The 112,163-nt window shown below is 69.5% G+C and carries 111 protein-coding genes, 3 tRNA genes and 2 rRNA genes (1 of these 116 running past the window's edge); 77 read left to right on the top strand and 39 right to left on the bottom strand.

The window, feature by feature from the left end:
- From ACTWPT_RS23030 to ACTWPT_RS23135, 22 genes are all read left to right on the top strand, one after another.
- Positions 1–121 (top strand): 23S ribosomal RNA (locus ACTWPT_RS23030); the annotation flags it as partial.
- A gap of 72 nt (positions 122–193) precedes the next feature.
- Positions 194–310, top strand: a 5S ribosomal RNA gene (rrf, locus tag ACTWPT_RS23035).
- A gap of 142 nt (positions 311–452) precedes the next feature.
- A complete protein-coding gene (locus ACTWPT_RS23040) occupies positions 453–1,742 on the top strand; it encodes a bifunctional folylpolyglutamate synthase/dihydrofolate synthase (protein WP_443179721.1) in 1,290 nt (429 codons plus the stop codon).
- A gap of 31 nt (positions 1,743–1,773) precedes the next feature.
- Positions 1,774–2,118, top strand: a complete 345-nt coding sequence (locus tag ACTWPT_RS23045) for a DUF4233 domain-containing protein (protein WP_443179501.1) — start codon at positions 1,774–1,776, stop codon at positions 2,116–2,118.
- Positions 2,119–2,129: 11 nt separating this feature from the next.
- Positions 2,130–4,208, top strand: a complete 2,079-nt coding sequence (locus ACTWPT_RS23050; protein ID WP_443179502.1) for a hypothetical protein — start codon at positions 2,130–2,132, stop codon at positions 4,206–4,208.
- A 158-nt stretch (positions 4,209–4,366) separates the two neighbouring features.
- A complete protein-coding gene (ndk, locus tag ACTWPT_RS23055; protein WP_443179503.1) occupies positions 4,367–4,777 on the top strand; it encodes a nucleoside-diphosphate kinase in 411 nt (136 codons plus the stop codon).
- A 329-nt stretch (positions 4,778–5,106) separates the two neighbouring features.
- A complete protein-coding gene (locus tag ACTWPT_RS23060) occupies positions 5,107–6,138 on the top strand; it encodes a rod shape-determining protein (protein WP_443179504.1) in 1,032 nt (343 codons plus the stop codon).
- On the top strand, positions 6,138–7,016 hold the full coding sequence (mreC, locus tag ACTWPT_RS23065; RefSeq protein WP_443179505.1) for a rod shape-determining protein MreC: 879 nt from the start codon (positions 6,138–6,140) through the stop codon (positions 7,014–7,016). Before ACTWPT_RS23060 ends, mreC begins: the two co-directional genes overlap by 1 nt.
- 205 nt (positions 7,017–7,221) lie before the next feature.
- A complete protein-coding gene (gene mreD, locus ACTWPT_RS23070) occupies positions 7,222–7,686 on the top strand; it encodes a rod shape-determining protein MreD (protein ID WP_443179506.1) in 465 nt (154 codons plus the stop codon).
- Positions 7,683–9,728, top strand: a complete 2,046-nt coding sequence (mrdA, locus tag ACTWPT_RS23075; protein WP_443179507.1) for a penicillin-binding protein 2 — start codon at positions 7,683–7,685, stop codon at positions 9,726–9,728. Before mreD ends, mrdA begins: the two co-directional genes overlap by 4 nt.
- The gene (rodA, locus tag ACTWPT_RS23080) at positions 9,725–10,891 is read left to right on the top strand and encodes a rod shape-determining protein RodA (protein WP_443179508.1); all 1,167 of its coding nucleotides are present in this window, start codon (positions 9,725–9,727) and stop codon (positions 10,889–10,891) included. The genes mrdA and rodA overlap by 4 nt, the downstream gene beginning before the upstream one ends.
- A gap of 4 nt (positions 10,892–10,895) precedes the next feature.
- Positions 10,896–11,114 (top strand): hypothetical protein, encoded by a 219-nt coding sequence (locus ACTWPT_RS23085; RefSeq protein WP_443179509.1) that lies wholly within the window; start codon positions 10,896–10,898, stop codon positions 11,112–11,114.
- 93 nt (positions 11,115–11,207) lie between these two features.
- Positions 11,208–13,118 carry a TIGR03960 family B12-binding radical SAM protein gene (locus ACTWPT_RS23090; protein WP_443179510.1) on the top strand — a complete coding sequence of 637 codons (1,911 nt, stop codon included), beginning with the start codon at positions 11,208–11,210 and terminating at the stop codon, positions 13,116–13,118.
- A gap of 151 nt (positions 13,119–13,269) precedes the next feature.
- Entirely contained in the window at positions 13,270–14,037 is a 768-nt protein-coding gene (locus ACTWPT_RS23095; RefSeq protein WP_443179511.1) for a TIGR03936 family radical SAM-associated protein, read from the top strand.
- A gap of 144 nt (positions 14,038–14,181) precedes the next feature.
- A complete protein-coding gene (locus ACTWPT_RS23100) occupies positions 14,182–17,229 on the top strand; it encodes an Rne/Rng family ribonuclease (protein WP_443179512.1) in 3,048 nt (1,015 codons plus the stop codon).
- Positions 17,230–17,440: 211 nt separating this feature from the next.
- Positions 17,441–17,743 (top strand): 50S ribosomal protein L21, encoded by a 303-nt coding sequence (gene rplU / locus ACTWPT_RS23105; RefSeq protein WP_049575732.1) that lies wholly within the window; start codon positions 17,441–17,443, stop codon positions 17,741–17,743.
- A 15-nt stretch (positions 17,744–17,758) separates the two neighbouring features.
- Entirely contained in the window at positions 17,759–18,016 is a 258-nt protein-coding gene (gene rpmA / locus ACTWPT_RS23110) for a 50S ribosomal protein L27 (protein ID WP_012893687.1), read from the top strand.
- A gap of 116 nt (positions 18,017–18,132) precedes the next feature.
- Positions 18,133–19,485 (top strand): GTPase ObgE, encoded by a 1,353-nt coding sequence (gene obgE / locus ACTWPT_RS23115; protein ID WP_443179513.1) that lies wholly within the window; start codon positions 18,133–18,135, stop codon positions 19,483–19,485.
- Positions 19,486–19,597: 112 nt separating this feature from the next.
- Positions 19,598–20,764, top strand: a complete 1,167-nt coding sequence (gene proB / locus ACTWPT_RS23120; RefSeq protein ID WP_443179514.1) for a glutamate 5-kinase — start codon at positions 19,598–19,600, stop codon at positions 20,762–20,764.
- Positions 20,765–20,799: 35 nt separating this feature from the next.
- On the top strand, positions 20,800–22,074 hold the full coding sequence (locus ACTWPT_RS23125) for a glutamate-5-semialdehyde dehydrogenase (protein WP_443179515.1): 1,275 nt from the start codon (positions 20,800–20,802) through the stop codon (positions 22,072–22,074).
- A gap of 50 nt (positions 22,075–22,124) precedes the next feature.
- On the top strand, positions 22,125–22,301 hold the full coding sequence (locus ACTWPT_RS23130) for a hypothetical protein (RefSeq protein ID WP_443179516.1): 177 nt from the start codon (positions 22,125–22,127) through the stop codon (positions 22,299–22,301).
- Positions 22,302–22,383: 82 nt separating this feature from the next.
- A complete protein-coding gene (locus ACTWPT_RS23135; RefSeq protein WP_443179517.1) occupies positions 22,384–24,222 on the top strand; it encodes a serine/threonine protein kinase in 1,839 nt (612 codons plus the stop codon).
- A gap of 121 nt (positions 24,223–24,343) precedes the next feature.
- Here the strand turns inward: ACTWPT_RS23135 and ACTWPT_RS23140 are convergent, their stop codons facing one another.
- Positions 24,344–25,375: a M48 family metallopeptidase gene (locus tag ACTWPT_RS23140; RefSeq protein WP_443179518.1), complete on the bottom strand. Its 1,032-nt coding sequence runs from the start codon at positions 25,373–25,375 to the stop codon at positions 24,344–24,346.
- 87 nt (positions 25,376–25,462) lie between these two features.
- Between ACTWPT_RS23140 and nadD the strand changes: the two genes are divergently transcribed.
- The 3 genes from nadD to ACTWPT_RS23155 all read left to right on the top strand — a co-directional run bounded on the left by nadD (position 25,463) and on the right by ACTWPT_RS23155 (position 27,272).
- Positions 25,463–26,080, top strand: a complete 618-nt coding sequence (gene nadD, locus ACTWPT_RS23145; protein ID WP_443179519.1) for a nicotinate-nucleotide adenylyltransferase — start codon at positions 25,463–25,465, stop codon at positions 26,078–26,080.
- 90 nt (positions 26,081–26,170) lie between these two features.
- A complete protein-coding gene (gene rsfS / locus ACTWPT_RS23150; RefSeq protein WP_443179520.1) occupies positions 26,171–26,566 on the top strand; it encodes a ribosome silencing factor in 396 nt (131 codons plus the stop codon).
- Positions 26,567–26,642: 76 nt separating this feature from the next.
- A complete protein-coding gene (locus ACTWPT_RS23155) occupies positions 26,643–27,272 on the top strand; it encodes a histidine phosphatase family protein (protein WP_443179521.1) in 630 nt (209 codons plus the stop codon).
- Between the two features lie 158 nt (positions 27,273–27,430).
- Here ACTWPT_RS23155 and ACTWPT_RS23160 read toward each other — a convergent pair whose 3' ends face one another.
- On the bottom strand, positions 27,431–28,660 hold the full coding sequence (locus ACTWPT_RS23160; RefSeq protein ID WP_443179522.1) for an FAD-dependent monooxygenase: 1,230 nt from the start codon (positions 28,658–28,660) through the stop codon (positions 27,431–27,433).
- 148 nt (positions 28,661–28,808) lie between these two features.
- Here ACTWPT_RS23160 and ACTWPT_RS23165 point away from each other — a divergent pair, with 148 nt between their 5' ends.
- Both ACTWPT_RS23165 and ACTWPT_RS23170 read left to right on the top strand, forming a co-directional pair.
- A complete protein-coding gene (locus ACTWPT_RS23165) occupies positions 28,809–29,969 on the top strand; it encodes a TetR/AcrR family transcriptional regulator C-terminal domain-containing protein (RefSeq protein WP_443179523.1) in 1,161 nt (386 codons plus the stop codon).
- A 66-nt stretch (positions 29,970–30,035) separates the two neighbouring features.
- A tRNA-Ala gene (locus ACTWPT_RS23170) sits at positions 30,036–30,111 on the top strand.
- A gap of 300 nt (positions 30,112–30,411) precedes the next feature.
- On the opposite strand, the gene dctA is transcribed toward ACTWPT_RS23170, so the two are convergent.
- From dctA to ACTWPT_RS23195, 5 genes are all read right to left on the bottom strand, one after another.
- The gene (dctA, locus tag ACTWPT_RS23175) at positions 30,412–31,719 is read right to left on the bottom strand and encodes a C4-dicarboxylate transporter DctA (RefSeq protein WP_443179524.1); all 1,308 of its coding nucleotides are present in this window, start codon (positions 31,717–31,719) and stop codon (positions 30,412–30,414) included.
- 231 nt (positions 31,720–31,950) lie between these two features.
- Complete coding sequence (locus ACTWPT_RS23180; protein WP_443179525.1) at positions 31,951–33,000, bottom strand: glycosyltransferase family 2 protein; 1,050 nt, start codon at positions 32,998–33,000, stop codon at positions 31,951–31,953.
- A gap of 432 nt (positions 33,001–33,432) precedes the next feature.
- On the bottom strand, positions 33,433–34,707 hold the full coding sequence (locus ACTWPT_RS23185; protein WP_443179526.1) for an extracellular catalytic domain type 1 short-chain-length polyhydroxyalkanoate depolymerase: 1,275 nt from the start codon (positions 34,705–34,707) through the stop codon (positions 33,433–33,435).
- 155 nt (positions 34,708–34,862) lie between these two features.
- The gene (locus ACTWPT_RS23190) at positions 34,863–35,705 is read right to left on the bottom strand and encodes a hypothetical protein (protein WP_443179527.1); all 843 of its coding nucleotides are present in this window, start codon (positions 35,703–35,705) and stop codon (positions 34,863–34,865) included.
- Positions 35,706–35,763: 58 nt separating this feature from the next.
- Positions 35,764–36,741, bottom strand: coding sequence for a helix-turn-helix transcriptional regulator (locus ACTWPT_RS23195; protein WP_443179528.1), 978 nt, complete (start codon positions 36,739–36,741; stop codon positions 35,764–35,766).
- A 46-nt stretch (positions 36,742–36,787) separates the two neighbouring features.
- Between ACTWPT_RS23195 and ACTWPT_RS23200 the strand changes: the two genes are divergently transcribed.
- Positions 36,788–37,225, top strand: a complete 438-nt coding sequence (locus ACTWPT_RS23200) for a hypothetical protein (protein WP_443179529.1) — start codon at positions 36,788–36,790, stop codon at positions 37,223–37,225.
- Here ACTWPT_RS23200 and ACTWPT_RS23205 read toward each other — a convergent pair.
- Positions 37,212–37,547 carry a hypothetical protein gene (locus ACTWPT_RS23205; RefSeq protein WP_443179530.1) on the bottom strand — a complete coding sequence of 112 codons (336 nt, stop codon included), beginning with the start codon at positions 37,545–37,547 and terminating at the stop codon, positions 37,212–37,214. The two genes, ACTWPT_RS23200 and ACTWPT_RS23205, sit on opposite strands and share 14 nt — an antisense overlap.
- Before the next feature lie 107 nt (positions 37,548–37,654).
- Here ACTWPT_RS23205 and ACTWPT_RS23210 point away from each other — a divergent pair, with 107 nt between their 5' ends.
- The gene (locus ACTWPT_RS23210; protein WP_443179531.1) at positions 37,655–37,819 is read left to right on the top strand and encodes a hypothetical protein; all 165 of its coding nucleotides are present in this window, start codon (positions 37,655–37,657) and stop codon (positions 37,817–37,819) included.
- On the opposite strand, the gene ACTWPT_RS23215 is transcribed toward ACTWPT_RS23210, so the two are convergent.
- The 3 genes from ACTWPT_RS23215 to ACTWPT_RS23225 are packed head-to-tail and all read right to left on the bottom strand — an operon-like array spanning position 37,809 to position 40,823.
- Positions 37,809–38,273 (bottom strand): hypothetical protein, encoded by a 465-nt coding sequence (locus tag ACTWPT_RS23215; RefSeq protein WP_443179532.1) that lies wholly within the window; start codon positions 38,271–38,273, stop codon positions 37,809–37,811. The genes ACTWPT_RS23210 and ACTWPT_RS23215 overlap by 11 nt on opposite strands.
- Before the next feature lie 36 nt (positions 38,274–38,309).
- A complete protein-coding gene (nhaA, locus tag ACTWPT_RS23220) occupies positions 38,310–40,106 on the bottom strand; it encodes a Na+/H+ antiporter NhaA (RefSeq protein WP_443179533.1) in 1,797 nt (598 codons plus the stop codon).
- 27 nt (positions 40,107–40,133) lie between these two features.
- Positions 40,134–40,823: a GAP family protein gene (locus tag ACTWPT_RS23225; protein ID WP_443179534.1), complete on the bottom strand. Its 690-nt coding sequence runs from the start codon at positions 40,821–40,823 to the stop codon at positions 40,134–40,136.
- 395 nt (positions 40,824–41,218) lie between these two features.
- On the opposite strand from ACTWPT_RS23225, the gene ACTWPT_RS23230 reads away from it, so the two are divergent.
- Positions 41,219–41,656, top strand: a complete 438-nt coding sequence (locus tag ACTWPT_RS23230) for a hypothetical protein (RefSeq protein WP_443179535.1) — start codon at positions 41,219–41,221, stop codon at positions 41,654–41,656.
- Here the strand turns inward: ACTWPT_RS23230 and ACTWPT_RS23235 are convergent.
- On the bottom strand, positions 41,601–42,095 hold the full coding sequence (locus ACTWPT_RS23235; RefSeq protein ID WP_443179536.1) for a DUF523 domain-containing protein: 495 nt from the start codon (positions 42,093–42,095) through the stop codon (positions 41,601–41,603). The two genes, ACTWPT_RS23230 and ACTWPT_RS23235, sit on opposite strands and share 56 nt — an antisense overlap.
- Complete coding sequence (locus ACTWPT_RS23240) at positions 42,065–43,423, bottom strand: DHA2 family efflux MFS transporter permease subunit (protein WP_443179537.1); 1,359 nt, start codon at positions 43,421–43,423, stop codon at positions 42,065–42,067. Before ACTWPT_RS23240 ends, ACTWPT_RS23235 begins: the two co-directional genes overlap by 31 nt.
- Positions 43,424–43,541: 118 nt before the next feature.
- Here ACTWPT_RS23240 and ACTWPT_RS23245 point away from each other — a divergent pair, with 118 nt between their 5' ends.
- The 8 genes from ACTWPT_RS23245 to ACTWPT_RS23280 all read left to right on the top strand — a co-directional run bounded on the left by ACTWPT_RS23245 (position 43,542) and on the right by ACTWPT_RS23280 (position 48,693).
- Positions 43,542–44,168, top strand: coding sequence for a TetR/AcrR family transcriptional regulator (locus ACTWPT_RS23245; protein ID WP_443179538.1), 627 nt, complete (start codon positions 43,542–43,544; stop codon positions 44,166–44,168).
- 51 nt (positions 44,169–44,219) lie between these two features.
- Entirely contained in the window at positions 44,220–44,582 is a 363-nt protein-coding gene (locus ACTWPT_RS23250) for a hypothetical protein (RefSeq protein WP_443179539.1), read from the top strand.
- Positions 44,579–44,965, top strand: coding sequence for a hypothetical protein (locus tag ACTWPT_RS23255; protein ID WP_443179540.1), 387 nt, complete (start codon positions 44,579–44,581; stop codon positions 44,963–44,965). The genes ACTWPT_RS23250 and ACTWPT_RS23255 overlap by 4 nt, the downstream gene beginning before the upstream one ends.
- Before the next feature lie 31 nt (positions 44,966–44,996).
- Positions 44,997–45,647, top strand: a complete 651-nt coding sequence (locus ACTWPT_RS23260; RefSeq protein WP_443179541.1) for an SRPBCC family protein — start codon at positions 44,997–44,999, stop codon at positions 45,645–45,647.
- A gap of 101 nt (positions 45,648–45,748) precedes the next feature.
- Positions 45,749–46,990, top strand: a complete 1,242-nt coding sequence (locus ACTWPT_RS23265) for a CynX/NimT family MFS transporter (protein ID WP_443179542.1) — start codon at positions 45,749–45,751, stop codon at positions 46,988–46,990.
- On the top strand, positions 46,987–47,826 hold the full coding sequence (locus ACTWPT_RS23270) for a metal-dependent hydrolase (protein WP_443179543.1): 840 nt from the start codon (positions 46,987–46,989) through the stop codon (positions 47,824–47,826). Before ACTWPT_RS23265 ends, ACTWPT_RS23270 begins: the two co-directional genes overlap by 4 nt.
- Before the next feature lie 116 nt (positions 47,827–47,942).
- Entirely contained in the window at positions 47,943–48,158 is a 216-nt protein-coding gene (locus ACTWPT_RS23275) for a helix-turn-helix domain-containing protein (RefSeq protein ID WP_327590147.1), read from the top strand.
- 4 nt (positions 48,159–48,162) lie between these two features.
- A complete protein-coding gene (locus ACTWPT_RS23280) occupies positions 48,163–48,693 on the top strand; it encodes a Clp protease N-terminal domain-containing protein (RefSeq protein ID WP_443179544.1) in 531 nt (176 codons plus the stop codon).
- Between the two features lie 3 nt (positions 48,694–48,696).
- On the opposite strand, the gene ACTWPT_RS23285 is transcribed toward ACTWPT_RS23280, so the two are convergent.
- Positions 48,697–49,590, bottom strand: coding sequence for an RNA polymerase sigma-70 factor (locus ACTWPT_RS23285; RefSeq protein ID WP_443179545.1), 894 nt, complete (start codon positions 49,588–49,590; stop codon positions 48,697–48,699).
- Positions 49,591–49,665: 75 nt separating this feature from the next.
- Here ACTWPT_RS23285 and ACTWPT_RS23290 point away from each other — a divergent pair.
- A tRNA-Ala gene (locus ACTWPT_RS23290) sits at positions 49,666–49,738 on the top strand.
- Positions 49,739–49,855: 117 nt separating this feature from the next.
- Here ACTWPT_RS23290 and ACTWPT_RS23295 read toward each other — a convergent pair.
- Positions 49,856–50,305, bottom strand: coding sequence for an AAA family ATPase (locus ACTWPT_RS23295; RefSeq protein WP_443179546.1), 450 nt, complete (start codon positions 50,303–50,305; stop codon positions 49,856–49,858).
- 59 nt (positions 50,306–50,364) lie between these two features.
- On the opposite strand from ACTWPT_RS23295, the gene ACTWPT_RS23300 reads away from it, so the two are divergent.
- Positions 50,365–50,808 carry a GNAT family N-acetyltransferase gene (locus ACTWPT_RS23300; protein WP_443179547.1) on the top strand — a complete coding sequence of 148 codons (444 nt, stop codon included), beginning with the start codon at positions 50,365–50,367 and terminating at the stop codon, positions 50,806–50,808.
- Here ACTWPT_RS23300 and ACTWPT_RS23305 read toward each other — a convergent pair.
- From ACTWPT_RS23305 to ACTWPT_RS23315, 3 genes are all read right to left on the bottom strand, one after another.
- Positions 50,805–51,326 carry a nucleoside-triphosphatase gene (locus ACTWPT_RS23305; protein ID WP_443179548.1) on the bottom strand — a complete coding sequence of 174 codons (522 nt, stop codon included), beginning with the start codon at positions 51,324–51,326 and terminating at the stop codon, positions 50,805–50,807. The two genes, ACTWPT_RS23300 and ACTWPT_RS23305, sit on opposite strands and share 4 nt — an antisense overlap.
- A 12-nt stretch (positions 51,327–51,338) precedes the next feature.
- A complete protein-coding gene (locus ACTWPT_RS23310) occupies positions 51,339–51,749 on the bottom strand; it encodes a VOC family protein (RefSeq protein ID WP_443179549.1) in 411 nt (136 codons plus the stop codon).
- A 314-nt stretch (positions 51,750–52,063) separates the two neighbouring features.
- Positions 52,064–52,471: a DUF4236 domain-containing protein gene (locus ACTWPT_RS23315; protein ID WP_443179550.1), complete on the bottom strand. Its 408-nt coding sequence runs from the start codon at positions 52,469–52,471 to the stop codon at positions 52,064–52,066.
- On the opposite strand from ACTWPT_RS23315, the gene ACTWPT_RS23320 reads away from it, so the two are divergent.
- Positions 52,454–53,212 (top strand): metallophosphoesterase, encoded by a 759-nt coding sequence (locus ACTWPT_RS23320; protein ID WP_443179551.1) that lies wholly within the window; start codon positions 52,454–52,456, stop codon positions 53,210–53,212. The two genes, ACTWPT_RS23315 and ACTWPT_RS23320, sit on opposite strands and share 18 nt — an antisense overlap.
- A gap of 203 nt (positions 53,213–53,415) precedes the next feature.
- Here ACTWPT_RS23320 and ACTWPT_RS23325 read toward each other — a convergent pair whose 3' ends face one another.
- The gene (locus ACTWPT_RS23325; RefSeq protein WP_443179552.1) at positions 53,416–56,808 is read right to left on the bottom strand and encodes an alpha-L-arabinofuranosidase C-terminal domain-containing protein; all 3,393 of its coding nucleotides are present in this window, start codon (positions 56,806–56,808) and stop codon (positions 53,416–53,418) included.
- Positions 56,809–57,039: 231 nt separating this feature from the next.
- Here ACTWPT_RS23325 and ACTWPT_RS23330 point away from each other — a divergent pair, with 231 nt between their 5' ends.
- From ACTWPT_RS23330 to araA, 12 genes are all read left to right on the top strand, one after another.
- A complete protein-coding gene (locus ACTWPT_RS23330; protein ID WP_443179722.1) occupies positions 57,040–58,020 on the top strand; it encodes a LacI family DNA-binding transcriptional regulator in 981 nt (326 codons plus the stop codon).
- Positions 58,021–58,092: 72 nt separating this feature from the next.
- On the top strand, positions 58,093–59,079 hold the full coding sequence (locus tag ACTWPT_RS23335; RefSeq protein WP_443179553.1) for an ABC transporter substrate-binding protein: 987 nt from the start codon (positions 58,093–58,095) through the stop codon (positions 59,077–59,079).
- Positions 59,080–59,325: 246 nt separating this feature from the next.
- Positions 59,326–60,861 carry a sugar ABC transporter ATP-binding protein gene (locus tag ACTWPT_RS23340; RefSeq protein WP_443179554.1) on the top strand — a complete coding sequence of 512 codons (1,536 nt, stop codon included), beginning with the start codon at positions 59,326–59,328 and terminating at the stop codon, positions 60,859–60,861.
- Complete coding sequence (locus ACTWPT_RS23345) at positions 60,858–61,871, top strand: ABC transporter permease (RefSeq protein ID WP_443179555.1); 1,014 nt, start codon at positions 60,858–60,860, stop codon at positions 61,869–61,871. Before ACTWPT_RS23340 ends, ACTWPT_RS23345 begins: the two co-directional genes overlap by 4 nt.
- Complete coding sequence (gene yjfF / locus ACTWPT_RS23350; RefSeq protein WP_443179556.1) at positions 61,868–62,851, top strand: galactofuranose ABC transporter, permease protein YjfF; 984 nt, start codon at positions 61,868–61,870, stop codon at positions 62,849–62,851. Before ACTWPT_RS23345 ends, yjfF begins: the two co-directional genes overlap by 4 nt.
- 198 nt (positions 62,852–63,049) lie before the next feature.
- Positions 63,050–64,159, top strand: coding sequence for a multiple monosaccharide ABC transporter substrate-binding protein (chvE, locus tag ACTWPT_RS23355; RefSeq protein ID WP_443179557.1), 1,110 nt, complete (start codon positions 63,050–63,052; stop codon positions 64,157–64,159).
- A gap of 58 nt (positions 64,160–64,217) precedes the next feature.
- Entirely contained in the window at positions 64,218–65,750 is a 1,533-nt protein-coding gene (gene mmsA, locus ACTWPT_RS23360; protein ID WP_443179558.1) for a multiple monosaccharide ABC transporter ATP-binding protein, read from the top strand.
- Entirely contained in the window at positions 65,747–67,006 is a 1,260-nt protein-coding gene (mmsB, locus tag ACTWPT_RS23365; protein WP_443179559.1) for a multiple monosaccharide ABC transporter permease, read from the top strand. The genes mmsA and mmsB overlap by 4 nt, the downstream gene beginning before the upstream one ends.
- Before the next feature lie 34 nt (positions 67,007–67,040).
- Positions 67,041–68,060, top strand: a complete 1,020-nt coding sequence (locus ACTWPT_RS23370; protein WP_443179560.1) for a LacI family DNA-binding transcriptional regulator — start codon at positions 67,041–67,043, stop codon at positions 68,058–68,060.
- Positions 68,061–68,084: 24 nt separating this feature from the next.
- Positions 68,085–69,734: a ribulokinase gene (araB, locus tag ACTWPT_RS23375; protein WP_443179561.1), complete on the top strand. Its 1,650-nt coding sequence runs from the start codon at positions 68,085–68,087 to the stop codon at positions 69,732–69,734.
- Entirely contained in the window at positions 69,731–70,378 is a 648-nt protein-coding gene (locus ACTWPT_RS23380; RefSeq protein WP_305922610.1) for an L-ribulose-5-phosphate 4-epimerase, read from the top strand. Before araB ends, ACTWPT_RS23380 begins: the two co-directional genes overlap by 4 nt.
- Positions 70,375–71,829, top strand: coding sequence for an L-arabinose isomerase (araA, locus tag ACTWPT_RS23385; protein ID WP_443179562.1), 1,455 nt, complete (start codon positions 70,375–70,377; stop codon positions 71,827–71,829). Before ACTWPT_RS23380 ends, araA begins: the two co-directional genes overlap by 4 nt.
- Here araA and ACTWPT_RS23390 read toward each other — a convergent pair.
- Positions 71,826–72,173 (bottom strand): PLD nuclease N-terminal domain-containing protein, encoded by a 348-nt coding sequence (locus ACTWPT_RS23390; protein WP_443179563.1) that lies wholly within the window; start codon positions 72,171–72,173, stop codon positions 71,826–71,828. The genes araA and ACTWPT_RS23390 overlap by 4 nt on opposite strands.
- 80 nt (positions 72,174–72,253) lie before the next feature.
- Here ACTWPT_RS23390 and ACTWPT_RS23395 point away from each other — a divergent pair, with 80 nt between their 5' ends.
- The 3 genes from ACTWPT_RS23395 (at position 72,254) to ACTWPT_RS23405 (ending at position 74,766) form a co-directional block, all read left to right on the top strand.
- A complete protein-coding gene (locus ACTWPT_RS23395; protein ID WP_443179564.1) occupies positions 72,254–73,462 on the top strand; it encodes an FAD-binding protein in 1,209 nt (402 codons plus the stop codon).
- A gap of 89 nt (positions 73,463–73,551) precedes the next feature.
- Positions 73,552–74,322 (top strand): LLM class flavin-dependent oxidoreductase, encoded by a 771-nt coding sequence (locus ACTWPT_RS23400; protein ID WP_443179565.1) that lies wholly within the window; start codon positions 73,552–73,554, stop codon positions 74,320–74,322.
- 36 nt (positions 74,323–74,358) lie between these two features.
- Positions 74,359–74,766 (top strand): DUF3224 domain-containing protein, encoded by a 408-nt coding sequence (locus ACTWPT_RS23405; RefSeq protein ID WP_443179566.1) that lies wholly within the window; start codon positions 74,359–74,361, stop codon positions 74,764–74,766.
- 175 nt (positions 74,767–74,941) lie between these two features.
- Here ACTWPT_RS23405 and ACTWPT_RS23410 read toward each other — a convergent pair whose 3' ends face one another.
- Together ACTWPT_RS23410 and ACTWPT_RS23415 are read right to left on the bottom strand one after the other, a co-directional pair.
- Positions 74,942–75,262, bottom strand: coding sequence for a helix-turn-helix domain-containing protein (locus ACTWPT_RS23410; RefSeq protein WP_443179567.1), 321 nt, complete (start codon positions 75,260–75,262; stop codon positions 74,942–74,944).
- On the bottom strand, positions 75,259–75,618 hold the full coding sequence (locus ACTWPT_RS23415) for a type II toxin-antitoxin system RelE/ParE family toxin (protein WP_443179723.1): 360 nt from the start codon (positions 75,616–75,618) through the stop codon (positions 75,259–75,261). The genes ACTWPT_RS23410 and ACTWPT_RS23415 overlap by 4 nt, the downstream gene beginning before the upstream one ends.
- A gap of 481 nt (positions 75,619–76,099) precedes the next feature.
- Between ACTWPT_RS23415 and ACTWPT_RS23420 the strand changes: the two genes are divergently transcribed.
- The 3 genes from ACTWPT_RS23420 to ACTWPT_RS23430 are packed head-to-tail and all read left to right on the top strand — an operon-like array spanning position 76,100 to position 78,736.
- Positions 76,100–76,714 carry a hypothetical protein gene (locus ACTWPT_RS23420; RefSeq protein ID WP_443179568.1) on the top strand — a complete coding sequence of 205 codons (615 nt, stop codon included), beginning with the start codon at positions 76,100–76,102 and terminating at the stop codon, positions 76,712–76,714.
- Positions 76,698–77,945, top strand: coding sequence for a hypothetical protein (locus ACTWPT_RS23425; RefSeq protein WP_443179569.1), 1,248 nt, complete (start codon positions 76,698–76,700; stop codon positions 77,943–77,945). The genes ACTWPT_RS23420 and ACTWPT_RS23425 overlap by 17 nt, the downstream gene beginning before the upstream one ends.
- The gene (locus tag ACTWPT_RS23430; RefSeq protein ID WP_443179570.1) at positions 77,942–78,736 is read left to right on the top strand and encodes a hypothetical protein; all 795 of its coding nucleotides are present in this window, start codon (positions 77,942–77,944) and stop codon (positions 78,734–78,736) included. Before ACTWPT_RS23425 ends, ACTWPT_RS23430 begins: the two co-directional genes overlap by 4 nt.
- A gap of 111 nt (positions 78,737–78,847) precedes the next feature.
- On the opposite strand, the gene ACTWPT_RS23435 is transcribed toward ACTWPT_RS23430, so the two are convergent.
- The 3 genes from ACTWPT_RS23435 to ACTWPT_RS23445 all read right to left on the bottom strand — a co-directional run bounded on the left by ACTWPT_RS23435 (position 78,848) and on the right by ACTWPT_RS23445 (position 81,711).
- Positions 78,848–78,920: transfer RNA gene (locus ACTWPT_RS23435), tRNA-Ala, on the bottom strand.
- A 114-nt stretch (positions 78,921–79,034) separates the two neighbouring features.
- The gene (locus ACTWPT_RS23440) at positions 79,035–80,522 is read right to left on the bottom strand and encodes a YfbK domain-containing protein (protein WP_443179571.1); all 1,488 of its coding nucleotides are present in this window, start codon (positions 80,520–80,522) and stop codon (positions 79,035–79,037) included.
- Positions 80,523–80,691: 169 nt separating this feature from the next.
- Positions 80,692–81,711, bottom strand: coding sequence for a type III polyketide synthase (locus tag ACTWPT_RS23445; RefSeq protein ID WP_443179572.1), 1,020 nt, complete (start codon positions 81,709–81,711; stop codon positions 80,692–80,694).
- Positions 81,712–81,753: 42 nt separating this feature from the next.
- Between ACTWPT_RS23445 and ACTWPT_RS23450 the strand changes: the two genes are divergently transcribed.
- Positions 81,754–82,731: a helix-turn-helix domain-containing protein gene (locus tag ACTWPT_RS23450; RefSeq protein WP_443179573.1), complete on the top strand. Its 978-nt coding sequence runs from the start codon at positions 81,754–81,756 to the stop codon at positions 82,729–82,731.
- Here the strand turns inward: ACTWPT_RS23450 and ACTWPT_RS23455 are convergent.
- Complete coding sequence (locus tag ACTWPT_RS23455) at positions 82,712–83,806, bottom strand: methyltransferase (RefSeq protein ID WP_443179574.1); 1,095 nt, start codon at positions 83,804–83,806, stop codon at positions 82,712–82,714. The two genes, ACTWPT_RS23450 and ACTWPT_RS23455, sit on opposite strands and share 20 nt — an antisense overlap.
- A gap of 91 nt (positions 83,807–83,897) precedes the next feature.
- Here ACTWPT_RS23455 and ACTWPT_RS23460 point away from each other — a divergent pair, with 91 nt between their 5' ends.
- Complete coding sequence (locus tag ACTWPT_RS23460; protein ID WP_443179575.1) at positions 83,898–84,260, top strand: hypothetical protein; 363 nt, start codon at positions 83,898–83,900, stop codon at positions 84,258–84,260.
- On the opposite strand, the gene ACTWPT_RS23465 is transcribed toward ACTWPT_RS23460, so the two are convergent.
- Positions 84,261–85,439: a winged helix DNA-binding domain-containing protein gene (locus ACTWPT_RS23465; RefSeq protein WP_443179576.1), complete on the bottom strand. Its 1,179-nt coding sequence runs from the start codon at positions 85,437–85,439 to the stop codon at positions 84,261–84,263.
- A 46-nt stretch (positions 85,440–85,485) separates the two neighbouring features.
- Here ACTWPT_RS23465 and ACTWPT_RS23470 point away from each other — a divergent pair, with 46 nt between their 5' ends.
- Together ACTWPT_RS23470 and ACTWPT_RS23475 are read left to right on the top strand one after the other, a co-directional pair.
- Positions 85,486–85,746, top strand: coding sequence for a hypothetical protein (locus ACTWPT_RS23470; RefSeq protein WP_443179577.1), 261 nt, complete (start codon positions 85,486–85,488; stop codon positions 85,744–85,746).
- Positions 85,747–85,785: 39 nt separating this feature from the next.
- Entirely contained in the window at positions 85,786–86,688 is a 903-nt protein-coding gene (locus ACTWPT_RS23475) for a bifunctional helix-turn-helix transcriptional regulator/GNAT family N-acetyltransferase (RefSeq protein ID WP_443179578.1), read from the top strand.
- On the opposite strand, the gene ACTWPT_RS23480 is transcribed toward ACTWPT_RS23475, so the two are convergent.
- The 4 genes from ACTWPT_RS23480 to ACTWPT_RS23495 all read right to left on the bottom strand — a co-directional run bounded on the left by ACTWPT_RS23480 (position 86,627) and on the right by ACTWPT_RS23495 (position 89,821).
- Complete coding sequence (locus ACTWPT_RS23480; RefSeq protein ID WP_443179579.1) at positions 86,627–87,544, bottom strand: pyridoxamine 5'-phosphate oxidase family protein; 918 nt, start codon at positions 87,542–87,544, stop codon at positions 86,627–86,629. The two genes, ACTWPT_RS23475 and ACTWPT_RS23480, sit on opposite strands and share 62 nt — an antisense overlap.
- Positions 87,544–87,987: a VOC family protein gene (locus tag ACTWPT_RS23485; protein WP_443179580.1), complete on the bottom strand. Its 444-nt coding sequence runs from the start codon at positions 87,985–87,987 to the stop codon at positions 87,544–87,546. Before ACTWPT_RS23485 ends, ACTWPT_RS23480 begins: the two co-directional genes overlap by 1 nt.
- Before the next feature lie 92 nt (positions 87,988–88,079).
- Positions 88,080–88,649 carry a CGNR zinc finger domain-containing protein gene (locus tag ACTWPT_RS23490; protein WP_443179581.1) on the bottom strand — a complete coding sequence of 190 codons (570 nt, stop codon included), beginning with the start codon at positions 88,647–88,649 and terminating at the stop codon, positions 88,080–88,082.
- Positions 88,650–88,870: 221 nt separating this feature from the next.
- Positions 88,871–89,821: a GlxA family transcriptional regulator gene (locus tag ACTWPT_RS23495; RefSeq protein ID WP_443179582.1), complete on the bottom strand. Its 951-nt coding sequence runs from the start codon at positions 89,819–89,821 to the stop codon at positions 88,871–88,873.
- A 71-nt stretch (positions 89,822–89,892) separates the two neighbouring features.
- On the opposite strand from ACTWPT_RS23495, the gene ACTWPT_RS23500 reads away from it, so the two are divergent.
- The gene (locus tag ACTWPT_RS23500; RefSeq protein ID WP_443179583.1) at positions 89,893–91,164 is read left to right on the top strand and encodes an MFS transporter; all 1,272 of its coding nucleotides are present in this window, start codon (positions 89,893–89,895) and stop codon (positions 91,162–91,164) included.
- Entirely contained in the window at positions 91,161–91,826 is a 666-nt protein-coding gene (locus tag ACTWPT_RS23505; RefSeq protein ID WP_443179584.1) for a peptidyl-tRNA hydrolase, read from the top strand. Before ACTWPT_RS23500 ends, ACTWPT_RS23505 begins: the two co-directional genes overlap by 4 nt.
- Before the next feature lie 26 nt (positions 91,827–91,852).
- On the opposite strand, the gene ACTWPT_RS23510 is transcribed toward ACTWPT_RS23505, so the two are convergent.
- Entirely contained in the window at positions 91,853–92,812 is a 960-nt protein-coding gene (locus ACTWPT_RS23510) for a DUF3616 domain-containing protein (RefSeq protein ID WP_443179585.1), read from the bottom strand.
- Between the two features lie 170 nt (positions 92,813–92,982).
- On the opposite strand from ACTWPT_RS23510, the gene ACTWPT_RS23515 reads away from it, so the two are divergent.
- The 6 genes from ACTWPT_RS23515 to ACTWPT_RS23540 all read left to right on the top strand — a co-directional run bounded on the left by ACTWPT_RS23515 (position 92,983) and on the right by ACTWPT_RS23540 (position 99,044).
- Entirely contained in the window at positions 92,983–93,744 is a 762-nt protein-coding gene (locus ACTWPT_RS23515) for a hypothetical protein (RefSeq protein WP_443179586.1), read from the top strand.
- Positions 93,745–93,780: 36 nt separating this feature from the next.
- Positions 93,781–95,721, top strand: a complete 1,941-nt coding sequence (gene ftsH, locus ACTWPT_RS23520) for an ATP-dependent zinc metalloprotease FtsH (RefSeq protein WP_443179587.1) — start codon at positions 93,781–93,783, stop codon at positions 95,719–95,721.
- Between the two features lie 84 nt (positions 95,722–95,805).
- The gene (locus ACTWPT_RS23525) at positions 95,806–96,459 is read left to right on the top strand and encodes a DUF937 domain-containing protein (RefSeq protein WP_443179588.1); all 654 of its coding nucleotides are present in this window, start codon (positions 95,806–95,808) and stop codon (positions 96,457–96,459) included.
- A gap of 19 nt (positions 96,460–96,478) precedes the next feature.
- Positions 96,479–97,060 carry a nucleoside triphosphate pyrophosphatase gene (locus ACTWPT_RS23530; protein ID WP_443179589.1) on the top strand — a complete coding sequence of 194 codons (582 nt, stop codon included), beginning with the start codon at positions 96,479–96,481 and terminating at the stop codon, positions 97,058–97,060.
- A gap of 10 nt (positions 97,061–97,070) precedes the next feature.
- Complete coding sequence (locus tag ACTWPT_RS23535) at positions 97,071–97,835, top strand: EI24 domain-containing protein (RefSeq protein ID WP_443179590.1); 765 nt, start codon at positions 97,071–97,073, stop codon at positions 97,833–97,835.
- Between the two features lie 123 nt (positions 97,836–97,958).
- The gene (locus ACTWPT_RS23540) at positions 97,959–99,044 is read left to right on the top strand and encodes a DUF4192 domain-containing protein (RefSeq protein WP_443179591.1); all 1,086 of its coding nucleotides are present in this window, start codon (positions 97,959–97,961) and stop codon (positions 99,042–99,044) included.
- A gap of 323 nt (positions 99,045–99,367) precedes the next feature.
- Here ACTWPT_RS23540 and ACTWPT_RS23545 read toward each other — a convergent pair whose 3' ends face one another.
- Positions 99,368–99,712, bottom strand: a complete 345-nt coding sequence (locus tag ACTWPT_RS23545) for a hypothetical protein (RefSeq protein WP_443179592.1) — start codon at positions 99,710–99,712, stop codon at positions 99,368–99,370.
- A gap of 133 nt (positions 99,713–99,845) precedes the next feature.
- Between ACTWPT_RS23545 and ACTWPT_RS23550 the strand changes: the two genes are divergently transcribed.
- The gene (locus ACTWPT_RS23550) at positions 99,846–100,448 is read left to right on the top strand and encodes a DUF1707 and DUF4870 domain-containing protein (RefSeq protein WP_443179593.1); all 603 of its coding nucleotides are present in this window, start codon (positions 99,846–99,848) and stop codon (positions 100,446–100,448) included.
- 106 nt (positions 100,449–100,554) lie between these two features.
- On the opposite strand, the gene ACTWPT_RS23555 is transcribed toward ACTWPT_RS23550, so the two are convergent.
- From ACTWPT_RS23555 to ACTWPT_RS23565, 3 genes are all read right to left on the bottom strand, one after another.
- Positions 100,555–101,214 (bottom strand): septal ring lytic transglycosylase RlpA family protein, encoded by a 660-nt coding sequence (locus tag ACTWPT_RS23555; RefSeq protein ID WP_443179594.1) that lies wholly within the window; start codon positions 101,212–101,214, stop codon positions 100,555–100,557.
- A gap of 493 nt (positions 101,215–101,707) precedes the next feature.
- Positions 101,708–103,231 (bottom strand): ATP-dependent DNA ligase, encoded by a 1,524-nt coding sequence (locus ACTWPT_RS23560; protein WP_443179595.1) that lies wholly within the window; start codon positions 103,229–103,231, stop codon positions 101,708–101,710.
- A 371-nt stretch (positions 103,232–103,602) separates the two neighbouring features.
- The gene (locus ACTWPT_RS23565) at positions 103,603–103,977 is read right to left on the bottom strand and encodes an FKBP-type peptidyl-prolyl cis-trans isomerase (RefSeq protein ID WP_443179596.1); all 375 of its coding nucleotides are present in this window, start codon (positions 103,975–103,977) and stop codon (positions 103,603–103,605) included.
- Positions 103,978–104,055: 78 nt separating this feature from the next.
- On the opposite strand from ACTWPT_RS23565, the gene ACTWPT_RS23570 reads away from it, so the two are divergent.
- The gene (locus ACTWPT_RS23570; RefSeq protein WP_443179597.1) at positions 104,056–104,817 is read left to right on the top strand and encodes an SDR family NAD(P)-dependent oxidoreductase; all 762 of its coding nucleotides are present in this window, start codon (positions 104,056–104,058) and stop codon (positions 104,815–104,817) included.
- A gap of 173 nt (positions 104,818–104,990) precedes the next feature.
- Here ACTWPT_RS23570 and ACTWPT_RS23575 read toward each other — a convergent pair whose 3' ends face one another.
- Positions 104,991–106,430, bottom strand: a complete 1,440-nt coding sequence (locus ACTWPT_RS23575) for a GuaB1 family IMP dehydrogenase-related protein (RefSeq protein WP_443179598.1) — start codon at positions 106,428–106,430, stop codon at positions 104,991–104,993.
- Positions 106,431–106,526: 96 nt separating this feature from the next.
- Between ACTWPT_RS23575 and ACTWPT_RS23580 the strand changes: the two genes are divergently transcribed.
- Positions 106,527–106,979 carry a GyrI-like domain-containing protein gene (locus ACTWPT_RS23580; protein ID WP_443179599.1) on the top strand — a complete coding sequence of 151 codons (453 nt, stop codon included), beginning with the start codon at positions 106,527–106,529 and terminating at the stop codon, positions 106,977–106,979.
- Positions 106,980–107,037: 58 nt separating this feature from the next.
- On the opposite strand, the gene ACTWPT_RS23585 is transcribed toward ACTWPT_RS23580, so the two are convergent.
- Positions 107,038–107,562 carry a TetR/AcrR family transcriptional regulator gene (locus ACTWPT_RS23585; RefSeq protein ID WP_443179600.1) on the bottom strand — a complete coding sequence of 175 codons (525 nt, stop codon included), beginning with the start codon at positions 107,560–107,562 and terminating at the stop codon, positions 107,038–107,040.
- Between the two features lie 75 nt (positions 107,563–107,637).
- Between ACTWPT_RS23585 and ACTWPT_RS23590 the strand changes: the two genes are divergently transcribed.
- On the top strand, positions 107,638–108,912 hold the full coding sequence (locus ACTWPT_RS23590; protein ID WP_443179601.1) for an FAD-dependent monooxygenase: 1,275 nt from the start codon (positions 107,638–107,640) through the stop codon (positions 108,910–108,912).
- Here the strand turns inward: ACTWPT_RS23590 and ACTWPT_RS23595 are convergent.
- Entirely contained in the window at positions 108,839–109,960 is a 1,122-nt protein-coding gene (locus ACTWPT_RS23595; protein WP_443179602.1) for a CaiB/BaiF CoA transferase family protein, read from the bottom strand. The genes ACTWPT_RS23590 and ACTWPT_RS23595 overlap by 74 nt on opposite strands.
- A gap of 109 nt (positions 109,961–110,069) precedes the next feature.
- On the opposite strand from ACTWPT_RS23595, the gene ACTWPT_RS23600 reads away from it, so the two are divergent.
- Complete coding sequence (locus ACTWPT_RS23600) at positions 110,070–111,590, top strand: serine/threonine-protein kinase (RefSeq protein ID WP_443179603.1); 1,521 nt, start codon at positions 110,070–110,072, stop codon at positions 111,588–111,590.
- Positions 111,587–112,163 carry the 5' portion of an NAD(P)-dependent oxidoreductase gene (locus tag ACTWPT_RS23605; RefSeq protein WP_443179604.1) on the top strand. 407 nt of this gene lie beyond the right edge of the window, so the window shows 577 of its 984 coding nt (coding positions 1–577); its start codon is at positions 111,587–111,589; its stop codon lies off the right edge, out of view. Before ACTWPT_RS23600 ends, ACTWPT_RS23605 begins: the two co-directional genes overlap by 4 nt.

Genomic DNA, 112,163 nt, shown 5'->3' on the forward strand with positions numbered 1-112,163 from the left:
TGAGGTCTCCCACCATGAGAGTGGGTAAGGCTCCCTATAGACGATGGGGTTGATAGGCCGGAGGTGGAAGCACGGTAACGTGTGGAGCTGACCGGTACTAATAGGCCGAGGACTTGACCACAAAGCAGACTTTCTAGTCGTTGCTCGCGTCCACTACGCAATTCTGAGACAGCAAGCGGCTGTTTCTCAGGGTTACGGCGGTTATGGCGGGAAGGAAACACCCGGTTACATTCCGAACCCGGAAGTTAAGCTTCCCCGCGCCGATGGTACTGCACTCGGGAGGGTGTGGGAGAGTAGGTCACCGCCGGACAATCTTTGATTGGGGAAAGCCCCGACGCTTCAACGCGTCGGGGCTTTTCTGCGTTGTGCCCTCGGCGCGAGGGCGGGTACGGACCGCCGCTGGCAGTGAGTAGGGTTGAGTTGTGGATTATCGTGCGGTTGAACGCGCGATCATGGAGCGCGGCGTCGAGTGGGATTTCGAGCCGACGCTCGACAGGATCGCGGCCCTCGTGGATGTGCTCGGCTCTCCGCAGCGGGCGTACCCGGTCATACACATAGCCGGCACCAACGGAAAGACGAGCACAGCGCGGCTCACTGAGGCGCTGCTGCGGGAGCGCAACTTGCGGGTGGGGCGGTTCACTAGTCCTCACCTCGTGTCCGTGCGCGAGCGGATCACGGTGGACGGGGAGCCGCTGAGCGAGGAGCGGTTCGCCGAGGTATACGAGGAGATCGCCCCATATGTAGAGCTCACCGATGCGCAGGGGCGGCGCATCCAGTTCTTCGAGCTGCTGACCGCCATGGCGTTCGCGGCGTTCGCCGACACCCCTGTCGATGTCGCGGTCGTGGAGGCCGGGATGGGTGGGTCGTGGGACGCCACCAATGTGGCGGACGGCGTCGTGTCGGTCATCACGCCTATCTCCCTCGATCACACCGATCGGCTCGGGCCGGACATTCCGAGCATCGCCTCCGAAAAGGCGGGCATCATCAAGCCCGGCACGACGACCGTGCTAGCTCAGCAGGAGCTGGCCGCGGCGGAGGTATTGATGCGGCGGGCGGCCGAGGTGGGTGCGGTCGTGGCACGGGAAGGGCTGGAGTTCGGGGTGATGAGCCGCGAGGTCGCCATCGGCGGCCAGATGCTCACGCTCCGCGGGCTCAAGGGTGTATACGATGAGGTCTACCTTCCGCTCTACGGAGCTCACCAGGCCAGCAACGCGGCCTGCGCGCTGGCCGCCGTCGAGGCGCTGACCGGTGGTGACGATCCACTCGACGTCGATCTCGTACGGCAGGCGTTCGCTCAGGCGTCCTCTCCCGGGCGCATGGAGGTCGTGCGCCACACGCCGACGGTGGTGATCGACGCAGCGCACAACCCCGGCGGCATGCAGGCCACCCTCGAGGGGCTGCACGAGGCGTTCGACTTCGCCAAGGTCATCGGGGTCGTCGCGGTCATGCGCGACAAGGACGTCCACACCTTGCTCGAGCTGCTGGAGCCGCTCATCGATGAGATCGTCGTCACGCGTAACTCCTCACCTCGGTCGATGTCGCCCGACGAGCTCGCGTCGCTGGCCGAGCCGCTCTTCGGGGAGGACCGGGTGCACATCGAGGACCGGCTCGACGACGCCATCGACAGGGGGATCGGCATCGCCGACGCGGAAGGCGAGTTCAGTGGCACGGGGGTGCTCATCACCGGGTCCGTTGTCACGGCCGGCGACGCGCGGCGGCTGCTGAAGGCGGACGGGTCCTGATGGCCGGCATGTCACAAGTGGGTGGTTCGCAATGAAGGACTTCCAGGTCACGCCCGGGATGCGCCGGCTCGGCGCCAGCGTGCTCGGCATGGAGGCCATCGTGGCGGGGCTGATCACGCCCGTGGCGATCACCGTGGGCGGGGTCGCGCCCGCGCTTGCCGTGACCGTCGGCATCGGGCTGGCCGTGCTGTGCGTGATCGCCGCAGGCCTGCTCAAGAGGCCGTTCGGTTACGTACTCGGCAGCGCTGTGCAGGTGCTGGCGATCTGCACGGGCTTTCTTGTGACGGCGATGTTCTTCCTTGGAGCGATCTTCGCGGCACTATGGATCACGGCGATTATCGTTGCTCGCCGTGTCGAGGGCGTCACTAACCGCTAAAGTCGGCCTACATGGCCGTCCCCCCGATCCAGCGGTCGCCTCGTCCGGCCGACCTGAGGCACCCGTGGGTGCTCAACACGGTGCTCGGGCTGCTCGTCGTGGCCGCGCTGCCACTGGCGATCGTCACGATACCCAACACGCTCTCCGTCGTCGCCAAGCTGCTGCCTGGCGACATCGACCAGGTCGGCTTGATGCGTACGCACGGGCTCGCCCTGCCCACGCTCATGCTGGCCGTCCCGCTCGCGGCCGTCGCGTTGCGGCGGGTCAAGGCGGTCCATCTCATGCTCGGCGGCCTGGCGCTGGTGGCCCTTTCCGACGCCGCAGGCGGGTACGCCGCCTCCGAGCTCGTCGTCGGAGCCGTACGCGTGCTGCGCGGCATCGGCGCCGGCGTCATCATGCCCGCCACCCTTGCGGCCGTCTGGAACCGAGCGCCCGTGCTGCGCGCCCTGTGGGCGGGAGTGTTCAGCTTGAGCCTGCTCGCGGCCCAGGCATTCGCGCTCTGGCCGCTCGACGAGGTGAGCAGTTGGAAGGTGACGTTGCAGCCATACCCGCTGGTGACGGGGGTGGCGCTGGCCCTGGCGGCCGTCTATCTCCTCGCTTGGACGCTGCTCGGCCGTCCCGCCGAGCCTCGGCTCCACGTACGGGATCGCAGCCGGCTGCTCCTGGCCGCCGTGCCCGCGGCGGGTATCGCGGTCGTGGGCATCAGCACCGCGACCGAAGGGTGGCGAGCCATCCCGGTGATCATGCTGGCGGCCACGGCGATCGTCGGCCTGCTGGCGCTGGCCTCGATCGGCACGGGCGAGAGCCGCACGCTGGCGTATTCGATGGTGGCGGTCGGTGTCGTGCTGGTGCCGAGCGCGGCGCAGGTCACGCTGGTGGAGATGGGCGGCCTCGGCGGACCCGGGCTGCGAGGGCTCTGGATCCCGTACGCGATCGCCGGGCTGCTGGCGGTCGGCGCGTCGGTCCTGGTGCGGCTGTCCGCGCGCGCCGCTGGGCGGTGGCTGGCGCCATTGGGGTTGTTGTCGATGGTGGGAGGGTTGTGTTCGGTGCGGCTGGTGGTGCCGTCGGCCGACGGTCTCGTCTTGGCGGTGCCGTTCACGCTGCTCGCCATGGGAGCGGCGGTGGCGTTGACGGCCACGCTGCAGGAGGTGGGGTTCGGGACGGCGGCGTTCGGGTTGTCGCTGTGCTTCGCCGGGGTGCTGGCCGGTTTCCTGCTGGGCACAGGTGTGCAGATGGCCATGCTGGACGGGGTGCGGTCGGCTCAGGAGCTGGTGGACAACTTTGTCGGGGCGCTGCACTGGTGGGCGTTGGCAGGCGGCTTCCTCATCGTGGCGATCATCGTGCTCGCGGCGGTGATGGCGCGGCGGCCTGGTGACGAGACGGCGATCAGGCCGGATGGTGATCCGCCGCCCTCGGGCACGGGACCAGAGCCTGGAGATGCGCTCCTTGTACCAGGGTCGGGCGGTGACGGTGCGGGCTCGTCGCAGGATGCCGAGAGCGGTGCCCGGTCGGCCGGCGGGGTCGCGGAGGCCTCCAGCGGAGGGAGCGCGGGCGGCGGGCGTACGTGGGGGGACGTCGTGCGGACCGATGACGACAGCGGCGAGCAGGCTCCCGGCAGGAGCGTGGACGACGTAGGGGATCCTGCGGGGTGCGAGGCGGGCGGCGGAGATGATCGCGCGGACGTTGGGACCGCTGGCGGCGGCGCCGGTGCGGGTGCAGGTAACGCTGGCGGCGGTGCCGGCGGGGACGCTGGGAGCGCTGGCGGCGGTGCTGATGCGGCAGTTGGAGCGGCTGCCGGCGGCGCGGAGTCGGGAGCTGCCGCCGCAAGCGGTGGTGTGCGGTCCGGAAGTTCGGCCGGCAGTGGCAGGGAGCCGGGGACACGGACTTCCGGCGGTGAGGATGCCGTCGGCGCGGGGGACGAGGATGCGCCAACGGGAATCGTGCCGCGGGTCGTGGTCCCCGCGTCGTCTCAGGGGGCCTTCGACAAGGTGAAACCGCGGCGCGACGGCGACGAGCCGGCCGGCCCCGAGGGGGCGGTGCCCTCTGTGCCGCCGCCAGGGCAATCGCCTGAAGACACCGCATCCCCGTAGACGGCCGAGATCCCCACGGGAAACGAGGGTACGGGCGCGGGGCGGTAAGCTGAGGGCCCAGCTACGGCGACGCGCGGGCGCATGCCCCGTGACGCGTCCTCGCGGTGCGGCCGGGCGCCGATACCCGCGACCCCAATCTGTTCGAAGGAGAACTCCAAGTGTCCGAGCGCACTCTTGTCCTGATCAAGCCCGACGGGGTTAAGCGTGGCCTCATCGGTGATGTGATCGCCCGTGTGGAGCGCAAGGGCCTCAAGGTCGTGGCGATGGACCTGCGCACCCTCGACGCCGACACCGCCAGGGTCCACTACGCCGAGCACGCCGAGCGGCCGTTCTTCGGTGAGCTCGTCGAGTTCATCACGTCGGGGCCGCTCGTCGCCATGGTGCTCGAGGGCCCGCGCGCCGTCGAGGCCTTCCGCGCGCTGGCCGGCGCCACCGACCCGGTGAAGTCGGCGCCCGGCACGATCCGCGGCGACCACGCGCTCGAGATCGGTGAGAACGTCGTGCACGGCTCCGACTCCCCCGAGTCCGCCGCCAGGGAGATCAAGATCTTCTTCCCGGACCGGTTCTAGCCACTTCACGCTCCGCCCGCGCCCGTGTCAGCTGTCCAGCTGCGCGGGCGCGCGGCTTTCCGGGATGTGTCGGCGTCGGGGTTTCTGTCGGTGGGCTCACGTACGGTGTGGGCCAAGTGGTCGGTGCTGCGTTCCCGAGGCATTTTGGAACGTTCCAGAACCTGGCCGGATGTTGTGGTGCAATCCGGGCAAAATTGCGGTTGAGGTTGAGGCTGGAGATTTTTGAGAGGCGCGGGGGCTGATCGCACCCCTCGGTGGGTACGTCACGTTACGATTCGAATTCGATCCGTAGTCACTCGCGAACGACGTTACGGAGGGCTCCGTTCCCCATGGGCAGCAAGCTCGCGTTCCTCGGCCGTGACATGGCGGTCGACCTGGGCACCGCCAACACGTTGGTCTACGTGCGCGGCCGGGGCATCGTGCTCAACGAGCCGTCAGTCGTGGCGATCAACACCACTACGGGCAAGATCGTTGCGGTTGGCATCGAGGCCAAGCGGATGATCGGTCGTACGCCCGGCAACATCATCGCCATCCGCCCGCTCAAGGACGGCGTGATAGCCGACTTCGACGTGACCGAGCGCATGTTGCGATATTTCATCCAAAGGGTGCACAGGCGTCGGCATTTCGCCAAGCCGCGCATCATCATCGCCGTGCCCAGCGGCATCACCAGCGTCGAGCAACGCGCGGTGAAGGAGGCCGGATACCAAGCGGGGGCGCGGAAGGTCTACATCGTCGAGGAGCCCATGGCCGCCGCCATCGGGGCGGGGCTGCCGGTGCACGAGCCCACCGGCAACATGGTCGTCGACATCGGCGGCGGCACCACCGAGGTGGCGATCATCTCGATGGGTGGCGTGGTGGCCAGCCAGTCGATCAGGATCGGTGGCGACGAGCTCGACCAGGCGGTGATCGCGTTCGCCAAGAAGGAGTTCTCGCTGATGCTCGGCGAGCGCACCGCCGAGGAGATCAAGATGGCCATCGGCTCGGCCTGCTCCAACGGTGAGGAGGCACACGCGGAGATCCGCGGCCGCGACCTGGTCAGCGGGCTACCCAAGACGATCATCGTGTCCGGCGAGGAGATCAGGAAGGCCATCGAGGAGCCGGTCAACGCGATCGTGGACGCGGTGAAGAGCACGCTCGACAAGTGCCCGCCAGAGCTGTCCGGCGACATCATGGACCGCGGCATCGCGCTCACCGGCGGAGGCGCCCTGCTCAAGGGGCTTGAGGAGCGCGTCAAGGCCGAGACGGGCATGCCGGTGCACCTCGTCGACAACGCACTCGACTCGGTGGCCATCGGCTCGGGCAGGTGCGCCGAGGACTTCGAATCGCTCCAAGACGTCCTGGTGCCGGAGTCGCGACACTGATGAGAGACTCGCGCCGGGCCCGGCTGATCCTCGGAATGCTGCTGACGGCGGCTCTGGTCATCCTGACCATCGACCACCGCACCGGCGAGAGCTCGCCGCTGCGCCCGCTGCGCGCGGCAGGAGCGTGGGTCTTCGGCACGGCCGAGCAGTTCGGCGGCGGGCTGGTGCGGCCGGTCGGCGGGTTCGTGCACGCCATCCTGACCGCGCCGAGTGCCCAGGAACGCATCCGGGTGCTCAAGGAGGAGAACGCGAAGCTGCGCACGGAGCTGCTGACGGCCAAGCACGACGGGGCCCGCTCCAACGAGCTCAAGGAGCTGCTCGGGCTGGCGGGGACCGGTGGATACAAGGTCGTCACGGCCAACGTCGTCGCCAGGCGCGGGCAGCCGGGGTTCGAGGACACCGTCCAGATCGACGCCGGCACCAGTGACGGTGTGCAGCCCGAGATGACCGTGCTCAATGGCGACGGGCTGGTCGGGCGGGTGATCCACGCCGCCGCCCGCACGTCGACGGTGGTGCTGCTCAGCGATCCGGCCTCGGCCGCCGGGGCGCGGCTGGAAGGGGGCAGGGAGATCGGGGTCGTGCACGGGGTGGGCGAGCACGGCAGGCTCGTCCAGTTCCGGCTCCTCGATTCCACGGCGCCGCTGACCAGGGGCGGGCGCATCGTCAGCTTCGGCTCCCAGAACGGGCGGCCTTACGTTCCCGGGGTGCCCATCGGGGTGATCGAGCGGGTGGAGTCGACCCCCGGGGAGCTGACCCGCATCGCGTACGCCCGGCCGTATGCGGATCTGACGGCACTCGACGTGGTGGGTGTGGTGGTGGAGGCCCCCAAACGGGATCCGCGTGATGCGGTGCTGCCTGCCAAGGAGGGGGCCCGATGATCGGCCGACGGCGTGCGCCGGGAGCGTTCATCGGGTGGCGCGAGCTTGGAGCGGTTGCCCTGCCCGGGAGGCGCGGACCCCGTGCGGTCGAGGCCACACGGCGGTGCAGACGCGGGGCCATTGCGATGGCCGGGCGCAGAGCGGTCGAGCGGCGCCGCCCGGGAGGGGGCGTGGTGAGTGGAAGGGCCGGTCGGAAGGGGGCGCAGTGATCGGCGGGGTCTCCGTGCTGCTGGCGTTGCTGGCGCAGGTCATGCTGGTCAATCGGGTGCCGCTGCCGGCCGGGGGCGCGCCTGACCTGGTGTTGCTTGCCGTCGTCGGCGCGGCGCTGGGGCGGGGGGCCGCGTCCGGGGCGACGCTCGGCTTCTTCGCCGGGCTGCTGGTCGACATCATGCCGCCGACCGCGCACCTGGTGGGCCAGTACGCGTTCGTGCTGGCGCTCGTCGGCTACATCGCCGGACGCGGTGCGGGCGGGCCGGTGACGACCGTGGTGCTGTGCGTGCTGCTGGCGCCGTTGCTGGCCGCGGCCGTGGGCATGCTCATCTCCGATCCCCGGGTGACCATGTCCACACTGATCGAGCAGGTGCCCGTCACCGTCGTGTACACGCTGCTCGTGTCGCCGATCGTGATCTGGCTGACCACACGGGGCAGACGGCCGAGGTACTCGACATGATCAGGATGCGGGGGCGGCTGCTGGTGCTGCACGTGCTGGTGCTGGCGCTGCTCGTCGTGCTGGCAGTGCGCCTGTGGCAGGTGCAGGTCGTACGCGGGAACGAGTTCGTGACGCGGGCGACGGAGACCAGGACGCGGACCGTGATCGTGCCGGCCGTACGCGGGCAGATCCTCGACTCGTCGGGACGGCCGCTGGTGCGCAACAAGACCGCGCTCGTCGTGTCCGTGGACCGGGCCAGGTTGTCGCGGACGCCCGACGGGGGCGTGGAGGTCCTGAGCAAGTTGTCCGCGGTGCTCGGCACGCCGGTCGCGGATCTGCAGCGGCGGATCACACCGTGCGGGCCGGGGGTGGGCAAGCCGTGCTGGACGGGATCGCCGTACCAACCCGTTCCTCTGGACGAGAAGGTCGACCCACGCAAGGCGCTGCAGATCCTGGAGCGGCAAGAGGAGTTTCCCGGGGTGACGGCGGAGATCCACTCCGTGCGGCAGTATCCCGGCGGCAGGGCCGGCGCGCAGATGCTGGGCTACCTGCAGCCGGTGACCGAGCAGGAACTGGAGAAACGCGAAGGGCTCAAGGCCAGCTTCTCGGGTGTGGACCTGGCGGGGCGCGACGGGCTCGAATACGTCTACGACGACGCGTTGCGCGGCAAGTCGGGACTGCGCAGGGTGCAAGTGGACCGGATGGGCAAAGCGCTCGGGCTGGAGGCGCAGGTGACGCCCATTCCCGGCGACCACCTGGTGACCAGCATCGATTCGCGGATTCAGACGATCACCGAGAGGGCGTTGAACAAGGCGATGAAGTCCGCGCCCGCCGCAGACGGCGGGGCAGGGGTGGTGCTGGACGCGCGCTCGGGGCGGGTGGTGGCGCTGGCCAGCGCGCCCGGCTACGACCCGGCGATCTGGGGTGGCGGGATCTCGGCCCGCGGCTACCAGTGGCTGTTGTCGGACAAGTCGGGCAAGCCGCTGGTGTCGCGAGCGATCAACGGCCAGTTCGCGCCGGGCTCCACGTTCAAGATCTCCTCCGTCTCGGCGATGTTGCGGGCGGGCTATCCGCTCAACGGCAAGTACGGCTGCCCGGGCTCGTACACGGTGGGCGGCCGGGCCTTCAACAACTTCCGCGGCATCGGGCTGGGCACCCTCGACCTGCACACGGCGCTGGTCAAGTCGTGCGACACGATCTTCTACCGGGCGGCCTACGAGCAGTACCTCAGGGACGGCGGGCGGCAGCCCAAGAAGAAGCCGAAAGAGGTGTTCGCCAACATGGCCAGGTCGTTCGGGTTCGGCAGCCCGACCGGCGTGGACCTGCCCGGCGAGTCCGCCGGCCGCATTCCCGACCGGGCCTGGAAGAAGGACCTGTGGAACAGGACCAGCGCGGTCAACTGCGAGCGGTCGCGCAAGGGATATCCGGAGGTGAAGGACCGGGCGCGGGCCGAATTCCTCAAGCGGCTGGCGCTGGAGAACTGCACCGAGGGATTCCTGCTGCGGCCCGGTGACTCGGCCAACTTCTCCATCGGGCAGGGCGACGTGCTGGTCACGCCGATGCAGCTGGCCAGGGCCTACATGGCGCTGGTAAGTGATGGGAAGCTGCGCAGCCCACGCATCGCATGGGCGCAGGTGCGGCCCGACGGCAAGGTGGTCAGGACCTTCCCCGTGCCGGTGGTGGGCAAGCTGCCGCTCAGCGAGAAGGAGCGGCTCTACATCAAGAACGCGCTGAGCCAGGTCGCCCAGGACGGCACCGCGGCAGGGGCGTTCGCGGGGTTCCCGATGAACAAGGTGCGCATCGGGGGCAAGACCGGCACGGCGGAGGTGTGGGGCAAGAAGGACACCTCGTGGTTCGCCTCCTTCGCGCCCACGAAGAACCCGCGGTACGTGGTGGTCGTCATGGTCTCCCAGGGCGGGATGGGCTCGCAGACCGCGGCGCCGGCCGTGCGGGAGATCTATGAGGGCATCTACGGCATCAAGCGGCCGGCGGCCGTGCCCGGCGGGAAGCTGACCACCAAGCTGCCGACGTTCAGGCCGGACGGGACGGTGGTCCCGGGATGACCGCCCGTACCGCCGTCGTCCGGCGGCCCTCGCTCCTGCGGCGGATGGCGCGCGAAAATTCGACGGTACGCCGGCTCGATGGGCTGATGCTGGTCGCGGTGGCCGGGTTGTGCGTGATCGGCACGCTGCTGGTGTGGTCGTCCACCAGGACCTGGGCGCCCGGAGCCACCGGGCTGGTGAAGAAGCACCTGCTCAATGAGGTCATCGGGGTGGTTCTGTGCGCGGTGGTGGCCACCATCGACCACCGCGCGATGCGGGCGTACGCGCCGCTGGTGTTCCTGGTGTCGCTGGTGGGGCTGGGGCTGGTGCTCACGCCGCTGGGGGCGACGATCAACGGGTCGCATTCGTGGATCCTGCTGGGCGGTGGATTCGCGGTGCAGCCGTCGGAGTTCGCCAAAGTGGGGCTGGTGTTGATCATCGCGATGCTGCTGGCGCAGCCGGCCGAAGGCACCGACCGGCCACGCGGGCTCGACGTCGTGCTGGCGCTCGTGGCCGCGACGATCACGATGGGAATGGTGATGCTCCAGCCCGACCTCGGCACGGCCATGGTCCTGGCCGTGATCACGGCGGCCGGGCTGATCATCGGGGGCGTCCGCAAGCGAGTGATCATCGCGATGACGATGGTGGCCGCCGCCGCGATTTTCGCGGTGTTCAAATTCGAGATGCTGGAGCCCTACCAGGTGGCGCGGTTCACCGCGTTCGTGGATCCGAGCGTCGATCCGCGCGGAGTGGGCTACAACAGCACACAATCACTGATCGCCATCGGGTCCGGGCAGTTGCTGGGCAAGGGGTTGCTCGGTGGCGGGCAGACGACCGGCAGGTTCGTGCCCGAGCAGCACACCGACTTCATCTTCACGGTGGCCGGCGAGGAGTTCGGGTTCCTCGGGTCGGTGACGGTCGTGTTGCTGCTCGGCGTGGTGCTGGTGCGCGGGCTGAAGATCGCCAGGAAGTGCGAGGACCGGTTCGGGACGCTGGTCGCGGGGACGATCGTGTGCTGGTTCGCGTTCCAGACGTTCATCAATGTCGGGATGACGATCGGGATCATGCCGATCACCGGGCTGCCGCTGCCGTTCGTGTCATATGGCGGGACCGCGACATTCGCGAATCTCATCGCGATCGGACTTCTGCAAGCCATCAAGATACGCGGCCAGTCGTTTAATTAGATGTATGTTCCTGGCCTATTGCGATGAGTGCGAGGGGCGCTTTCTGCTGCCCGCGAACCACGTCGTCGCCGTGCACAACCTGGAAAGCGGCGTGATCGCCGTGGAGCTGACCTGCTACGAAGGGCACCACGTCCTGGTGCTCAGCGGAAACGACGTTGGGACGTCGGCCAAAAACCTGCTCGTCGGCCTGCCGCCCTACGGTCGTGACCGGCAAATGCCGTAGGTGCGGCTGTGCTACCTGCAGCGGCAGTCCATTCGGCAGGTTGCTCATCGGCGCAGGACCTGCCACCGTCTGACCGCCGCTACCCTGGACGGTATGCCTGTCGAGTCGATTTTCCACCGTCTGGAAGCGCTGCTGCCCAAGGTGCAGAAGCCGATCCAGTATGTCGGGGGTGAGCTCAACTCGACCGTCAAGGACTGGGACTCCGCCGACGTGCGGTGGGCGTTGATGTACCCGGACGCCTATGAGGTCGGGCTGCCCAACCAGGGTGTGGCGATCCTCTACGAGATTCTCAACGAGCTGCCGGGGACTCTGGCCGAGCGCACCTACGCGGTGTGGCCGGACCTCGAGGCACTCATGAGGGCCGAGGGTGTCCCGCAGTTCACCGTCGACGCGCACCGGCCGGTGCGTGCCTTCGACGTGCTCGGGGTGTCGTTCTCCACCGAGCTCGGCTACACCAACCTGCTGACCGCCCTCGACCTGGCCGGCATCCCGCTGCACGCGGCGGACCGGGGGGAGGACGACCCGATCGTGATCGCGGGCGGCCACGCGGCCTTCAACCCCGAGCCGATCGCCGACTTCCTCGACGCGGCCGTGCTCGGCGACGGGGAGCAGATCTCCATCGCCGTCAGCGAGGTCGTCCGCGAGTGGAAGGCCGAGGGCCGGCCCGGCGGGCGGGACGAGCTGCTGATGCGGCTCGCCGAGTCCGGCGGCGTCTACGTGCCCAAGTTCTACGACGTCGACTACCACCCGGACGGGCGCATCAAGCGCGTCGCGCCCAACAGGCCCGGCGTGCCGTGGCGGGTGCACAAGCACACCGTGATGGACCTGGACGAGTGGCCCTATCCGAAGAAGCCGCTGGTCCCGCTGGCGGAGACGGTGCATGAGCGGTTCAGCGTGGAGATCTTCCGCGGCTGCACCCGCGGGTGCCGGTTCTGCCAGGCAGGCATGATCACGCGCCCGGTGCGCGAGCGGTCGATCACCACGATCGGTGCGATGGTCGACAACGGCATCAAGGAGTCCGGCTTCAACGAGGTCGGCCTGCTGTCGCTGTCGTCGGCCGACCACTCCGAGATCGGAGACGTCGCCAAGGGCCTGGCGGACCGCTACGAGGGCACCAACACCTCGCTGTCGCTGCCCTCGACCAGGGTCGACGCGTTCAACATCGACCTGGCCAACGAGTTCTCCAGGAACGGCAGGCGCTCGGGCCTGACGTTCGCGCCGGAGGGTGGCTCGGAGCGGATGCGCAAGGTGATCAACAAGATGGTCACCGAGGAGGACCTCATCCGCACCGTCACCACGGCCTATTCGCAGGGGTGGCGGCAGGTCAAGCTCTACTTCATGTGCGGCCTGCCCACTGAGCAGGACGAAGACGTGCTGGGCATCGCCGACCTGGCCAAGAAGGTCATCAAGGCGGGCCGTGAGGCCACCGGCAGCCGCGACATCCGCTGCACGGTCTCCATCGGCGGCTTCGTGCCCAAGCCGCACACGCCGTTCCAGTGGGCGGGGCAGGCCGACCACGAGACCGTCGACCGGCGGCTCAAGGCGCTGCGCGACGCGCTCAGGAGCGACAAGGCGTACGGCCGGGCCATCGGCTTCCGCTACCACGACGGCAAACCCTCGATCGTGGAGGGCCTGCTGTCGCGTGGCGACCGCCGGGTCGGTGCCGTGATCCGCGCCGTCTGGGAGGACGGCGGCCGGTTCGACGGCTGGAGCGAGCACTTCTCCTACGAGCGCTGGAGGGCGGCCGCCGAGAAGGCCGGCATCGACGTGGACTGGTACACCACGCGTGAGCGGGAGGAGAACGAGGTCCTGCCGTGGGACCACCTCGACGCCGGGCTCGACCGCGAATGGTTGTGGCAGGACTGGCAGGAGGCTGTCTCCGGCAGTGAGGTCGAGGACTGCCGCTGGACTCCGTGCTACGACTGCGGCGTCTGCCCGACCATGGGCACAGAAATTCAAATCGGTCCCACGGGGCGAAAACTCCTTCCTCTTACGGTGGTTTAGCGCGCTCAGTGGGCGAGCCGTGCCTCGGCGTACACGTACATACGCTTGGGCGGCTTATCCTGAGACGAAGGAACCTGAAAGAAGGACTCTGACAAGGGAAGGACGACAAGCTCTGAAACCTGTTCCCGAAGGGCCTCCGCCCGCGCCCACGGTGCAGCGCCTGCGTGTGCGTTACGCCAAGCGCGGCCGCCTGCGCTTCACCAGCCACCGCGACATTTCGCGGGCCGTCGAGAGGGCGGTTCGTCGTGCCGGTATTCCGGTGGCTTACAGCGCGGGATTCTCGCCCCACCCGAAGATCTCCTACGCGGGCGCGGCGCCGACCGGTGTCGCCAGCGAAGCCGAATACCTCGAGATCGGTGTCACCACGCCGTGCGACCCTGAGCAGATCAGGTCCGCTTTGGACGCGTCGTTGCCGCCGGGGCTCGATGTGCTCGACGTCGTGGAGGCGGGTCAGGGCGGACTGGCCGACCGCTTGGAGGTCTCCGATTGGGAGGTGCGGCTGCCTGGTGCCGATCGCGAGCTCGCCGAGGTGGCGGCGGAGAAGTTCCTCGCGGCGGGCACCGTGGAGGTCGAGCGCCTCACCAAGAAGGGCCCCCGTCGCTTCGACGCGCGCGAGGCCGTCCTGGTGCTGACGGTGTCCGAGGGAACAGACAGAATCGCAGCTCAGGTGCTTGGAGGACCGTGTGTCATACTGCGCATGGTTATTCGGCACATGACGCCTGCCGTTCGACCCGACGATGTGCTCACAGGGCTGCGCCTTGTGGCCGACTTCGCGCCGCCGGTTCCCCCCGAGGTGACCAGGCTGGCGCAGGGGCCGCTTGACGCTAGCACCGGTGCGCTTGCCGACCCGCTCGACCTGGACCGCGACAAAACGCGCGGCGGCGAGGCGGGACCGGCGGGTGAGCACGTCGCCGGTTAGGACGCGCCCAGCGTGAGCCGGGCACGACCGCTGACAGGACTTGGCGCCGGTGCCTCCGACATGGAGGCGCTGGCGGACAACTGAGACACGAGGGCTCCTGCGCGGCGCGGCGACGCGCCCGGGAGCTGACGGGAGAGCGCCCGCATGCTCGACAACGAGCCCAACGCCGGGGCCACTGGCCCTGACGGGGAGACAACTGAACAGACCAAGGTGACCGAACGTCGCCGCTCCGCCAGCCGCCCGGCCGGTCCGCCGCCCGAGCTGCCCGAGGAGCCGGCCTCCGTTCCGGTCACCATTCCTGCCGCGCAGGCCGCGCCGTCGGTCGCGGAGGGCGAGCCGGTGCGGCGCGCCGTCGCACAGCGCGCTGCCGGCGAGCCTGATCCTGACGTCCTCGCGGCCGCTGAGGCTGCGAACGGCGTCGCTGGCGCCGGCACGGCCGGTGGCGATGTCGCCGCGGTCGGCGAGGCCCGCGTCGAGAGCCCGGTCGAGGGCGTCTTGGCCGAGGCCGTTGCCGAGGCCGAGGAGAAGCCCAAGAGGGCTACGAGAACGCGGTCCACCGCGACGACCCCGCGTCGGCGTACCACGAAGAAGGCCGCCGAGGCCGAGCCGGAAGAGGCGGCAGCGATTCCGGAGGGTGCTGAGCCTGCCGAGGCCGAGGCGGCCCCCGTGAAGCGGCGCAGGACCACGCGCAAGAAGGCCGAGCCGGAAGAGACCGTGGCGCCAGAGGCTCCCGCCGCCGTCGAAGAGGCGGTTGCCGGTGACGTGGAGGCCGCGGAGGCCGCTGCGCCACGGGCGGGCCGCACGAGGACGCGCGCCGGACGTGGCGCTGCGGCGCGGGCGGCCGCCGGCGGTGACGCCGGGGTCGGTGCCGAGGCCGCGGAGGCCGAAGGCGCGGCGGTTTCCGGCGTGAAGGCCGCCGAGGCGGACGTTTCCGGTGCCCGGGCTGTCGTGTCCGGCGGGGACGTCGAGGACGAAGAGGACATCATCGAGATCCTGCCTGAGGACGAGCCGCTCGACGATGAGCCCGCGGGCGAGGACCTCGACGAGGAGTCCGTGCGGCCGAGTCTGCTCGCCGACCCGTTCGGGTTTGCGGCACGCACGCAGGACGAGGCGGGCGGCACCGCGTTCCAGCGGCCGGCGGCCATTTTCGCGCCGCTGTTCCAGGCACCGGATCCCACCCAGGCCAAGCCTGCCGTGGTCCGGCGGCCCGAGCCGCAGCCCGCTGCCGCCGAAGCTCCGCCCACTGAGGCGGAGGACGTGGCCGAGGAGGCCGTGAGCGAGGAAGAGGCCGAGGCCGACACCTCCGATGAGCAGGAGGAGGAAGGCGGCGGCCGGCGTCGGCGCCGCCGCCGTGGCGGCCGGGGCCGTGGCAAGGCCCGCGAGCGCGACGAGGCCGAGGACAGCGAGGAATCCGAAGAGGAATCCGACGAGGAGGAGGCCGAGGAGGCCCAGGAAGAGGAGGGCTCCACCTCGCGCCGCCGGCGCCGTCGGCGTCGCCGGGGCACCGAAGAGATCGCCGAGCCGGCCACCGACGACCCGCCGAACACGGTCGTACGCATCCGCGCACCGCGTTCCGGCCGTGCGGCCCCGCTCGACACCGCCACCGACGGCGTGCAGAGCGTGCGCGGCTCCACCAGGCTGGAGGCCAAGAAGCAGCGGCGCCGCGAGGGCCGCGAGCTCGGCCGCCGGCGCCCGCCGATCATCACGGAGTCGGAGTTCCTGGCCCGCCGCGAGTCCGTCGACCGGATGATGGTGGTGCGCAGGCAGGGCGACCGTACGCAGATCGCGGTGCTGGAGGACGGCGTGCTCGTCGAGCACTACGTCAACCGCGAAGCCAGCCAGTCCTACGTGGGCAACGTCTACCTCGGCAAGGTGCAGAACGTGCTGCCGTCGATGGAGGCGGCGTTCGTGGACATCGGCAAGGGCAGGAACGCTGTCCTGTACGCCGGCGAGGTCAACTTCGACACCGCCGGAATGGAAGGCCAGCCCAAGCGGATCGAGTCGGCGCTGAAGTCGGGTCAGTCCGTGCTCGTGCAGGTCACCAAGGACCCGATCGGGCACAAGGGCGCGCGGCTCACGTCGCAGATCAGCCTGCCCGGACGCTACCTGGTCTACGTGCCCGACGGCTCGATGACCGGCATCAGCCGCAAGCTGCCCGACAAGGAGCGCACGCGGCTCAAGAGCATCCTGAAGAAGGTCATGCCGGAGAACGCCGGCGTGATCGTACGCACCGCGGCCGAGGGCGCCTCCGAGGACGAGCTGGCCCGCGACGTGGCCCGGCTGTCCGCCCAGTGGGAGAGCATCCAGAAGAAGGCCAAGTCGGCCAGCCCGCCCGAGCTGCTGTCCGCCGAGCCCGACCTGACCATCAGGGTCGTGCGTGACGTCTTCAACGAGGACTTCACCTCGCTGGTCGTGCAGGGCGAGGAGGCCTGGGACACGGTCGACGACTACGTCAAGTACGTCGCGCCGCACCTGGCCGAGCGGCTGTCGAGGTGGGACGGCGAGCAGGGCGACGGCGACGTCTTCGAGTCGTACCGGATCGACGAGCAGCTCGGCAAGGCGCTGGACCGCAAGGTGTGGCTGCCGAGCGGCGGCTCGCTGGTGATCGACCGGACCGAGGCGATGACCGTCGTCGACGTCAACACCGGTAAGTTCACCGGCCAGGGCGGCAACCTCGAGGAGACCGTCACCAGGAACAACCTGGAGGCGGCCGAGGAGATCGTGCGCCAGCTCCGGCTGCGCGACATCGGCGGCATCATCGTGATCGACTTCATCGACATGGTGCTGGAGTCGAACCGGGACCTGGTGCTGCGGCGGCTCCTGGAGTGCCTGGCGCGCGACAGGACGAAGCACCAGGTGGCCGAGGTGACCTCGCTGGGTCTGGTCCAGATGACGCGTAAGCGGGTCGGTCAGGGGCTCCTGGAGGCCTTCTCGACGCTCTGTGAGTGCTGCAACGGGCGTGGCCTGCTGGTCTCCACGGAGCCGGTGGAGACCAAGCCTGAGGCGCGTGGCACGCAGGGGAAGATGGCCGTGGAGAAGGCGGTCTCCGACAAGGTTTCCGCGGCCAAGGACTCTGCTGGTCGTGATACGGTGACCGGTGCGCTTGAAGACGTCCCGTCAGAGGACGACCAAGCCGGTCAGACTTCTGGCAGGGGGCGGCGACGCTCCCGCCGAGCCAAGTCCGCCGAGTAGCCTCGGCGGGCGTCCGACGATCCGTCCGGTTCGCCTAGGGCACCGCTAATCCGGTACCCTGGTGAATCGGTGCGTCAGGTGACGTGCCCTGTTGGCGCGCCTACTCGGATCGTCGGTTCGAGACAGGATCGAATGACAAGGCGCAGCATTCGGCGGCCATCCTCGTTGTGGGGTGGTCGTGACAACAGCGAGTCAGTAGAAGGGTTCCGCGGTGTACGCGATCGTTCGTTGCGGCGGCAGGCAGCAGAAGGTCTCCGTCGGTGACGTCCTCGAGGTGGACAAGGTCGCCGGCGAGGTCGGCTCTTCGGTTTCGCTGCCGACGGTGCTCGTCGTCAACGATGGCGACGTGACGACCGAGGCGGGCAAGTTCACGGTCAGCGCCGAGATTCTCGGCGAGACCAAGGGCCCGAAGATCCGCATTCTCAAGTACAAGAACAAGACCGGTTACAAGAAGCGCCAGGGTCACCGCCAGCGGTACACCCAGGTGAAGATCACCGGTATCGACCAGGCCTGATCGGGAGTTTGAGAGATGGCACACAAGAAGGGCGCGTCGTCCACCCGGAACGGCCGTGACTCCAACGCACAGCGCCTGGGCGTCAAGCGTTTCGGTGGCCAGCTGGTCAACGCGGGCGAGATCATCGTCCGCCAGCGTGGCACCCACTTCCACCCCGGCGACAACGTCGGCCGTGGTGGCGATGACACCCTGTTCGCGCTGGCCGCCGGTCACGTGCAGTTCGGCGTCAAGCGCGGCCGCAGGGCCGTGAGCATCGTTCCCGTCGCGGAGTAGCTTTTCGCATCCCGACCTGGGAATTGTCTGGGGTGGATCGAGCGGTTTCGATCCACCCCTTTTGCGTTGTGTGGGAACAATGAGAGGCCCCTGGTGGGGCGATGGAGGAGTGCGGCATGCCGGACTTTGTGGACCAGGTGGTCCTGCATATCAAGGCCGGTGACGGGGGGAACGGCTGTGCCTCCATCCACCGGGAGAAGTTCAAGCCGCTCGGCGGCCCCGACGGGGGGAACGGCGGGCGCGGCGGCGACGTGATCCTCGAGGTCGATCCCAATACCGCAACCCTGCTCGACTACCACCGGCGGCCCCACCGCAAGGCCGACAACGGCAAACAGGGGCAGGGCTCCAACCGGGACGGCGCCAACGGGGAGGACGTGGTCCTGCCCGTGCCCAACGGCACCGTCGTCAAAGACGCCGCCACGGGTGAGGTGCTGATCGACCTCGTGGGGGCCGGTACCCGATACGTGATCGCCCAGGGCGGGCACGGCGGGCTGGGCAACGCCGCCCTGGCCAGCACGAAGCGGAAGGCGCCCGGGTTCGCGCTGCTCGGGGAGCCCGGCGACGGGCTCGACGTCATGCTGGAGCTGAAGAGCGTCGCGGACGTGGCGCTGGTCGGGTTCCCGAGCGCCGGCAAGTCGTCGCTGATCGCCGCGTTGAGCGCGGCCAAGCCGAAGATCGCCGACTATCCGTTCACCACGTTGATCCCCAATCTCGGGGTGGTGACGGCAGGGGACAACGTGTTCACCGTGGCGGATGTGCCGGGGCTCATTCCCGGGGCGTCGCAGGGGAAGGGGCTCGGGCACGAGTTCCTGCGGCACGTCGAGCGGTGTGACATGCTCGTCCACGTCATCGACTGCGCCACCATGGAGCCAGGGCGCGATCCGGTCACGGATTACGAGGTGATCGAGGCCGAGCTGCGGGCGTACGGGAAGCTCGAGGACCGGCCGCGGATCGTCGTGCTCAACAAGGCCGACGTGCCGGACGCTCGGGAGCTGGCTGAAATGGTCACGCCTGAGTTCGAGGCGCGGGGGCTGCAGGTGTTCACGATCTCGGCGGCCACCCATGACGGGTTGCGGGAGCTCACGTACGCGATGGGCGAGTGGGTCGCGGCCGCCCGGGCCAACAAGCCGATCGAGGAGCCGACGCGGCTCGTGATCCGGCCCAAGCAACTCGGCGACGCCGGGTTCCGGGTGCGGCGGGTCAACGAGAACCTGTTCCAGATCACCGGCGAGAAGCCGGAACGGTGGATCAGGCAGACGGACTTCACCAACGACGAGGCGGTCGGATACCTCGCGGACCGGCTGGAGCGGCTCGGGGTCGAGGAGCAGCTCGCCAAGGCCGGCGCGACTGCGGGGGCCGAGGTGGTCATCGGGCCGATGGAGGGCGGGTACGTCTTCGACTGGCAGCCCACGATGAGCGCCGAGTCGGTCCGTCAAGGACCGCGCGGCTCCGACAACCGGCTCGGGTAGGGCCGGGCGCGGGGCTGTTGCCTCGTGGCCTGGCCTGACGGCCGCCCCGCGGGGCCACGCAAGCGCCCAGCGGGCGCGTGTGCCGGGCGGTGGATGCCTCTCGCGGGGGGCCATGTACGCGCGCGGCGGGCAGGGTCATGGCTTCGATAGGCTCACAGGTGTGCGGGAACAGATCAGCTCAGCGTCGAAGGTCGTTGTCAAGGTCGGCTCCTCCTCGCTCACCACCCCCCAGGGAATGATCGACGTCGATCGTGTGGACGCCTTGGTGGACGTGCTGGCGGCGCGGCGCCGTACCGGGACGCAACTCGTCCTGGTCTCCTCCGGGGCGATCGCAGCGGGCCTCGGCCCGCTCGGGCTGAGCACGCGACCGCGCGACCTCGCCACCCAGCAGGCGGCCGCATCCGTCGGCCAGGGCGTGCTGGTGGCCCGCTACACCTCCTCCTTCGCCCGGTACGGCCTGCGTGTCGGCCAGGTCCTGCTGACCGCCGACGACATGATGCGGCGCGCGCACCACCTCAACGCCCAGCGCACCTTGACCCGGCTCCTGGAGCTGGGCATCGTGCCCATCGTCAACGAAAACGACACCGTGGCCACCGACGAGATCCGCTTCGGCGACAACGACCGGCTGGCGGCGCTGGTGTCGCACCTGATCAGGGCGGACGCGCTGGTGCTGCTGTCGGACGTGGACGCGCTCTACGACGGCCCGCCCAGCCGGGCCGGCGCCCGCCGACTGGCCGAGATCCGGGGCCCGGAGGACCTGGCCGGCGTCGAGCTCGGCAGGAACGGCGCGAGCGTCGGCACCGGCGGCATGGTGACCAAGGTGCAGGCCGCCAGGATCGCGACGGGGGCCGGTGTCCCTGTGGTGCTCACCGCGGCCGCTCACGCGGCCCAGGCGCTGAGCGGCGCCGACGTCGGCACCTACTTCCACCCCGGTGGCCGCCACCCCGGCACGCGCCTGCTGTGGCTCGCGCATGCCGCCACCGGGCGCGGCCTGCTCCACCTCGACCAGGGCGCGGTCGAGGCCATCGTGACGCGCCGCAAGTCACTGCTGCCGGCCGGGGTGACGTCCGTGGAAGGCGACTTCGCCGCGGGCGATCCGGTGGACCTGTGCGGGCCTCAGGGGCTCGTGGTGGCCCGCGGGCTGGTCAACTTCGACGCCGCTGAGATTCCCGGCCTGCTGGGGCGCTCCACGAGAGAGCTCGCGAGCGCCCTCGGTCCGGAATATGAACGCGAGCTCATCCACCGCGACGACATCGTCATACTGGAAGCCCACAACTGACAACCCATAGAGGTCTTGAACAGCGGAGCGTAGCCATGAGCACAGAGTTCCTGAGGGTCGCCCAGGCGGCACGAGAGGCCGCCGCCGAGCTGGCCCCGTTGCCGCGGGCGCCGAAGGACCGGGCACTGCGCACCGTGGCCGACGCCCTGGTCGCGCACGCGGCCGAGATCGTCGAGGCCAACGCCAAGGACGTCGAGCAGGCCAGGACGCAGGGCACGTCCGAGACGATGATCGACCGGTTGCGGCTCGACGAGGCCCGGATCGCCAAGATCGCCGACGCCGTACGCGAGGTGGCCGACCTGCCCGACCCGGTCGGCGAGGTCGTCCGCGGCGCCACGCTGCCCAACGGGCTGGAGCTGCGCCAGCTCAGAGTGCCGCTGGGCGTCATCGGCATCATCTACGAGGGCCGTCCCAACGTCACGGTCGATGCCGCCGCGCTCTGCCTCAAGAGCGGCAACGCGGTCCTGCTCAGGGGCTCCTCCAGCGCCTACTCCTCCAACACCGCACTGGTCAGGATCATGCAGGACGCGCTGGCGGGCACCGAGGTGCCCGCCGGGGCCGTCCAGCTGGTGCCCGGCCAGACGAGGGACTCGGTCAAGGAGCTGATGCGCGCTCGCGGCCTGGTCGACGTGCTGATCCCGCGCGGCGGCGCGTCACTGATCAACTCGGTGGTCGAGGAGTCGACGGTGCCGGTGATCGAGACCGGTGTGGGCAACTGCCACGTCTACGTCGACGCCGAGGCCGACGTGGACCTGGCCGTGCAGATCCTGGTCAACGCCAAGGCGCAGCGGCCGTCGGTGTGCAACGCGGCCGAGACGTTCCTGGTGCACGAGGGTGTCGCGGACACGTTCGTGCCCAAGGCACTGCAGGCGCTCGCCGAGGCAGGCGTGACCGTGCACGGCGACGAGCGGATCGCCGGCTACGGCGCGGGCGTCGTGCCCGCCACCGAGGACGACTTCTACGCCGAATACCTCTCGCTCGACATCGCCGCCGCCGTCGTCGGCTCGCTGGAGGAGGCCGTGGCGCACATCAGGCGGTACGGCTCCGCGCACACCGACGCCATCGTCACCCGGTCGCAGCAGGCCGCCCGCAGGTTCGTGGCGCTGGTGGACTCGGCGGCCGTGGCGGTCAACGCCTCGACCAGGTTCACCGACGGGGGCGAGTTCGGATTCGGGGCCGAGATCGGCATCTCCACGCAGAAACTGCACGCACGCGGGCCGATGGGGCTGCCCGAGCTGACGTCCACCAAGTGGGTCTACACCGGTGAGGGGCATTTGCGCACGTCAGAAGGCACGGTCATGCCTTGCTGACCGGCGTGTCGGCCTGACTGGTGCCGCTCACCGCGGCTTGACTGGGAGACATGGACCTTGTCGTCGCCCTCGTCTTCTCGGCCGCGGTGTTGTTCGGCGCCGACCGGCTGCTGCTCTGGCTGGAGAGCCGCGGCCACGTCAACTGGCGCAGGAAGGGCCGCAGACGGCTGTCGGAGGAGCCCACGGCCCGGCTCGACAGCATGCTCTCCGACCACACACGCCGGTAAACCTTCGGCGTGCCTCAAGCGGCAACTCGTGTCTCGGCGCTAGGGTTGTGTCCCTTATGGGCGCGCCCGGCGGGGAGGGACGGTGAGCAAGCTCGGCAAGGTCGGGCCGTACACCCTGGTCGAGCGGCTCGGCCGGGGCGGGATGGGCGAGGTCTACCTCGCGACTACCCGCCGGGGCGAGGGCGTCGCGCTCAAGGTCCTGCACGATCTGGCAGAGGACGAGACCTCGCGCGTCAGGCTCGAGCGCGAGGTGCGCGCGCTGCGCAGGGTCGAGAGCCCGTACGTGGCCAAAGTGCTGGACGCCGATCTCAACTGCGCGCGGCCGTACCTGGTCATGGAGCACATCGAGGGCGCCACGCTGCTGGAGCAGGTACGCCAGAGCGGCCCCCTCGACGTCTCCGACCTCGTTGACATGGCGCAGGGCATCGCCGCGGCGCTCGCGATCATCCACGCGGCCGGAGTCGTGCACCGCGACCTCAAGCCGGGGAACATCATCATGGGCTCCGAGGGGCCCGTGCTGATCGACTTCGGGATCGCGCAGGTGCTCGACGCGACCCGGCTGACCATGACGGGCACGTTCCTCGGCACGCCCGGTTACACGGCGCCGGAGATCTTCGCCGACGAGCAGGTCGACTCGCCGGCCGACGTGCACGCGTGGGCGGCGACGGTAGCGTTCGCCGCCACCGGGCGGCCGACGTTCGGGCGGGGCACGGCTGAGGCGCAAATGTACGCGGTGCTGAACGGGCAGGCAGACCTCAAGGGCGTGCCGGTCGAGTTGTTGCCGCTGGTGCGGGCCGCACTCAACAGGGAGCCGGGCAAGCGGCCCACGGCGGCGTTGCTGGCCGACCGGCTCTCCCGGCTGGCCAAGGCCACCAGCGCCACGGAGCCCGAGCCGCCCGCGGCCGCCGACACGGCCGACGAATCAGGCAGGCCGACGCCCGCGCGGAGCCGCACCACCGAGGAGGCGGCCGCCAAGTCCGCCCGTGGCAGGCCCAACAACACGGGCGCGGACGGGAAGGTGCCCGCGCCGCGCCGTCGCCCGGCCGCCGACGCCGGCCGTGCTGGCACGGACGGCAAGGGCGCGGCGGCGCGCGGCCGCACGGGCCAGGACGGGACAGCGGCACGCGGCCGCACGGGGGGCGAGGAGGCCGCGGCCCGCCAGCGCTCTCCCAGGACGGGCGCGGCGGCGGACGGCGTCGTGGCGCGAAGCCGGATGGACGGGGCCGCGGCACGCACCCGGACGAGCGCGGACGGGAAGGTGCCCGCGCCCCGGACCCGGGGGAGCGGCGACGGGAAGAACACGGGGCCGCGCGCCAAGATGACCACGCCGCGCCAGAGAGCCGCGGCGGCCGTCCGGAGCAGGGCCAAGCCGCAGAGCAAGCGCACGGCGGAGTCTCACACCACGCTGCCGGCGGGCAACGGCGCTCTGCTGCTGCTCGCGGTGCTGGCCGTGCCGTGCGTGGTGACCTCGGTGATCTGGCCGATCGCCTCCATCGCGATCACGACCGTGTTCGTGGTGCTGACCAGGACATTGTGGATGAGCCACTGGCTGGTCAGGAACCGCAGCTCGCAGCGTACGCGGGTCACGCTGCGTGTGCTGCTGTTCCCGCTGGCGCTGGCCGGGGCGGCGGCGACCGCCGTGGTGTGGCCGGGCGTGCCCGTCGCGGTGGCGTCCGGCGGGGCGCTCTGGGTGACCGGGGGCGGTGAGATCGACACCGACTGGTGGCAGCAACCCGCGCCCGTGACGGTGGCGGGCGTGGTGTTCGGGATGCTGTGTGGCGGCATCACGGGGCGCGAGATCGAGCGGATCGGCGGCCGGTTGCCTGATCTACGCAGGGAGGGATTGCGTGCGCTGGCCGTGCTCGGCGGGTTCGTCGCCCTGTGCGCGGCCGCCGTACGCGCGCTCGCGCTGCTGCTCTGACCTGCGCCGACGCTGGCCGCCCGTGCTTCAACGGTAGGCGGGTTCGGCCCGCCGCCCAGTGGTGGGGGCGGCGGGTCGGACGCGGCCGATCAAGCTGGATCGGCCGCGTACGGCGATCGGGCTAGCCCTGGCCGCCGTCGCGGCGCGAGAAGCGGTTGAAGATGCGCTCGCCCGCGTTGACGGCGCCCTCGGCCACGTCACGCAGCACGCCGATGAACGGGTCCTGCGACTGTGACCAGGACGCGCGGTAGGACTCGGCCGCCGCCTTGATCTCGTCGGTGACTCGTGCGTTGGGGTCGTCCTCCCGGCGCGGGTAGTCCCCGCCGATGATCCGGTCGTACTCGCCGCTGCGCTGCCACTTGTCCAGCTCGGCCACGCGCACCACGGCGAACGGGTGGGTGGTGCCGAGCAGGTTGAGAACCTTGAGGAAGCCGTCGCGAAGGTCGCCCGCGGTGTCGTATTCCTGGTACTGCTCCAGGAACGCCTCGATGTTCATCTCGTGGGTGTAGTCGCCGCCGGCGAGCTTCATCAGCGCCCTCTTGCCCGCTTCGGGGTCCTGGCCGACGAGCAGGCCGCCGCGGTCGGAGGACAGCTCCGACTTGCGGTACCACTCCTCCAGGCCCGCGACGATCGCCCGCAGGCCGATGTAGCCGAGCGGGATCCAGGCGACGCGGGCAGCGAGCATGGTGAGGATGTCGAGCATCGTGCGGTAGACCGCGTGCCCCGACAGGATGTGCGCGGTCTCGTGGCCGATGACGAAGCGCTGCTCCTCCTCGTTCATGAGGTTGAGCAGACCGGTGGTCACGACGATGAACGGGTCGTCGAAGCCGATGGCCTTGGCCTGGACCTGCGGATCCTGCTGGACGTAGACCTCGGGGATCCGGTGCAGATCCAGGATGTACGCGGCGTCGCGGCCCATGTCGTAGACGGAACGGAACTGTGTTTCGCTCACGCGCACGGCCGAGGCCAGGTACATCAGGCGAAGGCGACGCTCGCTCACGAGGCCGGACATCTGCTTGAGAACCGTGTCGAACCCACTCAACTTACGCAGAGCGACCAGGGCGGACCGGTCTGCGGGGTGTTCGTAGGCTCGGGACGAGATGCCGGGCAGTTGGACGCGGTTGCGGTCCGGGGTGGTCGTCATGCCCGGCATGCTACGTCCGCAACGGAAGTGATGCGCGGCCATCGTCAAGGGGGGTGCCATCATGTTGTCGTAGGGTGTCCACGTAAGGTCCGTTTCATGATGAATGCGCCTGGTGTGCAGGGGATTAGGCGAGTAGGAGTGATGGGCGGGACGTTCGATCCCATCCATCACGGGCACCTTGTCGCGGCCAGCGAGGTCGCTCACCACTTCGAGCTTGACGAGGTCGTCTTCGTGCCGACCGGACGGCCGTACCAGAAGTCTGAGCGCGAGGTATCCGCCGCCGAGGACCGTTATCTGATGACGGTGATCGCGACCGCGTCGAATCCCCGGTTCTCCGTGAGCAGGGTGGATGTGGACCGGCCGGGACCGACGTACACCATTGACACTTTGCGCGATGTTGCCGAAATCTATGGCCCTCAGGTAGAGCTCTACTTCATCACCGGCGCCGACGCGCTCGAGGCCATTCTCGGCTGGCAGAACGCCGACGAGCTGTTCGAGCTGGCCCATTTCGTCGGCTGCACGCGTCCGGGCCACACCCTGCACGATCCCGGGCTGCCCGAGGGAAAGGTCACGTTGCTGGAAATTCCGGCCCTCGCCATCTCCTCGTCGGAGTGCCGGCAGCGGGTGGCCAAGGGGGAGCCGATCTGGTACCTGGTGCCGGACGGAATCGTCCAGTACATCAACAAACGGGGGCTGTATCACGGCCACGGGTGAAGGATCTGTGCCGTACGTGAGGGGTTTCGGGCCGGAAGGGTACCCTCAACATAAGGGCATGCTGCCGACACAGGAGGACAGACCCGCATCGTGACCGCATCTGACAGATCCGTCCAGCTCGTGCGTATCGCCGCGGAGGCCGCGGCCGACAAGCTGGCCGATGACATCCTTGCCTACGACGTGAGCGAACAGCTCGTCATCACCGACGCCTTCCTGCTCTGCTCCGCCACCAACGACCGCCAGGTCCGCGCCATCGTCGACGAGATCGAGGAGCGGCTGCGCACCGAGGCCGACGCCAAGCCCGTGCGCCGCGAGGGCGAGCGCGAAGGGCGCTGGGTGCTGCTCGACTACATCGACTTCGTCGTGCACGTCCAGCACGAAGAGGACCGTACGTTCTACGCGCTCGAGCGCCTCTGGAAGGACTGCCCGGCCATCTCGCTGCCGGAGAGCGTCATGCAGGCCAACCTCCAGCGGGCGCGCGCGTGAGTGAGCGGCGCCAAGGAACCATCAGACGCAGCAGCAAAGCTCATGCTGATTTCGAGCCTTGTGGCGGGGACTCCGCATGAGCAAGCGGATCGTATGTCTGCGGCATGGGCAGACGTTGTGGAACGTTGAGCAGCGCTTCCAAGGGCACTCCGACATCCCGCTCGACGAGACCGGCGTCGCGCAGGCCGCCAGGGCCGCGTCGCTGCTGGCCTCGCTGCGGCCCACCCTCATCGTCTCCTCCGACCTGCAACGGGCCAACGACACCGCGCTGGCGCTCGGGCGTGTCGTCGGTCTCGACGTGGCCGTCGACAAGGACTTCCGCGAGCGCGGCGGCGGGCAGTGGGAAGGTCTGACGCGGGAGGAGATCGCCGCACGCTGGCCCGACGAGTACGTCGCCTGGGAAGCCCCGGACGGCGAGCTGGTCACGGACGTCGCCGCACGTGTGGCGGCGGCCATGCGCCGGTGGGCGGGTCGGCTGGACGGCGATGGGCTGCTGGTCGTGGCCTCGCACGGCGCCGCGCTGCGGCTGGGCATCTGCGAGTTGCTCGGGCTGCCCGAGGCGTTGTGGCCGGCGATCGGCGGGCTGGGCAACTGCTCCTGGTCCGTGCTGCAGGAAGGGCGCAAGGGATGGCGGCTGCTCGAGCACAACGCCGGGACCCTGCCGGAGCCGGTCAACAGCGACGACCGGCCGGACGCCGAAGCATAACCATCCCGTACGGCTCGGGGGCCGTACGGCGGCGGTATTCGTGATGGCGATCCCCCTGGCCTGGCGGCACCGTGTCTTCACCGTGCTGGAGCTGCCACCGGCCGGCCTGCTCGGGTTCGACGTGCACACGCCGCTCGGGCCCGGCGACACGGTGACGATCAGCGTGGAGCACCCGGGCGTGCAGCGGTGCCGGGTCGTGGATGGGCCGGAGCCGGCCCCCGATGATCCGGGGGCGCGGCGTAGTTCTTGAGCGCCATGGCGCTCGGCGTCGTCAACCTCCTGATGAGGCGCTTCCCCGGCAGGTGGGACAGGACACGCATGGCCTGGTTGCGCCGCCAGATCTGGGACCTCTTCTGAGGGACCAGATAATCGGCGGCTCCCCGCGCCTGCTTCTGGCACGTCTGGACGTAGGGGCGTAGCTCGCGTTCGTAGCGGTCGAAGGCGGTGCGGTGGTCGGGCGCCGCCGCGAGCTCGCCGGCCAGCACGTATGCGCCGATCATGGCCAGGCCGGTGCCCATCCCGCCCGGGCCGGGGGCGTGGGCCGCATCGCCCAGCAGGACCACCCGGCCGGACGACCAGCGCGGCAACACGACCTGGGCGGCGGGGGCGAAATAGAAGTCCTCCGCCGTCCACATCTCCCCGAGAAGGGACGGGATCTCCCAGTCCAGGCCGTTGAAGGCGGTCGCGATCAGCTCGCGCTGGCGTCTCCGGTCGCGGTGGTCGTAGGCCAGCGGGGGTGAGGCGAAGTCGAGAGCGGCCCTCGTCTCGCTGCCGGTGCGCATAATGGTCGCGCAGCGGCCGGGGATGCTGTACATCAGGCCCTCGTGGTCCAGGCCGTACGTGCCCGGCACCGAGAAGATCGCACCGTACATTCCCAGGTGGCGTAGTTCGGCGGGTTCGTGGAAGGCCAGGTCCGCGACGGTAGAGCGGATGCCGTCCGCGCCCACGACCAGGTCGAACGTGCGGGGCGGCGACTTCTCGAAGGTCACGTGGACGCCGTCGGCGCTCTCGGTCAGCGCCGTAACGGAGTCGTCGAAGATCCACTCGGCGTTCGACGTGTCGTGGAGGATGCGGCTCAACGTGCCGCGCAGAATCTCGACGTCGCCGCTGAACACGACCGACGGGAGGCTCGACAGGCGCTTGCCGCGAGCGTTCACGATCCTGATGTCGCCCATGCGGGTCTGGGCGTCCTCGACGGCTTGGCGGATGCCCGTGCGCGTCAGAATCTCCAGTTGCGTGGCTCCGCGGAAGTCGACCGCCTGGCCGCCAGGGCGGAGGGTCGGGGCTCGTTCGACGATCGTGGGGCGGTTGCCGTGGCGGGCGAGCCAGTGAGCGAGTGCCGGTCCGGCGATGCCGCCGCCCGAGATGAGGATGTCGAGGTCGCGCATGGCAGGCTCCTTAGTGTGCATTTACGCTGTACGCGGACCATAGATTGATGGAGTTCTCTTAGGCAATACATTGATATAGCGCACTAGTGCACCTGATGCCGTCCATGTGGTTGGATGTGGGCTAGTGCACTAGGGCGGAGGGGGCAGCGTGGATCGGCAGGACGTTCCCTACCTCCGGATCGTCGACGAGATCCGGCGCCGGATCGCGAGTGGGGAGCTGGCGCCCGGCGACAGGGTGCCCTCGACCCGGCAGATCGTCCGGGAGTGGCGCGTCGCGATGGCGACCGCCAGCAAGGTCCTCAGCCGGCTTCAGGAGGAGGGGCTGGCACGGCCCGTACCCGGCGTCGGCACCGTGGTGGCGGGGCCGGAGCGGCGGCCGCCTCCGGAGGACCTCACCAGGCAGCGGATCGTGAAGGCCGCCGTCGAGATCGCCGACGCGGAGGGCCTGGCCGCGGTCTCCATGCGGCGCATCGCCGCGGAGCTCCGTGCCTCCGCCATGTCCCTGTACCGGCACGTGGACGGCAAGGATGAGCTCGTCCACCTGATGGCCGACGCCGTCTACGGCGAGGAGCTGATAGCCGAGCGGCCGGTGAGCGCTTCGCCGCACGGCCACGCCGTCGCGGCACACACGGCGCCCGCCCAGCCACCCGGCGGTCGGACACAGGCGGAAAGCGGCGCTGCGGTGTCCGGCCGGCCACGTGGTGAGCGGGTGCAGTCGCAGGCCGGACGTCCGGTGTCTGGTGAGCCGATGCGGCCGGAGGTCGTGCAGGCAGCGCCTGGGCTTCCGCGCGGCCGGTCAGTGCAACCGGAGGTCGTCCATGGAGCCCCTGGTCGGCCGCGTGGCTGGCGGGCCCAGCTGGAGCTGGCGCTGCGCGGGCTGTGGCGCATTCACCGCCGCCACCCCTGGCTGGCCCGGGCCGTCTCCCTGACCAGGCCCCAGTTCATTCCGAACGGCATGGCCCACACCGACCGGCTGCTGCGCGCGGTGGACGGGCTCGGCCTCGACGCCAATACCATGCTGCACGTCGCCGTTTCCCTCACGAACTTCGTCCGCGGCACCGCTGTGAGCTTGGAGGCCGAGGAGCAGGCGAGGACGGAGACGGGGATCACCGACGACGAGTGGATGCGGGCACGGGAGGCCGAGCTGGGCGAGATGCTCTCCTCCGGCGCCTATCCCACGCTGGCCAAGGTCGTGGCGCAGCCGGGGCTTGACATGGACTTGGACTCGCTCTTCGAGTTCGGCCTGCGCCGTCAGCTCGACGGGGTGGCCGCACTGGTGGCCAGGGCGCGGGACGGGCGGCGCGATTAGGCGAATCGGCGCGGATGGCTATATGCTCTCGGAGCGCCGCAACGAGTGGACTCGTAGCGGTGACCAGGGGCTATAGCGCAGTTGGTAGCGCGCCTCCATGGCATGGAGGAGGTCTGGGGTTCGAATCCCCATAGCTCCACCAACGTTCTGTATTCGAACGTCGAAGGGCGGTCGGTCGGCGACATCGCTGACCCGGCCGCCCTTGATTTCATGTGGGGGAAGATCCCCTCGTTGAGCCGCTGGGTGCTCAGACCGCTGGCTGGAGTCGGACGAGGGTCATCCAATTGTCCTCGTCTTTCTTGTGGGTGGCCGTGCGCAGGCCGGGCATGGGCGTCGCGCACCTGGCAGGACAAGTGCGCGACGCGGACGGCGCGGTGACCTCACGCCCATACGGACACGGGCTCCTCGTCCGAGCGGTCGGGAGACGTGTCCGGACGGGGTCTTACGCCGGCACGGTCGCCGGCTCCTCCGCTGAACTGGTCGGGGGGATCTCCTTGCCGTCCAGGACCTTCGCGGCGCGTTCCTTGTCGATGTCGCCCTCCCAGGCGGCGATGACCACGGTGGCCACCGAGTTGCCGAGCAGGTTGCCGGCCGCCCGGGCCATGCCCATGAACCAGTCCACCGACAGCACCAGGACCAGACCCGCGACCGGGATCGCCGGAATCGAGGCGAGGGTGGCGGCGAGCACCACGATGGCCGAGCCGGGGATGCCGTGTGCGCCCTTGGAGGTGACCAGGGCCACGAGCAGCACCACCAGCAGGTCGCCGAGGGACAGTGGCACGCCGGTGGCCTGTCCGATGAACGCGGCGGCGAGGGTCAGGTAGATCGAGAAGGCGTCCAGGTTGAAGGAGTATCCGGTCGGGATGACCAGGCCCACCGTGGACTTCTTGATCCCCAGGTGCTCCAGCTTCCGCATGACCTGCGGGAGCACGCTGTCGGACGAGGCCGTGCCCAGGACGACCAAGACCTCCTCGCGGAGGTATCCGATCAACTTGAAGATGTTGAACCCGGCCAGTTTGGTCACGAAACCGAGGATCGCCACGACGAAGATCACAACCGCGGCGTAGAACAGCACGACGAGCCAGCCCAGCCGGACCAGGGCGTCTCCCCCCGAGTTGCCCGCGGTGACCGCCACCGCGCCGAGCACGCCCAGCGGGGCGAGCCGCACGATCAGCGAGACCACCTTGAACAGCACTTCGGTGGTCGCCTCGATGAACTGCCCGACCGGGCGCGCCTTCTCCCCGACCAGCAGCAGCCCGCAGCCGAACAGCACGGCGAACAGCAGCACCTGCAGCACGTTGCCCTCGGCGAAGGCGCCGACCACCGATGTGGGGATGAGTCCGAGGACGAAGCCGACCGTGCCGCCTTCGGCGAGCTTGGTGGCGTTTTCCTGCTGGGTCGCGAGCTTGGACGCGTCGAGGGAGGCCGGGTCGACGTTCATGCCCGCGCCCGGCTGGAAGACCAGGGCGAGCACCAGGCCGAGCACCAGCGCGACCGTGGTGATGACCTCGAAGTAGACGATCGTCTTGAGGCCGACCCGGCCTACGCGCTTGAGCTCGCCCGCTCCCGCGATGCCCGCGACGACCACGCAGAACACCAGCGGCGCGATGACCATCTTGATGAGGGTGATGAAACCGTCGCTGAGCGGTTTGAGCTCGGCAGCGAAGGCCGGGAAGAGCAGGCCGACCACCGCGCCGATGACGGCTGCGATGAGGACCTGACCGAACAGAGAGGTGACGAACCTTCGCACGGGGCTCCCTATGTCAGGCGCCCGAGGGCTCGCCGCGCGCACGCTCGGAGTGGCCGCTCGAGCGCCATTGCTGATCGGGGGGTTACGACGAAGGCACGGTACGTGACTTTCCCGTCGTGGATAGCACCCTATGGACGGGCAAACGCATCGTCTAGGGGACGAAACCCACTTGAAACCCAGATAACAGCAAATTTACGTAACTCAACTCAGCGGTGTCGGGGGCAGGCATGGTCAGCGGCCTTTCTCGTAGACGAGGAGGCCGGGAGAAAGGCGCAGGGGGACCATGACGAGCTCAACCACCATGGCCTTCCAGGCGTAGTAGAGGTTGACGGCCTTGTTCAGGTAGACGAAGGGGAGGTTGAGCAGGACCTGGTGGAGGGGGAGGCGGCGGCGTCCGGCCGCGTAGAGGAGGGTGGGGGTGGTGATGAGCAGCTCGCTGCCCGCCCACCAGGCCATCGTGCGTGCCAGTGGCTCGTGCAGGGCAAGCGTGAGGATCAACGGAGTGGCCCACCACAGCGGGGCCAGGAGGATCTCCAGGAGTGCGACCACGATCCAGGTCGCCAACATGGGCTTGCGGGTGAGGAGGCGGGGGAGATGCAGGCGGACGTTCTGCATGAAGCCCGCCATCCAGCGCCACACCTGCTTGCGGAGGTAGGTGAGGGTTTCCGGGTCGGCGGCCCAGGCCATGGCGTCGGAGACGTAGACGGCCTTGCGGCCCTCCAGCTGCTGGCTCCAGGTGAAGTCCATGTCCTCCACGATGGTGCGCTCAGGGAAGCCGCCGAATGCGGCGAGGGTGGCGCGCCTGAACACCGAGCAGCAGCCCGAGCAGACCATGGGGCTGTTGGCCAGCTGCTGGATCGGGCGATGCCAGTGGAAGCCGAAGAGGTATTCGATGGATCTGCCGCGCTCCCAAGGGGTGCGGGTGAAGCGGGTTTGTACGTTTCCCGCCGCCACGCCCACCTCCGGGTCGTCGAAGGCAGGCTTGATGCGCTCGATGTAGTCGGGGGCGAGCACGGTGTCGGCGTCCACGGCCAGGACCAGGTCGGTGTCGCAGTGCGGGAGCGCGTGGTTTTGGGCCTTGGCCTTGCTGCCCAGGTTGCGGGGTGGGCGCAGGACCGTCACGCCGTGGGCGGCGGCCACCTCGCTCGTGCGGTCGGTTGAGCCGTCGTCGACGACGATGACCTTCTCGGGCGGGACGGTCTGGGCGGCTATGGATCGCAGGGTCGCGGGGAGGCCGTGCTCCTCGTTGTGGGCCGGGACGATGACCGTGAGGGTCTTCACCTGCGCCTCCTGCGCAGCTTGACTGCGATCAGGGTGACCAGGCCGACCATGGCGTAGATGATCAGGCTGAACCCGAGCGTGGGCGGGCCTCCGGGCATCTCGTGCTTCCTCTCGACGGGAGGGTGTGGTGAGTCGGTGGTTCACGAGGATGCTGGGTCGGGCGGGCTCGCGGTCGCGGCGAATCGCATTCTGTGGATGGTGGGTGAGGGTCGGAATCGTCCTGTGGACAAGGTGCCCGCTGCCGGGCTACCGCAGCGCGTACGCCCGTTCGATCGTCTGGGTCACCGACCCGCCCCGCCGAGTCGGCCGCCGTGAAGTGACCCGGCCCACGGCAGGCGCCGGCCGCGTGGCCGAATGCGGGCCGGCCCGCAGGATCCCAACGAGATTCGCCCGGCGCCGTGTGAGGCGACGCCGGGCGGACGGAAGCCATCGTCAGGTGCAGGCGGCCCCGTTGAGCGTGAAGGCGGGCGGCTTGGCGGTGTTCCCATTGTGGGTGGCCTGGAAGCCGAACTGGGTGGAGGCGCCCGGTGCGAGGGTGCCGTTGTAGCCGACGTTCCTGGCCGTGACCTGGCCGGAGTTGGGGGAGATCGTCGCGTTCCACACGGAGGTGACCGTCTGGCCCGCGGGCAGCGTGAAGGCCAGCGACCAGGACGAGAGCTGTGCGGTGCTCGTGTTGGTGATCGTGACGGCGGCCGTGAAGCCGGAGTTCCACGTGTTCATCGTGTACGTGACCTGGCACGCCCCCGGCGGCTGCGGACTCGGGCTCTGCGATGGGCCGCCGCCCCCGGTGTTAAGGCCGAGGAACGCGATCGCGGCCGCGGCCATCCCGCTCTGGGGCAGGTTGTGCCCGACGCCCTGCAGGCTGATGCCCTCGACCGGGACGGTCGTGCCGGTGCCGCCGTACCTGGTCCGCGTCCAGCCGGACTGGGGCTGGTCGGTGAAGCTCGGGGTCTGGCTCAGGCCGTGGACGTTGGTCCACTGCTTGATCTGCTCCTGGAAGTTCGGGTAACGCAGCGTGGAGTCCTCGGTGCCGTGCCACACCTGCATGCGCGGGCGGGGGCCGCTGTAGCCGGGGTACGCGGCGCGTACCAGGTCGCCCCACTGCTGCGGGGTCATGATGCGCTGGCCGTTGGCGCACTGGCTGTTCCAGCTCGACCCGTCCGTGGTGGCGAAGCAGCCGAAGGGCACGCCCGCGAAGGACACGCCGGCCTTGAACACGTCGGGGTAGGCGCCCAGCAGGACGTTCGTCATCATGGCGCCGGAGGACGCGCCCGTGGCGTAGGTGCGCTCGGGGTCGGTGTTGTAGCGCTGCTGGACGTACCTGACCATGGAGACGATGCCCACCGGGTCACTGCCGCCGTCGTGCCGCAGCGCCTGCGGCGAGGAGACGTCGTAGCAGGAGCCGCTCCGGGTCGCCGACGGGTAGATCACGATGAACTTGTGCTGGTCGGCCAGCGAGGCGAACTCCGTGCCCGAGTAGAAGGCCGGGCCCGAGCCCGTGCAGTAGTGGACGGCCACGAGCAGCGCCGGGCGGGCTGGAATGCCGTCGGGGACGTAGAGGTGCATTCGTAAGTTCGTGGGGTTCGTGCCGAAGCCGGTCACCTCCGTCAGTTGCGCCGAGGCGGCCGGCGGCGCTGTGATCAGGCTCGCGACGATGAGCGTCAGCGCGGCGATCACGGCGCCTGCGATTCGGGCTGTCACCTTCATGGGACTCCTTTCTGTCCTGAAACGTTGCGGGTGGACAATGAAAGTTTCATCATGGCAATATGCCTGATGGAATCCCTGTGAGTGTCCCTTGCGAGCCGTGTGAGGACAGGAGATCAAGCGGCGAGCGGTACGAAACTTTCGGCGAACGGTCGTCCTCAGGCCGTCAACTCCTGCCACCACCGCTCCCGGTGCGTGCTGCGCAGCAGCCGGTTGTGCAGGCGGTGCAGGACCTTGGCGTTGTGGGTGTTGACCTCGATCTCATCCGCTGACGCCAGGCGGCGCAGGGGGCGGCCATGGCAGGTGGAGCAGCCGCACGTGCCGTCACCGAGCCGCTCGACCGGGACGAACTCCAACCGCTCCGGCACGAACGCGCTACGCGCACCACCGCGCCGCCAGCCGCCACGAATTTCGTGCGGTTCCGGGTAAAGATGGCGCAGCACCTCGCGCACGCCGATCGCGGCCCACTCGGCGCCGTGCGCCAGCGCGGCCAGCGCCGGCACGCCCGCCGAGAGCAGGGGGAGCGGCAGCGGCCGGTACGGTGGCCCGTCCTCGACGACCAGCGCCACCTGCATCCCGTAGTCCGCCACGGTACGGAGGAGAACCGGCCGGTCCTCAGCGACCCACCGCGTGTGCACGGGAAGTACGGCGATCACACCGTCCCACTGGATGGCCTGTTCGAGGACGGCGTGCAGGGATTCATGGTCCCCTTTGCCGATATAACCGGAATCGGTGAGCGGGGCCGTCGCCCCCGCCTCCACCTGGTCGGCGATCCAGTCCGCCGACAGCCGGGCCGTGCCTCGTAACCGCGCCGACCCCGCGTAGCGCCGCCGATCGGCGAGCAGCGGCCCGTCATAACCGCTCCTGCGCGCCATGCGGACCGCGTCGTGCCCGGCCTGTCCGGTGAAGACCAAGCCGGAGCCGGGATGCCCGGCCAGCGTCACCGCGTCGTAGACGTCCCTGACGCTGACCTGGACCAGCAGGCGGTCGCGCAGGTCCATGGCGCCCTCTCCGGGGCGGGGGAGTCTTTACAGCGAAATATCCCCATAAATAAGGGGTTCAGGCGCTTCCGTATCGTTCCGCGAGCACCTTCGCCGCTTCCGCCAGCCGATCACGCAGCTCGCCAGGAGCCAGCACCTCGGCGTCCACGCCGAGCCTGAGGAACTCCCCCAGCGCATGCTCGATCGACTCGATCGGCACCGTGACCCGCGTCCAGCCCTCCTCGTCCGGTGGCTGCGCGGTCTGCCGCGCCGCGGCCACCACACCCGGCGTCATCAGATCGGCCAGGCGCTCGAGACCGTGCGGCGACAGCCGGACCGCCGCCTCGCCCCACCGCAACCTGGCCTCGAACGCGGCCAGGTACTCCTGCCAGTACGCCGCCAGATCGAAGCCCTCCGGCCGGGTGAACCCCTCCTCCAGCGGGTGCAGGTCGAGGATCTGCGAGACCCGGTACGTGCGCAGGTCCTCGCCCGCCCGCGCCACCAGATACCACCGCCCCGCCTTGATGACCAGCCCGTACGGGTCGAGCCGCCGCTCCACCTCCTGCGGCGCCTTCCACCGCCGGTACCGGACCTGGATCCGCCTCTCGTTCCAGACGGCGTCGGCCACGGCCGGCAGGTACGTGACCGGCTCCCGGTCCCGATACCAGGTGGGTGCGTCCAGGTGGAAGCGCTCCTGGATGCGCCCGGCCCGATCACGCAGCTCGACCGGAAGCGCGGCCATCAGCTTGAGCTGCGCGGCCGTCACCACCGCGCCCAGCCCCAGCTCGGCCGCGGGGCCTGGCAGCCCGGCCAGGAACAACGACTCGGCCTCGTCCGCGGTCAGGCCGGTGAGCCTGGTGCGGTAGCCGTCGAGCAGCTGGTAGCCGCCCTTCGGGCCGGCGTCGCCGTACAGCGGGATGCCGGCCGCGTGGAGCGACTCGACGTCGCGGTAGATCGTGCGTACCGAGACCTCGAGCCGGTCGGCCAGCTCCTGCGCGGTCATCCGGCCACGCGTCTGCAGGAGCAGCAGGATCGAAACCAGGCGAGAAGCACGCATATACGCTGACACTACCTGTCAGTGACCCCGGCCTACGGTCGGGCGCATGAACGACTTCGACTTTTTCGCCGGGCATTGGAATGTGGCGAACCGCCGCCTCGTGGACGGCGCTTGGGACGAGTTCCCCGGACATTCCGTGGCCACCCGGCACTTCGACGGGGCGGCCAGCTTCGACGAGATCAGCTTCCCGACCAAGGGCTCCAGCGGGCTGACCGTGCGCGTGTACAACCCCGGCACGCGGCAGTGGTCGATCTACTGGGCCAGCAGCGCGTGCGGCACGCTCGACACCCGGCCTATGGTGGGCGCCTTCGAGGGGAACCGGGGCGAGTTCTTCGGCGAGGAGACCTACGAGGGCAGGCGGGTGCGGTGCCGGTTCATCTGGACCGTCATCGACCGGGACACGGCCCGGTGGGAGCAGGCCTTCTCGGAGGAGGGCGAGGAGGCCTGGGAGACGAACTGGGTCATGGAATTCACGCGCGCGTGACGCTGTGGAGCGCGCGCGGCGTGCCGGTGGGCGCCGCGTCGGCGGTGCTGCGTACCCATAGGAGCGCGGCCACGGCCACGGCCGCGATCAGCAGCACCAGCCCGCCGACCACGACCACCCACCACCAGGCGGACTTCGGTGGCTTCGCCTCGTAGAGGGGGACGTCGGGCAACATGTCCGGCGTGTACGGCAGGCGCTGCGTCGAGGGAGAATCCTGGGGATGCGGCGGTTGCGCGGGATGGGGGTAACGGTGCCTGATCGTCTGATTGGGATCCGGTTCCTGCCGGTCAGGCTGATCTGGGTTCATAATCCCCTCGAGCACGCTGCGGAGTGTCGGGTTTTCCGCCCACATTGTCACACTCTCCCATCCAGGTGGCATGACGTCTGTACTCGTGACGGGCGACCCTGCGCGCGACGCAGGTGCTCACCATGGCCGAGGTCGCCGAGCGCTGGCTGCGGGCCCGCAAGCTGCGCAGGAAGGTGCTGCGGCTACGGGTCCCCGGCACGCTGGGCCGCGCCTTCCGAGCCGGTCATCTGACCACGAAGGCCCAGCCCGCCGGCGAGATCAGCTGGGATGCGTACCTCAGGGGTTGAAGGGCGGGTTCGGCGGGTTCTGCCACCCGGGCTGCTGCTGGAACGGCGGCTGCGGGTGCTGTCCCCAGCCGGCCTGCTGCTGCGGCTGCTGCGGTTGCTGCCAGTCCGGCCCCTGGGGCGGTGTGGACTGCTGCGGATTGCGCCGGGCCACCACGGCCCAGATCAGCAGGGCTGTGCCGGTGAGGCTGAAGATCAGGGAGATGGCGGTCGAGATGGTGAAGGCCAGCCCGAGGCCCAGGAGGTCGGCCAGCGCCTCGTCGAGGATGCCCCGCGCGATGCTGAACACCGCTCCGCCCAGCAGCACGACGCAGCCCATGATCCCGATGACCGACGCCCGCCCGTAGTCACGCCTGCGCATCGCCATCAAGATGATGCCGCCGATCAGGAGCACGCTCAGCAGGATGAGGCCGGCGATGCTGACGATGGCGATGCTGGACCTGTCGATCGCGGTCATCAAGAAGCTCCCAGGGGTAAGACGACGCGGACGACGTTACGGGGATTCGCGTAGTTCTTCCACCGCGCGGCTGATCGAATCCAGGTCGAGCGGACCCTGGTAACGCACCCCGTTCAGGAAGAGGGTGGGCGTGCCGCGCACCCCGCTGTCGCGTCCCGACGCCTCGTCGAGCCCGATCCTGGAGACGTGGCTCGGCACGTCCGACCAGGGCTCGACGTCCAGCTGGGCGGCGTAGTGCGCCAGGTCGGCGTCCGTGAGGAAACGCTGGTTGTCGAAGAGGATGTCGTGCATCTCCCAGAACCTGTCCTGATCGGCCGCGGCCTCGGCGACGATCGCGGCAGGCGCCGCCCGGGGGTGCAGGGTCCTGATCGGGAAGTGCCGGAACACCAGGCGTACGTCGGGGTTCTTGTCGCGGAGCTCCTCCAGGACGGGATGGAGTCGGCCGCAGTACGGGCACTCGAAGTCCCCGTACTCCACGATCGTGATCCTCGCGTCCTCCGGACCCCGCATGTGATCGCCGGGCCCCACGGGCACGGACAGCAGCTCGGGCAGTTCCTCGTCCGGCTCGGCTTCAGGCGGCGCGCAGACCCCGCCCCGGTCCCACGCCATCCGGAAGATCATCCATCCCAGCAGGGCGGCGAGCAGCGACCCGGCCAGAATCCCGATCTTCGCCTGGGCCTGGATCACCGGATCGTCGAAGGCCAGGTCCACGATGAACAACGCCACGGTGAACCCGATCCCGGACACCGCGGCTCCGCCCAGCAGCTGACCCCACACCAGGTTCCCGGGCAGGATCCCCCATCCGAACCTGAGCGGCAGCCACGTGCCGAGCGAGATGCCGATGAACTTCCCGAGCAGCAGCCCCAACGCCACGCCGATGGCCACCGGCGACGTGAGCGCCGCCCGCAAGGTCTCGGCGTCGAGCCGCACCCCGGCGTTCGCCAGTGCGAACACCGGCACGATCACATAGCTGCTCCACGGGTGCAAGCGCAGCTGCAGCCGCTCGTTCACGGAAACGGCCCTCTGGACCCGCCGCGCGGCCTCCCTGGCCGCTCGCGCGCTCGGCTCGCTGGTGAACTCGTGCACGGCCTCGCCGGCCAGCAGCAGCTTCTGGTCGGTCGGGGCGTACACGAAGACCAGGACGCCCAGCGCGATCCCGATGAGCGTGGGATGGATCCCGCTCTCCAACGTGGCCACCCAGAGCCCGAACCCCAGCACGATGTATGCCGGCGCCCGCCAGATCTTCAACCGCCGCAACGTCATGATGGCGGCCAGCAGCACGGCGGCGACCACGAGGGCGGGCAGGGCCAGGCTCTCGGTGTAGAAAAGGGCGATGATGATGATCGCCAGCACGTCGTCCACGATGGCCAGCGTCAGCAGGAAAGCCCGCAGCGGATCGGGGCACCGGGCGCCGACGATGGCCAGCACGCCCAGAACAAAAGCGGTGTCGGTGGCGATCGGCACGCCCCACCCGCCGGCCCCGGGCCCGCCGAAGTTGAGCAGCAGGTAGACCCCGGCCGGCACCAGCATCCCGCCGAGCGCCGCCACCGCCGGCACCCCGATCAGCCGCCGATCCCGCAACTGCCCGAGCCGCATCTCGTAGGAGACCTCGAGCCCGACGACGAAGAAGAACACCGTCATGAGGCCGTCGTTGACCCAGTGCCGCAGATCCAGCGAGAAGACGGCGTCCCCGAAGGACAAGCCCATCGGCGTGTGCCAGAAGGCCTCGTAGGTGTCCCCCCATGGGGAATTCGCCCAGAGCAGAGCCAAAGCGGTGGCGACGAGCAACGCGCTCGTGCTGCCGGCCTCGGTCCTGAAAAAGGCTCGCAACATCCCAGATCTCCCCCCGGAGATCTGATCCTAGGGTCCCCGGGAGAACAGATGGGACGCCGCATCCCCGGCAAGCAGGAAACCGACGATGGCCATGGCCCAGCTGACCATCGAGGCCGAGTGCTTGGTGAGCCACACCCGCAGCCGCTCCAGCTTCGGCTCCAGCCAGGATCCGGCGACCGCGCGCAGACCCATGAGTGCCAGCGGCGGGAGGATCATGATGAGCACGTAGCCGGCGAGCAGCGGCAGCCACTCCCCGGCGGCCAGGCCGGAGGTCGTCATGATGCCGACCGCCGCCAGGTACGGCACCATCGTCGCCACCTCGACCACCCCGGCCGTCAGCCCGAGCACCACCATGACGCGCGGGCCGCCGGTCCGCGGCTCGAACCGGCGCTCCGGCTTGCCCAGCTTCGCCCGCCTCTTGGGGTCGAACTTGTAGCTGAGCGCGAACAGCCCCACCCCGAGCACGAGTTGCACCCAGTACGCCGGGCGGCTGTGCAGCGCGTCGCCGAAGCTCTCCATGGCCGCCGACAGCCCGAGCATCAGCGCCACCCCGACCAGGAAGTAGAAGAGCGCAATGGTGCCGAGGTAGATCAGCAGCCGTGACACGCGGGATCGTTCCGAGGCCAGGAGGAGGTAGATGGGGATGACCAGGGTGCCGAAGCTGGTGCTGTCGATCACCGCCAAGGCGGCAAGGGCGAGCATCAGTCCGATCGTCATGTGACGATCCTGGTGGTCACCGGGGAGCGCGCGCCTCCTCCACCGGGCCGAAACCGGCGTACATCCTTCGATGCATGCTCACTCGCCCTTTGCCAGGCTCGTGCACTTCGCCTGTACATGGCCCCGGCGACGCCCGCCTGATCAACGTCCTCCTCAGCCTGCCTATGGGGCTACGCGAACGAATGGGTCGTGGCCGGTCGCCGGGCTCTCGAAGTCCGGGTTGTTCGCCCAGGTCTGCTGCGTGAACTCGAACTGGTTGATCAGGATGCCGTTGAAGGCCGCGAGCAGCGCACCGACACCTGGGAGTACTGACGCGCCCTACTGCGAAGGTCGTACCGCGGTGGCCTCCCTGGGGACGATGGCCCAGGACCGGGTCCGGTGCGACCCTGGTCGGCATGGACGCACTGCGCAAAGCCTTGGGCGGGCTCTCGCTGATCTACGCGCTGGTCTTCTTCACGGCCGTGCTGCTGCACGCCGGGGTCACGCTCGGCCCGCTGAGCCAGCCCGTGATCGTCCCCGCCTCGATCGTGGAGACGCTGTGCGGCTTCGCCATGCTCGCCGGGGCGTACGGCGCGCTGACCGGACGGGCGTGGGCCTGGGACGGGCTCATCTACACGCACGCGGCCGCGCTGGGCGGCGTGCTGATGGGCATGCTTGCGGTCGCGATGAAACCGGGGGCCGAGGCCACCACGCTGCTGCTCTGGTATCACGGCACGATAGCGGCCGTGCTGGCCGCCGGCCTCGGCGCGGCGTTCTACGTCTCCAGGGTGCGCCCGATCACGACTCCAGGCTCCGCAGGTATACGGCGGCCTCGGCGACGTGCTCCTCGGTGAACACGCGGATGCCGTTGGACTCCAGCAGCGCGGTCGTGACGCCCTGGCCGGGCGTGCGATGGCCACGGAACGTGCCGTCGTAGATCGACAGCGCGCCGCACGAAGGGCTGCCTTCTTTCAAGACCGCCAGCCGGATCCCGAAGGACTTGGCGACGGCGAGCGCGGACTGCGCGCCCGCCAGGAACTCGGCCGTCACGTCCGACCCGTCCGTCGCCAGCACGCGCGCGGTGCCGGAGAGCACGGCAGCGCCGCCCGCACCGCCCTCGATCTCGGCGGCCGGGCGCGGGATCGGCAGCCCGCCCTCCACCTCCGGGCAGAACGGCACCAGCCGCCCCTCCTCGCGCCACCCGGCGAGCCAGGCGTCCGAGCTGGTCTTGGCGCCGCCGTCGTAACGCACCCGGCGGCCCATCAGGCAGGCGCTGACGAGGATCCTCTCCACGCCTTCGATCCTATGAGCGCGATCGGCACCAGCGAGACGGCGGCCAGCACGATGGCGCAGCCGAAGGCGTACGTGAACGGCTGCGCCACGCCGGCCCCGGCGAACAGCTGCAAGAGCACGGCGAGTAGTGCGACGCCGAACGGCGAGGCGAGGCGTACCGCGATAGTGCTCAACGTGGTCGCGGCCGGGATGGCGACCGGCTCCAGCGTCTTGAACGCGGCCGCCATCACCGAGGTCGACACGAGCCCGTGCCCCAGCCCGAGCACGAAGATCGGCACCGGGCCTCCGAACGCCACGAACGCCACCAGCCCCGCCACCGCCACGACCACTCCGGCCGCGGCCACGCCACGCGGACCCTTGGCGTCGGTGAGCCTGCCCGCCACCGGCATCGTGACTGCCGCGCCCACTCCCATCGGGGCCAGCAACAGGCCCGCGTCCAGCGCGTTCCCACCCTCGGCGAGCTGGCTGTAGAGCGGCACGAGCACCGTGAAGCCGAACATGGCCGCCGAGTAACACACCAGCGCCACCACCGCGGCGGCGAACGTGCGGTCACCGAACAACCGCAGATCCACCAGCGCCGTTTCCGGAGTCCTCATCGCCCGCACCGCGAACGCCACGACCAGGACGAGCCCGATCCACAAAGCCGGATGTAGCACCGACGCCCCGTTACCCACCTCGGACAGGCCGTAGACCAGCGCGGCCAGCCCAGGGGACAGCACCGCCAGTCCGGCCACGTCGAGACCTTGTGACCCTTGCGGCTGCTCGCGGGGCAGCAGCAGGAGCGCCGCCGCCAGCGCCACCCCACAGATCGGCACGTTGACCAGGAACAACCACCGCCAGCCGAGGCTCTCCACGATCACCCCGCCGAGCGGCGGACCCAGCACGGGAACCAGCATCGCGGGCACCGAGATCATGGCCATCGCCCGGCCCATCCGTTCCTTGCCCGCCGCCCGGGCCAGCGTCATCTGGCCCACAGGCAGGAGCAGGCCGCCGCCCAGCCCCTGAACCGCGCGGAAGGCGACCAGGCTTCCGACCGACCAGGCGGCCGCGCTGAGCGCCGACCCCGCGACGAACAGCACCAGCGAGACCAGCCAGACATTCCTGCTGCCGAACCTGCCGACCGCCCAGCCGGTGACGGGGACCGTCATCGACAGGGCAAGCAGGTAGCCGGTGATCGACCATTGCATGGTCGCGAGCGTCGTATCGAAACCGCGGGCCAGCGTGTTGACGGCCACGTTGACGATCGTCGTGTCGAGCATCGTCATGACGACGCCCAGCAGTACGGCCAGGCCGGTCGTCCAGAAAGGGAGTCGTACGCCGTATCGCATGTCGTACAGCGTATCACTTCCGTACGGTGTAGCGGCTGGCCTAGAATCGGGGACTGTGAGCTCTGTCTGGTCGCGGCCTACGCCGCCCCGTCGCCCGGCCCTGACCAGGGAGGCGATCGTGGGTGCTGCCGTCGCGATCGCCGACGTCGAGGGGCTGGCCGCGGTGTCGATCCGGCGTGTGGCCGCCGAGCTGGGCGCTCGGACAATGACGCTCTACTCGTACATCTCGAGCAAAGAGGACCTGCTGGCGCTGATGCTCGACGAGATCGCCACCGAGGCGCTCGTGGACGAGCCGCTGCCCGGCGACTGGCGTGACGCGCTGCTGCTGATCGCCTGGCGCGAGCGGGAGCTGGTGCGCCGTCACCCGTGGCGAGTCGATCTGATCTCGCAGCGGGTCGCGGTGGGGCCGAACGGGCTGCGGCATGTGGAGCAGAAGTTGGCCGCGATCGACGGGCTCGGGCTCGACCGGCAGACGGCCTGGCGGTTCCTGGCGGCGTACAACGACTATATGACCGGGTTCGTGGTCAGGGAGGCGCTGGAGCGGGCCGCGCCCCGGCAGATGGGGATCAATGACGCCGAGCGGGCGGCGGTGGCGGAGCCGTACATCAAGGAGCTGGTCGAGAGCGGCGAGTTCCCGCGGTTGGCGCCGATGATCGAGCAGGGGGTGCCGGGGGCGGACGACAACTTCGAGCGTGGCCTGCGCTGGCTCCTGGATGGGATGGAACGCGACCTCCGCGCGCGCTAGCCGCTTCTCCGGAATGGGGGGCGACCCACCCTGGCGATACCCTTGCCCCTGATGAACACCACCGTCTCCACGATCGTCATCGCCGGCTCCCTGCTCCTCATGCTGGCGAGCCTGATCGTCGCGATCCGCAACCGCCCAATGGGCATGGTCCTGCTGATCGGCTTCGCCGTGCTCGAGGTAGCGGTGCTGGTGCAGCTGGGATTCGTGATCGCGGCGGTGGCCAGGGGCGAGGGCCCCGAGGACAAGGTCACGCTGTGGGGTTACCTCCTCGGCCAGGTCGTGATCCCGCCGGCCGGGGTGTTCCTGGCGCTGGCGGAGCGGAGCAGGTGGGGATCGGCGATCCTGGCCGTGGCCGGGTTCGCGGTCGCGGTGATGACCGGCCGGCTGCTGCAGATCTGGCAGGGCGTGGTATGACCGCGTCGTCCTCCATCGGCACCGGTCCCGGACGCGCCCTGATCGCCGTCTACGGGTTGTTCTCGCTCGCTGCCGGGGCGCGGGCGGCCGTGCAGATCGCCGGCAGGTTCCAGGAGGCGCCGCTGGCGTACTCGCTGTCGGCGTTCGCCGCGCTGGTCTACATCGTGCTCACCGTCGCGCTCTGGCGCGGGGCTCGGCGCTTGGCGCTGGTCGCGCTCGGCATCGAGCTGGCGGGCGTGCTCGTCATCGGCACCGCCAGCCTCCTGGACCCGGCCGCCTTCCCCGACGAGACCGTCTGGTCCGTGTACGGCAGGGGTTATCTGTTCATCCCGCTCGTGCTGCCCGTCGTCGGCCTCTACTGGCTGCTGCGGCGAAGGCGTTAACGGGCGATGTGCCCGGGCAGAGGCACATCCCATGAGCACGATCGAGCACTCAGTAGACGTCGAGGTCCCCATCAGGGTGGCCTACAACCAGTGGACGCAGTTCGAGAGCTTCCCCGAGTTCATGGAAGGCGTGGAGTCGGTCAAGCAGATCAGCGACACGCGCACGGCCTGGATCGCGGAGATCGCCGGAGTACGCCGCGAGTTCGAGGCCGAAATCACCGAGCAGCACCCGGACGAGCGGATCGCCTGGCGTACCACCGACAAGCCGCACCAGGCCGGCGTGGTCACCTTCCACCGGCTCGACGACAACACGACCAGGGTCACGCTGCAGATGGAGTACGACCCTGAGGGTTTCGTCGAGACCGCCGGCGACTGGCTGCAGCTGGTCCGCCTGCGCGTGGTGGGTGACATGAAGCGCTTCAAGGCCTTCATCGAGGCGCGAGGCGGCGAAACGGGCGGCTGGCGCGGCGACGTGCCTGGGCCGCATCAGCGCGGCTCGATGTACGGCGACAGCGACGAGCGGGTGCCGCCCGGCACGGTCGGCGGCGACAACCTCCCGCCCTCCGACACCCTTCCGCCTCCAGGCCCGACGCCTCCAGGCCCGACGCCTCCAGGCCCGACGCCTCCAGGCCCGCCGCCTCCAGGCACCGAACCCCCAGAGGGTCCACGCCCGGTCCTGTGAGTCTCCCCGCGGGAGCCGGTTAGTTCCCGAGCCCGGGTGGGCCAGGAATAAACGCATGTTTTGGTCCTGTTACACTGTCCATTCATCCCATGATTAGATGAGTGGAGGACCGTCCCCGCATGAGCGTGCTCGCCCAAGAGCCCAGGGCCAGAACCACACCCCTCGCCTGGCTCCTCGTGCTGGGAATCGTCCTTGCCGCACTCAACCTCCGCACCGCCGTCACCAGCGTCGGCCCCCTCCTCGACCAGTTGTCCGGTGCGCTCGGCATGTCGAGCGTGAGCACCGGACTGCTCACCGCGCTCCCGGTCCTGGCCTTCGCCGGCGTAGGCGTCGTCACCCCTGCGCTCGCCAGGCGGGTCGGCGAGCACCGGCTCCTCCTCCTGGCCCTCGTCACGCTGGGCGCGGGCCTGCTCCTCAGGGCGCTGGTCGCTTCGGCGCCGGTGTTCCTGCTGAGCAGCGCGGTCGCGCTGTCCGGCGGGGCCGTCGGCAACGTGCTCATCCCGACGCTGATCAAGCGTCACTTCCCGGGCCGTACCGGGATCATGACCACCGTCTACACCACGGCCCTGGCGACGGGCACCATGCTGGCCGCCGCCGCGACCGTGCCGATCGAGCGTGCCTCGGGGGACTGGCACATCGCGCTCGGCGTGTGGGCGGCCCTGGCCGCCGTCGCCGCCATTCCGTGGCTTGCGCTGCAGCGCAGTGAGCCGGAGCGGGACGCGGGGAGCAGGGACTCGGGCATCCGCCGGATGCTCGGCAGCAAGATGGCCTGGATGATCGCGACGTACTTCGGCACCCAGTCGATGATCGCGTACATCATGCTCGGCTGGTTCGCCACGATTCTCGTCGACGGCGGCTACAGCACCTCGCAGGCTGGGCTGATCCTCGGCGTGTTCACCGCGCTGAACATCCCCGTCTCAGCCGTCGTGCCCATGGTCGCCGCCCGGTTCCGTGACCAGCGTCCCGTGGTGGTCGGGCTCGTGGCGTTCTACGCGGCCGGGTTCTTCGGGCTCTGGGCCGGGCCGATGTCGTGGGCGCTGGTGTGGGCGGTGCTGATCACCGTCGGCATGGGGTCGTTCCCGCTGGCGCTGATGATGCTGGGCCTGCGCACCCGTACGCCGGAGGCCACGGCCGCGTTGTCGGCGTTCGGCCAGAGCACCGGCTACCTGATGGCGGGCGCCGGCCCGCTGCTGGTCGGCGTGCTGTACCAGATGACGGGGGGCTGGGCGCTGACGTACACGATGATCTTCGCCGTGCTCGTCGTGCAGCTCCTCACCGGCCTGTACGCCGGCCGCGACCGCTACCTCGAGGACGAGCGGCCGGTTGGGACAATGACGAGGTGATATCAACTGCCGTCACCTTTCCCAGCGGCCAGGTCTCGGGCCGCTCTCAGATCGTCGGGACCGTGCCGGCGGGGGACCGGCACGGTCTCGTCGTCGCCGAGACGCCGTTCCACCCCCTCGACCACACCTGGCCCGACCAGCCCGCCGACCGCGGGACGATCGGCGGCGTGCCGGTGCTCGACTGCGTGACAGGGGCACAGTCGAGCAGCTCGCCGAGCTCCGGCGAGATCTTCCTGGGCGATGCCATCCCGGCGCGGCGCGGCGCCGAGGGCTGGGAATGGCTGGTCGTCCACGTGACCGAGACGCCGCTGCCCGTGGGGGCCGAGGTGGATCTGGAGGTGGACGCCGCGTTCCGTGCGGCGCTCTCGGCCGGGCACACCGCCTGCCACCTGGCCGCGCTCGCGCTCAACGCGGCCCTCGCCGGTCGGTGGCGCAAGGAGGTGGCGGTGGACGGACTCGGGCATCCCGACTTCGACCAGGCCGCGATCTCCTCCTCGCGGATCGCTGAATACGGCAGCGTGGACGTCTACCGCCTGGGCAAGTCGTTGCGCAAGAAGGGGTTCTCCGCGGAGGGCCTGGACCTTGAGCTGGTCGCTCAGCAGGTGAACGACCGGCTCAAGGCCTGGGTGGCCGCCGACGCGGCGGTCCGGCTCGACGTGCCGGGGCCAGGTCTGACGGCCCGCCGTACCTGGCACTGCTCGTTGCCCGAGGGTGAGGCGTCGATCCCGTGCGGTGGCACGCACGTCACCCGCACGGCGGAGCTGGGCCGGGTCGAGGTCACGCTCTCCCTGGAGGACGCGACCCTGACCATGCGCACCACCGCCCGCGCCATTTAGCGGCCGGAAAGGAAGCCGAGCACCCGCTTCCAGCCGTCCTCGCAGGTCGGGGAGAGGCTGTGAAATTTCTGTCAGCATATGCTGACAACGAGCGCGTGTCAGCATATGCTGACACTATGGAAGTCACCGAACTCGCCGTGGCGGCCGCAGATCACGATCCCGGGGTGGGCCTGGCGGCGGTGGCCGCGCTCAGGACCCTGCTGGAGGAGCTGGAGGCGATGCACGTGTCGAACGCCCGCGCTCAAGGGTGGTCGTGGGAGCAGATCGCCGACGCGCTCGGGGTTCGGCGGCAGACCGCCCATCGCAAGCACGCTCACCGGACAAGGGGGTAGCACGGTGTTCGCCAGGTTCACAGAAGACGCCCGCCGGGCCGTGGTCAGGGCCGGGATCCTCGCACTCGACGCCGGACGGCCGGCGCTGGACGCCGATCTGATCCTGCTGGGGCTGGCCGAGGTGCGACCGTTCGCGCTCTCGTCGTTCACCGTGTCCGCGCGCGACGTGCGGGAGCGGGTGGACGTCGGCGACGCGCGGCAGTTGCTCGCCATGCTGGGGATCGACCTCGACCTGGTGCACCGCCGCACCAGGGCCGGCGCCGACGCGCCCGCGGCGTGGCGGCTGCGGCGCTCGCGGCTGCGGCCGCTCCGGGTGACGTTGTACGGGCCGCTCGGCCAGATCCCCCTGGCCATGCACGCCAGAAAGGTGATCGAGGTGGCCCAGTGGCGGCCCGGGCCGATCACCGGGGAGCACCTGATCTGGGGACTGCTGGCCGACGGTCGCAACGGCGCCGCCCGGATCCTTCGCGACGCCGGAGTCGACCTCCCACAGCTCGTACGCGAGATCGGCATGCCAGTCCGCCGCGCCGCCTGACGTTCAGCCCGCCGGACTGAGGTGAGCGATCTTCTCCGGGTTGGCGAGAAGGTAGATGGTCTCGATCTTTCCGTCCGCGATCAGCAGCGAAATGACCGTGATCACCTTGCCGTCCGCCGAGATCACGATCGCCGGCCCGTTGTTCACCTGGGCCATCCCGAACGACAGGCCGGCGATCTCCGCCATGCCGATCGAGGCCATGAAGCGGGCGATGCTCGCCGGTGTGTTGATCGACAACAGCCAGCGGCCGACGTTCTCCGCGCCGGTGATGACCCGCAGCGCCGCCCTGGCCTTGCCGCCGCCGTCGCTGACCATCGTGACCTCGCTGGACAGCAGCTCGATCAGCGCGTCGAGGTCGCCGTTCGCGGAGGCGTTGATGAACCGCTCGGTGATCCGTCTCCGCTCGTGCCCGTCCACGTCGAACCGCGGCCGCTTCTCCCGTACGTGGTCCCGCGCCCGCCGCGCCAGTTGCCTGGTGGCAGCCTCGCTTCGCCCGATGATCTCGCCGATCTCCGCGAACGGCAGGTCGAACGCCTCCCGTAACACGAACACGGCCCGCTCCAGCGGCGACAACGTCTCCAGCACCACCAGCAGCGCCAGCTCCACCGAGTCGGCCAGCTCGGCGTGCTCGGCGGCGTCGGGCTCGGTGCTGATCGGCTCGGGCAGCCACGGCCCGACGTACGCCTCCCGCCGCGACTTCGCCCACCGCAGCCGGTCGATGGCCAGCCGCGAGGTCACCCTGATCAGATAGGCCTTGGGGTCGTCGACCGTCGCCTGATCCACACCCGACCAGCGAAGCCAAGCCTCCTGAACGACGTCCTCGGCGTCGGCCACGCTGCCCAGGATTCGGTACGCGACTCCGGTCAACAGGCTGCGATGATCTTCAAAGGTGGACATAGAACCTAAGACGTAGCACAGAGTTTTCGCCGTGACACGTGCGCTTCAGGATTCCGATACACTTGTTGATCGCAAGGGGCTATAGCGCAGTTGGTAGCGCGCCTCCATGGCATGGAGGAGGTCTGGGGTTCGAATCCCCATAGCTCCACTTCTTGATCATTTAAGAGCCGCGGCCGCGAGGCCCGGCTCTTTTCTGTTGGACTGAAGGCCGAGGAACAGCGACAGATTAGCTAGTCGAGAGCGAAGCACGCGGTCGCTCCTGAGCTCAAGTGTCGTACCGGGCCAACTCCTCGGGGGTCGGAGGCTCGAAGAGCGTTGCCCAGTGGTCGAGCATGTCTCGGGTGATCGGCGCCGTGCCCCAGTCACCGGCCGCGTTGCGGCTCTGCAGGCGGCGGTGCAGCTCCTCCAACGGCACGGACAGATACCGCAGCTCGACGGCCGCGCCCAGGGCACGCGCGCCGAGCCACATCTCCTCGCGTTCCGCGCGCGACCAGAAGCCGTACTCCAGAATGACGGTCTGGCCGAGCCTCAGCAGGTCTTGCGCATGCCGCCAGAGCTGCCTCTCCAGCAGCTCGCGGGCCTGCGCGTCGTGGAGGTCGACGCCCAGGTGGGCCAGCCATTCGTCCGGGCACAGCCGGACGGCCGGGATCTCGGCGGCCAGCCGCCTGGCCAGCGTGCTCTTCCCGGCGCCCGGCAGCCCACACAGCAGGATCAACCGTCCCGCACCTATGCTCGATCGCGTCACTTCACCACACATATCAGGGAGCCTCATAAGTGGTGATCATCGCTCAGGAGACGTCGTTCGACGAGGCCGAGATATACGGTCTGTACGACTCGGTCGGCTGGGACGTATGGACCCGCGACATCGTCAGGGTGTGCCGTGGCCTGGTCAACTCGCACCTCGTCATCACCGCCAGGGACGAGTCGGGCAAGCTGCTCGGCCTGGCGCGGACGGTGTCCGACGACGAGATCGTGTGCTACGTCCAGGAGCTGCTCGTCAACGCCGACCTCCACGGCCAGGGCATCGGCCGCCGGTTGCTCGAGCACCTGAAGGATCGCTACGCCCACTGCCGCTACTTCGTGCTGACCACCGACCACGAATCCACCCCGGACGGGCCCGCGAACCACTCCTTCTACCGGCGTCTCGGCTTGATCCAGCATCACGAGCAAGGGTTGTCCGCCTTCGGCCTGCCTGTGCGGAATGCGCAGAGCCGCTAGGCCGACAGCAGGCGGCTGAGCGTGCGGGGCAGCTCGTCGCGGTTCTGCGGGGTGACGGTGATCAGCTCCGCCTCGAAACGGGACTTCAACGCCGGCCGGCTGCGCTGGTGGATGGTGGCCACGACGGGGATGTCGGCGGCGAAGAGCGCGACGCAGCGCGGCAGGAACGCGGGCGACAGCAGCTCCATCGGCCCGATCTCGTCGATGAGCGCCACGGCGCCCTTCGTGGTCAGAGCATGCTCTATGGCGGGCAGCGCGATGCGTTCGAACTCGGGCACGTTGACGCCGTACTGCCCGATCCGGGGCCCGGACACCCACGAGACGTGGGCCATGACCGCCTTCTCCCCGCCGAGCTCCTCGATCGTGAAGCCGACCCGGTGGCCGTGCTCGCGTACCTCGTCGCTGACGAATCCGCGCACCGGCACGCCCGCCTCCCGCAGCAGCTCCGCCAGGCGGCGGATCACGGTGGTCTTGCCGGTGCGGGGAGGGGCGGTGAGCATGATGTGCGGGTGCGCCACGGGTCCAGGATGTCAGACCGACTGCTTGCCGGTCAGCACCTCGAGGTAGTGCGGGTTCCGCATGACGCCGAGGATGTTGCCGAACGGATCCACCACGGACGCGGTGATGAACCCCTTGCCCTCGCCCTGCTCGGTGATGGGCTGGTATTCCTTGGCGCCCATGCTGAGCAGCCGGTCGAAGGCGGCCTGCAGGTCGTCCACGTGCCAGTACATGATCGAGCCCCCGGGCCCGGACGTCGCGCCCTCGGGGGCGAAGCGGCTGTTGATCAGGCCGAGCTCGTGCTGGTAGTCGCCGAGGCGGAACTCGGCGTAGGCGCCCGGGATCTCGTAGTACGGCTCGACGCCGAGCAGCTCGGCGTACCAGCTCTTGGCCGCCTCGAAGTCGGCCGCGTAGAAGTTGAGCGTCGCAAATCCGCGCAGCATGTCGGTTTCCCTTCCTCGGTTCCTGATACTGCGATCCTCCCAGCCAAAGTGCTCATCAAATGAGCACTTTCAGCCGGCACCACAACTTCAGCGCCCTGAACCGCCTGCCCAGCGACACCTGCCAGTCGCGGTAGTCCACGACGGAGCCGGCGGCGCGAGCTCCTCAGGGGGTCATGTGATCGCTCATTCGTCTCGCTGTGACGGCACCGGAGGGCCCGCGAAAAGGGACGGGCCGGAGGTCTTCACCTCCGGCCCGTTTCTATTTGGAGCGGTCAGCGGCGACCGCCGAGGGTCTTGCGCGCGATATATCGGATTTAGTAATGCCTGTAGTACTTACGCTTTCCGAACGTCTTACCGACCTGGAAGCCTCCGGGCAGGCGCAGGGACACGTGCCGACGGCCGTCGGGGGTGGCCGTCACGTGGAAACGCCGGTTGCCGAAACTGTGGCCGACTCCGTGCCGTGACAGATTGATCCGGAACGGTCCCAATTTGATTGACTTCCTGTAGTGCCAGCCCATGCCCCTCCTTCGGTGTTCATGGAGAAGAACGACCGGCCGGCCCGCCGAGTTCCGCCCGTGTCCAGGCTCAGGGCGTTGTCCGCTCCGGAACTGGTCCTGAGCTTTCCGCACGGAACTGGATCTACGGTCGGTCCGGTCGTCCGGCATACGGTAAAGGGGCCCGCCACAAGGGAAGGACCTCCAGTCATGATCGTGATCGCCCATCTGAGCGATATCCACATCGGCGCCACACCCGGCAGCGTCGATCGCGCCAACGCCGTGATGCGCTATCTCGACGCTCTGCCCGGGGACCTCGACGTGGTGCTCGTCACCGGCGACATCGCCGACCACGGGGTCGCGGAGGAGTACGAGGAGGCTCGCAAGCTGCTCACCTCGCGCCATCCCGTTCTGGTCGGTCCCGGCAATCACGATGTGCGGGAGGAGTTCCGCCGAGTGCTGCTCGGCGCGCCCGGCGACCCCGGCGGGGAGCCGATCAACCAGGTGTATCGCAGCTCCAAGGCGGTCTACGTGATGTGCGACTCGTCCATTCCGCCGCGCCGGAATCCGGGGCACCTGGACGACGAGACGCTCGCCTGGCTGGAGGGCGTGCTGCAGGGGGAGCGTGAGCTGCCGGTGTTCGTGGCGTTCCACCATCCGCCGGTGGTGCTGCACAGCCCGATCGTGGACGCCATCAGGCTGCATCGGCACGAGGCCTTGGAGTCGTTGATCGCCCGGCACCCGAACGTGGCCGCCGTCCTGGTCGGGCATGCCCACACGGCGGCCGCCACCACCTTCGCCGGACGTCCGCTGCTGGTCGGGCCGGGGGTCATCTCGACGCTGAAGCTGCCATGGGAGGAAGGGGGCACGTCCACGGACAACTGCGCCGATTACGACGTGCCCCCGTCGATCGCCTTCCACGTCTTCGACGACGGCCGCATGACCACCCACTACCGGGTGGTCCAGTAACCGGCGTCGATCCAGGCGGAAACGACCCGGCACTCCAGCGACCCCGTCGCCCGCCATGCCGGTCGCCCGCTATGCCCGTCGCCCGCTATGCCCGTCGGCCGCCGGTGCGCGGCGGGGCGGGGGTTCCGTCGGGCGGGGCGGGGTCGTCAGGCGGAAGGTGGGTGGGGCGGCGCCGACCGGTTGGGACGGCGCCGCCCGCCGGCTCATCGTTCCGTGAGCTCCACGAACGTCACCGAATGGGCCGGGAAGTCGTAGGTGAAGGACGAGGAGAAGCCGTTCTCCCGCCACTCCACCGGCGCCACCCGCTCCGGCTCCGTGATCGAGTTCATGTCCGACGGCGCCCCGGTCAGCGACGTGACCTTGGCCGTGGGGCGGACCCCGAGGCCCCCGAGGTCGACGGTGCTGCGGACGGCCGTGTCCTGGGCGTTGACGACCTTGAGCGTCACCGCGTCACCGTCCCTGGACACCACCTGATACAGCGGCTCCACCCTGGCACTGTCGACGAACTCGTTGACCTTCTGCCCGTCCAGCCAGGTCGTGATCTTGCGCCCCCTCACCTCGATCTTCAGCCGGTAGTCCCGGCCGGTCTCGATCGTGGTGGCGGACGTGGCGATCGAGGACTTGCCGCCGTTCACGGCCTTCTCGATGGCGGACTGAGTGTTGCCCCAGCCGCCGACGTTCCACCAGTAGAAGTTGCCGGTGTCCTGTACGCCGAACATCACCAGGAACCCCTCGGCCCCGCCGGTCTTGCGGGCGGTCACCTCCATCGTGTAGTTCGACCAGTCAGCCGAGCCTGCCATGGACCTGGCGTCCTCGACGAGCGCGGACTGCACGTACGCGCCGTCCTGCACGGCCCACGTCCCCAGGCCAGGGGTCCACTGGGACGCGCCCGCCGAGAAGTCGTCCGACAGCAGGACTCTGCCGTCCGCCGCGGTCACCTTCACGTCGTCGTAGCGCACCTGGGTGCGCCAGGCCCCGAGACCCACCGCGCCCTTGATGTCCTCCACCGGCCTGGCCTCGGCCTCGAACGAGCTCGGCACCACCCGGTCACCGACGTTCGTGGAGAAGAGCCGCTGCACGTAGTAGCTGGGCGAGCCGTACACCTGGTCATTGTCGAACCAGATGAGGTCGGGCGTCCAGTCCACGTAGTCCACGTTGGCCAGCAGCGGCGCGTACGAGGTCAGCTCGACCACGTCGGAGTTGCGCTCGAGGCCGGTCATGTACGACGCCTCAGCCAGCGCGTTGTGGAAGGTGTTGCCCCGCGAGGCGTACTCGCCCACGAACACCTTCGGCCCGTTGCGGTCATAGGAGTCATACCGGTGGTTGTTGGTCAGGAACCAGTCGGGGTTGTTGTAGTAGTGCTCGTCGACCAGGTCGGCCTTCTGATCGCGGGCGAACTGCCACATCCGGTCGAACCAGGCGCCTCCCGACGTCTGCCCCGAATTGCTGATGATCTTGATCTCCGGGTACTTGGCACGGACGGCGTTCGCGAACTTCGGGTAGTTCGTGAAGAACTCGGGGTAGATCTCCTCGTTTCCCAGCCCGATGTAGTCCAGCCCGAACGGCTTGGGATGCCCGAGCTCGGCCCGCTTCTTGCCCCACTCGGAGGTGACCGGCCCGTTGGCGAACTCGATCAGGTCGAGCGTGTCCTGCACCCACTGGGCCAGTTTGGCCTCGTCGGTCAGCGGCCGGTTCTCGCCGCAGCCGTTGACGCCCACCGACAACACCGGCAGGGCCTCGGCCCCGATGTCCTCGGCGAACTGGAAGTACTCGTAGTAGCCGATGCCGTAGGTCTGGTTGTAACCCCAGAAGTTGAAGTTCGTCGGCCGCTCCTCGACCGGGCCGATCGTCTCCTTCCACTGGTAGATGCGCCGCCGGTCCTGGTTCAGCGAGTACGGATCGTACGTGCCCACGTTCGTCACGCAGCCGCCGGGGAAGCGCAGGAACCGCGGCTCCAGGTCGGCGATCATCTTGGCCAGGTCCGTCCGCATGCCGTGGCCCTTGAAGGTGTCATGCGGGAACAGCGAGACCATGTCCAGGTCGGTCCGCCCGGCGGGGGCCTGGACGATCAGGCGGCCGGCGTCCGTGGTGGCCGACGCCGTGAACGAGGCCGTGTACCTGGCCCAGCCACCCGCCTTGACCTGCACGCTCGCCGTGCCGAGCACGGCGGTCCCTTCCTCGGCCGTGACCGTCAGCGGGCCGTCTTCCGTGCGCCTGGCCCACAGCGACACGTCGTAACGCTTGCCTGCCTTCAGCGGCAGGCCGCGGTTGAAGCCGGCGTTGCTCACGCCCGCCGTGCCCTCGCCGGTCACGTCGAGCCGCAGGTAGTTGCGGTTGTTGGGGTTCAGCGGGTCTTCGCCGGTGACTGCGAGGGCGGCGGTGGCGCCGCGTTCGACCTTGCTCCACGCGGTCAGGCCCGTGTAGGAGCGTTCGTCGACGGAGTTGAACTCGAACGAGCGGTTCTGCACCAGCTCGGCGTAGAGCCCGCCGTCGGCGGCGTGGTTGATGTCCTCGTAGAACACCCCGTAGAGGTTCGGGCTGACCGCCGTGCCCTTGGCCTTGGCGTCCACGGTGAGCTTGCCGGACAGGTAGCCCTCGACGCGGAACTTCGTCGCCTCCGTCCCCATGACGAGCTTGCCGTCGCTGATGGAGACGTTACGGGCGCCGGAGGAGAGCGTGACCTTGCCGCCGCCGGCGTCCTTGAGCTGGAAGACCGACGCGGTCCCGCTCAGCTGCACCTGGTCGGTGGCCTGCAGGTATTCGCCCGTCGCCGCGTCCTTGAGCGTCACGCCGTCGCCGCTCGCCGTGGCCGTGACGGCCAGACCGGTCATCGGCGGCCGCGCAGTGGCCCGGATGGCGCCGGACTTGTCCGCCGACAGGTACGGCAGCGCCGTCGCGCGCAGGGTGAACGCCCCCGTCGGCACCACGGCCTGACCCTCGGCCGCCTTCACGGCGATGTAGTCGAAGTCGGCGCGCATGGACGTGCCGTTCTGCGCCGAGAGCGCGAACAGCCCGAGCTGCTTGACGTCGAGTTGCGCGGTCATCTTGGCCGCCTGCACCCACGCCGCGCCGTCCCAGTAGGAGGAGGTGAACTCGTCCCCGGTCCGCGCCAGCTTGATGATCTCGGCCGACGAGCCGGGACGGGCCGCGAAGTTCGAGGTGAAGGCGGCTCCGACCTCGGTCGCGGTCTCGATCACCGGGCCGCCGGCGAATCCGACGTGGGCCAGCCCGGCCCGTACGTAGTTGTCCCAGTCCTGCCAGGCCAGCAGGCCCGCGCTCTGGTAGTCGAGCGTGACGGGCGCACTGAGCTTGGTGACCACCTCGAAGTCGCCGTCGGGGACGTCGACGAGGAAAAGGTTCCTGGCGTTGTTCGTGCCCTGATGGGTGTCGCCGGACAGGGTCTCCACGTGGAGCGCGCTCGCGGACACCGACCAGCGGGAGTTGTCGGGCGACAGGACCGTCCAGTCCGCACCCAGCGTGGTGCCGTCGAACTGGTCGACGACGGCGCCGTCCGGAATGGGATCCGCCAGCGCGGCAGCCGGCGGCGCCACCAGCAGGCATGCCACGAGCAGGGCGGATAAGGCGATTCGCATCATGAGTGGGGGGCTCCCTCGGGTCTTGTTAGCGCTAACATTTAAGTGAGCGTTAACAACTGCGATCCGCGACAAGTTAAGGACTGCTGGGGGAGCTCGTCAAGAGCCCGGCTCACGTAACCCGACCGTAATCCGGTGACCCTTGACGAGACCCGTTGTTAACGTTCACAGTCGTGCCCAAGCCAGGAAAGGAGTATGGCAGTGGGACCCACCCTGGGGCGCCGCCTACCGGTGATGGCCGACGTGGCCAAGGAAGCCGGCGTGTCGCATCAGACGGTCTCGCGCGTGCTCAACGATCACCCGAACGTGCGTAGCGAGACCCGCACCCGGGTGCTCGAGGCGATCGACAAGCTCGGCTACCGCCGTAACCTCGTCGCCCGCGCCCTGGTCACCAAAAGGTCGAGGACGCTCGGCGTGGTCAGCTTCGACACCACGCTGTACGGCCCGGCCAGCACGGTGTACGGAATCGAGCAGGCGGCCAGGTCGGCCGGCTACTTCGTCAGCATCGTCAGCCTCACGTCCATCGACAAGGGCGGCGTCCGCGACGCCCTCGACTACCTGGCCGACCAGGGCGTGGACGGAGTCGTGGTGGTCGCGCCGCAGCGCTCGGCCGCCCAGGCCCTCGCCGACCTGCCGCTCGGCATCCCCACGGTCGCCGTCGAAGGCGGCGAGGCGGGCGATGTGTCGGTGGTCTGCGTGGACCAGGCAGCGGGCGGCAGGCTCGCCACCGAGCACCTGCTGTCGCTGGGCCACGAGACGGTATGGCATGTCAGCGGCCCCTCCGACTGGCTGGAGGCCGAGGGTCGCGTGGCCGGGTGGCGGGCCGCGCTGGAGCAGGCGGGCCGCGAGGCCCCGCAACCGCTCGCCGGGGACTGGAGTCCGCGCTCGGGATACGAGGCGGGCCGCAGCCTGGCGCGCATGAAGAACGTCACCGCGGTCTTCGTCGCCAACGATCAGATGGCGCTCGGAGTACTGCGGGCGTTCACCGAGCAGGGGGTGAGGGTGCCCGACCAGGTGAGCGTCGTCGGTTTCGACGACATCCCCGAGTCGGCGTACTTCTCGCCGCCGCTCACGACCATCAGGCAGGACTTCGACGCGGTGGGAAGACACAGCATCGAGGTGCTCGTACGGCAGCTCGAAGGCGGTCCGGATGAGCGTCAGCGGCTCGTTGTGCCGCCGACGTTCGTGCCCCGGGCCAGCACGGCCCGGGTCTGAGTCGTACTGGAAGGCAGGCGCCGACATCCGGACCCCGGATGTTAGCGTTCACATCAGAAGGGAACCCCCCAAGTGTTCAAGAGGATCTCGGCGTGGGTGGTCGTCGGGCTCGCCGCGATGTCGGTGGCGGCGTGCGGCAGTGGCGGCAGCACCACCGCCAACACGGGCGGCGGCGGCGACAGCACGATCACCATGGGCTTCTCGCAGGTCGGCGCGGAGAGCGGCTGGCGTACCGCGAACACCAAGTCCGTGCAGGACGCGGCCAAGAACGCGGGCATCGAGCTCAAGTTCTCCGACGCCCAGCAGAAGCAGGAGAACCAGATCAAGGCCATTCGCTCCTACATCCAGCAGAAGGTGGACGTGATCGCCTTCTCGCCGGTGGTGGAGTCCGGCTGGGACACGGTGCTCAAGGAGGCGCAGAACGCGAAGATCCCGGTCATCCTGACCGACCGCGCCGTGGACTCCAAGGACACCTCCCTCTACAAGACCTTCCTCGGCTCGGACTTCGTGGAGGAGGGCAAGAAGGCCGGCAAGTGGCTGGTGGAGGAGTACAAGGACTCCACTGACCCGGTGAACATCGTCGAGTTGCAGGGCACGACGGGCTCCGCCCCGGCCAACGACCGCAAGGCCGGGTTCGCCGAGGTCATCGGCGCGGAGTCGAAGTTCAAGATCGTCGCTTCGCAGACCGGTGACTTCACTCGGGCCAAGGGCAAGGAGGTCATGGAGGCCTTCCTGAAGGCGCAGCCGGACATCGATGTGCTGTACGCGCACAACGACGACATGGGTCTGGGTGCGATCGAGGCCATCGAGGGCGCGGGCAAGGTGCCCGGCAAGGACATCAAGATCATCACCGTGGATGCCGTCAAGGACGGCATGCAGGCGCTCGCCGACGGGAAGATCAACTACATCGTCGAGTGCTCCCCGCTGCTTGGCCCGCAGCTGATGGACCTGGCCAAGAAGGTCGTCAAGGGCGAGCAGGTGCCCGTCCGCGTGGTGACCGAGGAGACCGTGTTCACGCAGGACCAGGCCAAGGAAGTTCTGTCCACCCGCCAGTACTGATCGCTTGACCAGGCCGCCCGCCGCACTCCGGCCGGGGTCCTTTTGAAGGGGACACCGGCCGGAGGGCATCGCCGCCCTCGCAATTCCCCCTGGTCCTCTCCAAGGGGACATCAGCTGGAGCACGGGCGGTGTGAGGCGGGTGGCGCGGAAGTGGAGAAGCGCGGATGCGCCGCCAGCTGGACGGCGGGGCGGAGAAAGCGTAGTGACGAGGCAGGGTGCAGACCCATCGACACAGAAAGGGGCGACATGGCGGTTCCCGCGCCGGTCCTGACAATGACCGGGATCGGCAAACAGTTCCCGGGGGTGAAGGCCCTGGACGGCGTGGACCTGCGGCTGCTGCCCGGCGAGGTGCACGCGCTCATGGGAGAGAACGGCGCGGGCAAGTCCACCCTGATCAAGGTGCTCACCGGCGTGTACCCCGCCGACGCGGGCACCATCGAGCTGGGTGGCGCGCCTGTCGCGTTCGGCAGCCCCCTGGAGGCGCAGCAGGCCGGCATCAGCACGGTCTACCAGGAGGTCAACCTCTGCACGAACCTGTCCGTGGCCGAGAACATCTTCATCGGCCGCGAGCCGCGCCGCTTCGGGCGCATCGACTGGAAGCGCATGCGGGCCAGGGCGAACGCGCTGCTGTCGCGGCTGGAGCTGAGCCTGGACGTGTCCGCGCCGCTGTCGACGTACTCGCTGGCCATCCAGCAGATGGTGGCCATCGCGCGGGCGATCGACGTCGAGGCCCGGGTGCTGATCCTGGACGAGCCCACGTCGAGCCTGGACGCGGGCGAGGTCGAGCAGCTGTTCAGGGTGATGAGGCGGCTGAAGGAGGAGGGCATCGCCATCCTCTTCGTCTCCCACTTTCTCGACCAGATCTATGAAATTTCGGACCGTATGACGATTCTTCGCAATGGGAAGCTCGTCGGCGAGTACCTCACCCGCGAGCTGAGCCAGATCCAGCTGGTCGCCAAGATGATCGGCCAGGAGCTGGCCGCACTGGAGCGGCTGCACGGCGAGGCCAAGGTCTTCGACCGCCCCCTGGTCGAGGCACGCGGGCTGGGCCGCACCGGGGCGATCGAGCCGTTCACGATGACCATCCACGAAGGCGAGGTCGTCGGCCTGGCCGGGCTGCTCGGCTCCGGCCGTACGGAGGTCGCCCGGCTGCTGTTCGGCGCCGACCACGCTGGCACCGGGGAGATCGCCATCGGCGGCTCGGCGGTGTCGTTGCGCACGCCGCGCGCCGCCATGACGCACAAGATCGCGTTCTGCTCGGAGAACCGCAAGGCCGACGGACTCATCCCGGACCTCACCGTCCGCGAGAACATCATCCTGGCCCTCCAGGCCACCAGGGGGTGGACCAGGCCGGTGCCCCGTGACCAGCAGGACGAGCTGGTCGGCAAGTACATCAAGGCGCTGAAGATCAGCCCGCCCAACCCCGAGCACCTCGTCCGCAACCTCAGCGGCGGCAACCAGCAGAAGGTCCTGCTGGCCAGGTGGCTCATCCTCGAGCCCCGGCTGCTCATCCTCGACGAGCCCACCCGGGGCATCGACGTCGGGGCGAAGACCGAGATCCAGCGGCTGGTGGCGGAGCTCTCCGACGGCGGCATGGCGGTGCTGTTCATCTCCGCCGAGCTGGAGGAAGTGCTGCGGCTCAGCCACAAGGTCGAGGTCCTGCGTGACCGGCGGCTGGTGGCCGAGCTGCCCAACGACGACTCGTTGACAACGGACGTGCTGATGGAGACCATCGCGAGCGGCGCGAGCAATGGGAGCGCGAGCGGAGGGTCAGTCTCATGAGACGCCTGCTGTGGCCGGTGGTGGTCCTAGCGCTGCTGCTGGCGCTGAACGTGTTCTTCACGCCCAGCTTCTTCTCGATCGAGGTCAAAGACGGTCACCTGTACGGCAGCCTGATCGACATCCTGCGCTTCGGCGCGCCGCTGATCCTGGTCTCGCTCGGCATGACCCTGGTCATCGCCACCGGCGGCATCGACCTGTCGGTCGGCTCGGTGGTGGCGATCTCGGGCGCGCTGGCGTGCCTGCAGATCAGCCAGGACGCGAGCGTGTTCACGGCCGTGGTGTCGGCCCTCGTGTTGTGCGTGGTGCTGGGCGCCTGGAACGGGTTCCTGGTCGCCACGGTCGGCATCCAGCCGATCATCGCCACGCTCATCCTCATGGTGGCCGGGCGCGGCCTGGCCCAGCTCATCACCGACGGCCAGATCATCACCGTCAACAGCCCGGCGTACAAGGTGATCGGCGGCGGCTACTGGCTGACCGTGCCGTTCGGCATCCTCATCGTGATCGCCGTGCTGGCGATCACCGCGTTCCTGACCCGGCGGCTGGCGCTGGGCATGCTGCTGGAGTCCGTCGGCGGCAACGCCGAGGCCAGCAGGCTCGCCGGGATCCGGTCGCGCGGGATCATCATCATGGTGTACGCGTTCGCCGCCCTGTGCGCGGGCGTCGCCGGCCTGATGATCAGCTCGAACGTCTCCAGCGCCGACGGCAACAACGCCGGCTTGTGGATCGAGCTGGACGCCATCCTGGCCGTCGTGATCGGCGGCACGTCGTTGTCCGGCGGCCGGTTCACGCTCAGCGGCACCGTGCTCGGCGCGCTGATCATCCAGACGCTGACCACGACCATCTACTCGATCGGCGTGCCGCCGGAGACCACGCTGCTGTTCAAGGCGCTGGTCGTGACGGCCGTCTGCCTCATCCAGTCCCCGTCCTTCCGCGCGAAGGTGTTCCACCGGCGCGGGCGAACCGCACCGCCCAGCCCGGCCCCTGAAGAGAAGGTGCGGGTGACCGCATGACGACGATAGCGATCGGCCGGACGTCGATCCCGGCCAAGTACCTGCCGGTCCTGGTGACCGGCTGCCTGTTCGCCGCGATGTTCGTGGTGGGCGGCATCCGCTACGAGGGCTTCGCCACCGGGCAGATCATTCTCAACGTCTTCATCGACAACGCCTTCCTGCTGGTGGTGGCGGTCGGGATGACGTTCGTGATCCTGACCGGCGGCATCGACCTGTCGGTCGGCTCGGTCGTGGCGCTGTCCACGATGATCTCGGCGAGTCTGATGGCGGGGCCCGGCTGGCCGCCGTACCTGGTGGTGCCGCTGGTGCTGGCCATCGGGTCCGGGCTCGGGCTGGTGATGGGTTACATCGTGCACGCCTTCGACATCCAGCCGTTCATCGTGACGCTGGCGGGCATGTTCCTGGCGCGCGGGCTGTGTTACACGATCGGAACAGACTCGATTCCGATCGAGGACGCCACGTTCACGGCCTTCGCCCAGACGCGGATCGACCTGTTCGCGGACATGTGGATCTCACCGAGCGTGATCATCGCGCTGGTGGTCGTGGGCGTGGCGGCGTATGTCCTGCACTACACGCGCCTGGGCAGATCCGTGTACGCCACGGGAGGCAGCGAGCAGTCGGCGTTGCTGATGGGCCTGCCCGTGGGGCGGACGAAGATCGCCGTCTACACGATCAGCGGGTTCTGCTCGGCGCTCGGCGGGGTGCTGCTGTCGTTCTACATGCTCTCCGGCTACGGCCTGCATGCTGTGGGCATGGAGCTGGACGCGATCGCGGCGGTCGTCATCGGCGGTACGCTCCTGACCGGGGGGAGCGGCTTCCTGTTCGGCACCGTGCTGGGAGTGCTCGTGCTGGGCCTGATCCAGACGATCATCAGCTTCGAGGGCACGCTCAGCTCGTGGTGGACAAAGATCTTCATTGGATTGTTGCTCTTCGTCTTCATCTTGCTTCAGCGTTTGTTCTCGGCTCGGTCACGCCGCTGACCTGCCGAGAGCGTTACCGGAAAGTTTCCGTGCGGTTATGGTCGACCGTTGACATACACTTTGTTAGCGATAACAATCGGCGGAAACGAAACGCGAACTATGTGTTGATTCATCACGTTCTGTGATCAAACTCGCTGTTTCCATCGGCAGCCGCCGTGTCCAGCGCTGCCGCGACCCCCATCGCAAGGAGATGCATTCATGAGGTTGGGACGAATCGGGGGCGTGGTGTCCGCCATCGCGCTCGCCGCGACCATGACGGCCTGTGGCTCCAGCCAGAAGACCGTTGACGCCGAGGCCTCCACCTCGGCGTCGGCCGGCAGTGCGGGCGCGCTGATCGGCGTCACCATGCCGACCAAGTCGTCGGAGCGCTGGATCCACGACGGCGACAACGTCAAGAAGCAGCTGGAGGCGCTCGGCTACAAGGTCGACCTCCAGTACGCCGAAAACGACATCCCCACCCAGGCCAACCAGATCGAGAACCAGATCACCAAGGGCGCCAAGCTCCTGATCATCGCCTCGATCGACGGCACTGCGATCACCTCGCAGCTGCAGCAGGCCGCGGACAACAAGATTCCGGTCATCGCCTACGACCGGCTCATCCGCAACAGCCCCAACGTCGACTACTACGCCACGTTCGACAACTTCAAGGTCGGCGTGCAGCAGGCCACGTCCCTCCTGAAGGGCCTGGGCGTCGAGGACGGCAAGAAGGGCCCGTTCAACGTCGAGCTGTTCGGCGGCTCGCCCGACGACAACAACGCCACGTTCTTCTGGAACGGCGCGATGTCGGTGCTGAAGCCGAAGATCGACGACGGCACGCTCGTGATCAAGAGCGGCCAGACCGACTTCAAGCAGGCCGCTATCCTGCGGTGGGACCCCGCCACGGCGCAGAAGCGCATGGAGGACATCCTCACCAAGACCTACACCGGCAGCACCAAGGTCGACGGTGTGCTCTCCCCGTACGACGGCCTGTCCATCGGCATCCTGTCGGCGCTGAAGAGCTCCGGCTACGGCAAGCCGTACCCGATCGTGACCGGCCAGGACGCCGAGCTCCAGTCGGTGAAGTCGATCATCGCCGATGAGCAGTACTCCACCATCTTCAAGGACACGCGCAAGCTCGCCGAGCAGACCGTGAAGATGGCCGACGCGGTGCTCAAGGGCCAGAAGCCCGAGGTCAACAACGAGAAGGACTACGACAACGGCAACAAGGTCGTGCCGTCGTACCTGCTCGACCCGGTGATCGTCGACAAGTCCAACTACAAGGACGTCATCATCGGCGGCAACTACTACACCGAGGACCAGCTCAAGTAAGGGCCTACGCCCCGGGGACGCCTGCGCGTCCCCGGGGCTGCTCTGAGTGAGGGGCACTATGACCGAGCACATCTTGCGGATGAGCGGGATCACCAAGACGTTCCCCGGCGTGAAGGCGCTGCAGGACGTCAACCTGTCCGTCCGACGGGGCGAGATCCACGCCATCTGCGGCGAGAACGGCGCCGGCAAGTCGACGCTGATGAAGGTGCTGTCCGGGGTCTACCCGCACGGCGAGTACGAAGGTGAGATCACCTTCGAGGGCAAGCGCTGCGAGTTCAGCGGCATCCGCGACAGCGAGCACGCCGGCATCGTCATCATCCACCAGGAGCTGGCGCTCAGCCCGCAGCTGTCGATCGCGGAGAACATCTTCCTCGGCAACGAGCGCGCCAAGCGCGGCGTCATCGACTGGAACCGCACCAACTACGAGGCCGGCGAGCTGATGAGGCGGGTCGGCCTGCGCGAGAACCCGACGACGCCGATCTCCGACATCGGCGTGGGCAAGCAGCAGCTCGTCGAGATCGCCAAGGCGTTGTCGAAGGAGGTCAAGCTCCTCATTCTCGACGAGCCGACCGCCGCGCTCAACGACGACGACTCGGCTCACCTGCTGGGCCTGCTGCGCGGCCTGCGGGACGAGGGCATCACCTGCGTGATCATCTCCCACAAGCTCAACGAGGTCATCGCGATCGCCGACTCCGTCACGATCATCCGCGACGGGCGGACGATCGAGACGCTGGACATGGCGACGGACCAGGTGACCGAGGACCGGATCATCTCCGGCATGGTCGGCCGCGCCCTCGACAACCGTTTCCCGCCGCATGAATCCACGATCGGGGAGGAGGCGCTGCGCATCGAGGACTGGACCGTCTACAGCCCCAGCCAACCAGGCAGGAAGGTAGTCGACGGAGCCAATCTGACGTTGCGTCGCGGTGAGATCGTGGGCCTTGCGGGGCTGATGGGCGCCGGACGCACCGAGCTGGCGATGAGCGTGTTCGGCCGCGCGTACGGCGTGCACATCTCCGGCAAGATCTTCAAGGACGGCCGCCCGGTCGAGCTCCGCAACGTGCAGGACGCGATCAAGCACGGCATCGCCTACGCCACTGAGGACCGCAAGAGGTACGGGCTCAACCTCATCGAGGACATCAAGCGCAACATCAGCGCTGCCGGGCTCATGGGCCTGTCCAAGCGCGGCTGGGTCAACGAGAACGAGGAGTACCGGGTCGCCGAAGAGTTCCACCGGAGCATGAACATCAAGGCGCCCAGCGTCAACAGCGTCGTCGGCAAGCTCAGCGGCGGCAACCAGCAGAAGGTCGTGCTCTCGAAGTGGATCCTGACCGAGCCTGACGTGCTCATTCTCGACGAGCCGACGCGGGGCATCGACGTCGGCGCCAAGTACGAGATCTACACGATCATCAACCGCCTGGCCGACCAGGGCAAGGCCGTGCTGGTGATCTCTTCTGAGCTGCCCGAGCTGCTGGGCCTGTGCGACCGCATCTACACCCTCTCCGAGGGGCGCATCACCGGCGAGGTGCGGCGCCAGGAGGCCACGCAGGAACACCTCATGTACTTGATGACCAAGGGACAGGAAAGATGAGTAGCATCACGCCCGCCGACGTGCAGGTCGGCGCCAAGGGCGACGGGGGAGCGCCACGGCAGCCGGGACGGGTGTCGCTCGGCGGACTGTCGCTGAACCTGCGCTCGAGCGGTATCTACATCGCCTTCGCGCTGATCGTCGTGCTGTTCTCCGTGCTGACCGACGGCGCGCTGCTCCAGCCGCAGAACATCTCCAACATCATCGTCCAGAACTCCTACGTCCTGATCCTCGCGATCGGGATGATCCTGATCATCATCGCCGGGCACATCGACCTGTCGGTCGGCTCGGTGGTGGCGGTCACCGGGGCGCTGGCCGCCGTGCTCATGGTCAACGTGGGCATGTGGTGGCCGCTGGCGCTGCTCATCACGCTGGTGGCCGGTGCGCTGATCGGGGCCTGGCAGGGCTACTGGATCGCGTACTTCGGCATCCCCGCGTTCATCGTGACGCTGGCCGGCATGCTGCTGTTCCGGGCGCTGACCCTCACCGTGCTCGGCAACCAGGGCATCGGCCCGTTCCCCGACCAGGTCCGTACGCTGGCCAACGGGTTCACCAACGGCTACCTCGGCAACATCGGCCTCGGCCCGCTCGGCGGCGCCGACCTGTTCAGCCTCCTCATCGGCCTGGTCGCGATCGCCGGCATGGTGGCCTCGCAGTGGCGCACCCGTGGCGCCCGCAAGGGCTACGGCCAGTCGGTCGAGCCGATGGCGCTGTTCGTGCTGAAGATGGCGGCCGGGGCCGCGCTGATCCTCTTCCTCGTCGTGCAGCTTGCCCGCTTCAAGAACCTGCCGTGGGTGCTCGTGCTGCTGGCGGTGCTGGTGCTGGCGTACTCGCTGATGGCCAACCGCACGGTCTTCGGCCGGCAGATCTACGCCATCGGCGGCAACCTCCAGGCGGCCGTCATGTCCGGCGTGAAGGTCAAGTCGGTGGTCTTCTGGATCTTCGTGAACATGGGCGTGCTGTCGGCGATCGCCGGCGTCATCTTCGCCGGCCGGCTCAACCAGGCTGGTCCGACGGCGGGTAACAGCTTCGAGCTGGACGCCATCGCCGCGGCCTTCATCGGCGGCGCGGCCGTCCAGGGTGGCGTCGGCAAGGTGGTCGGCGCGATCACCGGCGGCTTGATCATGGCGGTCATCAACAACGGCATGTCCCTCATCGGCTCCCCGAGCGAGCGGGTCATGCTCGTCAAGGGCGCCGTGCTCCTCGCCGCTGTCGCGTTCGATGTCTGGACCAAGCGCAGGGCAGGCGCATCGCGATAAATAAGATCTTCGGACCCCCGCGAAAGGAGAGACCGTGACACCCCCCAAACGTCGCCTCCCGGTCATGGCCGACGTGGCCAGGGAGGCGGGCGTATCGCATCAGACGGTCTCCCGGGTCCTCAACGACCACCCGAACGTCCGGCCCGCCACCAGGGCCCGGGTGGAGGAAGCGATCACCCGGCTGGGCTACCGGCGCAACCTGGTCGCCCGTGCCCTGGTCACCAAGCGGTCGCGGACGCTCGGCGTGGTCAGCTTCGACACCACGCTGTACGGCCCGGCCAGCACGATCTACGGCATCGAGCAGGCGGCCAGGACCGCGGGCTACTTCGTCAGCATCGTGAGCCTGAAGACGATTGACCCCAATAGCGTGCGTGACGCCATCGACTACCTCACCGAGCAGGGTGTGGACGGGGTCGTGGTGGTCGCGCCGCAACTGTCGGCCACGGCCGCGCTGGAGGGCCTGCCGGTCGGCATGCCGGCGGTGGCGGTCGAGGGCATCACCTATCGGGCCGACGTGTCGGCGGTCTGCATCGACCAGATCGAGGGCGCCAGGCTGGCCACGCGGCACCTGCTGGAAGAGGGCCACGAGACGGTCTGGCACGTCAGCGGCCCGCCGGAGTGGCTGGAGACCGAGGGCAGGCTCCAGGGCTGGCGCGCCGCCCTGGAGGAGGCGGGCCGGCCGGTGCCCGAGCCGCTGGCCGGCGACTGGAGCCCCCGCGCCGGTTACGAGGCGGGCAAGAGCCTGGCCGCGATGAACGGCGTCACTGCCGTCTTCGCGGCCAATGACCAGATGGCACTCGGCGTGCTGCGCGCGCTCAGCGAGCTCGGCGTGCGGGTCCCCGAGCAGATCAGCGTGGTCGGCTTCGACGACATCCCCGAGTCCGAATTCTTCTCGCCGCCGCTCACGACGGTCAGGCAGGACTTCGACGTGGTGGGCAGGCACTGCATCGAGGTGCTGCTGCGGCAGATAGACGTGGGACCCACCGCGTTCGAGCGCCTGGTCGTGAGACCCAGCTTTGTGGTGAGGTCGAGTACAGCCCCGCTAGGTAGATGATGGGCATGCCCCCGGAAACCCTCTATGGAGTTCAATGTGAACGCTAACAATTACGTGGTCGGAGTCGACTTCGGCACGCTGTCCGGGCGTGCGGTCGTCGTCCGCGTGAGCGACGGCGCCGAGCTGGGCAGCGCCGTCCACGAGTACACCCACCGCGTCATCGAGCAGACGCTCCCAGGCTCCGACGTGAAGCTGGGCCCGGACTGGGCGCTGCAGTCGCCGCAGGACTGGATCGACGTGCTCAAGATCGCCGTGCCCGCGGCCATCGCCGCCGCCGGCGTCGAGCCAGGGCAGGTCATCGGCGTCGGCACCGACTTCACCGCTTGCACCGTTCTGCCGACCACGGCCGACGGCACGCCCCTGTGCTTCGAGACGCCCGAGCTGCCGCACGCCTGGCCGAAGTTGTGGAAGCACCACGCCGCGCAGCCGCACGCCGACCGGATCAACGAGCTGGCCGCGCGCCGCGGCGAGAGCTGGCTGCCGCGCTACGGCGGCAAGATCTCCTCCGAGTGGGAGTTCGCCAAGGGCCTGCAGCTGCTGGAGGAGGCTCCGGACGTCTACGCCCGGGCCGAGCGCTGGATCGAGGCCGCCGACTGGATCATCTGGCAGCTCACCGGCGTCGAGAGCCGCAACATCTGCACGGTCGGCTACAAGGGCATCTTCCAGGACGGTGCGTACCCGTCGGAGGAGTTCCTCGCCGAGCTCAACCCCGGCTTCGCCGGCTTCGTCGGTAAGCTCGCCACCGGTCAGGTCGGCGACGACGTCAACGGCGTCACGGTGGCCCCGCTCGGCGGCCTCGCCGGTCGGCTGACCGCCCAGGCCGCCGCGTGGACGGGCCTGCCCGAGGGCGTCGCCGTGGCCGTCGGCAACGTGGACGCCCACGTCACCAACGCCGCCGCCGACGCCGTGCGGCCCGGTCAGATGGTGGCCATCATGGGCACCTCCACCTGCCACGTCATGCCCAGCGACCAGCACGCCGAGGTGCCCGGCATGTGCGGCGTCGTGCGCGACGGCATCGTGCCGGGCCTGTGGGGGTACGAGGCCGGTCAGTCAGCGGTCGGCGACATCTTCGCCTGGTTCGTGGACAACTTCGGGCACGACGGGCACGAACACCTCACGGCGCTGGCCGAGAAGCAGGCGGTGGGCCAGCACGGGCTGGTGGCGCTGGACTGGTTCGGCGGCAACCGCTCGGTGCTCGTGGACCACAACCTCTCCGGCGTGATCATCGGACAGACCCTGGCCACCAAGCCGGAGGACGTCTACCGCGCTCTCATCGAGTCCACCGCGTACGGCGCCCGCATGATCGTGGAGACCTTCGAGAAGTCGGGCGTGCCCGTCGAGGAGTTCATCGTCGCCGGTGGCCTGCTCAAGAACCCCTTCCTCATGCAGGTCTACGCCGACGTGCTGCGCCGCCCGCTGTCGGTCATCGGCTCCGACCAGGGGCCCGCGCTCGGCTCGGCCATCCACGCGGCCGTCGCCGCCGGCGCCTACCCGGGCATCGAAGAGGCCGCCGCTGCCATGGGCAAGCGCACCGAGGCCGCGTACGTGCCTGACGAGGCCCGTGCCGACGCCTACGACCGGCTCTACGCCGAGTACCGCAGGCTCCACGACTTCTTCGCAGACGGGCAGATGCTGCACACGCTGCGCGCGATCAGGAATGAGGCACACGCATGAGGAAGATTGTCGCGGACCTCCATGCCGAGCTGGTCCGGTACAACCTGGTCGTCTGGACTGCTGGAAACGTTTCCGGCAGGATCCCGGGCGAGGATCTGTTCGTCATCAAGCCGTCCGGGGTCTCCTACGACGAGCTGACGCCGGAGAACATGGTCGTGTGCGACCTCGACGGCAACCTGGTGGAGGGCGAGCACGCGCCGTCCAGCGACACGGCCGCGCACGCGTACGTCTACCGCAACATGCCCGACGTCGGCGGCGTCGTGCACACCCACTCGACGTACGCCTCGGCCTGGGCCGCCCTCGGCGAGCCCATCCCGTGCGTGCTGACCGCGATGGCCGACGAGTTCGGCGGCGAGATCCCGATCGGCCCGTTCGCGCTGATCGGCGACGACTCCATCGGCCAGGGCATCGTCGAGACGCTCAAGGGCCACCGCTCGAAGGCCGTGCTCATGCAGAACCACGGCGTGTTCAGCATCGGCAAGGACCCGAAGTCCGCGGTGAAGGCGGCCGTGATGTGCGAGGACGTGGCGCGTACCGTGCACGTGGCCCGCCAGCTCGGCACCCCGCTGCCCATCGCGCAGGACGACATCGACCGCCTCTACGACCGCTATCAGAACGTCTACGGACAGAGGAGCCCGCGTTGAAGATCTGGTTTCTGACCGGCAGCCAGGGACTGTACGGCGAGGACACGCTACGCCAGGTGGCCGAGCAGTCGCAGCGCATTGCCGAGCAGCTGCCCGTCCCCGTCGAGTGGAAGCCCGTGCTCACCGACGCCGCCGCGATCCGGCGGATCATGCTCGAGGCCAACGCGGACGACTCCTGCGCCGGCGTGATCACGTGGATGCACACGTTCTCCCCGGCCAAGATGTGGATCGCCGGTCTCGACGCGCTGCGTAAGCCGCTGCTGCACCTGCACACGCAGGCCAATGTCGAGCTCCCGTGGAGCACCATCGACATGGACTTCATGAACCTCAACCAGGCCGCCCACGGCGACCGCGAGTTCGGCCACATCCAGACCCGCGTAGGGGTGCCGCGCAAGACCGTGGCCGGGCACGTCAGCGACCCGGCGGTGGGTGAGCGCATCATGACCTGGGTACGCGCCGCGAAGGGCCTGGCCGAGGTCCGCACGCTCAAGCTGGTGCGCTTCGGCGACAACATGCGCGACGTGGCCGTCACCGAGGGCGACAAGGTGGAGGCCCAGCTGCGCTTCGGCGTCTCGGTCAACACCTACGGCGTCAACGACCTGGTCGAGGAGGTGGACGCGGTCTCCGACGCCGACGTGACGTCTCTGGTCAAGGAGTACGCCGAGCAGTACACCGTCGCCCCCGAGCTGCTCGGCGAGCGCAACGAGTCGCTGCGGTACGCGGCCAGGATCGAGCTGGGCCTGCGGGGCTTCCTCGAGGCAGGCGGCTACAAGGCGTTCACCACGAACTTCGAGGACCTCGGCGGCCTGCGCCAGCTCCCCGGCCTGGCCGTGCAGCGGCTCATGGCCGACGGCTACGGCTTCGGCGGCGAGGGCGACTGGAAGACCTCGGTGCTGCTGCGCACGCTCAAGGCCATGACGCCCGGTGGCACGTCGTTCATGGAGGACTACACCTACGACCTGACGCCCGGCAATGAGCTCATCCTCGGCGCGCACATGCTGGAGGTCTGCCCGTCCATCGCGACCGGCACGCCGTCGTGCGAGATCCACCCGCTGGGCATCGGCGGCAGGGAAGACCCGGTCCGCCTGGTGTTCGACGCCGAGCCAGGGCCCGGCATCGTCGTGGGCCTAGCCGACATGGGCGACAGGTTCCGCCTGGTGGCCAACGAGATCGACATCGTGGCGCCGCCCCAGCCGTTGCCCAAGCTGCCGGTGGCCCGCGCGGTGTGGAGCCCGCGCCCCGACCTGCGTACGTCCACGGAGTCGTGGCTGACCGCGGGCGCCCCGCACCACACGGTGCTCTCCACGGCCGTCGGCCGGGAGGAGCTGACCGACCTCGCCGACATGCTCGGCGTGGAGCTGCTGGTCATCGACGCCGACACCACGACCGAGCGGTTCACCAAGGAGCTGCGCTGGAACCAGGCGTACTACCGCCTGGCCCAGGGCTTCTAGTCCTCCTCGGCGGGTTTCCTCGGGGCGTTCCTGCGCTGCTCCTCGGCACGTTCGCGGCAGCGGCGCAGGAACTCCTCGTCATCGTCCGGGTTGGTGGCGGCGAACCGGCCCGGCCGGTCGTACTCGGGGAACGCGCTGGGCCGCGTCGGTGTCTCGGTCCGCTGCGGCCGCCCCGCCACCAGCCAGATGATCGAGCCGACCAACGGGAACAGCAGCACGATCACCACCCAGGCGATCTTGGGCAGATTCCGGCAGAGCGTGTCCGGCGTGGTGATCACATCGAAGAGGCAGTACAGCCAGAGCACGAGCGTGACCAGGCCGAGAGCCTGGGACAGATAGAGCACGGCACACCTCCGTCAGCGGCTCACGAAACTAGCGGGACCCGGCCGGGCTGACAAGGTGCTCGCTGTGGGAAGGTAAGGCAGTGACGCTGACCAACTGGGCGGGAAACACCGCATTTCGGGCACGAGACGTCCACCACCCGACCTCGCTCGAGGAGCTCCAGCGGCTCGTCTCGGCCAGTGCCCAGGTGCGGGCGCTGGGGAGCGGCCACTCCTTCAACGACGTCGCCGACACCACCGGCGACCTGGTGATCCTCGACCGGATGCCGGACACGGTGGAGATCGACAGTGCGGCGGCCCAGGTGCGGGTGCCCGCGCGCATGACGTACGCGCGGCTCGCGCCGATCGTGCACCAGGCCGGCTTCGCGCTGGCGAACATGGCCTCGCTGCCGCACATCTCCGTGGCCGGCTCGGTCGCGACCGGCACGCACGGCTCCGGCGACAGGATCCAAGGGCTGGCCGCCGCCGTGTCGTCACTCGACCTCGTCACCGCCGACGGCTCGGTGCTGACCCTGTCGCGCGGCGACGCCGACTTCCCCGGAGCGGTGGTCGCCTTGGGCGCCCTCGGCGTCGTGACGTCGCTGACGCTCGACCTGGTGCCCGCCTTCCAGGTACGCCAGTACGTCCGCGAGGGCCTGCCCGTCGACGCGCTCGCCGACTTCGACGAGATCATGGCGAGCGGCTACAGCGTCAGCCTCTTCACCGACTGGCGCGACACCCGCGTCTGGCTGAAGCGCACCGAGGAGCTGACCAGCCCCGACTGGTACGGCACCCGCCCCGCCGACGCTCCGCGCCATCCGCTGCCGACCATGCCGGCCGACAGCTGCACCCTCCAGCTCGGCGTGCCGGGACCATGGCACGAGCGGCTGCCGCACTTCCGCCCCGACTTCGAGCCGAGCGGCGCGGGCGACGAGCTGCAGTCGGAGCTGATCCTGCCGAGGGAGCACGCGGTCAAGGCGCTGCGCGAGCTGTACACGATCGGGGACCGGATCCGCCCCGTGTTGCAGATCTCGGAAGTCCGCACGATCGCGGCCGACGACCTGTGGCTCAGCCCCTTCCACGGTCGCGACAGCGTGGGCCTCCACTTCACCTGGGTCAAGGACCCAGCAGGCGTGCGGCCGGTGCTGGAGCTGGTGGAGGAGACCCTGGCGCCGTTCGACCCCCGCCCGCACTGGGGCAAGCTGTTCACCCGGTGGCCTTCCTGCCCGGAGCGGTTCCGCTCGTTGGCGCGGCGGCTGGACCCGGCGGGCAAGTTCGCCAACGACTTCACGCGGATACTTCTGGGGGAGTAGTCCCTCCCGGGAGGCTGCGCCGCCGGATGTAGCCGGTCACCGGCCTCCGGGACGATGTCATCGGGGTGCCGGTCGGCGATCGTTAGGACATGACCGATCACCTGTTCAGGTTCGGCGCGGTCGCCGGACACGCCCCCGACTGGACCGGCCTGGCCCGCCGGGCCGAGGACCTCGGCTACGCCACCCTGCTGGTGCCCGACACGCTCGGCACCCTCTCGCCCTTCGCCGCGTGCGCCGCGGCCGCCGCGGTCACGACGAGTCTGCGCGTCGGCACGTACGTGCTGAGCGTCGCCAACCGCACCCCGCGCGCCATGGCGTGGGAGACCGCCACCCTGCAGACCCTCACCGGCGGGCGGTTCGAGCTGGGCCTGGGCGCAGGCCGGCCGGACGCCGAACGCGACGCCGCCGAGCTCGGCGTCAGGTTCGGCACGCCGAGCGAGCGGATCGAGCGGATCTCCGAGACCATCGACGCCGTCAAGGACGTGCCCATCCTGCTCGCCGCGTCCGGCACCCGACTGCTCAGGCTGGCCGCAGGCAGGGCCGACACGGTCGCTCTCGGCGTGCCCCCACAAGCCACGGAGGAGCAGGTGGCGGCGAAGCTGGACGAGCTGTACGAGCTGGCCGGCGACCGCTTCGACGATCTCGAGCTCGGCATGAACCTCGCCGCCGCCGGCACCGAGCCGCCCGCCTGGCTCGGCTCCCTCGACGACACCGCCACCGGCGTGCTCCGGGGGACGCCCGACGAGATGGCCGACGTCCTGCTGCGGCGCAGGGACCGGCTCGGGGTCTCGTACGTGTCGGTGAACGCCCAATGCCTGGACGCCTTCGCGCCGGTGGTGGAGCGCCTCACCGGTACCTGACGGAAGCTGACAGGTAAGCCCGGCACAATGAACCGCATGACCGCCAAGGGCACCTTCGACACCGCAGACTGGAACGCCAAGCCGCCTTACGAGGACCGCGACGGTGTCACGCTCGGACTTGTGACCATGTCCAAGACCTTCCACGGGGACCTGACCGGCACCAGCGTCGTCACCTTGCTGGTGGCGAGCACTCCGGTGGAGGACTCGCGCTCCTATGTGGCGCTCGAACGCATCGAGGGCACGCTGCACGGCCGATCCGGTAGCTTCGTCGTCCAGCACAACGCGGTGAGCGACCAGGGCGAGCAGTCGCTGCGCATTTCCGTGGTGCCGGACTCGGCGACGGGGGAGTTGCGCGGCCTGAGGGGCGAGATGGGCATCGTCATCGGCCCGGACGGCGGGCACTCCTACACCTTCGACTACACGTTCAGCTCACCTCCACGTTGAACAGGAACCCCACGGAGTCCTTGGCCCCGCCACGCTCTGTCGGAGACCGAGATCCACACCCGGCGCGCCACCTCGGCCGCGAAGTACTCCCCGAGGTCGCGCCAACGGCCGAGTGCGCCGTGGGGCCGTCCGGAGCCTCGACCATCTCTCAGCCGTATTGCAGTCTGGGGCAGAATCAGCTGACCTTGAGTTGCTCGTCCCCGAAGTCGGCGACGAGTTTGAGGGTGCCACCAAGCGCGGCAACGTAGCGATCTAGTACCTCACGCGTGGACACGTCGCCCTTCTCAATCTGGGAGACACGAGCGACGGATACACCCATACGTTCGGCAACATGCGCCTGGGTGAGGCCCCGGCGCTGCCGCATCTCGGCCAGTCGCCAGCCCTGAGCTTCCTCACGCAGTTGACGAACCTCGTCTTCGAACACCTCGGCGCCGCCGGCGGTCTCCACCGCACGCTCCAGATGTCCGCTTTCGCGCCACCTGCGGCAACCGCTCATCTGCCCATCTCTTTGTGCCGCTCTACCAGGTAGAACTCATACAACCGCTCGGCTCGTGGTACTGCCTCGCGATACCACCGTTCCCAGTTCCCTGCCTTGTCGCCGGCAACCAGCAGGATCGCCGACCGCCACGGGTCGAACACGAAAAGGATCCGGATCTCACTGCGTCCGACAGATCCGGGACGCAATTCCTTCAGATTCGGGATCTTCGATCCGGCGATGGTGTCCACCAGCGGTCGCCCCTCGGAGGGGCCGTTGCGTTCCAACACCAGAATCGCCTGGTTCACGAGCTTGTGCGTCTGTCGATCGGTGTCGCCTACGTCGGCCTCGTGGAGGGGGAGGCGATCCCCCGCCAGGAGGTGGTCGACGCATTCACGGCGGCGCGGGGTCACGCGGTGCTGCACGCGCAGACCCAGACCGGCGGGGTGGGCTCAACCTGCAGGCGGCCTCGATCGTCATCGAACAGTTGCTGCGGATACTCCATGCGAAGGCGGAGTTGTTCGACGCCTACGCCAGGCGCGGCCACCTCGCCGAGTCCACGCCCGAAGGATCGACGTCTCGACGATCTTCCACCGCGGCGCATCCTTCCGTACGATCATCCACGTGTCTGGCACTTGGACCGGCTTAGCACGCCGCTCCCGTCGCTCCCGAGCCGGCCGATGCGCCGCGGCGCTCCTGCTCGTTGCCGGCTGCGGCGTCTATGCCCTGTGGCCGGCGAGCGTCACGAATGAGCCCATCGTGTACGGGGCGCCGGTCCACGACCAGGGGTGGGCGCTTCACCTACGATCCGGGCACAGCCTAGAGCTCGGCGAGATCCAGGCAGACGACCCTCTCATCGTGAGCGGCGACGGTCACACGATTGTCTACGTGCATAACAGTCGCGTGCAGGCACGCGACCTGCGGGACGGAACGGTCCACGACCTCGCCGACGCGGGCCGCCTTACTGACCTGCACATCTCCTTCGACGGCCGGGATGTCACGGTCTCCTACCGGGATCGGACGCTGATCGCGAACCTCCGGACCGGCGAGCGGCGCACGGTTCCCGATATCTGCGGGGTGTCCGGCCTGTCCGCCACCGTAGTGTGGGGTGTGCCCGGCTGCGAGCGCCGTGGGGAGGAAGCCCGGCTCGTGACCGTGCGGCGCGACGGGACGGGGACATTCGTCGGCAAACTGACCGGCGGGCTGGTATCGCCGGATCTGCGGCTTGTGGCGTCATATGAGGTCGACGGCGTTCTGATCAGCGACGCCACGTCCGGCAAGAAGATCAAATTGATCAAGAGAGAGAATCCCGACATCATCGCCTGGTTCAACGATCACGAAGTCATCGTCGAAGGATCGCCGTACCAGCTCATCGACGTCAAGACGGGCGACAAGCGCCACGACCCGGCGCTGCCGGACGAATGGATCCCTTACCTCGCGTGGCCGGGGGCGGGTAATGACTGGCTGGGCTGAACGGCAGGCACGCGCCGCGTCCCTGCTCGCCGGCCGATCGGCGGCGAGACTCGCCAGGGGCAGCGGCACCCCTGCCAGCTATTTCCGGATGTTTCGCCGCTTCCTGTCGCCGCTGCGTCTCTGGGACGCGCCCGCCTGGGGTCGTGGACTGTCCCGGCGGCAGCGGGCGATCCTCGTGGCGACGCTGCATGAGGGATGGGACGAGGAGGACACCGCCGAGCTGTGCGGGTTGAGCCAGGCCAAGGTACGAGCGCTCGCCGTACCGCAGGAGGAAAGGGCGGCGCTCGCCGCCCGGCTTCGGGAGGCGGCCACGACGCCGGGACCGGCGCCGGCACGCTTCCCAAAACTCGTCGCCTGCCTCTGCCTGCTCGGTGCCGCCGGCTCGGCTGCCGTCGTCCCGCTCGCATCGCCAGCGCCGCTGCCGATTCTGCCCGCCGTGGCAGCCGAGCCCATTCGGTACGGCATGCGCGTCCGGGAGGAGCTGTTCCCCGAACGGATCGAGCCGTTCGCCTCAGCGGACCCGTCCGAAGGATGGCTGGTGGTCGGCACGTCGGGACGGCGCTGGCGGCTACCGGACGCTCTCCCGCAAACCGACGTGCAGGTGAGCCCGGATGGCCGCAAGCTCGCCTACTACAGCCTCGCCCGGATGCAGGTGGTGATCCAGGACGTCATGACCGGTGCGATCATTCCCGTTCCGACCGCCTTCTACAAGGCTGCCCTGGCTTTTTCCGCCGACAGCCGCTATCTGGCCATGGAACAAGGGGACGACGTGGTCGTCACCGACGTACGGTCGGGCGTCGTCACGCGCATACGGGTCGACGAGTTGCTCCTTGGCTGGGCGGGCGATCATCTGGTGGTGAGCTACTCCTACGACGGGATCAAGGTCCTGGCCTTGGACGGCTCGGTGATCGCCAAGCCACGAGCGGAAGTGGGATCCCAATGGGAGCTGGCTGTATCGCCGGACGGCAAGGAGATCGCCGTGCCTTCCCGCGGGCGCGTCATGATCCTCGACCATGACGGCAAGGTGCTTCGGGAGGTCGACCCCGACGTGCCACCGACCGCCGAGCTCAGGCGCATCTATCGATGGGTGGGATCTGGCGAGGTGCTGCTCTATGCGCCTGGATACGGTTCAGCCACCGTCTACCTCATGGACGTGCTCACCGGCGCGACTCGGCCGGTCGCTCACGCTCCGCAGGTGGCCGGGCATGACATCACGATCGGAGCGGTATGAAGGTCCGGCTCGCCCTGGCGGCACTCCTGCTGACGGCCTGCTCTTCCGCCGCCCCCGAGGATCCGCGCCCGTTCGCGCCTACGCAGTCCCCCGTCCGCTGGATCCGCACGTCAGGTATCGCCCACCTCGCATCCGGCCAGGACGTGGCGATCCCGAGCGTCGCGAAGGTCGTGGCCGTGAGCCGCGATGGTCATCGCATCGCCTACATCGACGACGCCTCGGACCGTTACGTCGCGCTCGACCTGCGTACCGGTCAGATCCGGAAGCTCAACGCGAAACCGGTAGGCCGGGTCATGGCGCATGAGCCGCACCTGGCCATCTCGGGCGACGGCGTGTTCTTCGCCACCTCGCCTGCGAAGGTCGCGGAAACCACGATTACCAACTTTGATACCAGCGAGACCAGGATCATCAAGAATGTCTGCCGACTCTACGGCGTGACCGGTTCGGGGGTTCTCGGCACGCGGGACTGCGAGGGCGACAGCGACCTGCGCTGGGTCTCTCCAGGCAAGAAACCGCGCGTCTTCGAGCTCCTCAACCGCAACGACAAACCGTCGCTCTCACCCGATGGGAAGTTCATCGCGGTTCGAGGCTTCACGCTCATCGATTTCGCGACCGGTGAGGCGGTGCAGGACTTCCCGATCCCGGCCACCGCTCAGTGGCTCGATGCCGATCACCTCCTGGCCAGGACCGACAACGGCTATTACGCCGCCGATATCGGAACCGGCACCCTCACCAAACTCACTGTGAACGCGCCCCCGCACGAGACGGTCCTGTTCGGCCGGTGGCAGTAGCGGCCCCCTTAATCGCCATCTGGGCATACAAGGCAGTCTTCACCCGCATAAAGATCAAGGGCGGCCGGATCAGCGAGATCGCTTACCGACCGCCCTTTGACGACGATGTTGTGGAGCTATGGGGATTCGAACCCCAGACCTCCTCCATGCCATGGAGGCGCGCTACCAACTGCGCTATAGCCCCTTTGCCACGTAAGAGTTTATCGGACTCCAGGACTCCCAAAGCACGCTCTGGCCAACTCCCTCGGGAGAAGCGCCCCCGGCCCAGCCGAACGGTTGGCTGGGCCGGGTCGGTCGTCTAGCCGACCGAGCGGGCCTTTTCGATGAGGGTGGCCAGCTCCGACACCATCGGGTCCTCGGAGCTCGCGGCCAGCCGCGAGGCGTGCTCGCCGAGCTCGGGCAGGTCCATGCCGAACGCCTTCCTGTCCCGCAGATAAACGGCGAACGCCGCTGCGACCACGTCCACCTGGAGCCGGACCGGTGTCGCCTTGGCCCACACGTCCGCGGCCAGATCCTCGGCCTGGAGCGACTTACTCGCCTCGGAGGCGGCGCGGGTGTCGGGGTGCTGCCAGCGGACGGTGGCCTGGGCGAGCTGCCCGGAGGCGCCGGGCTTGAGGCGGATCGAGTAGAGGGCCGTGACGGAGTGGCCAGGGCCGATCTCGCCGCCGTCCTTGCTGTCGTCGCGGAACTCCTCGGTGGTCAGGGCGCGGTTCTCGTACCCGATGAGCCGGTAGCTCTCCACGACCGACGGGTTGAACACCACCTGGGCCTTGGCGTCGCGGGCCCGCAGCTCGATGGTCGCGGGCAGTTGCGTGGTGAAGATCTTGTCGGCTTCCTCCTGGGAGCTGACGTACACGGCCAGGCCGTCGCCGTTGTCGGCCAGCTGCTCCATCAGCTCGTCGCCGTACTCCCTGCCGACGCCGACCGTGAGCAGCGCGACCTGCTTGGCCGCGTGCTCCTTGACCCGCTCCAGGATCTCCTGCCACTCGGTGCTGCCCTGGTTGGCCAGGCCGTCGGAGAGGAGGATGACCCGGTTCGTGGCGGCGGGGCGGAACGCCTTGGACGCCTCCTCGAAGCCGGTGACCAGGCCGGCCTCCAGGTTCGTGCCGCCGTCGACGACGAGCCGGTCCACTGCGCTCTTCAGCTCGTCCCTGGCGGTCAGCGGGGTCATCGACGCCAGCACCTCGGCCTCGTCGTCGAACGCCACGATCGACACCTGGTCGCCGGGCGCGAGCTGGTCGAGCAGCGTGAGCAGGGCCGACTTGACCAGGTCGAGGCGTCCGGCCTCGGCCATCGAGCCGGACACGTCCACCACGAACGTGAGGTTGGCGGGCCGCCGCGCCGCCGTGTCGGACGCGCGCGTCTGCAGGCCCACGCGCAGCACGGCCTCGTCGCGACCGGGCAGCTTCGCGCCGTCCACGTGCACGGCGAACCCGTCGTCCGGCGGCTGTGCGTAGTCCTGCCTGAAGGCGTTGACCCACTCCTCCGGGCGGATCTCGCCGGGCGCGGGCCAGCGGCCCTCCTGGAGGGTACGGCGGGCGTAGCCGTACGAGGCGGTGTCCACGTCCAGCGCGAACGTGGAGATCTGGGCCGTGGTCGTGTCCTGCTCGTCGTTCTCCTGGATGGGTGACTTCGTGGGGGCGGGCCGGTACGGCGACGCGGCCGGCTGCTGGGCGTGCTGGGGAGCGTTCTCGTCGCTGGTCGCCTTGCCGCCGGAGCCGCCGCAGGCCGCGACGGCGAGGAGCGCAGTGAGCCCGGCGCCGATCGCTAACGGGCGAATTCTCATCTCAACCACCTCCGCCCCGTACGACGGAACTGGATCTACAGTGGCCGGGCCGGTGACTCAAGCGAGCACAAACCGCGATCGATACGTGATCAGTTGTGACAGATGGTGCTGCCGAGGCATCGGTTTCAGGCAGCCAGCGCCGCCAGGCCGATCAGGACCAGGTACGCGCTCACCAGTGCAGCAGGAGCAACTCGGCGGAGAAGCCCGGCCCCAGGGCGAGCAGCACGGCGGGCGCGTCCGGCCGAGCCCGGGTCTCCTGCAGCACGTGGAGCACCGAGACCGACGACAGGTTGCCGTGCTCCCGCAGCGAGCGCCAAGTGACGTCGAGGGCCTTGGGCGGCAGGCCGAGGGTGTCCACGATCTTCTCGATGACCTTGGGCCCGCCAGGATGGCAGATCCACGTGGCGACCTGGTCCGGGGTCAGGCCGTAGTCGGTGAGAAAGGCCCGGACGTCGGCGGCCAGCACCTCCTCCACGAAGGCGGTCAGCTCCGGGTCCAGCACGATGCGGAACCCGCGGTCGCCCACCTCCCACCCCATGAGGTGCTCGGTGCCGGGGTAGAGGCGGCTGCGGGTGGCCACGACCTCGGGTCCCGGCCCGCGGCCGGTCGCCACGACAGCCGCCGCGCCGTCCCCGAACAGGCCGCTGGCCACGAGGTTCGCGATCGAGGTGTCGTCGCGCTGGATCGTCAGCGAGCACAGCTCCACACAGACCAGCGCCGCCGCGTGTCCCGGCCAGCCACGCAGGTAGTCGTGCAGGCGCGCCAGCCCGGACGCGCCGGCCGCGCAGCCGAGGCCGAACATGGGCACGCGTTTGACGTCCGGCCGCAGCCCGACGCGCTGGGCCAGCCGGGCGTCGAGCGAGGGCGTGGCCAGGCCTGTGGTGGAGCAGAACAGCAGGTGGTCGATCTTCTCGGGGCGTACGCCGGACTTGTCGAGCGCGCCGCGCAGCGCCTGCTCGGTCAGGTCGAGGGCGATCTCGACGTACATGTCGTTCGCGCGGGCGAAGGAGTCGAGCTTGGCGTAGTCCGCCAGCGGGAGTGCCAGATTGCGGCCGGTCACGCCCGTCGCGGCGTGGAAGCGCCGCAAGAGCTCGTCGTCGCAGTCGGTCAGCCGGGAGAACGCCTCGGTGATCTCCGCTTGGTCGTAGCGGTTATCCGGCAAAACCGTCTGTACACCCGAAATGTGCATATATCACTCCTGCCGCGGAGAGGGCCCGGCTAACATGCGGGCATGCCGCTGCCGGATCCGTACCGCCCCCACAGGGTGGCCGTGCTCGCCTTCGACGGGATGGCGCCGTTCGAGCTGGGCTGCGTCGTGGAGCTGTTCGGGCTGCCCAGGCCCGAGCTGGACGTCCCCTGGTACGACCTCAAGGTGTGCGCCGAGACGCTGGAGCCGCTCAGAGTGGTGGGCGGGTTCACCATGCGGGCCGAGCACGGGCTGGACGTGCTGGCCGGGGCCGACACGGTGATCGTTCCCGGGGCAGACGTGCGCGCGCCGGTGTCCGGCGAGCTGGTCGCGGCCCTACGGCAGGCGCACGCGCGTGGCACGCGCATGGTGTCGATCTGCTCGGGCGCGTTCGCTCTGGCCGCCGCCGGGCTGCTGGATGGACGCGTGGCGACCACGCACTGGAGGTACGCCGACCTGCTCCAGGAGCGTCACCCCACCGTGCGCGTCAACCCGTCGGTCCTGTACGTGGACGAGGGGGACGTGATGACCAGCGCCGGCAGCGCCGCGGGGCTCGACCTGCTGATCCACCTCGTCCGCACCGATCACGGCCCCGGCGTGGCCAACACCGTGGCCCGCCGCCTGGTCGTGCCGCCGCACCGGGAGGGCGGGCAGGCACAGTTCATCGAGGCCGCGGTCACGGCGGTCGAGGACGATGACGCGATGGCCAGGGCGATGTCGTGGGCCATGGACAACCTGGCCCGGCCCATTGCCGTAGCGGACCTGGCCCGGGTGGCGAACATGTCGCAACGGTCGTTCATCCGGCATTTCAAGCGGCAGACCGGCACCAGCCCGCTGCGGTGGGTGATCGCGCAGCGGGTGGCCGCCAGCCTGGCGATGCTGGAGTCCACGGCGGCGCCGGTGGAGGAGATCGGGGCGGCGGTCGGGTTCGAGAGCCCGGTAACGTTCCGCCACCATTTCTCCAAGACCATGCGTACGTCGCCCTCGGCGTACCGGAAAACGTTCAGCGGGCGCGCGGGGTGAGCCGCCAGAGCGACGTCACCTCAGCGGCGCGGGCCGCGTGCAGCGGATCCGCCGCGTCCTTCGGCCGATGGTGGCGCGGCGCGACGTCCCGGCGGCCGGCGACCCGCAGCCCCGCCCGCTCGAACGCGCCCAGCAGCTCGTCCCTGCTGCGCAACCCCAGGTGCTCGGCCAGATCGGAAAGGATCAGCCAGCCCTCGCCTCCAGGCTCGAGGTGCTCGGACAGCCCGTCGAGGAACCCGCGCAACATCCGCCCGCCTGGATCGTAAACGGCCTGGTCGAGGGGCGAGATCGGGGTGGCGGGCAGCCACGGCGGATTGCACACGACCAGCGGCGCCCGTCCCGGCGGGAACAGGTTCGCCCGCACGACCTCCACCTTGCCGTCCAGCCCCAGCCGCGCGACGTTGTCCTCGGCGCAGTCCACCGCCCGCTGCTCGAGGTCGGTGGCCACGACGTGCCGGACGCCGCGCCTGGCGAGCACCGCCGCCAGCACCCCCGTGCCCGTGCCGACGTCGAACGCCAGCCGGTCGGCAGGCAGCGGCGCCTCGGCGACCAGATCGACGTATTCGCCCCTGATGGGGGAGAACACGCCGTGGTGCGGGTGGACACGGGCGCCGAGGGCGGGGACGTACACGCCCTTCTCGCGCCACTCGTGCGCGCCGATCAGGCCGAGCAGCTCGCGCAACTGGCCCACGCCCGGGGGCGCCTGCGGGCCGTACACCTCGGCGCAGGCCTCCCGCACGTCCGGCGCCCTGCGCAACGGCACCACGTGGCCGGCGTCGTAAGGGATGAGCAGCATGCCGAGGGTGTGGGCGCGCTGGGACCGCGCCTGGCGGTGGCGGTGGAAGCCGGCGCCCGGGGCGGCGGGCTTGCAGCGGCGTCCCATGGCGCTCAGGAGCTGACGGGCGTTGTGGAAGTCGCCGCGCCACAGGAGCGCGGTGCCTTCGCAGGCGAGACGATAGGCGGTGGCGGCTCTCATCCGGTCGTCGGCGACCACGACACGCTGGGGCGGCGGCACTCCCAGCGCCGAACGCCACTCCGCCGACCGTTCCCGCCCCGCCTCGGTCCATCGGATCATCAGGACTCGACCGTTTCATGGACCGCGCCCCTAGGCGAGCCATTTTTAACTTAGCAGTGCTAAATTAACTTAGCGACGCTAAGGAGACAGGATGGACGCTACCGTCATCCCATACACGGCCGGGGCGGTCACCTCGGCCGACGGCACGACGATCGGATATCGGCGGCTCGGCAGCGGACCCGGTCTGATTCTCATGAGCGGGGGTTACCTCGCCGCCCCGCACTACATGGAGCTGGCGACCAGCGAAGGCTACGCCGACCTGCGTGCGGAGGTTCTGTTAATGGACGGCGAGAAGACCCCGCCTCCGGTGCGCAACGCGCTCGAGGCCATGCACCGCACCGTGCCGCAGGCGAAGCGCGTCACGTTGCGCGGCGTCGGGCGCGAGGCGCCGGTCAACCACCGTGGCGTCCCCGAACGCGTGGCCGAAGCGCTCCGGGCGTTCTTCGCGCCGTGATCATTCCTGGGCGAACCGCACATCACAGCCTGCGGCCCCGCGTAGCTCGGCAATGGCCGCGGCTTCGGCCTCGATCCGGTCGCGGTCCCGGGATCCGAGCGGGGCGGCGAGCGGTTCCACCTCGATCCGCAGCCGCTTGCCCTGTTTCCGCTGCCGCCACGTCGCCACCAGCCGCCCTTCGGCCAGGACCGTGCCCGGTTCGCCGATAGACCGCCAGATCCGCCGGTGCAGGTCCTTGTCGGGAACCAGCTGTTCCCGGCCGGGGGTCTGGATGTAGGGGTCGCGCGGGGGCAGTAGCCGGACCCCGCGAACCGGGTCGGGAGACTGCAGGGCGTCGAGATCGTCCGCCAGCAGCCAGGCGGGACGCCCGTCCAGTTCTACCTCCGCCAGTTCGTCCTCGATGAGCCGCAGGACGTCCCTCTGTGCCAGGCCGGTCCACGCGGCGAAGCCCTCAGACCTCGAAGGGCCGTAACAGCGCAGGTAGCGGCGGACGAGCTCGGCCCGCGCCGCCTGGGGATCGGCGTCCGGCAGCGGCTTGCCGAGCCATTCGGCCGTGAGCACGAAAGGCGCCTTGTTCCCGCTACGTGGGGCGAAGCAGATCGTGCCCTTGAGCGCGACGATCCGGAGGACGAAGTGCACGACGCCCTCGCCCCAGGGCTGGCCGGCCGCGTACGGGCCTTGCGTCTGCCACGCCCGGGCCTGCTCCGGCGGCAGGTGCGGCACGATGCGCTCGCTGAGCCGCGCGCCCAGCTCGTCGATGGCGAGCCGGCGCCCCGCCATGACCGCCTCCAGCTCGCGCTCCGTCCACGCCACGGCCTCGCCGAGGCTCATGCCGAGCTTGGCCAGCGCCTGCTCGACGCCGAGGATGAACCGCCGCCGCGCGGTCTCCCCGTCGGGAAGGACGCCGGCCGTGAAGACCGGCGCGTCCTCCGTCGGGAACAGGAACGGTGCGCCCCGCATCGACCAGGTCTGCAGGAGCGTCTTGTCGGTCTCGATCGCGCAGGCCGCCTGCTCGGAGGTCACGTCGTCGACCCTCGCGTGCAGGGCGAGCAGCGCCGACCCCGGTGGGCTGTTCTGGATCGCGCACGCCCCGGCCGCGGACAGGAGCGACCCCGCCGGGAGCCGGCGGTCGAGGTGGTGCGCCCGGAGCCGGAACGCCGCGATCTGGTCCGTGTCCACGGTCCCCTCCTAGCATTATCGAACTATTGTTCTTATAATGATCGACATGGAACTCACCTCGGAGGAACTACCCGAACTCTGGCGGCCGCCGATCGTGGAGGGCGCCGGCGCGGCACGCTACCTGCTGGCATGGGGCGACGACGCCGAAGGTGTGCGATGGGGCTTCCTGCTCTGGCCGCCCAGGACGCGCCAGACGGCCGACGGCGCGGAACATGACGGGCAGGCGCGCTGGGTGCGCTGGGAGGACATCCGGCCCATCGCCGGTGAGGACTACAGCACGGTGCCCGTGGCGGACCGGCTCCTGTGACCTCTCCCCGATGAAGCATTCTCTGACTAAAGTCAGAGAATGGACGTTTCGACGATCGCACAGGTGCGCAGGTTCCAGCGGACCGTGACGCAGCGGATCGGCGCACTCGACGACAGGTTCCTGGCCAGGGACCGCCCGCTCGGCCAGGCGCGGGTGCTGTGGGAGATCGGCGCGGCAGGGAGCGAGGTACGCGCCCTGCGTGCGCGGCTGGAGCTCGACTCGGGATACCTGAGCCGGTTGCTGCGCGCTCTGGAGGCCGACGGGCTGGTCGTCGTCGACGACGGGGGCGGCTCCGACGGGCGGGTCCGCACGGCCCGGCTCACCCCGGCGGGTCTCGCCGAGCGGGAGGAGCTGGACCGCAGATCCGACGAGGCTGCCACATCGATCCTCGAGCCGCTCTCCACCCGGCAGCGCGAGCGCCTGGTGGCCGCGATGTCGGAGGTCGAACGGCTGCTCCTCGCCTCGACGGTCGCCATCGACGTGCTCGACCCGCACCACCCGCACGCCCGCCACTGCATCCAGGCGTACGTCGACGAGTTGGCCGGCCGGTTCGACGGCGGCTTCGACCCGGCTCACAGCATCTCGGCCGACGATCATGAGCTCCGCCCGCCGGCCGGGATGCTGCTGGTCGCCACGCTCCGCGCCGAGCCGGTCGGATGCGTGGCGCTCAAGCTGCACCCCGGTGGCGGATACGCCCAGCTCAAGCGCATGTGGGTGGACCCCTCCACGCGTGGACTCGGCCTGGGACGCCGCCTGCTCGCCGAGGCCGAGGGCCGGGCGGCGGCGAACGGCGTCCGCACGGTGCGGCTGGAGACCAACCGGTCGCTCGCCGAGGCCATCGCCCTGTACCGGGCGTCGGGCTATCGCGAGGTGGAGCCTTTCAACGACGAGCCGTACGCCCACCACTGGTTCGAGAAGCGTCTCCGGGAACCGGCGGATTGAAGCGGTGGTAGCCGGGTGCCGTCCAGCCCGGCGCGACGGTCCCTGCGACGTGGGCGTACTCGTCCAGTTCGAACCGCACCAGCCGCTGTGCCCCCGGCACGTCGCCGGAGTCCCAGTCCACCCGGGCCCGCCCGGTCAGGTGCAGCGTCTCCCCGCGTTCCCAGTCCACGAACAGCAGTCCGGCCGCCGGGTTCAGCTCCAGGTTGCCCAGCGTCATGTACATCGAGTTGCCGACGTAGTCCGGGAACACCAGTGATGCGGGCCCCATGACCTGTACGAACCCTGGATTGCCGCCGCGGTGCGACACGTCCGCGCCGAGCCCTTCGACGCCGGTGGCGATGAAGAACGTGTCCGCGGTGCCGATCCACTCCTGGTGACGGGCCAGGAGCGCGGTCCCGCCACCGAGTCCCGCCGGGGTGGGGGCAGGCGCGGAGGGGGGCTCGCGGGTCTGGATGTACTTGGGGCAGTTCGCGTAGACCTGCTCCGTCCACACCACCAGTGCGTTCCCCGCCTGCACGGCGGTGCCGTTCACGCGCATCCTGCGCCGCGTGTGCGGTTCGATGGCCAGCAGCCCGATGTCCCGCTCCCGGGTGAACAGGCCGTCCAAGGGCGGACGGGGCAGGGCGTTCGCCACGATCGTGCGATCGTCCTCGGGGGAGGCGAAGCCCGGCGGGCCGGTCATCACACCGGCCCAGAAGCGGCCCCGGTCGTCGGCCGCGCCCACGACGAGCATGTGCTGCTCGCGCAGGAAGGCGGCCGCCACGTCCGGGATCTCCGGGCGGGTGCGAGAGCTGCCGCGGTCTTCCCCGCGCACCCCTGCCCGCCGCTGCACGGCGATCTCGCCTGGGTGCCTCATTAGAAGAACCCGCAGGTCGGCGCGCTGGACGTGGGCGCAGGGCGGTCGCTGGCGGCATCCGGTGCGTAGATCTCCAGGCGGATGCCGTCAGGGTCTTCGAAGAACACACCGCCTGACGAGGCGCCCTCGCCGTGCGGCACGATGCCGTCGTGGTGCAGGGTCGCCCCGATCTCCCTGATGACCGCCTCGGCCCTCCGCACCGCGGCGAGGTCCGCGACCTGGAACGACAGGTGGTGCAGCCCTGGCAGGGCGGTGGCGAAGCGGCCCGCGCTCTGCTGCCAGAGGGTCAGCACCAGCGTCCCGTCCTGCGCCAGGAACGCGTAGCGGCGGTCGTCCTGCTGCGACTCGCCCGCCACCGTGAAGCCGAAGATCCGCCGGTAGAACTCCTTGGACTTGTCGAGATCGGTGACGTTGAGTCCAATGTGCCCCGTCTGGAACGACATTCCGCACTCCTCCATCATCTAACGGATGCACGGCTGACTTGCCGTTAGAAGTACTATAACGGCAAATCGTCGTCGCAGGCGTTAGGTGTGGGTCATTTCTTGTGCTCCCGGTAGTGCCTGGCCGCTCTCGCGCGGTTGCCGCAGGCCGTCGAGCACCACTCCTGACGTGGGTGTTCCTTGATGAAATAGAGCACGCAGCGCGGCGCCTGGCAGGTACGCAACTGCGTGCGCTCCGCCCCCGCCAGGAACTCCACGGCGGCCGTCGCGAGCGCGCCCCGCACCCGTACGGACGGCTCGGTCTCCACGGCGGGTGCGGTGAAGAGCGCCGGCTGCCCGTTCCAGGACAGTTGCGGGGCCCGGGGTGCGACGAGGGCAGTGGCGTTGACCAGGGCCAGCGACTCCGCGAACGTGGGCAGATCGGCCGCGTCGGCCCGGCTCGGCGGGTCCGGGTCCACGGCCCTGGCGAACAGCGCGCGCACGGCCTGGCGCAGGCGCACGGTCTCCTCGCGCGCCTCCTCCGTGGCCGCGAAGCCGGGATCGACGTCCAGTTCGGCCGCGTGGGCGCGTACCCACGCCGTCGTGGCGTCCACGTCGGCCAGCAGGTCGATCAATCCGGAACGGTCGGCCCTGATCGTGCTGACGAACTCGAGGGTCAGGGACATTCCCCCAATCTAACGCTTGCGGGCACCCCGACCCGTGAGGGTGCAGAAAGTCGTGCACGGCGACCAGCAGGACCGCGTACGGCTGGGACAGGTCGAGGTGCCCGGCCACCCGCGGGTCATCCAGGATCGCGTCCGGGTCCTTCAGATCGCCTTCCAGCGCGAGGACGTTGTCCTGGCAGCCCCGCGCCGATGTCGACGAACTGGTGCACGACGGAGGGGGATCAGGTGCGGCGGAACGTATGCCGGTAGGCCAGTGGCGCCACTCCCACCGCCGCGTGCAGGTGCTGGCGCAGCGAGACCGCCGTGCCGAAGCCCGCCCGCCTGGCCACCTCCTCCACCCCGAGATCCGTCGTCTCCAGCAGTTGCCTGGCGTGCTGCACCCGTTGCCCGGCCAGCCACTTGGCCGGGCTCATGCCGGTCTCCGCGCGAAAACGCCTGGTGAACGTGCGCACGCTCATCCTGGCGTGCTCGGCGAGCGCGCTCAGATCGAGCGGGGTCTCGAGGTGGGCCAGCATCCACGCGCGGGTGGCCGCGGTGCCGCCGGCGGCCTCGTACGGAAGCGGGCGCTCGACGTACTGCGCCTGGCCGCCTTCCCGCCACGGCGGCATGACGCAGCGGCGGGCGGCGCGGTTGGCCACCTCGCTTCCGTGGTCGCGCCTGATCACGTGCAGGCACAGGTCCATCCCCGCCGCCACCCCGGCCGAGGTCAGCACGTCGCCGTCGTCCACGAACAACACGTCGGCGTCCAGTTTCACCTCCGGGAACAACGCGGCGAAGCGGGCCGCCTCGCGCCAGTGCGTGGTGGCCGGGCGGCCGTCGAGCAGGCCGGCCGCCGCCAGCACGAACGACCCCGTGCAGATCGACATCGTCCGCGGCCGGCCCTGCAGCGCCGCTTGCAGGGTGTCCGAGATCGTGCCGTCCTTCAGTGCCCGGCCCGCGTGGATGCCGGGCACCAGCACCGTGTCGGCCGTGTCGAGCACGTCCAGGCCGTGGTCGGGCAGCACGCTGTAGCCGGCCGAGCACCGGACCGGCCGCCGGCCCTCGGAGCAGGTCACCACCTCGTACAACTTCTCGCCCTCCGGTGTCTCCGCCGACCAGAACACCTGGCCGGGCACGCCGAGGTCGAGTGGGGCGAAGTGGTTGAGCACCACGACGGCAACACGATGAGGCATGGCCTGATTTTTTCACATATTGGCTTTCCGGCCACTCGCGACCATGTAAGGAGATAAATCAGGATTGGCGCATGACGTTGAGCACTTCCCCCGGGGCCACCACCCGCCGCAGGCTCCACAGGGCCTGGTTCGTGGCGGCCGTCGCCTTCGTGGCGATCCTGGGCGCCGCCGGGTTCCGCGCCACCCCGGGCGTGCTGATCACTCCACTGCGGGAGGAGTTCGGCTGGTCCACCGGCACGATCTCGCTGGCCGTATCGATCAACCTGGTGCTCTACGGGCTGACCGCGCCGTTCGCCGCCGCACTGATGGACCGCTTCGGTATGCGCCGCGTGGTCGCGATCGCGCTGCTGCTGATCGCCGTTGGCAGCGGGTTCACCGTCATGATGACGGCGAGCTGGCAGTTGCTGCTGCTCTGGGGCGTGTTCGTGGGGCTCGGGACCGGGTCGATGGCGCTGGTGTTCGCCGCGACCGTGGTCGACCGGTGGTTCGTCAGGCACCGCGGGTTGGTCACCGGCATCCTCACCGCGGCCGGCGCCACCGGGCAGCTGATCTTCCTGCCGGTGCTGGCTCACCTTGCCCAGGGGCCGGGGTGGCGGGTCGCCTCGCTCGCCGTCGCCGGGTCGGCGCTGGCCGTGGTGCCGTTCGTGTGGTGGTTGCTGCGCGACCATCCGGAGGATGTGGGCACGACCGCTCTGGGCGCGGAGCCGGGCGCGGTGCGTACCGAGCCGAGCAAGGTCAACGCCGCGGTCCGGGCGGTCACGGTGCTCGCCCGAGCAGCGCGTACGCGGCCGTTCTGGTTGCTCGCGGGCGGCTTCGCGATCTGCGGGATGAGTACGAACGGGCTGGTCGGCACCCACTTCATCCCCGCCGCGCACGACCACGGCATGGCCGAGCCGGTCGCGGCCTCCCTGCTGGCGGTCATCGGGATCTTCGACATCGTGGGCACGGTCGCCTCCGGCTGGCTCAGCGACAAGATGGATCCCAAGGTGCTGCTCGGCGTCTACTACGGGTTGCGCGGGCTGTCGCTGATGGTGCTGCCCAGTCTGTTCGCGGCCACGACCGAGCCCAGCATGTTGATCTTCATCGTGTTCTACGGCCTGGACTGGGTGGCGACCGTGCCGCCCACGGTGGCGCTGTGCCGGCGCATCTACGGCGCCGACGGGGCCGTGGTGTTCGGGTGGGTGTTCGGCTCGCACCAGATCGGCGCCGCGTTCGCGGCCGTCGGCGCCGGTCTGACCCGTGACCACCTGGGCGCCTACGACCTCGCCTGGTACGGCGCCGGCGCACTCTGCCTCCTGGCCGCCGGCATGTCCCTGGCGATCGGGCATGCTAAGAAGCAATGAACGAGCTCTATGTGCTGCCGCTGGTCGTCAGGATCGAGCGGGCCACACCCCCTGAGCGCACTGACGCGCTGGAAGCCGCCGCCATGGCGGTGCTGAGCCTGCTCGACAACCCGGGGGAGTGGGTCGCCGAACTCCACGCCTGGCAGTCAACCGGCAAGATCCGCAAGGTTGTGCGCCGGGCCCGAGGCGCCGAGTGGCGGCGCGCGATCGCGCTGCCCGGGCGCACCGTCGAGCACCGCACGGCGGAGGTACGCGTGCACCCGCCCGTGCCGCTCGACGACTGGCCGAGGGACCTCGCGCGACTCCAGGTGGGAGGCACCGAACTGGCCGACGCCGCCGAGCCGCCGCCTGCCGGGCCGCCGATCTTGTGGGCCAACCCGGAGCTGGAGATGTCCGCGGGCAAGGCCATGGCGCAGGCCGGGCACGCCGCCCAGCTCGCCTGGTGGGCCAGTGACGCGGCCGAGCGTACGGCCTGGCGCGAGAGCGGGCTCGCTGTTTCCGTGCGCACGGCCGCCCTGGACGACTTCCACGCGAAGGTGGCCGCCGGGCTGCCCGTGGTGCGCGACGCCGGGTTCACCGAGATCGAGCCGGGCTCGTGCACGTTCGTGGCGGACGCGCCCTGGCTCTACGGTGGGTCGCGTTCAGCGGCCCACCGCAGGTAGCCCAGCGTGCGCCTATGGGCGGGTCGCTAAATCGTGAACACGTCGGCCAGCACGCCGCCGGCCGGGGTGATCCGCGCGGGTGACGGGCTGTCGTACACGACCATGAGCCTGCCGTCGTCCAGCCGCGTCAGTCCCTCGGGGTGGTCGCAGCCCACGCCGTAAGGCAGCTCGAGCACGATCTCCAGCTGGTCCTTGGGCACGACGCCCTGCCGCTCGGCCGGCCGCCAGCGCACGATGCGCACCGGGCCGTCGAGGTCCATGGTCGGGCCGGTGAGCAGCAGCAGCGAGTCGCCGTCCGGGCACAGGTCCCGCACGCCCAGCCCGTCCAGGTCCAGGAAGTGCTTGCGGTACGGCTCCCGTACGCGTAGCCGCCGCCGGCCGGCGTCGTCCAGCCGCAGCTCGAGAACCACCGCCCAGCCCCGAAGCACCGGGCCGCGCAACCCGATGTAGACCTGCTCGGAGACGACGGCGATGCCCTCGACGTCGAAGCCGTTGTCCTTGCCAGGCAGCGCCAGGAACGGAGCAAGGTGCCGGTCCTCGCGCAGGTGCGCGGTGAGGTTGTGCGCCCCGGCCAGGATCGCGCCGGGGCCGGGGACCTCGTCACGCAGCGGCAGGCGGGCCAGGATGAAGCGGTTCTCCTCCCTGACCACCGTGGCAAGCCGGTCGGCGGCCTTCTCCGGATCCTTCGACTTGACCCGCTTGCGCTTGAGGCCGTGCGAGCCGACCAGCCAGAGGCAGCCGTTCGCCCGGGCCATGCCTTCGATGTCGGCCTCGTCCTCCGGTCCCGCGGGCAGCTCGACGTAGTCGGCCAGCCGGTAGGTGCGCTGGCCCCCGAAGTGGTCGTCCGACCATGCCAGATGCTCGAAGGTCGCGGTCTCGTCGCCGGCGACCCAGAGACCGTTCGCGCTCTGCCGGATCGCTGAGAGATTCGTGTGTGTTTGAGACGCTTGCGAGGCGTGGTCGAATCGCAACTCCACCTGTTCCACGAGGCCATGATTGCACTTCGGTAGCTTCTCGGGCGTAATGGCGGGATATGTCGTACGCTCCCGTCGTGCTCGATGGGGAAGATGAGATCAAGGGTTCCCGAGTGAGAACCGTCACCAGGCCTGGAACCCCTGTTTCTCCGCCCAGACGCTCCCGCATCGGAGACCTCCGCATGCGGGATCTGTATCGGGGGCTCGCTGTGGCCGCCGCCGTCGCGGCAGCCGCCGTGACGCTGGTCGTGGTGCTCCCGTCGGAGCCGGACGAGGTCGTCGCGGGGCCGGTAACCGCGCCGCCGGCCGCGCCGTCCTCGTCCGGCTCCACCGCACCGCCCAGCCCCGCGGCCGGCGACACCCCTGTGGAACCGGCCACGCGGACGGACGGCGCGACCCTCGCGCCCGGCTACACGGCCATGGAGGCCCTGTACGCCGACCCGCGCGTCCCGCGGCTGACCGGCGGGGTCAAGCGCATGACCCTGTCGTCGCCGTCCCGGCGCGTCGTCGAGGACAAGCGCACCGGCCTGGCCGTGCCCAGACTCCCCAAGCCGTGGAAGACGTACGGGGCGGCGCCGTTCAGCACCAGGCAGGTGCTCCCCAAGACGCGCGGGACGAGCCTGCGTGGCATGCTCGTCACCTGCCCGCTGCCGATCATGGAGCAGGAGTCCGCTCGCGACACAGCGCTGCTGGCCGCCCGTTGGACGCTCAACCACCACCCCGAAGGCGCCAAGATCAGCTGGCTCGCCTCGCAGCCCGTCAAGCGCGGCTGGATGCTCGTTTACCGCGTCACGTACGGCAAGCACACCTCGCGCGCGGCCGTCGTGATCATGGATGGGGGAATGGGCAAGCCCGGTCTGGTGTTCGTCACAGTGCCTGACGCGCAGCGAAAGCAGTGGCGGGACCTCAGCCGCGTGGTCTCCGGGGTGCGTGTTCTAGGCTAGAAAGATCATGGTTGCGGCGATATGGGGAGTGACGCCGTGGAACGCTCTGGACCGCCGCAAGCAGCGGACAAGGGCAAGGGCAAGCCGCCCTGGCGCTCGGAGGGTCTGCCAGGAGGCAGACCCAAGATCAACTGGTGGCGATTCGTCGTCACCTTGCTCGTCGTGTACGCGGCCTTCTTCGTCGTCTCGTCGTTCGTCGACAGCGGATCCGTCGAGACGATCTCGTACACCGAGTTCACCAAGCAGGTCAACGCCAAGAACGTCAAGGACATCTACGCCCAGGGCCTGTCGGTCGAGGGCGACCTGAGGTCGGCGGGGAAGAACCCCGAGAGCGGTGAGTCGTACACCAAGTTCGCCACCGAGATCCCGGCCTTCGCCAACACCGACCAGCTCGACCAGCAGCTCGCCACCGGCCAGGTCGAGATCACCTCACAGCCGATCACCCGTGGCTTCTTCTCCAACCTGCTGCTGTCGCTGCTGCCCGTGCTGCTGCTGGCCGGCCTGTGGATCTGGATCATGCGGCGCGGCGCCAGCATGATGGGCGGCGGCCTGGGCGGCCTCGGCAAGTCCAAGGCGGCCAAGCCGGTCGAGGCCGCGAAGGTGCGGGTGACGTTCGAGGACGTCGCGGGCATCGACGAGGTCGAGAACGAGCTCGTCGAGGTCGTCGACTACCTCAAGGACCCGGACAAGTACCGCAGGCTCGGCGCCAAGCTGCCCAAGGGCGTGCTGCTCGCCGGTCCTCCCGGCACCGGCAAGACGCTGCTGGCCAGGGCGGTCGCGGGCGAGGCCAAGGTGCCGTACTTCTCCGCCTCCGCCTCCGAGTTCATCGAGATGATCGTCGGCGTGGGCGCCTCCCGCGTGCGCGACCTGTTCGAGGAGGCGCGGAAGGTGGCGCCGTCGATCGTGTTCATCGACGAGATCGACGCCATCGGGCGCGCCAGGGGCGGCGCCGGCGGCATCGGCGGGCACGACGAGCGCGAGCAGACGCTCAACCAGATCCTCACCGAGATGGACGGCTTCTCCGGCGCCGAGGGCGTGATCGTCATCGGGGCCACGAACCGTCCCGAGGTCCTCGACCCGGCGCTGCTGCGTCCCGGGCGCTTCGACCGTACGGTGCAGGTGGGACTGCCCGACGCGGCCGGACGTACCGCGATCCTCGGGGTGCACTCGCGCGGCGTGCCGCTTGATGGGGAGGTGGCCCTCGACCAGCTCGCCAAGACCACGCCCGGCATGACCGGCGCCGACCTGGCCAACCTGGTCAACGAGGCCGCCCTGCTCGCAGCCAAGCGCGGCAAGGAGAAGGTCACGATGGCCGACTTCGCCGACGCGCTGGAGAAGCTGCAGCTCGGCGCGGCCCGCAGCATCGTGATGCCCGAGGAGGAGCGCACCAGGACCGCCTTCCACGAGGCCGGCCACGCGCTGCTCGGCATGCTCCAGCCGGGCGCCGACCCGGTCAGGAAGATCTCGATCATCCCGCGCGGCCGGGCGCTCGGCGTCACGCTGTCCACCCCGGACAGCGACCGGTACGCCTACGACGAGCAATACCTCCGCGGCCGCATCACCGGCGCGCTCGGCGGCATGGCGGCCGAGCAGGTCGTGTACGGCGTCATCACCACCGGCGCCGAGAGCGACCTCGAACAGGTCACCATGATCGCCCGTGGCATGGTCGGCCGCTGGGGCATGTCGGAGAAGATCGGCCCGCTGACCATCCTGCCCAACGACGGCCAGCAGCCGCAGGCCTCGCCCGTCACCCTTGCCATGGTCGACGAGGAGGCGCGGCGCATCGTGGACGAATGCTACGAACGCGCCATCCAGGTGCTTTCTGACAACCGCGACAAGCTCGACGGCATCGTGGCCGCTCTGCTGGAGCACGAGACGCTCGATGAGGTGAGCGCGTACGCCGCCGCCGGCCTGACCAGCAGCTCCACGGTCGCCGCCGGTCTGACCAGCAGCTCCACGGCCACCGCCGAACGGTAATTTTTCCCGAGAATTAGCGCAAGACGGGCATTGATTCGATGCTGTCTCGGGAAGCTCTCCCCCGACAACGATCGGGGGAGAGCTGTGACGCTGCACGACGAGCTTCTCGAGCAGCTCGGAGAGCCGGGCCTTCAACAGGTCGCCGTCATGCTCGGCACCGATCCGGCTCACGCCCGCGACGTCGTCCAGGCCGTGACCGCCATCATCGTGGGCGGCCTGGCCCGCAACGCCCAGCACCCTGACGGCGCCGACGCGCTTCGGGGGGCGCTGGAGGACCACGTGGACGCCGACCCCTTCAACGGCGACGTGGCCTCGCTGACCCGTGACGGGCACAGCATCCTCGGGCACGTACTCGGCGGTCAGGGGACCGAGCAGGCCGCGGGCGGGCTGGCGCGGCTCGCCGGCATCGACACCGGCGCCGTCATGAAGCTGCTGCCGCTCATCGCGCCCATGGTGATGTTCTTGCTGGCCGACCGGGCGGCGCGCCACGACATGGACGCCAGGGACGTGGCCGACGACCTGGAACGAGAGCGGGCGGCGGTGCCAGGCGGCCTGGGGGAGGCGCTCGACGGGCTGCTGGCGAACATCCTCGGCAGCGCCCTGCCAGGTTGGCCGTACGTGGGGAGGGAGCTCGCGGCGGACATGTCGCACGGAGCGTACGGCGAATTGGAGCCGGGACCGTCAGGCGAGCCGGAGCAGGGGGACCCCACTACGGGCAGGTCGAACCCCGACTGGTGAGGACCGGTAGGCTGGTGCGGTGATCGTTCTGGCCTCAGCTTCAGCCGCCCGACTGGCCCTCCTGCGCAGTGCCGGCCTCGACCCCAAGGTGATCGTCAGCGGGGTCGACGAGGACGCCTACACCGCGCACAGCCCTGCCGCGCTCAGCCTGGTGCTGGCCAAGGCGAAGGCGGAGGCCGTGGCGAGCGGGCTCGACGAGGGGCTGGTCATCGGCTGCGACTCGATCCTGGAGCTCGACGGCCGCCCGTACGGCAAGCCGGCCTCCGAGGAGGAGGTCGTGGAGCGGTGGCGGCTCATGCGCGGCCGCACCGGCCGCCTCGTGACGGGCCACTGCGTGATCGACGTCCCGACGGGCCGGCAGGCTGCGGAGGTGGCCACGACCGTGGTCCGCTTCGGCCAGCCGTCCGACGAGGAGATCGCCGCGTACGCCGCCACCGGCGAGCCGCTCAACCTGGCCGGGGCGTTCAGCATCGAGGGGCGCGGCGGGTGGTTCGTCGAGGGCATCGAGGGCGACCACGGCAACGTGCTCGGCATCTCGTTGCCGCTGCTTCGCGACCTGTTCGCGGAGCTGGGCTACGCGGTGACCGCCTTCTGGCGCTAGCCTGCCGGGCATGCGATCAGTGCGTGACTTCACCTCCGGCATAGGGTTCTTCCTCCAGGGGTTCGGGTGGGTGGCCAGGAACGGGCGGTGGTGGGCGTTCGGGATGATCCCGGCGCTGATCGCGTTCTCCGTCTACGTGGTGGCGCTGATCTTCCTGGGCACCAACGCCAGTGATCTGGCCGCGTTCCTGACACCGTTCGCGGATTCGTGGAGCTGGCGCGAGCTGTTCCGGACGCTGGTGGGGATCGCGTTGTTCGTCGGCGGGCTGGCGGTGGCGGTGCTGACGTTCGCGGCGGTCACCCTGGCGATCGGGGAGCCGTTCTACGAGAAGTTGTCATCGGCGGTGGACGCACTCGAGCGCGAGGTCGAGCAGCCGTTCTGGCGTACGCTGCCGCGCTCGATCAGGGACAGCCTGGTGACGCTGTTCTATGTGCTGCTGTTCACGGTGCCGCTGTTCTTCCTGGGCTTCGTGCCCGTCGTCGGCCAGACCGTGGTGCCGGTGCTGGGGGCCGCCGTGTCCGGATTTTTCCTGACAGTCGAGCTCACCACGCTGGCGCTGGAACGGCGGGGCATGGCCCGCAAGCAGCGCTTCGCGCTCCTGCGCGCTAACAAGGCCAGTGCGCTGGGGTTCGGGGTGGCGGTGTTCCTGCTGTTCCTGGTGCCGTTCGTGGCGGTGATCGCCATGCCGGCCGCGGTGGCGGGCGCCGCGCTCCTCGTACGCCACCGGCTGGTCCCCGCCCAGCCCGGACCCCACGGACCCGCCACGCCCGCGTGACGCCCGTCGGGGGACATCGACGGGAAGGCGTCGTCCACAGGCCAGGCCGAGCAGAGCACCCTCATCCCCAGAACCCCGTTCGGTCCCACGCCGCGACCCGTCCGCCCGGCACCCTTACCGTCCATGACGACCAACGCCTCCCCCGCCTACGAGCCCTGCCTCACCCTGACCAGCCCCGCCGACATCCTGGCCGCCGTCCCCTACCTGGTCGGCTTCCACCCGAGCAGCAGCCTCGTCATCATCGGGCTCGACCGTGGCCAGGCCAAGATGGTGGTCAGATGGGGTCTGCCGCTCCCACCGGGGGCCCTCGCCCCGCTGGCGCCGCTGTTCGACCGGGAGGGCGTCACCCAGGTCGTCATCATCGGCTACGGCGCAGGAGACGCGGTCACGCCCGTGGTGGACGAGGCCAGGCTCCTGGCGGCCAAGGCCGAGGTCCACGTCGGTGAGGCACTGCGGGCCCACGAGGGCCGCTATTGGTCATACGTCTGCGATCTGCCGAGGTGCTGCCCGGCGGAGGGCACGCCGTACGATCCTACGACGAGCCAGATCGCAGCCGAGGCGACCGTGCGCGGCCTGGTCGCCCTGCCCGACCGCGAGGCCCTGGAGCGCACTGTGGCCCCCGTCACGGGACCCGTGCGGATGGCGATGCGCCGCGCCACGGCCGACGCCATCGCGGAGCTCAGGTCCAGACTCGCGGCCGACGCGGACCTGGACGCCTTCGCCCGACACTACGTGGCGGAAGGCCTGGCACGCGTCCGATCAGCGCTGGCCACCCACACCGAAGGCGGTCGGCTGTCCGACGCGGAAGCAGCGAGGCTGGGCCTCGGCCTCGCGATCACCAGGGTCCGCGACGAGGCCTGGACGCTCATGCGCGAGTCCCATGCCTCGCTGTGGAAGGACCTGACCCGCAGGCTCGAGCCCCGTTTCGTCCCGCCCGCCGCGTCCCTGCTGGCTATGGCTGCCTGGCGGGCGGGAAACAGCGTGCAGGCCACCATCGCACTCGAACGCGCTCTGACCGTCGACCCCGCCTACTCGATGGCGAACCTTCTCATGCACGCGGTCCAAAATCTGCTGTCCCCAGCCATCATGCGAGATCGCATGCCCACCCCCGCCGAACTCGACGCGGCCATGGGCCGCGCGCACGCGGGCTGGCTCCTCCCACTGGTCAACCTCCTGGACGAGGAAGACCCACCCATCCCACCCGCATGACCCACACCTCTCGACCCCCACGCCAGAGGATCCGCACTGAAGTGCGGCGAAGGGCGGGAAAGCGCACCGCTCTGGTGCCCCGGCCGCGGGTTCCCGCCGTTCAGACCCGGCACCCTGCGGATGAGCGACGCCGTCGTCGGCTGCTCGACCTGCACCCCTCGACATCCTCCTCAAAAAACCCGCGCCGAACTACGGCGAAAGGGCGGAGAAGCAAACGTAGGTACGTAGTCGTGGTGACGAGCGGGAAACGAGGCTGGGGGTCGGCAGGGGAGTGAGTGGGGACGAAAACGGGGTCAAGGGTGCGGCGGGACAAATGTGTTGGACTAGAGGGTTCCTTCCTCGCGGCGCCTTCGCTCGTTATAAGCACGCATGCGCGGCGGATACCCCGTGAGCTGAACGTCGTACACCGGCAATGCAAGATCGCGAGCGACCTTGTGAATCACCGAGGGGGATCCGACCCTTCGCCTGGTCCATTCGCCGTCGTCGGCCACCGCCACAGCCGTCGTGTCGGTGGCGAACGTCTCTGGCTCGACATAGAACTCGACGCCACGCCGCGAACGGGCAAAGGCGATAAGCGCTTCGATGTCGGCGTCTGTCGCCTCACGGTCGAACTTCGCGACCTTAGGGCCGCGTTGCCGACGAAGGCCGTAGCGGTCTCGCCATCTCATGCATCCTTTTTATACCGTCTGGAGCCCGCGCGCGTCGGGGATGATCTAGGGGACACATCCGGGATTCTCCCGATACCACCCGCGGCATTGGCGACGCAGTATGAGGGGGACAGCTCATTACCTAAGGAGAGGCATGGCGACTATGGCTGGGGTACCGACAACCCCCGGGCCGGGACAGGTGCCGCCAGCACATTTGCGCGTCACCAACCAGGACCGAGAGCACGTGGTCGAGCACGTCCAGGCGGCGTACGCGGAAGGCCGCTTCGACAAGCTCGAGTTCGACGACCGGCTGGAGCGCGCGATGACGGCGCGCACCCACGGGGACCTGATGCCCATCATGACCGAGCTGTACGGCACCCAGGTCGCGCCCCAGCTCACCCCACGGCCGACCCAGGCTCGCCCGGGGCCGAGCTCCGGCGCGCCGGAGAGCAACGAGCGCCTCGGCGCGGCCGCCGCCCATCTCCTCGTACTCCTCGGGATTCCGATCGCGGGCCCGCTGATTCTGCTGCTCACCGGCGGCAAGACGTCGCCCTACATCCGCAGGCACGCCCTGGAGGCGCTCAACTTCCAGATCACGGTGGTCGGCGCGACGTTCTTGCTACCGCTCACCGTCATCGGCGTCGTGCTGCTGCCGGTCATCTGGGTCGCGTCCGTCGTGCTCGCCATCGTCGGCGGCGTCTCCGCACTGTCGGAGAGCAACTTCCGCTATCCCATGACCATTCGCCTGGTCAAATGAGCCCTCGCCCATATTTCGCGTGATCGTGACCTCTGTGCCCTTCCCGCCCTTTCTGGGGAGGAGAGTCGATGAAAGGACGGCGCGGGGCCGATCATGCGAAGGGGGCTCAGCGGGCCAGGACCTCATACTTGACCCTCATGACGCCCGCGCCGGTGTTGCCGATGGCGGAGAAGGCGGCGGCGGAGAGGTCGAGGCAGCGACCGCCGATGTACGGACCCCGGTCGTTGATGCGGACCGTGACCGACTCGCCATTGTTGGGGTTCGTCACGCGGACCTTGCTGCCCAGGGGGAGGGTCTTGTGGGCGGCGGTCATGGCGGAGGGGTTGAAGCGCTCGCCGCTGGCCGTCATCTGGGGTTCGTCGTAGAACGAGGCGCCGCATGAGCCGGACGACAGGACCCGGACCTTGGGCTTCGCGGCCTCGGTCTTGGCCCTGGTCGGCCGCTGCGAGGGCTTGGCCGACGCCTCGGTGGGGTTGGCGGGCTGCTCCGTGGGCTTGGCCGGGTTCGGGTAGGCGGCCGACGGCGGTTTGGGGGCGGGGGTCTTCAGGGTGGGTTGGCGGGCCGCTTCGTTGGCCGTCGCCGGTTCGGTGGTAGGGGGCGATCCCTGAGCCGCGGCAGGGGCGGCCGTGTGCGTCGGGGAGTCGTCGTTGGCGAGGGTCGCCCATGCGGCGGACGAGGCGGTGACGAGGACGACGGTCCCCACCGCGATGGCGATCCAGCGGCGCCTGCCGGTGGGGGACGGCTTCTGGGGGGAGTGCTGACCCAAGGTAAACCACGGTCCTAGATAGGGGAAAGGGCAGGGAAAGACCGGTCCGCAGGATGGGAGGGGTGTGCGGCGGCCGATCCGTCGGCGCGGCAGGGGGTCCGCGCGGTGAGGACGAACATAAGGGACAAATAGGAAGTAAAGACACCTTAATGCAATGTTCAGTGACATATATCACTTAGGTCGCAAGATCGCCCAAAACGTCAACGTATGCCATGGATCTTGGGCGTTCAGGATCCCCGCGCCGCGCCACCCGCTGGCAGCGCGCGGGTGGCTTCCATAACCGGTCCGCCGGGATCAGAGATCAGCATGTGAGGGCCGTGAGCCGTCAGAACGCTAGAGCCGTCACCGGTCGCAACAGGGCAGACGTCCGCAGTTCAGAACGTGAGGGACGTCAGCAGTCGGAACAGGGGAGACGCCCAGAGCAGAACGTGAGGGACGTGAGCCGTCAAAAGGTGAGGGACGTCAGCGGTCGGAACATGAAGGACGTCAGCGGTCAGAACATGAGAGAGCGGACCGTGTCCACCGTGTCGGCGTCCTCCACCTGCTTGTCCAGGCGGTAGCGCAGGACCCGGGCGAAGCGCAGGGCCATGCCGCCCGGGTAGCGGGGCGAGCGCTGGACCCCGTCGAAGGCGATCTCCACCACCAACTCGGGCCGGAGGTTGACCGTCCACGTGTCGGTCGGCCCCTCGGCCAGCTCCAGGAAACGCTGGGTCTGCCAGGCCAGCAACTCGTCCGTCAGGCCCTTGAAGGTCTTGCCGAGCATCACGAAGCCGCCCTCCGGATCGCGGGCGCCTAGGTGGAGGTTGGACAGCTTGCCCTCGCGCCGGCCATGGCCCCACTCGGCGGCCAGGACCACCAGGTCGAGGGTGTGGCGGGGCTTGACCTTGATCCAGCCGGCGCCCCGGCGGCCCGCCGCGTACGGGGACGACAGGGACTTGACCACCAGGCCCTCATGGCCGGCCTTCACCACGTCGGTGAAGAACTTCTCCGCCTCCGACACGTCACCCGTGACCAGCCGCGGCGTCAGCAGGCCCTGCGGGACCGTGCGGGCCAGCGCCTCCTGTCGCTGCGCGTAGGTGAGATCGAGCAGGTCAGCGCCGTCCACGCGCAGTGCGTCGAAGAAGAACACGCTCAGCGGCGTCTGCTCGCGCAGCTGGGCAACGTTGGTCTTGCTGGTGGCCCGGCTCGCCGTGACCTGGAACGGGTGCGGGCGGCCGTCGGGGCGCAGCGCGATCACCTCACCGTCCAGCACCAGATCCTCCGACGGCATCTCCAACACGGCCTCGACCAGTTCGGGCACTTGCGGAGTGATGTCGTCGAGCGTACGGGTGAAGACTTTCACCTCGGAGCCGGAGCGGTGGGCCTGAACGCGCACGCCGTCGAGCTTCCACTCCAGCGCCGCCGGCGTGCCGGCCTTGTCCAGGGCCGCGGCGACGTTGGGCGCACTGCCGGCCAGCATGGGGGCGACCGCCTGGCCCACCTCCAAGCGGAACGCGTGCAGCGCCACCACCCCACCGCTCAGCGCGGCCGCTCCGACAGCGGGAAGCCAGCCGCGCAAGGTCAGCGCGCGCCGCACGTCCGCCGACGGCGCGCCGGACGCCTTGGCCACCGCTTCGATCATGACGCCGTCGAGCGCGCCCTGCCGTAGCTCGCCATGCAGCAGCCGGCGCATGAACTGCTGCTCCTGGCTCGTCAATCCGGCGAACAGCTCGGCCACCAGGGCCCTGCGCGCCGCCTGCGAGCCCGGGCCTGAGACGGCCTTGATCCTCGTCAGCAACTCGTCGACCGTGGTCAGTGTGGCGGTGGCGGCCAGTTTGGGCTGGGGCAGGTCCTCGAGCGTGCGCCAGCCGACGCCCACCTGCCGTTGGGGCAGCTCGCCAGAAAGGTAGGAGATCGCGATCTCCGCCTCGTCCGGGCTGACCCGGCCCAGCAGCTCCGCCAGATGGGCGATCTTGCCTAGCCTGGCGGACGTGCGCGTCACCGCCTCGGAAACTCGGACCACGTCGATCAGAAGCACACGCCTATCGTGCCTCACGCCGCCGACATTCCCTACCCGGTATCGACGCTGTGTCGAGCGCTGTGTGGTGACGGGTGTGCGGTGACTGGCTCTGTGGTGACGGCTGTGTGGTGGCTGATCGCCTGCCAACTCCCGCGCACTGCTCCCCGCTCCGCCGGCCTGTCCGGTCGGTCTGGTCGCTCCGCTGCCCCGTCCACGCGGTCGGCTCGTTCCGTCCGCCTGACCCGTCGGTCCGGTCCGCCTGGTCCGCCCGTACGCCGGCGAGGTGGCGTTGTCAGGGTGATGCGGGCGAGGGCCCCCTGGTGGTGCTGGACGGGTGGTGTCCGTCAGCTGACGGTGGTGAGGTCGTCAGCTGACGGACGGGACGCCTGTCAGCTGACGCCGAGCAGGTCGACGACGAAGATGAGCGTCTCGTTCGGCTTGATGCGCGCGCCCGCGCCCCGGCTGCCGTACCCCAGGTGTGGCGGGATGACGAGCTTGCGCCGGCCACCGACCTTCATGCCGGCGACCCCCTGGTCCCAGCCCGCGATGACGCGCCCCCCGCCGAGCGGGAACTCGAACGCCTCCCCGCGGTTCCACGAGGCGTCGAACTCCTCCCCGGTCGAGAAGGCGACGCCCACGTAATGAACGCGGACGCGATGGCCGGGCTTGGCCTCCGGGCCGTCGCCCGCCACCAGGTCGACGATCTCCAGGTCGGCGGGCGGGTTGCCCTCGGGGAAGTCGATCTCGGGCTTTTCGAGTGCCACGACGTGCTCCTGATAACGATGATGGACGATGAGATATGAACCCGACGACTCTATGCGCTCGGGATATCGTCATCGTTCATGACCGGCCTCACACCTGACGCGATCCTGCTCACCGGGCGCGTCGCCGTGGTCACCGGCGCGGCCCGGGGCATCGGGCTGGCGATCGCGGAGGCGTTCGCCGCGTTCGGCGCCCACGTCGCGGGTTGCGACCGCGACACGCCGCGCGCCGAGGTGGCGATGACGTTCGACGTGCGCGACCAGGCGGCGGTGGAGGTGTTCGCCCAGGCCGTACGGGAGCGCTGGGGCCGCGTCGACGTGCTGGTCAACAACGCGGGCGGCACCTTCTACGCCGCGTTCGCCGACACCTCGCCACGCGGCGAGCGGACCCTCATCGAAGAGAACTTCTCGCAAGTCACCGGCATGATCCGGCATCTATTGCCGATGATGCTCCCCGGCTCCTCGATCATCAATGTGACGTCGAGCGAAGCGCATCAGGCGGCGCCGGGGTTCGCGGTGTACGCGGCGATGAAGGCCGCCCTGGAGAGCCTGACGAAGTCCCTGGCCCTGGAGCTGGCGCCCAGGGGCATCAGGGTGAACGCGATAGCGCCTGACGCGCTGCCTACCGAGGGTGAGGCGGGTGTGCGCGAGCGTATGCTGGCTCGCCCGCTGCCCTACGAGCCGGTACGCATTCCGCCGCTCGGCTACCTCGGGGAACCCGCGGACGCGGCGGGTACGGCCGTGTTCCTGGCGAGCGACCTGGCTAGGTTCGTCACGGGGACGACGGTGCATGTGGACGGCGGGATCAACGCGGCCGGCGGCTGGAGGCGCACCGACCCTTGACCGCACGCAACGCTCAACACGTCCCGACTCGCCCCGGCGCAATCCGCATGGGCCCACCCGGCCCGGCGTGCTCTGGTCGGTGCGCCGTGGCGTGGTGCGCGGTCGCGGTAACGGTGGGCGAGCATCCTGGCCTCTGTTCGGTCGGCCGGAAGTCGCCCACACCCCGCCGCATATCACCAGCTCTGGTGCAACGGCATCCCCTCGGCGTACCCCGACGAGCTCTGGATCCCCACGACCGCCTGCGCGTGGAACTCCTCCAGATCCGGCGCCCCCGCGTACGTGCACGCCGACCGAAGCCCCGCCACGATCGCGTCGATCTGGTCCTCCACGCTGGGCCGCTTCGGATCCAGATACATCCTGGACGTCGAGATGCCCTCCTCGAACAACGCCTTCCTGGCCCGCTCGAACGCCGAGTCCTCGGCCGTCCTGAGCCGCACGGCCCGCGCGGAGGCCATGCCGTAGTTCTCCTTGTACTTGCGCCCGTTCGCGTCGGTGTGGGTGTCGCCCGGCGACTCGTACGTGCCGGCGAACCACGACCCGATCATCACGTTGGAGGCCCCGGCGGCCAGCGCCAGCGCCACGTCGCGCGGGTGCCGCACGCCGCCGTCCGCCCACACGTGCCGCCCCAGCCGGCGCGCCTCGGCGGAGCACTCGAGCACGGCGGAGAACTGCGGTCGGCCCACCCCGGTCATCATCCGCGTCGTGCACATGGCGCCCGGGCCCACTCCGACCTTGAGGATGTCGGCCCCGGCGTCCACCAGGTCGCGTACGCCGCCCGCCGTCACCACGTTGCCCGCCGCGACGGGCACGCCGGGGTCGAGGGCTTTGACGGAGCGCAACGCCGAGAGCATCTTCTCCTGGTGGCCGTGCGCGGTGTCCACGACCAGGCAGTCGATCCCGGCCTGCAGCAGTTCCTTGGCCTTGGCGGCCACGTCGCCGTTCACGCCGACGGCGGCGGCGATGCGGAGCCGGCCCTGGGCGTCGAGCGCAGGCTGGTAGAGGGTGGCGCGCAGGGCGCCGGTACGGGTGAGGATGCCGACCAGTCGCCCGTCGGCGTCCACGATGGGCGCCAGCCGGTGCCGGCCCTCGTGCAGCCGGTCGAAGGCGGACCGCGGGTCCAGCCCGGCCGGCAGCGTCAGCAGCTCGCTCGACATGACATGCGACAGCTGCGTGTACATGTCCACGCCCTGGCAGTCGGCGTCGGTGACGACGCCGACGGGCCGGTTGTCCCAGTCGACCACGATGATCGCGCCGTGTGCCCGCTTGGGCAGCAGGTGCAGCGCCTCCCCTACGGTGTCGTGCGGGGTGAGCGTCAGCGGCGTGTCGTGGATGAGGTCGCGTTTCTTGACCCAGTCGACGACGTTCGCCACGACGTCCAGCGGTATGTCCTGCGGGATCACGGCGAGGCCGCCCCGCCGGGCCACGGTCTCGGCCATGCGCCGGCCGGCGACCGCGGTCATGTTGGCCACGACGATGGGGATGGTCGTCCCAGTGCCGTCGTGGGTGGACAGGTCGACTGAGAGCCGTGATCCGACCGAGGAACGCGACGGAACCATGAACACGTCGCTGTAGGTCAGATCGTGGTGCGGCGCGAGGCCATTAAGAAATTTCACGTTCGTCCATCATATGCGGTAATGCGTCACCAAGGAGTTTCCCCCTTTCGCGGGGGCTTATGATCGGCCGGGACACTTTTGGGGGAGGGAGGGTCTGTGGATGTCACCGAACGGGCCGAGCTGACCGTGGTCGGCTACGTCGTACGGACCACCAATGCCGACGAGATGGATCCGGCACGGGCCAAGTTGCCCGCATTGTGGCAGCGGGCGGGCGCACCCGGGGCCTTCGCGCATGTGCCCGGCCAGGTCGACGAGAACCTCTATGCCGTGCTGACCGACTACGAGAGCGACCACAACGGGGCCTACACGCAGATCGTCGGCATCGGCGTGCGGACGGTGCCGCGACTGCCCGAGGGGATGGTGGCCGTACGGGTGCCGGCCGTGCAAGCGCTGAGGGTGGAGGCCCGCGGGCCGATGCCGCAGTCGCTCGTCGAAGCGTGGCAGCGGGTGTGGAAGCACACCGAGTCGGGCGGCACGCCGCCCCGCGCGTACACGACGGACCTCGAAGTGCACCACCCGCAGGGGGTGGACCTCTACATCGCCATCTAGGCGAGTCCGAGCTCAGAGGAGCCCGGGCTAGGCGAGTCCGACCTCAGGGGAGCCCGGGCTAGGCAAGTCCGAGCGCGGCGGCCGCCGCCTCGACGGCCGTCGGCTTGACCTGCTCCATCGGCAGGTGCGCGTACTCCGCCGAGCAGTCCGACATCCCGCCGAGCGCCACCGTCGCCCGGATCTGCTGCTCGAGGGTGACGTCCGGCCCGAGCAGCAGACGGACCAGCGTGCGCCGCCAGTCGAACATGCGCGTGCCCAGGTCCAGGTAGCCCAGCGTGGACATCTCCCGCACCATCATGACGATCACGTCGCGGTGCCGCCAGGTCAGCTCGAAGTAGTCCTCGAGCAGTTCCCGCGCGTCGCCTCCCGGCTCCCGCGTCGCCACGAACCGTTCCACGTCCTCGACCATCGGCTGCACGATGCTGCGCACCAGGTCCTCCCGCGAGGCGAAGTGGTAGTAGAGCGCGGGCTTGGTGATGCCCAGCCGTTCGGAGATCTGGCGCAGGCTCGTGTTCTGCACGCCCTGCTGGACGAACAGCTCGCGGGCCACCTCCAGGATGCGGGACTTGGTATCGCTGGGCATGGCCCAAGACTATCGCTTACTTACCGTTAAGTATGCTAGCGTCGATTTACCTTCCGTTAAGTAAGGGGGATCGGAATGAGAGTCCTCATCTCCGGCGCGAGCATCGCAGGACCGGCTCTCGCCTACTGGCTCACCAGGTACGGGTTCGCCGTCACCGTCGTGGAGCGCGCCCCGGCCCTGCGTAAGACGGGCGGGCACGCGATCGACCTGTTCAAGCCGGCGATGGACATCGTCGAGCAGATGGGCGTCCTGGAGCAGGTCGTGGCCAAGAAGACCGGAATCGAGCACATGACCGTCCACAGGGTCGGCTACGACCGCCCCGTCCACCTGGAGGTGGGCCGGCTGATGGCGGCCGTGTCCGACCGGCACGTCGAGATCATGCGCGACGACCTGAGCGAGATCTTCTACGACCTCACCCGCGACGACGTCGAGTACGTCTTCGGCGACTCGATCGCCTCCATCTCCGACGACGGCGCGGTGACGTTCGACAGCGGGCGGGAGGCCCGCTTCGACCTGGTGATCGGCGCGGACGGCCTGCACTCCAACGTGCGCCGCCTGGTCTTCGGCCCCGAGTCCGAGTTCTCCACCTGGATCGGCGCCTACCTCGCCGTGGTCTCGGTCCCCAACTTCCTGGGCCTCGACGGCCGTATGGAGGGCATCGCGGGGGTGGGCAGGATGGCCGGCATGGGTGCGCCGCACATGGCCGACGCGCGGGCGGTGTTCCTGTTCAGGACGCCGGAGCCGCTCGACTACCACCACAGGGACGTGGCCGCGCAGAAGCGGTTACTGCGGGAGCACTTCGACGGAATGGGCTGGGAGGTGCCGAGGATCATGGAGGAGCTGGACGACACGCCGGCGTTCTACTTCGACTCGATCACCCAGCTCCGTCTGGACTCCTGGTCACGCGGCCGGGTGACGCTGGTGGGCGACGCCGGCTACTGCCCCGGGCCCGCCGTCGGCGGCAGCACGAGCCTGGCGGTCGTGGGGGCGTACATCCTGGCGGGGGAGCTGGCCGCGCACGGCGGCGACCACACGCGGGCCTTCCCCGCCTACGAGGCGGAGATCGGCGACTACGTGCGCCGCAGCCGTACGTTCGCCGTCAACGCGGCCAAGCGCATCGTCCCGGGCAGCCGTTTCGATCTCTGGGCGGTCGGCGCGGCCGTGGGGCTGGTCGCGCACCTGCCGGCCGCGCTGACCAGGGCCGCCACCAAGATCACCAGCAAGGGCGTGCGCCTGCACGACTCGATCCGACTGAAGGACTACTCCGCGCACGAGGTCATGCGAGCACCCCTTGGCCGCGCAGCTTCTCCGCTTCCTCCTGGGACAACCCCCAGTCCGAGAGGTCGGTGAGGCGGGTGGCCGGCGATAGGTCGGGGTCGGGGGCACCCAGCAGGCGGGGCGCGGGCAGCGGCATGGTGACGCCGCCGACCTCGGCGAAGCTGCCGCGAGCGGCGTTGTGCGGGTGGGCGGCGGCTTCGGACATGGACAAGACGGGTGAGACGCACGCGTCGGAGCCCTCGAAGAGCTCCTCCCACTCGGCTCGCGTCCTGGTCTTGAACGCCGCGGCAAGGCGGGCCCTCAGCGCGGGCCACTGGGCCCGGTCGTTTCTGTCGGGCAGATCCGTCAGGCCCATCAGGGACACCATCGTGTCCCAGAACTGCGGCTCCAGCGCTCCCACGGCCACATACTTCCCGTCGGCGGTCTCGTACGTGTCGTACTGCGGGGCGCCCGTGTCCAGCAGGTTGGTGCCCCGAGGCCCCCAGAAGCCGCTCTGCACACCCTGGTAGAACATCGCGAACAGGACCGCCGCCCCGTCCACCATCGCCGCGTCGATCACCCGGCCCTTGCCGGTGCGTTCGCGCTCGAACAGGGCCAGCAGGACCCCGTACGCCAGCATGAGCCCGCCGCCGGCGAAGTCGCCCAGGATGTTGATCGGCGGCGTCGGCTTGTCCCCCTCGCGCCCCAGCATCGACAGGATGCCGGAGATCGCGATGTAGTCGATGTCGTGCCCGGCCGTCGGGGCCAGCGGCCCGTCCTGGCCCCAGCCGGTCATCCGGCCGTAGATCAGCCGCTCGTTCACCGCGTGCAGGTCGGCGGGGCCGATGCCGAGTCGCTCGGCCACGCCGGGCCGGAACACCTCGATCACCACGTCGGCGTGCCTGGCCAGCTCCTTGAACGCGGCCACGCCCTCGGGCGCCTTCAGGTCCAGCCCGATCGTGCGCTTGCCCCGATCCATGACGTCCCTGCGCGGCTGGTCGGAGACCGCCTTGACCCGATCCACCCGCAGCACCTCGGCGCCGTGGTCGGCCAGCATCATCCCCGCGAACGGTCCAGGGGCCAGGCCTGCGAGCTCCAGCACGCGGACGCCGGCCAGCGGGCCTCGGCGAACTTCAGACATACGGACAGTAGAACAACATTCGGTGAGCTCTGGCAAGCGGCTCCCCGGCGAAGCCCTACCAGGTATGGGAAACTTGCCCACTGTTCGTGTGGGTCTACAGGGGACGGACATGGTTTCGGAAGACAGCCGGCTCATCGCCAGGCGCTACGAGTTAGTGCGCGAACTGGGCCGCGGGGGGATGGGCGTGGTCTGGGAAGGCCGGGACACGCTGCTCAACCGGCAGGTCGCCATCAAGGAAGTCGTGCTGCCCGACGGGTTGTCGCCCGGCGACCAGGAACGCCAGCTGATGCGCACCGTCCGGGAGGCCCGCACCGCCGCCAAGCTCAACCATCCGTCCGTCGTCGCCCTCTACGACGTCGTCGAGGAGGGCGGCCGCCCCTGGATCGTCATGGAGCTGCTGAGCCACCCCACCGTCGAGCAGGTCGTGCTCAGCACGGGCGCCCTGCCCGTGCGCGAGGCGGCCGACGTCGGCCGGCAGGTGCTCTCGGCGCTGAAGGCCGCCCACGCGGCCGGGATCCTGCACCGCGACGTCAAGCCCAGCAACATCCTCCTCACCGACGAGGGCCGCGCCGTCCTCACCGACTTCGGCATCGCCACCGTCGAGGGCGACGCGTCGCTCACCAGGACCGGCATGGTCACCGGCTCGCCCAGCTTCCTCGCGCCGGAACGGGTGCGCGCCGCCGACGCCGGACCGGCCTCCGACCTGTGGTCGCTGGGCGCCACGTTGTACGCGTGCATGGTGGGGCGCTCGCCGTTCGAACGAGGCGATCCCATGGCGACGCTCAACGCGCTGCTCACCGAGGAGCCCGATTACCGGCGGATCCCGCCGATCATGCATCCGATCCTGCGCGGCCTGCTGCGCAAGGAGCCGGAGGAGCGGGTGGACGCCGAGGAGGCCGACCGGCTGCTCGCGGCCATCGCCGTATCCAAGCCCGCCGCCGCAGATCGCGACGTGCCCGAGAGGAAAGGCGGGCGCGGGCGGGCGCTGCTCGCGGCGGGCGCGGCGGCGGTCGTCGTGATCGCGGCCGGCTCGGTCGCGTACTTCAAGTTCGCCGCCCCCGCCGAAGGCACGCCACGCGCGACCGCTCAGGCCGCCGCGGCGACCAGCCCGCTCACGCCGAGCGCCACCCCCACACCGGAGCCGAGCGTCACGCCCAGCGTGGCGCGGACGGCGCCGACGGTGCGGGCGTGGAAGTCACGTGACGGCTGGTCGATCCTGCGGCCCGTCGGCTGGAGAGGTGCGCTGCAAGAGGCCTACACGGAATGGTCGCGCCGGGACAGGAACGCCCATCTCGGGATCGAGGCCGTCTACTCCAATCTCGACGTCAACGAACTCCTGCGCGCGTCGGAGGAATCGAAGCGGCAGAACGCCGAAGGCGTGGTGACCCGCGGCCGCCGTACCGTCACGCATCAGGGCGTCAAGGCCGTGGAGTGGGAGTTCTCCTGGACGGCAGGCGCGGCGGGCGACACGCCGTGGGCCGCCGCCGGCATCCGCTACCGGGAGGTACGCCGGGCCCTGACGATCGGCGATACCGCGTACATCGTGTCCTGGACGGTCGCCGAGAACCAGTGGCTGCGCAACAGGGGACTTATGCGACAGGTGATCGGCAGCTTTACTGTGGGGGCATGAGCCCCTGGAACCTGCTCGCCCTGCCCCCGCTCCCCGAGGAGCTGATGCGGCGCCTGCTCGCCCCGCTGGGCGACCGAGTGGACGTCCGCGTGCCCGCCGCCCGCGACAGGGACGCGCTCCTGGCGGCGCTGCCGGAGGCGGAGATCGTGCTCGGCGACTGGACGAGCACGCTGGTCCTGGACGCCGCGGCGGTCGCGGCCGCGCCCCGGCTGGCCTTCGTGCAGCAGCCGTCCGTGGGCGTGGACGGCCACGACCTCGACGCCCTGGCCGCGGCCGGGGTGCCGCTGGCCAACACGCCAGGCGTCAGCGCCGTGGCGGTCTCGGAATGGTGCCTGGCCGCCACGCTCTCGCTGGCGCGCAAGCTCGCCGCGGCCGACGCGGCCGTACGCGGGGGCGAGTGGCCGCAGCAGGGCCTGCAGCCGCACGAGTTGCGCGGCCGCCGCGTCGGCGTCGTCGGGTGGGGCCCGATCGGCGTGTCGTGCGCGGAGCTGTTCCGGGCGCTCGGCTGTCACGTGACGTTCTGGACCCGCACGTCCCGCGAGGACCCCGCCTTCGAAGACCTGGAGACGCTCG

It is taken from the genome of Nonomuraea sp. 3N208 (assembly GCF_052245935.1).
GTDB lineage: Bacteria > Actinomycetota > Actinomycetes > Streptosporangiales > Streptosporangiaceae > Nonomuraea.

Coding starts and splice junctions, on each gene's coding strand:
- ACTWPT_RS23040 (WP_443179721.1), top strand. CDS start 453: ATGGAGCGCGGCGTCGAGTGGGATTTCGAGCCGACGCTCGACAGGATC.
- ACTWPT_RS23215 (WP_443179532.1), bottom strand. CDS start 38,273: ATGACCGCGATCGACAGGTCCAGCATCGCCATCGTCAGCATCGCCGGC.
- ACTWPT_RS23430 (WP_443179570.1), top strand. CDS start 77,942: ATGAAGGTCCGGCTCGCCCTGGCGGCACTCCTGCTGACGGCCTGCTCT.
- ACTWPT_RS23440 (WP_443179571.1), bottom strand. CDS start 80,522: ATGAGAATTCGCCCGTTAGCGATCGGCGCCGGGCTCACTGCGCTCCTC.
- ACTWPT_RS23425 (WP_443179569.1), top strand. CDS start 76,698: ATGACTGGCTGGGCTGAACGGCAGGCACGCGCCGCGTCCCTGCTCGCC.
- ACTWPT_RS23590 (WP_443179601.1), top strand. CDS start 107,638: ATGAGAGTCCTCATCTCCGGCGCGAGCATCGCAGGACCGGCTCTCGCC.
- ACTWPT_RS23600 (WP_443179603.1), top strand. CDS start 110,070: ATGGTTTCGGAAGACAGCCGGCTCATCGCCAGGCGCTACGAGTTAGTG.
- ACTWPT_RS23045 (WP_443179501.1), top strand. CDS start 1,774: ATGAAGGACTTCCAGGTCACGCCCGGGATGCGCCGGCTCGGCGCCAGC.
- ACTWPT_RS23060 (WP_443179504.1), top strand. CDS start 5,107: ATGGGCAGCAAGCTCGCGTTCCTCGGCCGTGACATGGCGGTCGACCTG.
- araB (WP_443179561.1), top strand. CDS start 68,085: ATGGAGTTCAATGTGAACGCTAACAATTACGTGGTCGGAGTCGACTTC.
- ACTWPT_RS23455 (WP_443179574.1), bottom strand. CDS start 83,806: ATGATCCGATGGACCGAGGCGGGGCGGGAACGGTCGGCGGAGTGGCGT.
- ACTWPT_RS23320 (WP_443179551.1), top strand. CDS start 52,454: ATGATCGTGATCGCCCATCTGAGCGATATCCACATCGGCGCCACACCC.
- ACTWPT_RS23155 (WP_443179521.1), top strand. CDS start 26,643: ATGAGCAAGCGGATCGTATGTCTGCGGCATGGGCAGACGTTGTGGAAC.
- mreC (WP_443179505.1), top strand. CDS start 6,138: ATGAGAGACTCGCGCCGGGCCCGGCTGATCCTCGGAATGCTGCTGACG.
- ACTWPT_RS23125 (WP_443179515.1), top strand. CDS start 20,800: ATGAGCACAGAGTTCCTGAGGGTCGCCCAGGCGGCACGAGAGGCCGCC.
- ACTWPT_RS23490 (WP_443179581.1), bottom strand. CDS start 88,649: ATGTCCCTGACCCTCGAGTTCGTCAGCACGATCAGGGCCGACCGTTCC.
- ACTWPT_RS23595 (WP_443179602.1), bottom strand. CDS start 109,960: ATGTCTGAAGTTCGCCGAGGCCCGCTGGCCGGCGTCCGCGTGCTGGAG.
- obgE (WP_443179513.1), top strand. CDS start 18,133: ATGCCGGACTTTGTGGACCAGGTGGTCCTGCATATCAAGGCCGGTGAC.
- ACTWPT_RS23405 (WP_443179566.1), top strand. CDS start 74,359: ATGACCGCCAAGGGCACCTTCGACACCGCAGACTGGAACGCCAAGCCG.
- ACTWPT_RS23585 (WP_443179600.1), bottom strand. CDS start 107,562: ATGCCCAGCGATACCAAGTCCCGCATCCTGGAGGTGGCCCGCGAGCTG.
- rpmA (WP_012893687.1), top strand. CDS start 17,759: ATGGCACACAAGAAGGGCGCGTCGTCCACCCGGAACGGCCGTGACTCC.
- nadD (WP_443179519.1), top strand. CDS start 25,463: ATGATGAATGCGCCTGGTGTGCAGGGGATTAGGCGAGTAGGAGTGATG.
- ACTWPT_RS23050 (WP_443179502.1), top strand. CDS start 2,130: ATGGCCGTCCCCCCGATCCAGCGGTCGCCTCGTCCGGCCGACCTGAGG.
- ACTWPT_RS23460 (WP_443179575.1), top strand. CDS start 83,898: ATGGACGCTACCGTCATCCCATACACGGCCGGGGCGGTCACCTCGGCC.
- ACTWPT_RS23200 (WP_443179529.1), top strand. CDS start 36,788: ATGAACGACTTCGACTTTTTCGCCGGGCATTGGAATGTGGCGAACCGC.
- ACTWPT_RS23130 (WP_443179516.1), top strand. CDS start 22,125: ATGGACCTTGTCGTCGCCCTCGTCTTCTCGGCCGCGGTGTTGTTCGGC.
- ACTWPT_RS23285 (WP_443179545.1), bottom strand. CDS start 49,590: ATGTCCACCTTTGAAGATCATCGCAGCCTGTTGACCGGAGTCGCGTAC.
- ACTWPT_RS23230 (WP_443179535.1), top strand. CDS start 41,219: ATGGACGCACTGCGCAAAGCCTTGGGCGGGCTCTCGCTGATCTACGCG.
- ACTWPT_RS23480 (WP_443179579.1), bottom strand. CDS start 87,544: ATGAGGCACCCAGGCGAGATCGCCGTGCAGCGGCGGGCAGGGGTGCGC.
- ACTWPT_RS23240 (WP_443179537.1), bottom strand. CDS start 43,423: ATGCGATACGGCGTACGACTCCCTTTCTGGACGACCGGCCTGGCCGTA.
- ACTWPT_RS23445 (WP_443179572.1), bottom strand. CDS start 81,711: ATGCACATTTCGGGTGTACAGACGGTTTTGCCGGATAACCGCTACGAC.
- ACTWPT_RS23260 (WP_443179541.1), top strand. CDS start 44,997: ATGAGCACGATCGAGCACTCAGTAGACGTCGAGGTCCCCATCAGGGTG.
- ACTWPT_RS23340 (WP_443179554.1), top strand. CDS start 59,326: ATGGCGGTTCCCGCGCCGGTCCTGACAATGACCGGGATCGGCAAACAG.
- ACTWPT_RS23330 (WP_443179722.1), top strand. CDS start 57,040: ATGGCCGACGTGGCCAAGGAAGCCGGCGTGTCGCATCAGACGGTCTCG.
- ACTWPT_RS23310 (WP_443179549.1), bottom strand. CDS start 51,749: ATGCTGCGCGGATTTGCGACGCTCAACTTCTACGCGGCCGACTTCGAG.
- ACTWPT_RS23545 (WP_443179592.1), bottom strand. CDS start 99,712: ATGAGATGGCGAGACCGCTACGGCCTTCGTCGGCAACGCGGCCCTAAG.
- ACTWPT_RS23255 (WP_443179540.1), top strand. CDS start 44,579: ATGACCGCGTCGTCCTCCATCGGCACCGGTCCCGGACGCGCCCTGATC.
- ACTWPT_RS23275 (WP_327590147.1), top strand. CDS start 47,943: ATGGAAGTCACCGAACTCGCCGTGGCGGCCGCAGATCACGATCCCGGG.
- ACTWPT_RS23160 (WP_443179522.1), bottom strand. CDS start 28,660: ATGCGCGACCTCGACATCCTCATCTCGGGCGGCGGCATCGCCGGACCG.
- ACTWPT_RS23450 (WP_443179573.1), top strand. CDS start 81,754: ATGCCGCTGCCGGATCCGTACCGCCCCCACAGGGTGGCCGTGCTCGCC.
- ACTWPT_RS23485 (WP_443179580.1), bottom strand. CDS start 87,987: ATGTCGTTCCAGACGGGGCACATTGGACTCAACGTCACCGATCTCGAC.
- ACTWPT_RS23495 (WP_443179582.1), bottom strand. CDS start 89,821: ATGCCTCATCGTGTTGCCGTCGTGGTGCTCAACCACTTCGCCCCACTC.
- ACTWPT_RS23345 (WP_443179555.1), top strand. CDS start 60,858: ATGAGACGCCTGCTGTGGCCGGTGGTGGTCCTAGCGCTGCTGCTGGCG.
- ACTWPT_RS23400 (WP_443179565.1), top strand. CDS start 73,552: ATGACCGATCACCTGTTCAGGTTCGGCGCGGTCGCCGGACACGCCCCC.
- ACTWPT_RS23250 (WP_443179539.1), top strand. CDS start 44,220: ATGAACACCACCGTCTCCACGATCGTCATCGCCGGCTCCCTGCTCCTC.
- proB (WP_443179514.1), top strand. CDS start 19,598: ATGTACGCGCGCGGCGGGCAGGGTCATGGCTTCGATAGGCTCACAGGT.
- ACTWPT_RS23315 (WP_443179550.1), bottom strand. CDS start 52,471: ATGGGCGATCACGATCATGACTGGAGGTCCTTCCCTTGTGGCGGGCCC.
- ACTWPT_RS23380 (WP_305922610.1), top strand. CDS start 69,731: ATGAGGAAGATTGTCGCGGACCTCCATGCCGAGCTGGTCCGGTACAAC.
- mmsB (WP_443179559.1), top strand. CDS start 65,747: ATGAGTAGCATCACGCCCGCCGACGTGCAGGTCGGCGCCAAGGGCGAC.
- ACTWPT_RS23195 (WP_443179528.1), bottom strand. CDS start 36,741: ATGCGTGCTTCTCGCCTGGTTTCGATCCTGCTGCTCCTGCAGACGCGT.
- nhaA (WP_443179533.1), bottom strand. CDS start 40,106: ATGTTGCGAGCCTTTTTCAGGACCGAGGCCGGCAGCACGAGCGCGTTG.
- ACTWPT_RS23470 (WP_443179577.1), top strand. CDS start 85,486: ATGGAACTCACCTCGGAGGAACTACCCGAACTCTGGCGGCCGCCGATC.
- ACTWPT_RS23550 (WP_443179593.1), top strand. CDS start 99,846: ATGGCGACTATGGCTGGGGTACCGACAACCCCCGGGCCGGGACAGGTG.
- yjfF (WP_443179556.1), top strand. CDS start 61,868: ATGACGACGATAGCGATCGGCCGGACGTCGATCCCGGCCAAGTACCTG.
- ACTWPT_RS23090 (WP_443179510.1), top strand. CDS start 11,208: ATGCCTGTCGAGTCGATTTTCCACCGTCTGGAAGCGCTGCTGCCCAAG.
- ACTWPT_RS23325 (WP_443179552.1), bottom strand. CDS start 56,808: ATGATGCGAATCGCCTTATCCGCCCTGCTCGTGGCATGCCTGCTGGTG.
- ACTWPT_RS23190 (WP_443179527.1), bottom strand. CDS start 35,705: ATGGACCTGCGCGACCGCCTGCTGGTCCAGGTCAGCGTCAGGGACGTC.
- ACTWPT_RS23100 (WP_443179512.1), top strand. CDS start 14,182: ATGCTCGACAACGAGCCCAACGCCGGGGCCACTGGCCCTGACGGGGAG.
- mrdA (WP_443179507.1), top strand. CDS start 7,683: ATGATCAGGATGCGGGGGCGGCTGCTGGTGCTGCACGTGCTGGTGCTG.
- ACTWPT_RS23505 (WP_443179584.1), top strand. CDS start 91,161: ATGAACGAGCTCTATGTGCTGCCGCTGGTCGTCAGGATCGAGCGGGCC.
- ACTWPT_RS23225 (WP_443179534.1), bottom strand. CDS start 40,823: ATGACGATCGGACTGATGCTCGCCCTTGCCGCCTTGGCGGTGATCGAC.
- rodA (WP_443179508.1), top strand. CDS start 9,725: ATGACCGCCCGTACCGCCGTCGTCCGGCGGCCCTCGCTCCTGCGGCGG.
- ACTWPT_RS23085 (WP_443179509.1), top strand. CDS start 10,896: ATGTTCCTGGCCTATTGCGATGAGTGCGAGGGGCGCTTTCTGCTGCCC.
- ACTWPT_RS23210 (WP_443179531.1), top strand. CDS start 37,655: ATGGCCGAGGTCGCCGAGCGCTGGCTGCGGGCCCGCAAGCTGCGCAGG.
- ACTWPT_RS23500 (WP_443179583.1), top strand. CDS start 89,893: ATGACGTTGAGCACTTCCCCCGGGGCCACCACCCGCCGCAGGCTCCAC.
- mmsA (WP_443179558.1), top strand. CDS start 64,218: ATGACCGAGCACATCTTGCGGATGAGCGGGATCACCAAGACGTTCCCC.
- ACTWPT_RS23140 (WP_443179518.1), bottom strand. CDS start 25,375: ATGCCGGGCATGACGACCACCCCGGACCGCAACCGCGTCCAACTGCCC.
- ACTWPT_RS23535 (WP_443179590.1), top strand. CDS start 97,071: ATGCGATCAGTGCGTGACTTCACCTCCGGCATAGGGTTCTTCCTCCAG.
- chvE (WP_443179557.1), top strand. CDS start 63,050: ATGAGGTTGGGACGAATCGGGGGCGTGGTGTCCGCCATCGCGCTCGCC.
- ACTWPT_RS23515 (WP_443179586.1), top strand. CDS start 92,983: ATGCGGGATCTGTATCGGGGGCTCGCTGTGGCCGCCGCCGTCGCGGCA.
- ACTWPT_RS23570 (WP_443179597.1), top strand. CDS start 104,056: ATGACCGGCCTCACACCTGACGCGATCCTGCTCACCGGGCGCGTCGCC.
- ACTWPT_RS23540 (WP_443179591.1), top strand. CDS start 97,959: ATGACGACCAACGCCTCCCCCGCCTACGAGCCCTGCCTCACCCTGACC.
- ACTWPT_RS23410 (WP_443179567.1), bottom strand. CDS start 75,262: ATGAGCGGTTGCCGCAGGTGGCGCGAAAGCGGACATCTGGAGCGTGCG.
- ACTWPT_RS23475 (WP_443179578.1), top strand. CDS start 85,786: ATGGACGTTTCGACGATCGCACAGGTGCGCAGGTTCCAGCGGACCGTG.
- ACTWPT_RS23185 (WP_443179526.1), bottom strand. CDS start 34,707: ATGAAGGTGACAGCCCGAATCGCAGGCGCCGTGATCGCCGCGCTGACG.